This window comes from Aequorivita todarodis (genome assembly GCF_028561335.1).
Lineage (GTDB): Bacteria > Bacteroidota > Bacteroidia > Flavobacteriales > Flavobacteriaceae > Aequorivita > Aequorivita todarodis.
This window is the reverse complement of sequence record NZ_JAQQTG010000050.1, coordinates 1-115343: the sequence shown is the minus strand read 5'-3', so window position 1 is coordinate 115343 and position 115343 is coordinate 1. Positions and strand designations below refer to the sequence as shown.

The 115343-nt window shown below is 41.2% G+C and carries 112 protein-coding genes (1 of these 112 running past the window's edge); 55 read left to right on the top strand and 57 right to left on the bottom strand.

All coding sequences use genetic code 11. From position 1 onward, the window contains the following. Positions 1 to 654: the 3' end of a Fic family protein gene (locus POV26_RS14370; protein WP_272857155.1), read on the top strand. Its footprint begins 669 nt before the window's first position; 654 of the gene's 1323 nt are visible here — the last part of the coding sequence; the start codon falls outside the window, past its left edge; the stop codon is at positions 652 to 654. Between the two features lie 58 nt (positions 655 to 712). Here POV26_RS14370 and POV26_RS14365 read toward each other — a convergent pair whose 3' ends face one another. From POV26_RS14365 to trmB, 3 genes are read right to left on the bottom strand one after another with little or no spacing between them, the layout of a single operon-like run. Then, the gene (locus tag POV26_RS14365) at positions 713 to 1036 is read right to left on the bottom strand and encodes an MGMT family protein (RefSeq protein ID WP_272857154.1); all 324 of its coding nucleotides are present in this window, start codon (positions 1034 to 1036) and stop codon (positions 713 to 715) included. A gap of 2 nt (positions 1037 to 1038) precedes the next feature. Next, the gene (locus POV26_RS14360; RefSeq protein WP_272857153.1) at positions 1039 to 1665 is read right to left on the bottom strand and encodes a LysE family translocator; all 627 of its coding nucleotides are present in this window, start codon (positions 1663 to 1665) and stop codon (positions 1039 to 1041) included. A gap of 38 nt (positions 1666 to 1703) precedes the next feature. Continuing rightward, a complete protein-coding gene (trmB, locus tag POV26_RS14355) occupies positions 1704 to 2378 on the bottom strand; it encodes a tRNA (guanosine(46)-N7)-methyltransferase TrmB (protein ID WP_272857152.1) in 675 nt (224 codons plus the stop codon). A gap of 66 nt (positions 2379 to 2444) precedes the next feature. Between trmB and POV26_RS14350 the strand changes: the two genes are divergently transcribed. Beyond that, positions 2445 to 3512: a glycosyltransferase gene (locus tag POV26_RS14350; protein ID WP_272857151.1), complete on the top strand. Its 1068-nt coding sequence runs from the start codon at positions 2445 to 2447 to the stop codon at positions 3510 to 3512. Here POV26_RS14350 and POV26_RS14345 read toward each other — a convergent pair. Together POV26_RS14345 and POV26_RS14340 are read right to left on the bottom strand one after the other, a co-directional pair. Continuing rightward, on the bottom strand, positions 3486 to 4523 hold the full coding sequence (locus POV26_RS14345; protein WP_272857150.1) for a sensor histidine kinase: 1038 nt from the start codon (positions 4521 to 4523) through the stop codon (positions 3486 to 3488). The genes POV26_RS14350 and POV26_RS14345 overlap by 27 nt on opposite strands. A 6-nt stretch (positions 4524 to 4529) precedes the next feature. Then, on the bottom strand, positions 4530 to 5210 hold the full coding sequence (locus tag POV26_RS14340; RefSeq protein WP_272857149.1) for a response regulator transcription factor: 681 nt from the start codon (positions 5208 to 5210) through the stop codon (positions 4530 to 4532). A 227-nt stretch (positions 5211 to 5437) separates the two neighbouring features. On the opposite strand from POV26_RS14340, the gene POV26_RS14335 reads away from it, so the two are divergent. Further along, the gene (locus tag POV26_RS14335; RefSeq protein WP_272857148.1) at positions 5438 to 6259 is read left to right on the top strand and encodes a T9SS type A sorting domain-containing protein; all 822 of its coding nucleotides are present in this window, start codon (positions 5438 to 5440) and stop codon (positions 6257 to 6259) included. A gap of 86 nt (positions 6260 to 6345) precedes the next feature. Further along, positions 6346 to 7323, top strand: a complete 978-nt coding sequence (locus POV26_RS14330) for a long-chain-fatty-acid--protein ligase (RefSeq protein ID WP_272857171.1) — start codon at positions 6346 to 6348, stop codon at positions 7321 to 7323. 166 nt (positions 7324 to 7489) lie between these two features. Here the strand turns inward: POV26_RS14330 and tyrS are convergent, their stop codons facing one another. Next, positions 7490 to 8788 carry a tyrosine--tRNA ligase gene (gene tyrS, locus POV26_RS14325; protein WP_272857147.1) on the bottom strand — a complete coding sequence of 433 codons (1299 nt, stop codon included), beginning with the start codon at positions 8786 to 8788 and terminating at the stop codon, positions 7490 to 7492. 228 nt (positions 8789 to 9016) lie between these two features. On the opposite strand from tyrS, the gene POV26_RS14320 reads away from it, so the two are divergent. Next, positions 9017 to 10027, top strand: coding sequence for an NAD-dependent epimerase/dehydratase family protein (locus POV26_RS14320; RefSeq protein ID WP_272857146.1), 1011 nt, complete (start codon positions 9017 to 9019; stop codon positions 10025 to 10027). On the opposite strand, the gene POV26_RS14315 is transcribed toward POV26_RS14320, so the two are convergent. Genes POV26_RS14315 through POV26_RS14305 form a run of 3 tightly spaced genes read right to left on the bottom strand, consistent with a single transcriptional unit; the run spans position 10019 to position 12520 of the window. Continuing rightward, positions 10019 to 10450, bottom strand: a complete 432-nt coding sequence (locus POV26_RS14315) for a DUF4296 domain-containing protein (RefSeq protein ID WP_272857145.1) — start codon at positions 10448 to 10450, stop codon at positions 10019 to 10021. The genes POV26_RS14320 and POV26_RS14315 overlap by 9 nt on opposite strands. After that, complete coding sequence (locus POV26_RS14310; protein WP_272857144.1) at positions 10450 to 11790, bottom strand: dihydroorotase; 1341 nt, start codon at positions 11788 to 11790, stop codon at positions 10450 to 10452. The genes POV26_RS14315 and POV26_RS14310 overlap by 1 nt, the downstream gene beginning before the upstream one ends. Beyond that, positions 11771 to 12520: a polyprenol monophosphomannose synthase gene (locus POV26_RS14305; RefSeq protein ID WP_272857143.1), complete on the bottom strand. Its 750-nt coding sequence runs from the start codon at positions 12518 to 12520 to the stop codon at positions 11771 to 11773. The genes POV26_RS14310 and POV26_RS14305 overlap by 20 nt, the downstream gene beginning before the upstream one ends. Positions 12521 to 12635: 115 nt before the next feature. Here POV26_RS14305 and POV26_RS14300 point away from each other — a divergent pair, with 115 nt between their 5' ends. Continuing rightward, complete coding sequence (locus tag POV26_RS14300; RefSeq protein WP_272857170.1) at positions 12636 to 13289, top strand: DUF4271 domain-containing protein; 654 nt, start codon at positions 12636 to 12638, stop codon at positions 13287 to 13289. 33 nt (positions 13290 to 13322) lie between these two features. Next, a complete protein-coding gene (locus POV26_RS14295; RefSeq protein ID WP_272857142.1) occupies positions 13323 to 14072 on the top strand; it encodes a uroporphyrinogen-III synthase in 750 nt (249 codons plus the stop codon). Positions 14073 to 14141: 69 nt separating this feature from the next. Here the strand turns inward: POV26_RS14295 and pckA are convergent, their stop codons facing one another. Together pckA and POV26_RS14285 are read right to left on the bottom strand one after the other, a co-directional pair. Continuing rightward, positions 14142 to 15743, bottom strand: a complete 1602-nt coding sequence (gene pckA, locus POV26_RS14290; protein ID WP_272857141.1) for a phosphoenolpyruvate carboxykinase (ATP) — start codon at positions 15741 to 15743, stop codon at positions 14142 to 14144. A 70-nt stretch (positions 15744 to 15813) separates the two neighbouring features. After that, a complete protein-coding gene (locus tag POV26_RS14285; RefSeq protein WP_272857140.1) occupies positions 15814 to 16212 on the bottom strand; it encodes a DUF423 domain-containing protein in 399 nt (132 codons plus the stop codon). 71 nt (positions 16213 to 16283) lie between these two features. On the opposite strand from POV26_RS14285, the gene POV26_RS14280 reads away from it, so the two are divergent. Continuing rightward, complete coding sequence (locus tag POV26_RS14280) at positions 16284 to 17651, top strand: saccharopine dehydrogenase family protein (RefSeq protein ID WP_272857139.1); 1368 nt, start codon at positions 16284 to 16286, stop codon at positions 17649 to 17651. 70 nt (positions 17652 to 17721) lie between these two features. On the opposite strand, the gene POV26_RS14275 is transcribed toward POV26_RS14280, so the two are convergent. The 3 genes from POV26_RS14275 to POV26_RS14265 form a co-directional block, all read right to left on the bottom strand. Further along, the gene (locus POV26_RS14275; protein WP_045081334.1) at positions 17722 to 18414 is read right to left on the bottom strand and encodes a zinc metallopeptidase; all 693 of its coding nucleotides are present in this window, start codon (positions 18412 to 18414) and stop codon (positions 17722 to 17724) included. A gap of 135 nt (positions 18415 to 18549) precedes the next feature. Further along, the gene (locus POV26_RS14270; RefSeq protein WP_272857138.1) at positions 18550 to 22065 is read right to left on the bottom strand and encodes a leucine--tRNA ligase; all 3516 of its coding nucleotides are present in this window, start codon (positions 22063 to 22065) and stop codon (positions 18550 to 18552) included. 86 nt (positions 22066 to 22151) lie between these two features. Then, positions 22152 to 22952, bottom strand: coding sequence for a UbiA family prenyltransferase (locus POV26_RS14265; protein ID WP_272857137.1), 801 nt, complete (start codon positions 22950 to 22952; stop codon positions 22152 to 22154). A 192-nt stretch (positions 22953 to 23144) separates the two neighbouring features. On the opposite strand from POV26_RS14265, the gene POV26_RS14260 reads away from it, so the two are divergent. From POV26_RS14260 to POV26_RS14225, 8 genes are all read left to right on the top strand, one after another. After that, positions 23145 to 24023, top strand: coding sequence for a cell division protein FtsX (locus POV26_RS14260; protein ID WP_045081335.1), 879 nt, complete (start codon positions 23145 to 23147; stop codon positions 24021 to 24023). A gap of 144 nt (positions 24024 to 24167) precedes the next feature. Further along, positions 24168 to 24431, top strand: coding sequence for a DUF3098 domain-containing protein (locus POV26_RS14255; RefSeq protein WP_272857136.1), 264 nt, complete (start codon positions 24168 to 24170; stop codon positions 24429 to 24431). Then, positions 24431 to 25216 (top strand): undecaprenyl-diphosphate phosphatase, encoded by a 786-nt coding sequence (locus POV26_RS14250; protein WP_272857135.1) that lies wholly within the window; start codon positions 24431 to 24433, stop codon positions 25214 to 25216. The genes POV26_RS14255 and POV26_RS14250 overlap by 1 nt, the downstream gene beginning before the upstream one ends. 81 nt (positions 25217 to 25297) lie before the next feature. After that, entirely contained in the window at positions 25298 to 25585 is a 288-nt protein-coding gene (locus tag POV26_RS14245; protein ID WP_272857134.1) for a nucleotidyltransferase family protein, read from the top strand. Then, the gene (locus tag POV26_RS14240) at positions 25572 to 25916 is read left to right on the top strand and encodes a HepT-like ribonuclease domain-containing protein (RefSeq protein WP_272857133.1); all 345 of its coding nucleotides are present in this window, start codon (positions 25572 to 25574) and stop codon (positions 25914 to 25916) included. Before POV26_RS14245 ends, POV26_RS14240 begins: the two co-directional genes overlap by 14 nt. Beyond that, positions 25906 to 26610 (top strand): tRNA pseudouridine(55) synthase TruB, encoded by a 705-nt coding sequence (gene truB / locus POV26_RS14235; protein ID WP_272857132.1) that lies wholly within the window; start codon positions 25906 to 25908, stop codon positions 26608 to 26610. The genes POV26_RS14240 and truB overlap by 11 nt, the downstream gene beginning before the upstream one ends. A gap of 71 nt (positions 26611 to 26681) precedes the next feature. Beyond that, positions 26682 to 27404 carry a hypothetical protein gene (locus tag POV26_RS14230; protein ID WP_272857131.1) on the top strand — a complete coding sequence of 241 codons (723 nt, stop codon included), beginning with the start codon at positions 26682 to 26684 and terminating at the stop codon, positions 27402 to 27404. 116 nt (positions 27405 to 27520) lie between these two features. Continuing rightward, positions 27521 to 28090: a DNA-3-methyladenine glycosylase I gene (locus POV26_RS14225; RefSeq protein WP_272857130.1), complete on the top strand. Its 570-nt coding sequence runs from the start codon at positions 27521 to 27523 to the stop codon at positions 28088 to 28090. Between the two features lie 6 nt (positions 28091 to 28096). Here POV26_RS14225 and POV26_RS14220 read toward each other — a convergent pair whose 3' ends face one another. The 5 genes from POV26_RS14220 to POV26_RS14200 all read right to left on the bottom strand — a co-directional run bounded on the left by POV26_RS14220 (position 28097) and on the right by POV26_RS14200 (position 32446). Further along, complete coding sequence (locus POV26_RS14220; protein WP_272857129.1) at positions 28097 to 28438, bottom strand: hypothetical protein; 342 nt, start codon at positions 28436 to 28438, stop codon at positions 28097 to 28099. Between the two features lie 127 nt (positions 28439 to 28565). Further along, on the bottom strand, positions 28566 to 30314 hold the full coding sequence (locus POV26_RS14215; RefSeq protein WP_272857128.1) for an agmatine deiminase family protein: 1749 nt from the start codon (positions 30312 to 30314) through the stop codon (positions 28566 to 28568). Positions 30315 to 30384: 70 nt separating this feature from the next. After that, positions 30385 to 31026 (bottom strand): leucyl/phenylalanyl-tRNA--protein transferase, encoded by a 642-nt coding sequence (gene aat, locus POV26_RS14210; protein ID WP_272857127.1) that lies wholly within the window; start codon positions 31024 to 31026, stop codon positions 30385 to 30387. 97 nt (positions 31027 to 31123) lie between these two features. After that, positions 31124 to 31501: a DUF3127 domain-containing protein gene (locus POV26_RS14205; protein WP_272857126.1), complete on the bottom strand. Its 378-nt coding sequence runs from the start codon at positions 31499 to 31501 to the stop codon at positions 31124 to 31126. A 69-nt stretch (positions 31502 to 31570) separates the two neighbouring features. Next, the gene (locus tag POV26_RS14200; protein ID WP_272857125.1) at positions 31571 to 32446 is read right to left on the bottom strand and encodes a flavin reductase family protein; all 876 of its coding nucleotides are present in this window, start codon (positions 32444 to 32446) and stop codon (positions 31571 to 31573) included. 119 nt (positions 32447 to 32565) lie between these two features. On the opposite strand from POV26_RS14200, the gene POV26_RS14195 reads away from it, so the two are divergent. Next, positions 32566 to 33717, top strand: coding sequence for a sensor histidine kinase (locus POV26_RS14195; RefSeq protein WP_272857124.1), 1152 nt, complete (start codon positions 32566 to 32568; stop codon positions 33715 to 33717). 2 nt (positions 33718 to 33719) lie between these two features. Further along, positions 33720 to 34067: a hypothetical protein gene (locus POV26_RS14190; protein ID WP_272857123.1), complete on the top strand. Its 348-nt coding sequence runs from the start codon at positions 33720 to 33722 to the stop codon at positions 34065 to 34067. On the opposite strand, the gene POV26_RS14185 is transcribed toward POV26_RS14190, so the two are convergent. Next, complete coding sequence (locus tag POV26_RS14185) at positions 34057 to 34452, bottom strand: HIT family protein (protein WP_272857122.1); 396 nt, start codon at positions 34450 to 34452, stop codon at positions 34057 to 34059. The two genes, POV26_RS14190 and POV26_RS14185, sit on opposite strands and share 11 nt — an antisense overlap. 2 nt (positions 34453 to 34454) lie before the next feature. Next, entirely contained in the window at positions 34455 to 34931 is a 477-nt protein-coding gene (greA, locus tag POV26_RS14180) for a transcription elongation factor GreA (RefSeq protein WP_272857121.1), read from the bottom strand. Between the two features lie 236 nt (positions 34932 to 35167). On the opposite strand from greA, the gene POV26_RS14175 reads away from it, so the two are divergent. Beyond that, a complete protein-coding gene (locus POV26_RS14175) occupies positions 35168 to 35605 on the top strand; it encodes a hypothetical protein (RefSeq protein WP_272857120.1) in 438 nt (145 codons plus the stop codon). 12 nt (positions 35606 to 35617) lie between these two features. Here POV26_RS14175 and POV26_RS14170 read toward each other — a convergent pair whose 3' ends face one another. Beyond that, positions 35618 to 37819, bottom strand: coding sequence for a TonB-dependent receptor (locus tag POV26_RS14170; protein ID WP_272857119.1), 2202 nt, complete (start codon positions 37817 to 37819; stop codon positions 35618 to 35620). A gap of 527 nt (positions 37820 to 38346) precedes the next feature. Between POV26_RS14170 and POV26_RS14165 the strand changes: the two genes are divergently transcribed. After that, the gene (locus tag POV26_RS14165) at positions 38347 to 40806 is read left to right on the top strand and encodes an ATP-binding protein (RefSeq protein ID WP_272857118.1); all 2460 of its coding nucleotides are present in this window, start codon (positions 38347 to 38349) and stop codon (positions 40804 to 40806) included. A 2-nt stretch (positions 40807 to 40808) separates the two neighbouring features. On the opposite strand, the gene POV26_RS14160 is transcribed toward POV26_RS14165, so the two are convergent. The 9 genes from POV26_RS14160 to POV26_RS14120 form a co-directional block, all read right to left on the bottom strand. Then, on the bottom strand, positions 40809 to 42170 hold the full coding sequence (locus POV26_RS14160) for a sigma-54-dependent transcriptional regulator (RefSeq protein WP_272857169.1): 1362 nt from the start codon (positions 42168 to 42170) through the stop codon (positions 40809 to 40811). 124 nt (positions 42171 to 42294) lie between these two features. Next, the gene (locus tag POV26_RS14155) at positions 42295 to 42729 is read right to left on the bottom strand and encodes a hypothetical protein (RefSeq protein WP_272857117.1); all 435 of its coding nucleotides are present in this window, start codon (positions 42727 to 42729) and stop codon (positions 42295 to 42297) included. A gap of 315 nt (positions 42730 to 43044) precedes the next feature. After that, positions 43045 to 43449, bottom strand: a complete 405-nt coding sequence (arfB, locus tag POV26_RS14150) for an alternative ribosome rescue aminoacyl-tRNA hydrolase ArfB (protein WP_272857116.1) — start codon at positions 43447 to 43449, stop codon at positions 43045 to 43047. Beyond that, a complete protein-coding gene (locus POV26_RS14145) occupies positions 43446 to 44990 on the bottom strand; it encodes a DUF4301 family protein (RefSeq protein WP_272857115.1) in 1545 nt (514 codons plus the stop codon). Before POV26_RS14145 ends, arfB begins: the two co-directional genes overlap by 4 nt. A 1-nt stretch (position 44991) precedes the next feature. Then, positions 44992 to 45525 carry an ATP-binding protein gene (locus tag POV26_RS14140; protein ID WP_272857114.1) on the bottom strand — a complete coding sequence of 178 codons (534 nt, stop codon included), beginning with the start codon at positions 45523 to 45525 and terminating at the stop codon, positions 44992 to 44994. Beyond that, positions 45522 to 46160 carry a nicotinamide riboside transporter PnuC gene (gene pnuC / locus POV26_RS14135; RefSeq protein WP_272857113.1) on the bottom strand — a complete coding sequence of 213 codons (639 nt, stop codon included), beginning with the start codon at positions 46158 to 46160 and terminating at the stop codon, positions 45522 to 45524. The genes POV26_RS14140 and pnuC overlap by 4 nt, the downstream gene beginning before the upstream one ends. Beyond that, a complete protein-coding gene (locus tag POV26_RS14130) occupies positions 46144 to 46404 on the bottom strand; it encodes a thiamine-binding protein (protein WP_045081418.1) in 261 nt (86 codons plus the stop codon). The genes pnuC and POV26_RS14130 overlap by 17 nt, the downstream gene beginning before the upstream one ends. Before the next feature lie 34 nt (positions 46405 to 46438). After that, the gene (locus POV26_RS14125) at positions 46439 to 47188 is read right to left on the bottom strand and encodes a phosphoglycerol geranylgeranyltransferase (RefSeq protein WP_272857112.1); all 750 of its coding nucleotides are present in this window, start codon (positions 47186 to 47188) and stop codon (positions 46439 to 46441) included. Between the two features lie 3 nt (positions 47189 to 47191). Next, positions 47192 to 47827 carry a 4'-phosphopantetheinyl transferase family protein gene (locus POV26_RS14120; RefSeq protein WP_272857111.1) on the bottom strand — a complete coding sequence of 212 codons (636 nt, stop codon included), beginning with the start codon at positions 47825 to 47827 and terminating at the stop codon, positions 47192 to 47194. A gap of 93 nt (positions 47828 to 47920) precedes the next feature. On the opposite strand from POV26_RS14120, the gene ahcY reads away from it, so the two are divergent. Further along, on the top strand, positions 47921 to 49237 hold the full coding sequence (gene ahcY, locus POV26_RS14115; RefSeq protein WP_272857110.1) for an adenosylhomocysteinase: 1317 nt from the start codon (positions 47921 to 47923) through the stop codon (positions 49235 to 49237). Positions 49238 to 49400: 163 nt separating this feature from the next. Next, positions 49401 to 50666, top strand: coding sequence for a DNA (cytosine-5-)-methyltransferase (gene dcm, locus POV26_RS14110; RefSeq protein WP_272857109.1), 1266 nt, complete (start codon positions 49401 to 49403; stop codon positions 50664 to 50666). A gap of 3 nt (positions 50667 to 50669) precedes the next feature. On the opposite strand, the gene POV26_RS14105 is transcribed toward dcm, so the two are convergent. Beyond that, positions 50670 to 51449 carry an Eco47II family restriction endonuclease gene (locus POV26_RS14105; protein WP_272857108.1) on the bottom strand — a complete coding sequence of 260 codons (780 nt, stop codon included), beginning with the start codon at positions 51447 to 51449 and terminating at the stop codon, positions 50670 to 50672. Positions 51450 to 51466: 17 nt separating this feature from the next. Between POV26_RS14105 and POV26_RS14100 the strand changes: the two genes are divergently transcribed. From POV26_RS14100 to POV26_RS14090, 3 genes are read left to right on the top strand one after another with little or no spacing between them, the layout of a single operon-like run. After that, positions 51467 to 51937, top strand: a complete 471-nt coding sequence (locus POV26_RS14100; protein WP_272857107.1) for a very short patch repair endonuclease — start codon at positions 51467 to 51469, stop codon at positions 51935 to 51937. 49 nt (positions 51938 to 51986) lie between these two features. Continuing rightward, on the top strand, positions 51987 to 53069 hold the full coding sequence (locus POV26_RS14095) for a methionine aminotransferase (RefSeq protein WP_419180022.1): 1083 nt from the start codon (positions 51987 to 51989) through the stop codon (positions 53067 to 53069). Between the two features lie 52 nt (positions 53070 to 53121). Next, on the top strand, positions 53122 to 53898 hold the full coding sequence (locus tag POV26_RS14090; RefSeq protein WP_272857105.1) for an amidohydrolase: 777 nt from the start codon (positions 53122 to 53124) through the stop codon (positions 53896 to 53898). Here POV26_RS14090 and POV26_RS14085 read toward each other — a convergent pair. Together POV26_RS14085 and POV26_RS14080 are read right to left on the bottom strand one after the other, a co-directional pair. After that, complete coding sequence (locus tag POV26_RS14085; protein ID WP_272857104.1) at positions 53885 to 55489, bottom strand: Ig-like domain-containing domain; 1605 nt, start codon at positions 55487 to 55489, stop codon at positions 53885 to 53887. The genes POV26_RS14090 and POV26_RS14085 overlap by 14 nt on opposite strands. Before the next feature lie 94 nt (positions 55490 to 55583). After that, on the bottom strand, positions 55584 to 56246 hold the full coding sequence (locus tag POV26_RS14080; protein WP_272857103.1) for a ComF family protein: 663 nt from the start codon (positions 56244 to 56246) through the stop codon (positions 55584 to 55586). An 83-nt stretch (positions 56247 to 56329) separates the two neighbouring features. Between POV26_RS14080 and POV26_RS14075 the strand changes: the two genes are divergently transcribed. Together POV26_RS14075 and POV26_RS14070 are read left to right on the top strand one after the other, a co-directional pair. Next, positions 56330 to 57217 (top strand): hypothetical protein, encoded by an 888-nt coding sequence (locus POV26_RS14075; protein WP_272857102.1) that lies wholly within the window; start codon positions 56330 to 56332, stop codon positions 57215 to 57217. A 128-nt stretch (positions 57218 to 57345) separates the two neighbouring features. After that, positions 57346 to 58884, top strand: coding sequence for a glycine--tRNA ligase (locus tag POV26_RS14070; protein WP_272857101.1), 1539 nt, complete (start codon positions 57346 to 57348; stop codon positions 58882 to 58884). Positions 58885 to 58931: 47 nt separating this feature from the next. On the opposite strand, the gene POV26_RS14065 is transcribed toward POV26_RS14070, so the two are convergent. Next, positions 58932 to 59300, bottom strand: a complete 369-nt coding sequence (locus POV26_RS14065) for a hypothetical protein (RefSeq protein ID WP_272857100.1) — start codon at positions 59298 to 59300, stop codon at positions 58932 to 58934. A 36-nt stretch (positions 59301 to 59336) separates the two neighbouring features. Then, positions 59337 to 62801, bottom strand: a complete 3465-nt coding sequence (locus POV26_RS14060) for a hypothetical protein (protein WP_272857099.1) — start codon at positions 62799 to 62801, stop codon at positions 59337 to 59339. 216 nt (positions 62802 to 63017) lie between these two features. On the opposite strand from POV26_RS14060, the gene POV26_RS14055 reads away from it, so the two are divergent. Both POV26_RS14055 and POV26_RS14050 read left to right on the top strand, forming a co-directional pair. Continuing rightward, positions 63018 to 63788 carry an exodeoxyribonuclease III gene (locus POV26_RS14055; RefSeq protein WP_272857098.1) on the top strand — a complete coding sequence of 257 codons (771 nt, stop codon included), beginning with the start codon at positions 63018 to 63020 and terminating at the stop codon, positions 63786 to 63788. A gap of 67 nt (positions 63789 to 63855) precedes the next feature. Beyond that, positions 63856 to 64893, top strand: a complete 1038-nt coding sequence (locus POV26_RS14050) for an NADP(H)-dependent aldo-keto reductase (protein ID WP_272857097.1) — start codon at positions 63856 to 63858, stop codon at positions 64891 to 64893. A 99-nt stretch (positions 64894 to 64992) separates the two neighbouring features. On the opposite strand, the gene POV26_RS14045 is transcribed toward POV26_RS14050, so the two are convergent. From POV26_RS14045 to radA, 3 genes are all read right to left on the bottom strand, one after another. Beyond that, on the bottom strand, positions 64993 to 66357 hold the full coding sequence (locus POV26_RS14045; RefSeq protein ID WP_272857168.1) for an acyl-CoA dehydrogenase family protein: 1365 nt from the start codon (positions 66355 to 66357) through the stop codon (positions 64993 to 64995). A gap of 65 nt (positions 66358 to 66422) precedes the next feature. Next, the gene (locus POV26_RS14040) at positions 66423 to 67556 is read right to left on the bottom strand and encodes a M23 family metallopeptidase (RefSeq protein ID WP_272857096.1); all 1134 of its coding nucleotides are present in this window, start codon (positions 67554 to 67556) and stop codon (positions 66423 to 66425) included. 111 nt (positions 67557 to 67667) lie between these two features. Then, positions 67668 to 69029: a DNA repair protein RadA gene (radA, locus tag POV26_RS14035; RefSeq protein ID WP_272857095.1), complete on the bottom strand. Its 1362-nt coding sequence runs from the start codon at positions 69027 to 69029 to the stop codon at positions 67668 to 67670. Positions 69030 to 69076: 47 nt separating this feature from the next. Here radA and POV26_RS14030 point away from each other — a divergent pair, with 47 nt between their 5' ends. Then, positions 69077 to 71944, top strand: coding sequence for a sensor histidine kinase (locus tag POV26_RS14030; RefSeq protein ID WP_272857094.1), 2868 nt, complete (start codon positions 69077 to 69079; stop codon positions 71942 to 71944). After that, positions 71945 to 72598 carry a response regulator gene (locus POV26_RS14025; protein ID WP_272857093.1) on the top strand — a complete coding sequence of 218 codons (654 nt, stop codon included), beginning with the start codon at positions 71945 to 71947 and terminating at the stop codon, positions 72596 to 72598. A 2-nt stretch (positions 72599 to 72600) separates the two neighbouring features. On the opposite strand, the gene POV26_RS14020 is transcribed toward POV26_RS14025, so the two are convergent. The 4 genes from POV26_RS14020 to panC form a co-directional block, all read right to left on the bottom strand. Beyond that, positions 72601 to 73749 (bottom strand): alpha/beta hydrolase, encoded by a 1149-nt coding sequence (locus tag POV26_RS14020; protein WP_272857092.1) that lies wholly within the window; start codon positions 73747 to 73749, stop codon positions 72601 to 72603. Positions 73750 to 73947: 198 nt separating this feature from the next. After that, positions 73948 to 74895, bottom strand: a complete 948-nt coding sequence (locus tag POV26_RS14015) for a lysylphosphatidylglycerol synthase transmembrane domain-containing protein (RefSeq protein WP_272857091.1) — start codon at positions 74893 to 74895, stop codon at positions 73948 to 73950. 25 nt (positions 74896 to 74920) lie between these two features. Next, complete coding sequence (gene panD / locus POV26_RS14010; protein WP_272857090.1) at positions 74921 to 75271, bottom strand: aspartate 1-decarboxylase; 351 nt, start codon at positions 75269 to 75271, stop codon at positions 74921 to 74923. Between the two features lie 12 nt (positions 75272 to 75283). Further along, the gene (gene panC, locus POV26_RS14005) at positions 75284 to 76129 is read right to left on the bottom strand and encodes a pantoate--beta-alanine ligase (RefSeq protein WP_272857089.1); all 846 of its coding nucleotides are present in this window, start codon (positions 76127 to 76129) and stop codon (positions 75284 to 75286) included. 129 nt (positions 76130 to 76258) lie between these two features. Here panC and POV26_RS14000 point away from each other — a divergent pair, with 129 nt between their 5' ends. The 7 genes from POV26_RS14000 to POV26_RS13970 all read left to right on the top strand — a co-directional run bounded on the left by POV26_RS14000 (position 76259) and on the right by POV26_RS13970 (position 84633). Next, positions 76259 to 77068 (top strand): glycogen/starch synthase, encoded by an 810-nt coding sequence (locus POV26_RS14000; RefSeq protein WP_272857088.1) that lies wholly within the window; start codon positions 76259 to 76261, stop codon positions 77066 to 77068. Between the two features lie 152 nt (positions 77069 to 77220). Further along, the gene (locus tag POV26_RS13995; protein WP_272857087.1) at positions 77221 to 78768 is read left to right on the top strand and encodes a BamH family beta-barrel-assembly machinery protein; all 1548 of its coding nucleotides are present in this window, start codon (positions 77221 to 77223) and stop codon (positions 78766 to 78768) included. A gap of 9 nt (positions 78769 to 78777) precedes the next feature. Continuing rightward, positions 78778 to 80625, top strand: a complete 1848-nt coding sequence (gene glmS, locus POV26_RS13990) for a glutamine--fructose-6-phosphate transaminase (isomerizing) (protein WP_272857086.1) — start codon at positions 78778 to 78780, stop codon at positions 80623 to 80625. 157 nt (positions 80626 to 80782) lie between these two features. Next, positions 80783 to 81499, top strand: a complete 717-nt coding sequence (locus tag POV26_RS13985; protein WP_272857085.1) for a sulfotransferase-like domain-containing protein — start codon at positions 80783 to 80785, stop codon at positions 81497 to 81499. 119 nt (positions 81500 to 81618) lie between these two features. Then, positions 81619 to 82515: an aminotransferase class IV gene (locus POV26_RS13980; RefSeq protein ID WP_272857084.1), complete on the top strand. Its 897-nt coding sequence runs from the start codon at positions 81619 to 81621 to the stop codon at positions 82513 to 82515. Positions 82516 to 82757: 242 nt separating this feature from the next. Continuing rightward, positions 82758 to 84263, top strand: coding sequence for a F0F1 ATP synthase subunit beta (gene atpD / locus POV26_RS13975; RefSeq protein ID WP_272857083.1), 1506 nt, complete (start codon positions 82758 to 82760; stop codon positions 84261 to 84263). Between the two features lie 94 nt (positions 84264 to 84357). Further along, on the top strand, positions 84358 to 84633 hold the full coding sequence (locus POV26_RS13970) for a FoF1 ATP synthase subunit delta/epsilon (RefSeq protein ID WP_272857082.1): 276 nt from the start codon (positions 84358 to 84360) through the stop codon (positions 84631 to 84633). Between the two features lie 95 nt (positions 84634 to 84728). Here the strand turns inward: POV26_RS13970 and POV26_RS13965 are convergent, their stop codons facing one another. Next, positions 84729 to 85037 (bottom strand): type II toxin-antitoxin system RelE/ParE family toxin, encoded by a 309-nt coding sequence (locus POV26_RS13965; RefSeq protein ID WP_272857081.1) that lies wholly within the window; start codon positions 85035 to 85037, stop codon positions 84729 to 84731. Continuing rightward, positions 85030 to 85266 carry a type II toxin-antitoxin system ParD family antitoxin gene (locus tag POV26_RS13960; RefSeq protein ID WP_045081386.1) on the bottom strand — a complete coding sequence of 79 codons (237 nt, stop codon included), beginning with the start codon at positions 85264 to 85266 and terminating at the stop codon, positions 85030 to 85032. The genes POV26_RS13965 and POV26_RS13960 overlap by 8 nt, the downstream gene beginning before the upstream one ends. A gap of 162 nt (positions 85267 to 85428) precedes the next feature. On the opposite strand from POV26_RS13960, the gene POV26_RS13955 reads away from it, so the two are divergent. The 4 genes from POV26_RS13955 to POV26_RS13940 all read left to right on the top strand — a co-directional run bounded on the left by POV26_RS13955 (position 85429) and on the right by POV26_RS13940 (position 88945). Beyond that, the gene (locus POV26_RS13955; protein ID WP_419180021.1) at positions 85429 to 86283 is read left to right on the top strand and encodes a cupin-like domain-containing protein; all 855 of its coding nucleotides are present in this window, start codon (positions 85429 to 85431) and stop codon (positions 86281 to 86283) included. A 42-nt stretch (positions 86284 to 86325) separates the two neighbouring features. Further along, positions 86326 to 86841: a DUF6646 family protein gene (locus POV26_RS13950; RefSeq protein WP_272857166.1), complete on the top strand. Its 516-nt coding sequence runs from the start codon at positions 86326 to 86328 to the stop codon at positions 86839 to 86841. A gap of 110 nt (positions 86842 to 86951) precedes the next feature. Beyond that, the gene (locus POV26_RS13945) at positions 86952 to 87527 is read left to right on the top strand and encodes a hypothetical protein (RefSeq protein WP_272857080.1); all 576 of its coding nucleotides are present in this window, start codon (positions 86952 to 86954) and stop codon (positions 87525 to 87527) included. A 2-nt stretch (positions 87528 to 87529) separates the two neighbouring features. Next, a complete protein-coding gene (locus tag POV26_RS13940) occupies positions 87530 to 88945 on the top strand; it encodes a flotillin family protein (RefSeq protein WP_272857079.1) in 1416 nt (471 codons plus the stop codon). 62 nt (positions 88946 to 89007) lie between these two features. On the opposite strand, the gene POV26_RS13935 is transcribed toward POV26_RS13940, so the two are convergent. Genes POV26_RS13935 through POV26_RS13925 form a run of 3 tightly spaced genes read right to left on the bottom strand, consistent with a single transcriptional unit; the run spans position 89008 to position 90857 of the window. After that, entirely contained in the window at positions 89008 to 89562 is a 555-nt protein-coding gene (locus POV26_RS13935) for a hypothetical protein (protein WP_272857078.1), read from the bottom strand. Beyond that, on the bottom strand, positions 89563 to 90066 hold the full coding sequence (locus POV26_RS13930; protein ID WP_272857077.1) for a hypothetical protein: 504 nt from the start codon (positions 90064 to 90066) through the stop codon (positions 89563 to 89565). A gap of 2 nt (positions 90067 to 90068) precedes the next feature. After that, positions 90069 to 90857, bottom strand: a complete 789-nt coding sequence (locus POV26_RS13925) for a TIGR04255 family protein (RefSeq protein ID WP_272857076.1) — start codon at positions 90855 to 90857, stop codon at positions 90069 to 90071. A gap of 280 nt (positions 90858 to 91137) precedes the next feature. On the opposite strand from POV26_RS13925, the gene POV26_RS13920 reads away from it, so the two are divergent. Then, positions 91138 to 92262, top strand: coding sequence for a Fic family protein (locus POV26_RS13920; protein WP_272857075.1), 1125 nt, complete (start codon positions 91138 to 91140; stop codon positions 92260 to 92262). Positions 92263 to 92347: 85 nt separating this feature from the next. Here POV26_RS13920 and POV26_RS13915 read toward each other — a convergent pair whose 3' ends face one another. The 3 genes from POV26_RS13915 to POV26_RS13905 form a co-directional block, all read right to left on the bottom strand. Further along, on the bottom strand, positions 92348 to 92824 hold the full coding sequence (locus POV26_RS13915) for a regulatory protein RecX (RefSeq protein ID WP_272857074.1): 477 nt from the start codon (positions 92822 to 92824) through the stop codon (positions 92348 to 92350). 257 nt (positions 92825 to 93081) lie between these two features. Beyond that, positions 93082 to 94626, bottom strand: coding sequence for a ribonuclease E/G (locus POV26_RS13910; protein WP_272857073.1), 1545 nt, complete (start codon positions 94624 to 94626; stop codon positions 93082 to 93084). Between the two features lie 357 nt (positions 94627 to 94983). Continuing rightward, positions 94984 to 95274: an HU family DNA-binding protein gene (locus POV26_RS13905; protein WP_014782104.1), complete on the bottom strand. Its 291-nt coding sequence runs from the start codon at positions 95272 to 95274 to the stop codon at positions 94984 to 94986. A 127-nt stretch (positions 95275 to 95401) separates the two neighbouring features. Between POV26_RS13905 and mutY the strand changes: the two genes are divergently transcribed. From mutY to rpmA, 8 genes are all read left to right on the top strand, one after another. Continuing rightward, positions 95402 to 96466 (top strand): A/G-specific adenine glycosylase, encoded by a 1065-nt coding sequence (mutY, locus tag POV26_RS13900; protein ID WP_272857072.1) that lies wholly within the window; start codon positions 95402 to 95404, stop codon positions 96464 to 96466. A gap of 59 nt (positions 96467 to 96525) precedes the next feature. Then, entirely contained in the window at positions 96526 to 97485 is a 960-nt protein-coding gene (locus POV26_RS13895) for a hypothetical protein (RefSeq protein ID WP_272857071.1), read from the top strand. A 104-nt stretch (positions 97486 to 97589) separates the two neighbouring features. Continuing rightward, a complete protein-coding gene (locus POV26_RS13890) occupies positions 97590 to 98045 on the top strand; it encodes a single-stranded DNA-binding protein (protein WP_272857070.1) in 456 nt (151 codons plus the stop codon). 21 nt (positions 98046 to 98066) lie between these two features. Next, on the top strand, positions 98067 to 99401 hold the full coding sequence (locus tag POV26_RS13885) for a gliding motility-associated protein GldE (protein WP_272857069.1): 1335 nt from the start codon (positions 98067 to 98069) through the stop codon (positions 99399 to 99401). Then, the gene (gene gldD / locus POV26_RS13880; RefSeq protein ID WP_272857068.1) at positions 99388 to 99951 is read left to right on the top strand and encodes a gliding motility lipoprotein GldD; all 564 of its coding nucleotides are present in this window, start codon (positions 99388 to 99390) and stop codon (positions 99949 to 99951) included. Before POV26_RS13885 ends, gldD begins: the two co-directional genes overlap by 14 nt. A gap of 91 nt (positions 99952 to 100042) precedes the next feature. After that, positions 100043 to 100498, top strand: coding sequence for a DUF4199 domain-containing protein (locus POV26_RS13875; protein ID WP_272857067.1), 456 nt, complete (start codon positions 100043 to 100045; stop codon positions 100496 to 100498). Between the two features lie 211 nt (positions 100499 to 100709). Next, complete coding sequence (gene rplU / locus POV26_RS13870; RefSeq protein WP_272857066.1) at positions 100710 to 101408, top strand: 50S ribosomal protein L21; 699 nt, start codon at positions 100710 to 100712, stop codon at positions 101406 to 101408. Between the two features lie 35 nt (positions 101409 to 101443). Beyond that, positions 101444 to 101707, top strand: coding sequence for a 50S ribosomal protein L27 (gene rpmA, locus POV26_RS13865; RefSeq protein ID WP_272857065.1), 264 nt, complete (start codon positions 101444 to 101446; stop codon positions 101705 to 101707). Positions 101708 to 101801: 94 nt separating this feature from the next. On the opposite strand, the gene POV26_RS13860 is transcribed toward rpmA, so the two are convergent. Then, positions 101802 to 102782 (bottom strand): DUF1028 domain-containing protein, encoded by a 981-nt coding sequence (locus POV26_RS13860; RefSeq protein ID WP_272857064.1) that lies wholly within the window; start codon positions 102780 to 102782, stop codon positions 101802 to 101804. Positions 102783 to 102890: 108 nt separating this feature from the next. Here POV26_RS13860 and POV26_RS13855 point away from each other — a divergent pair, with 108 nt between their 5' ends. Next, complete coding sequence (locus tag POV26_RS13855; RefSeq protein WP_272857063.1) at positions 102891 to 105143, top strand: ATP-binding protein; 2253 nt, start codon at positions 102891 to 102893, stop codon at positions 105141 to 105143. A 55-nt stretch (positions 105144 to 105198) separates the two neighbouring features. Here the strand turns inward: POV26_RS13855 and POV26_RS13850 are convergent, their stop codons facing one another. The 5 genes from POV26_RS13850 to POV26_RS13830 form a co-directional block, all read right to left on the bottom strand. Next, on the bottom strand, positions 105199 to 105945 hold the full coding sequence (locus POV26_RS13850; protein WP_272857062.1) for a succinate dehydrogenase/fumarate reductase iron-sulfur subunit: 747 nt from the start codon (positions 105943 to 105945) through the stop codon (positions 105199 to 105201). Between the two features lie 138 nt (positions 105946 to 106083). Beyond that, the gene (locus POV26_RS13845) at positions 106084 to 106461 is read right to left on the bottom strand and encodes a four helix bundle protein (RefSeq protein ID WP_272857061.1); all 378 of its coding nucleotides are present in this window, start codon (positions 106459 to 106461) and stop codon (positions 106084 to 106086) included. A gap of 52 nt (positions 106462 to 106513) precedes the next feature. Further along, positions 106514 to 108517, bottom strand: coding sequence for a fumarate reductase/succinate dehydrogenase flavoprotein subunit (locus POV26_RS13840; protein WP_272857060.1), 2004 nt, complete (start codon positions 108515 to 108517; stop codon positions 106514 to 106516). A 17-nt stretch (positions 108518 to 108534) separates the two neighbouring features. Further along, entirely contained in the window at positions 108535 to 109191 is a 657-nt protein-coding gene (locus POV26_RS13835; RefSeq protein WP_272857059.1) for a succinate dehydrogenase cytochrome b subunit, read from the bottom strand. Positions 109192 to 109300: 109 nt separating this feature from the next. Further along, positions 109301 to 112162, bottom strand: coding sequence for a WD40/YVTN/BNR-like repeat-containing protein (locus tag POV26_RS13830; RefSeq protein ID WP_272857058.1), 2862 nt, complete (start codon positions 112160 to 112162; stop codon positions 109301 to 109303). A 331-nt stretch (positions 112163 to 112493) separates the two neighbouring features. On the opposite strand from POV26_RS13830, the gene POV26_RS13825 reads away from it, so the two are divergent. The 3 genes from POV26_RS13825 to POV26_RS13815 are packed head-to-tail and all read left to right on the top strand — an operon-like array spanning position 112494 to position 115236. Further along, positions 112494 to 113969, top strand: coding sequence for a DarT ssDNA thymidine ADP-ribosyltransferase family protein (locus POV26_RS13825; RefSeq protein ID WP_272857057.1), 1476 nt, complete (start codon positions 112494 to 112496; stop codon positions 113967 to 113969). Beyond that, entirely contained in the window at positions 113969 to 114649 is a 681-nt protein-coding gene (locus tag POV26_RS13820; RefSeq protein WP_272857056.1) for a DUF6939 family protein, read from the top strand. Before POV26_RS13825 ends, POV26_RS13820 begins: the two co-directional genes overlap by 1 nt. Positions 114650 to 114660: 11 nt before the next feature. After that, a complete protein-coding gene (locus POV26_RS13815; RefSeq protein WP_272857055.1) occupies positions 114661 to 115236 on the top strand; it encodes a hypothetical protein in 576 nt (191 codons plus the stop codon). The last annotated feature ends 107 nt before the right edge of the window (positions 115237 to 115343 follow it).

Below are 115343 nucleotides of genomic sequence, written 5' to 3'. Positions count from 1 at the left end.
ATTGTACATACGCCCCCGCCCTTCAACGAATTGGAAGGATTGATGAGGTCATTCTGTGAGTTTTTCAACAATAACCCAAAGGAAAATTTTATCCATCCCATCGTTAAAGCGAGTATTCTCCATTTCTTAATCGGCTACATTCACCCCTTTGCCGACGGAAACGGAAGGACCGCGAGAGCCTTGTTTTATTGGCATCTATTAAAGAACGGTTATTGGCTTACCGAATATCTTTCAATTTCGCGCGTAATAATGAAGAGCAAAACACAATATGAAAATGCCTATTTATATACCGAGATTGATGATATGGATGTAACCTATTTTATCCATTATCAAGTAAAAGTTTTGACACAAGCTTTTGAGGATTTAAAGGAATACGTCGCCAAAAAGAAAAAAGAAGCAAATAATCTGGCGCAGTTTTATAAGGAACCCAACATTAATGATAGACAGGCCCAGATACTTTATTGGATAAAGGAAAACCCAAATAGAAATTTTACCGTAAAAGAAATAGAAACTGTATTTTCAGTAACCAATCAGACTGCACGAACCGATTTGGAGAGTTTGGTTGAAAAAAATATTCTGAAGAAAGTAAAAATCAACCAAAAAACCGCCAATTATTGGAAAGGGGATTCCTTTGATAAAAAATTCGAGAAGTAATTATTTGGGAATTTGTCCATTCAGATTTTGAATTTTGAACCTTGAATTTTGAATATTTTCAAAGTTCCTTCATCGGGTCCCAAAAAAGAGTCTCAAAATTCTGGATTTTATTGTCAACAACCTCAATGCCCTCACTTTCCAAAAGTTGTTGCATCAAGTTTGTTCCCTGAAAATGGTGCTTGCCGGTTAATAAGCCGTTTCGGTTTACCACCCTGTGGGCGGGAACTTCCTTTTTATTGCTTCCGTTCAGGGCCCAACCTACCATTCTGGCACTCCCGGCTGCCCCCAGATAGTTTGCGATTGCGCCGTAGGAAGTTACCCTTCCATACGGGATAAGCGCCGCTACTTGATAGACTTTTTCAAAAAAACCTTCGTTGGACATTTTTAAAATTCCTTTAAAATCTTCAATAATGTTATAACGGAAATTGCAGCAGTAACGATTCCTATAACGTAATTCATATTTAGGCTCAATTTACGCGAATGTTCCTTTGGTCTAAAAAACTGGACATAAAGCGATAGGCTCGCATAAGTGCCCAAACCGGATGCTATTACAGCCATCCAAAGTTCAAGTTGGGAAAAGGCAAACATCCCAAAAGCCGAAAAAGTGATGCTGAGATAGATCCAATAAGGGATTGGTAAAATGTTTAACATTGCTATAAAAATCCCCAAAAAGAAGCGGTTTCTTTTGGAATGTTCGTTGTGGTCGCGAATTTCCCTGCGGGTATCCTTTGCTATAAAGATGAAGTAAATGGTAAGACTAATAAATATGCCCAAAGCCACTTTTTGAAGCATGCTAACCACATCGGGATGTTTTCCTATGTAACGGGCAAGAATGAGCGCGATATATGTTTGGAGCATCACTGTGATGCACACCCCCATCGAAAAAAGAAAGGCTCGTTTTCTGCCCTCTTTCATACTTATTTTGGCAGCATACATATTTATCAAACCTGGCGGAAGCACCCCAATAAATGAGCCTAAAAAACCTATAAATAAATTGTAAATTATTGCCATTTAGGGCGGTTGTTTCTGTGAATATACTGAATTTCCAACTAACGGAACTTAAACCGGATGTAGGTTATCTTCTTTCCTATTTCCAGATATTGCCGTTCATAAAAGGTTTGGATGTTCGTTACGGCATCCGGAGCTCCTTGGCTTCCATATACGTCGTGATGGGCATATTCTATTTCTTCATCCAACCCGTGCAATAGCCCCAGCGTGTAGCCATGCATAAACTCGCTGTCGGTTTTTAGATGAACAACGCCATCGGGCTTCAATATTTTTTTGTATTTCTGAAGAAAATCTTCGTTCGTCAATCTATGCTTGGTGCGTTTGTATTTTATCTGTGGGTCGGGAAAGGTTATCCAGATTTCATCTACTTCGTTTTCCTCAAAAATGTTGTCCACGAGTTCAATTTGGGTCCTTAAAAAACCTACGTTTTTCAGGTTTTCTTCCAAAGCGATTTTTGCCCCACGCCAAAAGCGCGCGCCCTTTATATCTATTCCCAAAAAGTTTACTTCGGGATGTGCCTTGGCAAGATTTACGGAGTATTCGCCCTTGCCACAGCCCAATTCCAAAACCAAGGGGTTTTCGTTTTTGAAGAAATCCTTTCGCCAGTTTCCCTTTAATTTCAGCGAATCGTCCAGCACTTCCTCGCGCGAGGGTTGCACCACGTTTGCAAAAGTCTCGTTTTCCTTAAAGCGTCTCAGTTTGTTTTTACTTCCCAAAGTTTAAAATTTTCGGTAAAATTAAGGAAATATAACACCGCTGCAATTATTGCTACCTTTGTTTTTATGCCAAAAAAGAAGACCATATTGGTTGCGCCGCTCAATTGGGGCTTGGGCCATGCCACGCGTTGTATCCCCATAATCCGCGCCTTGTTAGACCATAATTTTAAGGTGCTGATAGCTTCCGATGGGGCGGCGCTGCTATTGCTCCAAAAGGAATTTCCCGAATTGGAAACCGTAGAATTGCCTTCATACAATATTACGTATCCAAAAAAGGGAAGCCATTTTAAATGGAAGCTTCTTTTAAAACTGCCACAGCTAAGAAACACGATGAATTCTGAAAAGAAAATCATTCGCCAAATGGTCGCTACCGGAAAAATTCAAGGCATAATCAGCGATAACCGTTTGGGGGTAAGGAATAAGGCTATTCCTTCGGTTTACATTACGCACCAACTTAACGTTTTAACAGGCAGCACTAGCTTTTTCAGCAGCGCGATGCATCAAAAAATCATTAAAAAATTTGACGTGTGTTGGGTGCCCGATGTGGATGATGTGGTTATAAACCTCAGCGGTAAACTGGGCCACTTAAAAAGAGCGCCGTTTCCCATTAAATATATAGGTATTCTGGGCCGAATGGAAAAAAAGGAGTTTCCCAAAACCATAGATATCCTGCTCCTGCTTTCAGGCCCTGAACCACAACGCACGCTTTTTGAGGAAAAACTGAAAAATGCCTTTAAGAAAAGTGAAAAGAACATTTTATTGGTTCGCGGTATTGTTGAAGAGGAACAGCACTGGGACAATTCTGAAAACATAAAAACGGTGAATTTTCTACAGCGCGCCGAATTGGGAGAGGTTATCAATAAAAGTGAAATGGTGGTTTGCCGTTCGGGCTACACTTCAATAATGGATTTAACCCTATTAGAAAAAAATGTATTCTTCGTTCCCACCCCCGGCCAATACGAACAGGAATATCTGGCAAAACGACTCAAAAATTTAGGAATAGTCCCATCCTGCAAACAAGAAAAGTTTAAACCGAAAAAGTTGAACAAAGTCGCGGTTTACAAAGGGCTTAAGACCTTGGCACAGCAACCCGTAAATTTTTCGGAATTATTTTCCCTTTTCGAGCGTAAATGAAAACTCGGAGCCAATGCCAAACTGGCTTTCCACGTAGATTTTTTCGTTGTGCGCCTCCACGATATGCTTTACAATGGAAAGCCCCAAACCGCTGCCGCCCTCTTTCCGCGAGCCGCTTTTGTCCACACGGTAAAAACGCTCAAAAATACGCGGCAAATTTTCTTTTAAAATACCTTCGCCATTATCGGTAACGCGAACCAGCACTCTATTTTTTAAAATATTTTCAATACTTATCTCAGTGGTCCCGTCTTGTTTTCCATACTTCAAGGAATTTACGATGAGGTTTGTAAGCACCTGTTCAATTCGCTCCCGGTCTGCCTTTACGATTATTTCCTCTGAATATTCCTTGTCAAAAACAAGGGAAATGTTTTTTTTGGCAGCCTTCATTTCAAGCAAATCAAAAATGTTTTGAATCAATTCCAATATGTTGAAATTTTCTTTATTCAGCACTAAACCTCCCACTTCCAGCTTGGCAATCATATCCAATTCCTTCACAATATAAATTAGGCGTTCCACACCTTTATTGGCCCGGCGCAGATATTCTTTTCGCACCTTTTTATCTTTCATGGCGCCGTCCAGCAGCGTCAGGATATAACTCTGCACAGTGAACAAAGGCGTTTTGAGCTCGTGCGAAATGTTTCCCATAAATTCCTTTCGGTAGTTTTCGCGGATGTTGAGGGTTTCTATCTCCAGTTTCTTGTCCTGCGCAAAGCGTTCTACCTCTCGGGTCAATTCCTCCATATTTGTAGTTACGGACGGTTTTGGGATTATCTTTTCGTCCAGCACCCGCACGTCTTCGTATATTTTTTTTATGCGGGAATAGATGAATTTTTCAATTCGATATTGAATCAGTAAAAAACAAATCGCAAAAAGAAAGAGAAAGAATAGTACCAGCCAGAGAAAAACAATTTCAGAAACCGCATACATAAAAATGCCCATTGCCACGGTCGTGGATGCGGCAATGAGCAAGGCGGTGGAAGCTGCAAAACTGTATTTCTTTGAAAATTTCATCGTGATTTAAACTACAAATTTGTAACCCACTCCCTTTACGGTCTTAAATCGATCGTCGCCTATTTTTTCGCGCAGCTTTCTAATATGTACGTCGATGGTGCGGCCGCCCACAATCACGTCGTTGCCCCAAATGCTATCTAAAATAGTTTCGCGCTTAAAGACTTTTCCCGGTTTTGAAGCAAGCAATGCCAATAGTTCAAATTCCTTTCGGGGAAGGATAATTTCTTCTTTGCCGAGCAGAATTTTATATTCCTCCCGGTTGATTGTTAAATTTCCGAGTTTTATTTTTTCATCGTCCGCTTCTTCCTTAAATCTGCGCAACAAGGCTTTCACTTTGCTTACCAGCACTTTTGGTTTGATGGGTTTTGTTATATAATCGTCGGCACCGGCTTCAAAACCCGCCATTTGGGAGTAGTCTTCGCCACGGGCAGTTAAAAAGGTAATTACGGTCTCGGAAAGCTCCGGTATGTTCCTGATTTTCTCGCAAGCCTCAATGCCGTCCATTTTCGGCATCATCACATCCATGATAATTAGTTGCGGCCTGAGCTTTTTGGCCTGTGCTATGGCCTCAACACCGTTTTCCGCGGTTTCAACACGGTATCCTTCCGCAGCCAGATTATATCGAACTATTTCAAGAATATCCGGTTCGTCATCAACCAACAAAATTTTAATATCCTTTTTCTTCATATTAAATTTTAATCGTTTTAACAGGTCAAAGATACTATTATTTAACCTCAGGAAATCTTTAGCACGCTTATTGTTAATGGTATGGTAACGGTTTAATAATATGAAAACTCACGACCAATTGCATCAATTATAGACGTAAAACACAACCAAAAATATTTTCCCCAGCCAATTTTCAAAGTTGAAAATATTTCTTTAAATTTAATTAGATAACTTAAAAACAGATGGTTATGAAAACAATTACATTTGTCTCAATCGTATTGTTCTGCACCATTTCTTTTTCGCAAATACGCATTAATGAAGTGGATTCTGATCAAACCGGAACCGATGTTACGGAATTTGTTGAAATTCTTTCCGATTCCCCAAACTTTTCACTGGAAGGTTACCTTGTTGTTTTCTATAATGGCACAGACGACGAAAGTTATAAAACGGTAGATTTAACCGGATATGTTACAGATTCGGAAGGGTTTTTCATAATTGGCAGCAGCGCTACGCCCGGAGTCGATATTGCTATCGGAACGAGCAATACCATACAAAATGGGCCTGATGCTATTGCTATTTATCAAGATAGCGCCAGCAATTTTCCAAATGGAACGCCCGTTACAAACGTTAATTTGATTGATGCGATTGTATATGGAACCAATGATGACGATGACCCAGAGCTTTTAGCAGGGCTCGGCCAAACCGTTCAATATGATGAAGACCTGAATGGAAACAAGGATACAGAATCCATACAAAATGATGGTGCGGGAAGCTTCTGTGTTGATGTGCCAACCTTGCGCGCCACAAATGCCTGTTTTTTAAGTATTGACGGATCAAAGACCAACGTTTTTAATATTTATCCAAACCCTGCAACCAAAGGCTATGTGGACATCACATCAAAAGTGAACGGTGCCAAAACCATTACAATTTTTGACATACTGGGAAAGCAAGTTTTAAAAACTACTTTTTACGGCGACAGATTGGACATTTCAACTTTGAACAGCGGTGTTTACATCTTGAAGATTGAGCAAGGAAAATCTTCAGCTACCAAAAAATTGGTTGTTAAGTAATCCATTATAAATTTTACTTTTAAAGCTCCTGTTTCGGCAGGGGCTTTTTTATTTACCTACTTTTGAAAAGATTTTTTTGATTGGTAATTATGCTCGAAAAGGAAATTTTTAACATCAAATCCGAAGCGGAATTTCAGCGACTTGCTATTGAAGTGTTCCGTTTTCAGCACGAAAATGTTCGCGTTTATCGCAATTTCTGCAACCTGTTGAATACGCAAATTTCCGAAGTAAAAACAATTGCGGAAATACCCTTTTTACCCATTCAATTTTTTAAAAGCCATAAGATACTTGCCGAAAATAGTGTAGAAGAAACGGTCTTCACCAGTAGTGGCACAACTGGCAGTATAAACAGCAGGCATTACGTTTCCGACATAGGGCTATACGAAACCAGTTTTTTGAAAGCTTTCGAAAGCAACTACGGCAAAACCGAAAATTTTGTAATCCTCGCATTGCTCCCTTCCTATTTGGAGCGCGAAGGGTCGTCACTTATTTATATGGTTGAAAAGCTGATTGAAAAAAGCAACAACCCCCACAGTGGGTTTTATTTATACGAAATGGACGCTTTGATTGAAAAGTTGGCGTTTTTGGAAAGTAACAACCAACGGACAATCCTCATCGGTGTTTCTTATGCGTTGCTCGATTTAATTGAAAAAACCGGCTTTCAACTTAAAAACACAATAGTGATGGAAACCGGCGGAATGAAAGGCCGTCGAAAGGAAATGATACGAGAGGAACTCCACGAAATTTTAAAAACTGGTTTCGGGGTTCATAAAATCCACAGCGAATACGGAATGACGGAGCTACTCTCGCAAGCCTATTCCGTTGGCGATGGTCTTTTTTCCTGCCCTCCGTGGATGAAAGTTGTAACCCGCGACACAGAAGATGCACTTTCCTATACTTTCGAAAGGACAGGGGGAATAAATGTGATTGACTTAGCAAACCTGTATTCGTGTTCCTTTATTGCAACCCAAGACTTGGGAAAAACCTTTGCTGATGGCACTTTTGAGGTTTTGGGCCGGTTCGATTTTAGTGATATCCGCGGCTGCAATCTAATGGTTTTGTAGGGAAAAATTTAACACAGCCTTTGGCGAAAAAGCGTAAGGTTATCATAAATCCATCGACCAAGAAACCGTGAAAAAGTGATGATTTTTCATAATTTGGTTGGTTAGTTAATCGAAAAATCCCCGTGCAGTCTTTGCCGGGGGTTTTTTTTATTCAAAAGATTTTCAACTAAACGGCCTTTATAATAAAATAATTCTTCTTTCCCCGCTGCAGCAGCACAAATTGCCCATTGATCAAATCGTTTTCGCCAACCGTAAAATCGTCGGCAACTTTTTCTTTGTTCACGGAAATAGAGTTTTCCTTTAAAGCGCGACGGGCCTCACTGTTCGATTTCAAAAATCCGGTCTTTTCAGATAAAGCGCCAATAATATCAATTCCACTTTTAAGTTCTTCCTTTGAAATTTCCGCTTGCGGCACGCCTTCAAAAACATCGAGAAAGGTTTTTTCATCAAGTGTTTTCAAATCTTCGGAAGTGGAATTTCCGAATAAAATTTCAGAAGCTTTTACAGCTTTTTTATACTCATCGGCACTGTGAACGGTTGTGGTAACTTCCTGTGCCAAGCGCTTTTGAAGCAGGCGCAAATGTGGCGCTTCTTTGTGCTCCGCAATCAGATCTTCAATTGTTTCCTTGTCGAGAAAAGTGAAAATCTTGATGTATTTTTCGGCATCGTCATCACTCGTATTCAGCCAGTATTGGTAAAATTTGTAGGGGGAAGTTTTACTCGCATCCAGCCATACGTTTCCGCCCTCACTTTTCCCAAACTTGCTGCCGTCACTTTTTGTAATTAGCGGGCACGTTAAGGCATAGCCCTTTGTGCCGTCCATTCTTCGTAAAAGTTCTGTTCCGGTGGTAATATTTCCCCACTGGTCGCTACCGCCCATTTGGAGGGTGCAGTTTAAACTTCTGTTTAAGTGGACAAAGTCGTAGCCCTGGATCAATTGGTACGTAAATTCCGTGAATGAGAGTCCGTCGGCACTCTCGCCGCTCAATCGGGTTTTCACGGAATCCTTGGCCATCATATAGTTTACGGTAATGTGCTTGCCCACGTTTCGAATAAAATCCAAAAATGAAAATTCCTTGATCCAGTCGTAATTATTTACCAGCACGGCCTGGTTTTCGGCACCCGACGAAAAGTCCAAAAACTGTGAAAGTTGGTTTTTTACACATTCCTGGTTGTGGCGTAGTGCAGTCTCATCAAGCAAATTGCGCTCAGCACTTTTCCCCGAAGGATCGCCGATCATTCCCGTGGCCCCGCCAACCAATGCCACCGGCTTGTGGCCGCAGCGCTGATAGAAAGACAAGAGCATTATAGGCACCAAATTGCCGATGTGAAGCGAATCTGCCGTAGGGTCAAACCCCACGTAGGCCGACCGCATGGCTTCCATAAGGTGTGTTTCGGTTTCCGGCATTACATCGTGGACCATGCCACGCCATTGTAGTTCTTCAACGAAATTTTTCAGCTTCATCTTTAAATTTTTACTCCGCCGCCAGGGCTTTGGAAAATGAGGATGCAAAGATAGGGTTATCATTTCAGATTGAGGAATTCAAAATTCAAAATTCAAGGTTCAAGGTTGAGGCATTTTTAGGTGTTTATCAAGTATTCAAAATTATTTATCGGGTCCCAACCCCGTTTTCAGTTTCAATTTCGTCTTGATAGCTATCGAGATCGATTTCAAAAAGAGTATTTTCGCATTATGATTTTAGTAACCGGCGGCACGGGTATGGTGGGCTCCCACCTCTTGTATTTTCTTTTGAAGAAAAACGAGCGGGTGCGTGCAATTCACAGAAAAAATAGTGACATCCATGCGGTAAAAAAGGTTTTTGCGCTTTACACTTCCGAAGTGGATCCTCTTTTCAACAAAATTGAATGGATTGAGGCGAATATTACAGAAATTCCCGCACTTTCGGTTGCCTTTGAGAATATCACAAAAGTGTACCATTGTGCAGCCTTTATAAATTTTGACCCTTCAAAATACAAAGTACTCAAAAAGGCCAATGTGGAAGGCACGGCAAATGTGGTAAACCTCTGTCTGGCAAATAAAATTGAAAAACTCTGTTATGTAAGTTCGGTTGCCACTTTGGGAAATGGTTTATACAATCAGTCAATTACCGAAGAAACGCCCTGGAACCCCGATGAAAAAAATAGCGTGTACGCCATTACTAAATACGGTGCCGAAATGGAGGTTTGGCGCGGAACACAGGAAGGTTTGGACGCCGTAATCGTGAATCCCGGAATCATTTTGGGCACCTCCCCAGACGGTGGCGGAAGCGGCGTTATTGTTTCTATAGTGGCAAGTGGCATTCCTTTTTATCCATCCGGGGCAATGGGCATTGTTGATGTCCAGGATGTGGCATTATTGATGATCAGGCTTATGGATTCTGAAACAAAAAATGAGCAATTTATTTTGGTGGGCGAAAATATTACGTATAAGGAATTGTTCTCCAAACTAGCACCTTTGCTTGGAAAAAAACCACCAACAAAAAAACTATCAAAAAGTATTATGTTTTTTCTGAGTGGAATGGATTGGCTGTCGAATAAACTTTTCGGGACCAAAAGAAGGCTCATAAAAGCTACCGTGCAGTCCATGTTTACGGCTTCTTTTTACGATGCTTCCAAAATAAAAAAAGAATTTGGTTTTCAATTTACACCAACCGGGGAAACGTTGAAAAAAATAGCAAAAGAAACTAGGAATACGTCAAATTAAACTGTCTTTTGCAGGTGCTGAATTGGCTTTATCCTCTTCAAATTTGCGTTTGATACTATCTTTTCGGACCCACTCTTTTTCCCAGATACTGTCCATTTTTTGCTGCATTGCGGTAAGCCTTGTTTCAACCTCCCGAATAATCTCCATATAGGTATTCACATCTGCGGCATAAAACGCATTGCTTTTTGCGAATTGCAAACTATCTATTCCAAATTTTTTATAGACCATCGAATCCATTTTGATGCCCTTTGAGGTAATGGCCCTATTGTCCACACTTCGGGCGGCATTATCCAAGTAGGTCTCCATAAGTATATCGATCATTTTATCTTTGGCAATAAGATTTTTGGGCTTTTCGGGTTGGTTTACATCCTGACAGCCCAAAAAACCTAAAACGAATATTATAAAAACTATCGATTGCTTCATTATCTGTTAAAAGTAAGTCGTTCCGGATTGCTTTTGTTCGGGAACTTTGAATTTTCATAAACCACTACTCCATTAACCAAGGTATGCGTAACCCGCGATTTGAAGATGGTTCCCTCAAATGGCGACCAACCGCATTTGTAAAACAGGTTTTCCTTTTTAACGGTCCAGGGAGAATTGAGATCGACCAAAACCAAGTCTGCCTTATATCCCTTTCGAATATATCCACGGTCCTTTATCTGAAAGAGGATTGCAGGATTGTGTGCAAATTTTTCAACTATTTTTTCCAAGGAAATTTTTCCCTTGTGGTGCATTTCCAAAAGCGCCACGAGCGCATGCTGCACCAGCGGTCCGCCCGAGGGGGCATTTAGATATTTATTGTTCTTCTCTTCCAGGGTATGCGGCGCGTGGTCGGTAGCTATCACGTCTATTCGGTCGTCCAGCAACGCTTTTAGCAACCCGTCCCTGTCTTTTTCGGTTTTTACCGCGGGGTTCCATTTTATTTTGGTGCCCTTGGTTTTGTAATCTTCTTCTGAAAACCATAAATGGTGGATGCAAACTTCGGCAGTAATCTTTTTTTCCGAAAGCGGTTTTTTATTGCTGAAAAGATGCGTTTCCTTTTCCGTGGAGAGATGAAAAACGTGAAGTCGCGCCCCTGTTTTTTGGGCCAGTTTTATAGCATTTGATGATGAAATATAACACGCCTCCTCGCTGCGTATTTTTGGGTGAAGTTCTATTGGAATGTCCTCGCCATATTCCGCTTTATAATTTTCAAGATTATTTTTTATAGTTGTTTCATCCTCGCAGTGTGCGGAAATGAGCAACTTGGTTTTGCTGAAAATTTCTTCCAAAATCTTTGGGTCGTCCACCAACATATTTCCTGTGGAAGAGCCCAAAAACAGTTTCAATCCCGCTACTTTTTGCGGATCAACTTTTAAAATTTCATCCAAATTATCATTGGTCCCGCCAAACATAAAGGAATAATTGGCCCACGAAGTTTTGGCGGCAATATCAAATTTTTCCTCCAGCAGTTCAATGGTCGTGGCCTGCGGCACGGTGTTCGGCATCTCGATAAAAGAAGTAATCCCACCCGCCACGGCAGCTTTCGATTCGGTTTCGATGGTGGCTTTGTGGGTCAGTCCCGGCTCGCGAAAATGCACTTGGTCGTCAATCATTCCCGGCAGCAAATAGCTTCCGTCGGCATCGATAACTTTCGTATCGGCAGATTTCATGCTGATGGTTTCAGAAATTTCCGCTATGCGGCCGTCCTGCACAAGCACGTCGCCCTTAAAGATTTCTCCCTCATTTACAATATTCGCGTTCTTAATTAAAACTGACTTCATTGAATCTTTTTCTGTTAAATACACTTTTAAATTTCATAGCAACAACCCCAAAAATAGCTTCGGAAATAATACCCGAACTCATTTTTGACTCGCCTTTGGTACGGTCGGTAAAAATTACCGGCACCTCCTTTATTTTGAATTTGCTCAAGTAGGCCTTAAATTTCATTTCAATCTGAAATGCGTAGCCCACAAAACGAATGTTGTCCAAGTTTATTTTCTCCAGCACGCGTCTTCGGTAACAAATAAATCCGGCGGTGGTATCGTAAATATCGATTCCCATCACAAACTGCACATATTTTGAGGCCAACCACGACATCAGCACGCGGCTCATAGGCCAGTTTACCACATTTACGCCCTTTACGTAACGCGAGCCTATGGCTACATCGTTCCCTTCTTTGTGGCAGGCGTTGAAAAGCCTTATCAGGTCGTTGGGGTTGTGTGAAAAATCGGCGTCCATTTCAAAAATGTAGTCGTAGCCGTGCTGCAATGCCCACTTAAATCCTGCTATATAGGCCGTTCCCAAACCGGTTTTTTCGGCTCTTTTCAGCAAAAAAAGTTTTTCGGGATAGGTTTTGAAATTTTCCTCAACCACAGTTGCCGTGCCGTCTGGCGAATTATCGTCCACCACCAAAACGTGAAATTCACGCTGCAATGAAAAAACCGTACGCAGCAGCCGCTCTATATTTTCAATTTCATTGTAGGTTGGCACCACCACCACTGCCTTGGACATACTGCAATTTTAGCGCAAATGTACCCTTTTTTGAAGAAATAAATGTGAAGTAAATTCTAATTGGGGCCTAAAAAAGGAAAATTATTTTACAGTACCTTTACCGAAAAAATTGAAGGTGGATTTCAGCGAAAGACTTATTGCGCCAACTGACTTTGCAACCTATTTGTTGGTGGCCTGCTTCATTCTCTTTGCCCTGGCCAAATATTTTTACCCCAAACGCTTCCACGAATTTTCCATGTTGCCTATTACCAATCAGTACTTTTTTGTTCACGGCAAAAATGACGAATTGAACCACCCTTTTAACATCATGCTGTTCGCGGCACAGATACTATGCGTTTCCATTTTCGTCTTTTTGCTTTTTAAGGTTTTTAACCCTTCGGAAATAGAAAACAATAAATGGTTGTTTCTTCAAATTTGTACGGCCTACAGTGTTTTTGTACTGATAAAATTTTCTTTGGAAAAAATTGTCGCAAATATTTTTTCGATGGATGCCCTTATCAACAATTATCTGTACCAAAAACTGAGCTATCGCAACTTTTTGGGCATTCTGTTCTTTGCGGGCAATCTTTTTTTCCTTTATGTATATCCGCCCACCGCAACAGGCCTGCTCATTTTTGGCGGATGTTTGTTGGCCCTAAACGCTATTGCGCTGCTTTACAGCTACAAGAAAAACGGAAAATTGATATTAGGCAATTTCTTCTATTTTATTTTGTATCTTTGCGCACTTGAAATTTCCCCTTATATTATTCTTTATAAAAGCTTTGTATAAGGTATATTATTTTAAAAAAAATCAGGACTATCTATGAAAGTGAAAACTATTTTGGTTTCCCAGCCCGAGCCTAAAATTGAAAACTCTCCTTATTTCGATTTGATCGAAAAGCAAAAGGTAAAAATAGATTTTCGGCCTTTCATACACGTAGAAGGCGTGTCAGGCAAAGACGTCCGGGCCCAAAAAGTTGATCTCAATAAATATACTGCTATTATTCTTACAAGCCGAAACTCTGTGGACCATTATTTCAGAATCGCAGAAGAGCTGCGCTTTAAGGTGCCGGACACGATGAAATATTTCTGCTTGAGCGAGGCCGTAGCCTACTACCTCCAAAAATATGTGGTTTACAGAAAACGCAAGATTTATGTGGGAAAAAGAACTTTTTCAGAACTGGCTCCCTTGATCAAAAAATATAAAAACGAAAAATTCCTGCTTCCAACCTCCGATAAATTGAAGCCTGAAGTTCCACAGGTTTTGAATGAATTAAAGGTTGACTGGAAAGAAGCTACTTTTTACAAAACGGTAATCAGCGATCTTTCAGATCTGCGCGATGTGTATTATGATATTTTGGTGTTTTTCAGCCCCAGTGGAATACAGTCGCTGTTGGAGAACTTTCCAGATTTCAAACAGAACGAAACGCGCATTGCGGTTTTTGGAAATACTACCGTAAAAGCCGCCACCGAGGTAGGCCTGCGTGTAGATATACAAGCCCCAACCCCCGAAACGCCGTCTATGACGATGGCTTTGGAAAAGTACATTAAAGAGGTTAACAACAAAAAATAAGCTCGATTTAATTGCAATAAAAAAGGCTTGCCGCACTGGCAAGCCTTTTTGTTTTAAGCTATTTTGATTCTAAGCCGAAGCGGGAGCCCCCGAAAGGATTTCTTCATTGGCATAGGACTCAAACTTGGTGAAATTCTCCTTAAATGAATTCGCCAATTCCTTGGCCTGAATGTCGTAGGCCTTTTTGTTTTTCCACGTTTCCTTTGGGTTTAATATTTCCGAAGGAACGTTGGGGCAAGATTTAGGCATCATCAAATTGAAAATAGGGTGCTTTTCAAATTCCACATTCTTCAACTTTCCTTCCAAAGCAGCAGCAATCATTGCTCTTGTGTATTTCAGTTTCATTCTGCTACCTATACCGTAAGGTCCTCCGGTCCAACCGGTATTGATCAACCAAACATTCACGCCGGAATCTTTCATCTTTTTACTCAACATTTCAGCATATTCCGTAGGGTGAAGCGGCATAAACGGCGCTCCAAAACAGGCCGAAAAGTTTGGGGTCGGCTCGTTGATTCCTTCTTCCGTACCAGCAACCTTAGCCGTATAACCACTTATGAAATGGTAAGCAGCCTGCCCCGGAGTAAGTTTTGAAATGGGAGGCAAAACGCCAAAGGCATCTGCCGTCAAAAAGAAAATATTCTTCGGATTGTGGCCAATGGAAGGCACTTGGATATTTTTTATGTGATAGATAGGATAACTCACCCTTGTATTTTGCGTGATGGAAGTATCGGCAAAGTCAACTTCGCCATTTTCGTCCATTACTACATTTTCCAACAATGCTCCAGGTTTTATTGCATTGTAAATATCCGGTTCCTGTTCTTCGGTCAGGTTTATAACCTTTGCGTAGCAACCGCCTTCAAAGTTGAAGATTTTATTATCCTCAGTCCAGCCGTGTTCGTCATCGCCAATCAATTTACGGTCCGGATCTGCAGAAAGCGTTGTCTTGCCCGTTCCGGAAAGACCGAAGAAAATAGCGGTCTCGCCATCGTCGCCAACGTTTGCCGAGCAGTGCATTGGCATCGTATTTTTATCAACCGGAAGTATAAAATTAAGCGCAGAGAATATACCTTTTTTAATTTCGCCAGTATAACCGGTGCCGCCAATTAAAGCGATTTTTCTGGTGAAGTTCAGGATAGCGAAATTATGCTGACGCGTTCCGTCAACTTCAGGATTAGCCGTAAATCCCGGGGCATTTACTATAAGCCATTCTGGGTCAAAAGACGCCAATTCCTCTGCCGTAGGGCGAAGGAACATGTTGTGGGCAAACATATTGGACCACGGGTTTTCAGTAATAACCCGGATGTTGAGTTTGTATTCTTCATCAGCGCAGGCATAGCTGTCGCGAACGTACACTTCTTTTCCCGACAGATAATCTGCAACCTTGTTATAAAGCCTATCAAACATATCTGGCGGAAACGGAATGTTTACATTTCCCCACCACACTTTTTCGCGTGTAACATCGTCCTTTACAATAAACCGGTCCTTTGGGGATCTTCCAGTAAATTCTCCGGTGTTTACCGCCAAGGCACCGCTCGCAGCTTCTTTTCCTTGACCTTTTTGCAATGTTTCGTCGTGAAGTTCTTCAGAAGAAAGTTGATATTTAACTTTTGCGTTTTTGATTCCGTATTTGTCAACCGAAATCGTTTTCGTAGCTTGGTTTTTATCGACCATACCTTTTTTAAATTTTGTAGAGTACAAAAGTAGCAAATCTAAAAGAGATTGAAGAAAATATGAAACAGATTTATTGCTTCTTTAACGTAAGCATTCTATAAGCAAACAAAAACCACCCGAGAATAAACATAAGCCCGCCGATTGGGGTTACAAATCCGATTTTCGCCGCATTGAAAGGCAAAATAGCATTCAGCGCAAGCAGATAGATAGAACCCGAGAAGAGCAGTATTCCAAGGATAAAAAGCCAAAATACGGTTTTTTTGATTTTTTCCGGAACGGAAGGCGCCAAGCCCACGGCCAAAATAGCGAGGCAATGGTGCATTTGGTACCGTATTCCGGTTTCAAAGGTAGTGAGTGCGGCAGCGTCAACCATATTCTTTAATCCGTGGGCGCCGAAAGCTCCCATTGCTATTGTAGCGGCGGCAAGAAATGAAGCCGTGACCACCATATTTTTATCGAAAACCGTCATTTTTAAAATTTGGAATTAGTAATTTCGTCCTTTACAAAATCTATCTCCAAAGTTAACAAAAAACTCCCCCAATGAGAAACATATTAATTATCGGCGCAGGAAGATCTGCCACAAGTTTAATCCGTTATTTGCTGGACAAAAGCGAAAAAGAAGACCTTTTTATAACCATTGGGGACATATCCATTCAATCTGCGCAGAAGTTCACCTCAAACCACCCAAACGCCCGCGGGATTATGCTCGACGTTTTTAACGATGTGCAAAGAAAGGAAGCGGTAGAAAACAGCGATTTGGTAATCTCCATGCTTCCCGCACGCTACCATATTGAAGTAGCCCGCGACTGTATTGAATTCGGAAAGCATATGGTTACGGCCTCTTACGTGAGCAAAGAAATGCAAGCGCTGAACCACAAAGCCGAATCAAAAGGACTGGTTTTTATGAATGAAATCGGTCTCGACCCCGGAGTGGACCATATGAGTGCCATGCAAGTGATTGATAGAATACGCGCCAAAGGCGGAAAAATGCTGCTGTTTGAATCGTTTTGTGGCGGGTTGATTGCGCCTGAAAGCGACGACAACCTTTGGAATTACAAATTCACTTGGAATCCGCGAAACGTAGTTTTGGCAGGACAGGGCGGCGCTGCGGAATTTATACAGGAAGGAAAATACAAGTATATTCCATATCACAGACTTTTCCGAAGAACAGAATTTATCAATATTGAAGGGTATGGCAAATTTGAAGTGTATGCCAACCGAAATTCCTTACAATACCAATCAATTTATGGGCTGGATAATATTTTAACGCTATACCGTGGCACCATTCGCCGCGTGGGTTTCAGCCGTGCCTGGAACATGTTTGTGCAATTGGGAATGACCGACGACAGCTACACCATTCCCGATTCCGAAACCATGAGCTATCGCGACTTTGTAAACCTATTTCTTCCCTATTCGCCTTCAGATACGGTGGAATTGAAACTTCGCCACGCCCTGAAAATAGACCAGGACGATTTAATGTGGGAAAAACTGGAAGAGCTCGATCTTTTCACCAAGGAAAAAAAGTTGGGAATTAAAGATGCAACGCCCGCCATGGGACTTCAAAAAATATTGGAGGACAAATGGACACTGGCACCGCACGATAAGGATATGATCGTGATGTACCACAAATTTGGATACCAACTGGATGGAAAAAAATATCAAATAGACAGCCACATGACTCTTATTGGCGAAGACCAGACCCATACGGCAATGGCAAAAACCGTAGGGCTTCCCGTAGCCATTGCTGCACTGAAAATATTAAATGAAGAAATAACCACGCCCGGCGTACAGCTTCCAATTGCCAAAGAGGTTTACGAACCTATCTTAAAGGAGCTGGAAGAAAACGGAATTATCTTTCACGAGAAAGAAGTGGATTATTTGGGATACAATCCAGACAACCTTCATTAAAAGCATCTTCTTTAAACACCAAACCCGCCCATAAAAATAGGCGGGTTTGATTTTGCATTTAATTTTTCTTTTAATCGCGACTTCCCAAGAAGATAGAAATAAAATATAGCAGTGTTGCCAAGGAACCAATTGCCGCCACCACATAGGTTCTGGCTGCCCATTTCAACGCATCCTTTGCACCTTCGTGTTCCTGTGGGGTTACCATATTATTGGTTTCCAACCAGACAAGCGCACGCTTACTGGCGTCAAATTCCACCGGCAGGGTGATGAAGGCAAAAGCCGTGGTTACCGCAAAGAGTAAAATACCGATCCCGAAAACCCAGCTGCCAATTGCCGAACCTGTGGCAAACAAAATAAGGCCAGCCATGATTACAAAATTGGAAAGTTTGCTTGAAACGCTTACCGCGGGAACGATAGTGGAACGCAACTTTAACCAACTGTAAGCAGTGGCGTGTTGCACGGCGTGGCCACATTCGTGGGCCGCAACCGCTGCCGCCGCAGCATTTCGCTGCATATACACTGGCTCGCTCAAATTCACCGTTTTCTTTGATGGATCGTAATGGTCCGTCAATTGACCGGGGACTGAAATAACCTGCACATCGGTAATTCCGTTGTCGGCGAGCATTTTTTCGGCAATTTCCTTTCCGCTCATTCCATTTTGAAGGTGGATTTTGCTGTATTCCTTAAACTTGCTCTTCAATTTGTGGCTTACGTACCAACTCACCAAAAAGATTAATCCTGCAATTATATAGTATCCAAACATAGGTTTTATTGTTTAAAGTTTGTTGTTTATAGTTTTTCACTGTGTTCTTTTTCTTTGTGGTAAAAATTTTAATAACCACAGAGACACAGAGGTCACAGAGATTTTTTTACAATATAGCAAATAGTGTGCAAATTTTTAACCCACGATATTTACGATTTTTCCGGGCACGATTATTACCTTCTTCGGCGTGCGGCCCTCTAAATATTGGGCTGTCTTTTCGTGTGCCATTACGGCAGATTCTATTTCCTCCTTGCTTAAATCGAGTGGCAGTTCCAACGTAAAACGCATTTTTCCGTTAAAGGAGATTGGATATTCCTTGCTGCTTTCTACCAAATATTTCTCCTCAAATTTTGGAAAAGGCGCTGTGGAAATACTTTCCGAATGGCCCAATTTCTCCCAAAGCTCTTCCGCAATATGCGGCGCGTAAGGCGTAATTAATATTGCCAACGGCTCCAAAACCTCACGTGAATTACATTTTTGTGCCGAAAGTTCGTTCACTGCAATCATAAAAGAGGAAACCGAAGTATTGAAACTAAAGTTCTCAATATCTTCCTGTACTTTTTTGATTGTTTTGTGCAATGTTTTCAAGGCCTCCCCCTGCCCCTCCGAAGGAGGGGTGTCCGTTACGTAAAAGCTTTCATCCGGGCCCGAATGGTACAATTTCCAAAGTTTTTTAAGGAAACCGTGTACGCCCGTAATGCCGGCGGTATTCCACGGTTTTGCCTGTTCCAGCGGGCCGAGGAACATTTCGTACATTCTTAAAGTGTCGGCGCCGTATTGATTGCAGATATCATCGGGATTTACCACGTTGTATTTGCTTTTGGACATTTTTTCTACTTCGCGTTTGCACAAAAAAGCACCAGTTTTTCCTTTAATAGAATTTTTTTCTAAGTTTTTATATCTTAAATCATTTTCTTTTATGAGAAAATCAAATATTATCGCATCTGCTATGGATACCGAATTTACATTGATGTTAATTGCAAATTCAGGTGAAGCTTTTACAATAACATCAGAAATAGAAATCTCTTGGAAGTTAAAATCTCTTTTTAAGATACCAAAAATTGATTCTGAAAGAAAGCCGTCTAGTTTACTCAATCGAGTATAATCCTGTAAAACATCAGCAAATTCAGCACTTATATAGTATTGCTTTGCTTCCTTTACAAAAGATTCTAAATCTTCAATGTATTTACTGTTTTGTTTGAAACCATCTCTTTGAAAATTAATTGATAAAAAAATTGCTTTCGCACTCTCCCCCAAAATCATCCCTTGGTTTATCAGCTTTTTAAAAGGTTCGTCCACGGGCACCAAGCCGCGGTCGTGCATAAATTTTACCCAAAAACGGCTGTACAACAAATGGCCGGTGGCGTGTTCGCTGCCGCCAATATATAAATCCACGTTTTTCCAATAGTTTAACGCTTCTTTTGAGGCAAAAACCTCGTCGCGTTTTTCGTCTTCCATATATCGGAAAAAGTACCAACTGCTTCCCGCCCAACCTGGCATCGTATTCAATTCCAAAGGAAAAACGGTTTTATGGTCAATCAAATCGTTGCCGACCACTTCCTTGGTTTCGGTATTCCATGCCCAAACATCGGCGCGGCCCAAAGGTGGTTCGCCTTCTTCGGTTGGCAGGTATTTTTCAACTTCGGGAAGACGCAACGGCAAACATTCCGTAGGGATAATTTGCGGCATTCCGTCTTTGTAATAAATCGGGAAGGGCTCGCCCCAATAGCGCTGGCGACTAAAAACGGCATCGCGCAAACGGTAGTTTATCTTGCCTTTGCCAATCCCTTTTTCCTCCAAGGCAGCTATTATTTTATCGGTAGCTTCGGAATAATTTAAGCCATTCAAAAAATCTGAATTTTTTAAAACAAAGCCCGATTTTTCCGAAAATGCTTCTTTTTCGATTAAATTTTCGGTTTCATTAATTCCCCCTTCGGGGGTTAGGGGGCTAAATATATTCGGAATGGGCAGATTGAAATGTTTCGCAAAATCATAGTCGCGCTGGTCGCCACAGGGAACGCTCATTACAGCGCCTGTGCCGTAGCCCGCCAAAACGTAATCGCCAATCCAAATTGGGATGGGTTCCTTTGTAAATGGATGCTCGGCATACGCGCCCGTAAAAACGCCTGTAATGTGCTTTACATCTGCCATTCGTTCGCGTTCGCTGCGTTTTGCGGTGGCTTCCACATACGTTCCAACTGCTTCTTTCTGTTCGGCAGTGGTGATTTTTGAAACCAAATCGTGCTCCGGCGCCAAAACCATAAAACTTACTCCGAAGATGGTATCGGGGCGGGTTGTGAAAACAGGGATTGTCCCCCTTGCCCCCAAAGGGGGGATTGTGACCTGTTCTGAATCCTCTATGGATGGGAGGATTTTTAAAGTTTCTTTAATTTTTGAAAGTACTGTTTCACGATTATTTATAACTTCATCATTTGTGAAACGTAAAATTCTGAATCCTTTTTTCTCTTTTAGCAACAATTCCCTTTCACCATCCTTTTCAAGTTGATATTGATGGATTTCCCCGTCCACTTCAATAATCAATCTTTTTGAGAGACAAACAAAATCTACTATATAATTATCAATTGGGTGCTGTTGACGGAATTTATGACCTACTTTTTTTGTTCGCAATTCTTGCCATAAAATTGCCTCAGCTTTGGTAGGATTCTTTCGCATTTCCTTGGCACGAGATAATAAAGTGCCAATAATAGCAGAATTTCCAGTTAAATACCCTGCGCTCTCCGCTCCCCCTCCATCGGAGGGGGCTGGGGGGAGGACCCTGAATTCAACAGTTGCTCCTTTTGACCGCCCAATCCAATTGGTTTGCGAATCCTTCAAAGGTTGCGGCCAGTCTATTTTATCAAGTCCGTCGAGCAAACGCTGGGCGTAGGCCGTGATGCGCATGCTCCATTGTTTCATCTTTTTTCGCACAACCGGATAGCCGCCACGTTCGGAAACGCCGTTTACTATTTCGTCATTTGCCAAAACGGTTCCCAGTTGCGGGCACCAGTTTACTTCGGTTTCGGCTAAATAGGTCAATCTATATTTTAAAAGAATTTCCTGCTTTTTGGTTTCTGAAAAATCCACCCATTCTGAAGCCGTGAAATGCGCAATCCCCTCATCGCAGACCGCATTTATGTGTACATTTCCTTCCGAAGAAAAAATAGCGCGCAGTTCTTCAATGGAACGGGCTTTATCTGCATCTTTATCATACCAACTTTCAAAAAGCTGTATGAAAATCCACTGCGTCCATTTGTAATATTCTGGGTTTGATGTACGCACCTCGCGGCTCCAATCGAAGGAAAAACCTATTTTATCAAGCTGTTCGCGGTAACGGGCAATATTTTCTTCAGTAGTTTTTGCCGGATGTTGCCCCGTTTGGATGGCATATTGCTCTGCCGGAAGTCCGAATGAATCATAGCCTTGCGGATGCAGCACATTATATCCTTGGTGGCGTTTGTAGCGCGCATAAATATCACTGGCAATGTACCCGAGCGGATGCCCAACGTGCAAGCCAGCGCCGGAGGGATAGGGAAACATATCCAAAACATAGTATTTCGGTTTGTCGCTATCGTTCTCGGCCTTAAAAGTCTGATTTTCGGCCCAATGTTTTTGCCACTTTGCTTCTATCTCGTTGAAGTGATATTTGCCCATCTTCTTGTATTTTTTTTGAAAGTTATTTCCACTGGTGGAAAGAGCCGCAAATTTAAGGTTTATTGGAAGAAGTAAAACCCTATATTTTAAAAATTTGGATGCAGCAGATTTCCCGAATAAAGCACCCAAATCATCGAAAGAATTGCGGAAACGTTGATGGCAATTCCAAAGATTTTCATTTGCGTTACCGAATAGGGTCTGTCTTTGAAGAAAACGAAAATATCCAAAATCAGCCAAAACGAAAAAGCCACCAAAAAGCCCGACAGCACCCAATCATCAAACCAGAATTTCAAGATATACGCTTCAAATAATAGCAGAAAAAGCATTAAAAGTTTCGCTTTTTTCCTTCCTATGAAAACCGCTGTGGTTTTCTTTCCCACTAATCTATCTGGCTCGATATCCATAATTTCCCCCGCAATATGGGCTTGGAATGCGAAGAGTGAAAGATAGAGCAACGTCTGCCAGGGAAGCATTTCCAAATTATTCAAAAGGATGCTGAAAAGTGCCGTGAACACGTAACCTACCTGTATTATAATTTCAAAGGGCGGGCGTTCCTTGAGGCGGAAAGGCTTGAAATTGTAGATGATATTTACCACTATCATAAAAAGGAGCAGAAGGAACATTTCCCTGCCTTCCAAATATGAAAACAGGGCTACAAAGGGCAAAATCACGGCACAAATTTGCCAAAAAACCGGCTCTAATTCCTTTTTGCTCAACTTGGCGCCAAACAGATAATTCCCTTTCCGCGGGTTTAGGGAATCTGCCTTTCCATCTGTAAAATCGTTTAGGCCATACACCAAAAAATTCAACGGAAACGTAACAAAGATGAGTCCAAGCCAAAACTGTGGCTCCTCCCAAAAATTTGAAGCAAGGTCAAAAGGGACCAAATACATCCAAAGGGTTGCAAACCAAAGTCCCGGACGGGAAATTTTTAGGGATTTTTGTAGGCTTTTTATGATGATTACTAAATTTAAGGCAATCCAAATTTAATGGAATTATAACAAATTGGAAACTTTCGGCGTTGTTTAACACAAGATGCAAAATTACTTGTATTTTTACGCCAAAATTCAGCAAACCCTATGAGTTCTTCTTTTGAAAAATATCAAAAACGCAGATTGATTTCTTCCTATTTTTCAGTGGTCATCAGTATTTCGCTGGTGCTTTTTCTGTTGGGATTGTTGGGATTGTTGGTATTGAATTCAAAAAAAGTTGCCGATTATTTTAAGGAACAGATTGCGATTACCGTTTTTTTGAAAGACACGGCGAAGGAAGTTGAAATCACCCAATTGAAGCAAAGTTTGGCGCTGGCTGAATATACCAAATCAGCCACTTTCGTTTCAAAGGAAGATGCCGCAAAGGAGCACCAAGAAACTTTGGGCGAAAATTTCATTGAATATCTGGGCGAAAATCCACTTCAAAATAGCATTGACGTTTACATTTTGGCAGACTACGTTACGCCCGCAAAAATGGAGGAAATTACCAACGAGCTGAAAAGTAAGGATTTTGTGGACGATGTTATTTACGACAAACCTTTGATTGCGCAGCTTACCGAAAACGTGAAACGCATCAGTTTTTGGGTTTTGGTCATCAGCGGAATTTTTACGTTTATCGCGGTGTTACTTATAAACAGTAGCATTCGATTGAGTATTTACGCAAAACGGTTTACCATAAAAACCATGCAGATGGTGGGCGCGACCAAGAAATTTATCCGCAAACCCTTTGTCTGGAAAAGTGTTCGGTTAGGAATTGTGGGGGCCATTGTGGCAATGATCGGGATGGGCGTAGTGCTTTACTACCTCAATGAAAGTTTTCCACAGTTGCAATTATTGGGCGATCCGCTGCTCTTGGCGGTTTTGTTTATATTTATATTTTTAATGGGCGTTTTGATAACCTGGATAAGTACATTTATAGCTACGCAACGCTTTTTGAACCTGCGAACCGATGATTTGTATTATTAGTGGGTAGTGGGTAGTGGGTAGTGGGTAGTGGGTAGTGGGTAGTGGGTAGTGGGTAGTAAAACTAAATAACCTATTAGCCAAATAACTCAGTAACCCAATAACTTAGTAATTTTAAAAAACCGGAAACCTGAAACTTTTTAAACAATGGGAGAGAAAAAACGAAAAGAAGACTATAAGCCCGAATTTGTTTTTGAGCGAAAAAACTACAAATTCATGCTCATTGGCGTGGCGTTTATCGCCTTGGGTTTTATACTGATGACTGGTGGCGGCAGCGACGACCCGAATGTTTTCAATCCCGAAATCTATAATTGGAGAAGAATTCGTTTAGCCCCGGCCTTGGTGCTTTTGGGCTTTGCGATTGAAGTGTATGCCATTTTGTTGAAACCCGATAGCAAAGAAGAAAATTAGTGGATACGTTACAAGCCATTGTACTCGCCATTATTGAGGGTTTAACTGAATTTTTGCCCGTTTCTTCCACGGGACATATGATTATCGCTTCTTCCTTTTTTGGGATTGCGGGTGATGATTTTACCAAACTTTTTACCATCGTAATCCAGCTCGGAACCATTATGAGCGTTGTGGTTTTGTACTTTAAGCGCTTTTTTCAGAGCATGGATTTTTACTACAAGCTTTTTGTAGCCTTTCTGCCTGCGGTATTTTTAGGATTGCTTCTAAGTGATTTTATTGATAGTCTTTTGGAAAACCCGATTACAGTTGCCGTTTCGTTAATCATCGGCGGCTTTATTCTTTTGAAAGTGGACGATTGGTTTGGCGATGGCGAACAAACGGAGATTTCTTATTTAACTGCTTTGAAAATTGGCTTCTTCCAATGTTTGGCGATGATTCCGGGCGTTTCCCGCAGCGGCGCAAGTATTGTGGGCGGGATGACCCAAAAACTCTCGCGGACTGTGGCTGCTGAATTTTCCTTCTTTTTGGCAATTCCAACGATGCTGGGCGCAACGGTAAAGAAAAGCTATGATTATTACGAAGCAGGCTTCCAGCTTTCTTCGGAACAAGTGAATCTATTGATTATTGGAAACGTTGTTGGTTTTATTGTCGCTTTGATTGCCATAAAATCCTTCATCACTTACCTGAGCAAGCATGGGTTTAAAATATTCGGTTATTATAGAATTATTGCCGGAATCGCGGTTTTGCTGATTCACTTTTTTGTTCAGGAACTTACCGTTATTTAAAGGACGTAGGACGGTAAGACTTAAGACCTAAGACTTGGTGCCAAAGAAACACTCGGCTCTTTTCACTATCTTTGCAAGGTTATGGATGCCGAAATAAACAAAATAATCATCGAAACGCTTTTACCGTTCAAGCCCAAACAGATTTGTGTTTTTGGCAGCTATGCGCGTGGGGAAATGAACGAGGATAGCGATATTGATGTACTTTACGATTTCAAAAAAAGTATTTCTTTGTTTGATTTGGTGGAAATGAAGCAAGAGTTGGAAGAAAAACTAATGAGAAAGATAGATTTAGTTTCGAAAAGAGGACTAAAAGACTGGATGAAACCTTACGTGATGCAGGATTTAAATACCATCTATGAAAAAAATTAATACGGGCCATATTTCCGATATTCTTGAATACATAGGGTATATAGAGGAGTTTATAGTTGATGATGCTTCAAATAAAGATACTTTTAAAGACAAGCGAACTGAACTTGCAATAATCCGCTGTTTTGAAGTGATAGGTGAAGCTACCAAAAGAATCGACCAAGATTTCAAAACAAAATATCCACAAGTTCCTTGGAAACAAATGGCGGGATTTAGGGATGTTTTGATTCATGATTATGAAAGGTTGCTCCCCGAAATGATATGGAAAACGGTTAAAGATGACCTTCCCCCTTTAAAACAACAACTGCTTGAAATCCTCAAAAATGAACAATAAAACCCTTCAAGCCGAGGATTTCAAAGAAGGCCAAGTACTATTAATTGACAAACCCTTGGAATGGACTTCCTTCCAAGCGGTGAACAAAGTGCGTTGGCTCCTCCGGAAATCCTTCGGAATAAAAAAAATAAAAGTGGGCCACGCCGGCACGCTCGATCCTTTGGCTACGGGGCTTTTGATTATCTGCACCGGAAAATTCACCAAAAAAATAGACACGTTCCAAGCGCAGGAAAAGGAATACACGGGAACTTTTACACTTGGCGCCACTACCCCGAGTTACGATTTGGAAACGGAGATTGACCAAACCTTTGACATTTCAGAAATTACTTCGGAAGAAATATACGAAGCCACAAAACAATTTATCGGTGAAATTCAACAGCAACCGCCCGTTTTTTCGGCATTGAAAAAAGAAGGAAAACGGCTTTATGAATTTGCCCGAAGTGGCGAGGAAGTGGAAATCCCGTTCAGAACAGTTACAATTTCAGAATTTGAAATCACAAAGATTGCGTTTCCAAAAGTAGATTTCAGAGTGGTCTGCAGCAAGGGCACTTATATCCGTTCTTTGGCAAATGACTTCGGAAAGGCTTTAAATAACGGAGCACATCTTTCCGCCTTGCGAAGAACCCGAATAGGCGAATTTTCAGTTGAAGATGCGGTGGGAATTGAAGCTTTCGAGGCCTCGCTTCCAAGTTAAAATATCTTTAATACCGTCTTAATTTTCAGCAGTTTTGTGGAATTTTGCACAAAATTTCGGTACTTGCAATAATGAATTTCAATTATTCATACAGAGCGTTCCTCATAACTTCCCTGCTCACGGGCAGTTTGGTGCTATTCCTATTCAGCGTGAAACTTTCCAAAGAACGCGAGGAAAGCACCGAGGAAACCTATGATGTAGTGATGGCGCCGGAAGAATTATTGCCCGAGGACCTCGCTATTGCCGAACTTACCCCCGAAAAAGTAAAGATTGAAACCAATCGCGCCTATAACGAAGCCGAAAAATTTATTTCCTCTGTTGAAAACGAAGATGAAGAAATAACGGAAACCACCGAGGGCAAACTTCAAGAAATGAACGAGGCTTTGGAAAATTCAAAAAGCGACAACGGGAACGGAGCTACAGTACTAACAAAGCCTGAAAAAGAAAAAAAGAAGAAATTCTCCAATAGCGAAACCGGAAAAGAGGGCGAGGCAGTTGTAAAAAGCGGCAATCGCAACACGACCATTAGCTATCAGTTGGTAAACCGCAAGGATATTGACCTGCCAAATCCCGTCTATACTTGTTATGGCTCGGGAAAAGTTGTAATAAACGTGGAAGTGGACAATCTGGGAAAGGTTGTAAGAAACTCCTATAACAAGACCGCTTCCACCACTTCCAACGAATGCTTGATTGATGCGGCATTGGAATATTCCGAGCAGGCGCGTTTCAGTACGGATGCCTCCAAGGCGAAACAGTTGGGTACGATTACCTTTAATTTTCCCGGGCAACAATGAAAAAAGTTTTCAGTTGGCAGTTGCAGTTGACAGTTTAACCCCCAACCCTTAAAAGGGTGCAGAGATTGGCTTCCACCGGGGCGGACTGGGGTAGGAATATTTGTAAAATATAAAATATGAATTCAGAAAAAGTACGCTGTGGTTGGTGCGGTACCGATCCGCTTTATGTAACATACCACGATGAGGAATGGGGCGTGCCCGTGAAGGATGACAAAACAATGTTTGAGTTTCTGCTTTTGGAAACCTTTCAGGCAGGGTTGAGTTGGATTACCATTCTTCGGAAGCGTGAAAATTTCAGAAAAGCCTTTGACAATTTCGACTATAAAAAAATTGCGAAATACGACCAATCCAAAATTGACGCACTGCTGCAGGACGAAGGGATTATTCGCAATAAACTGAAAGTGCATTCCGCAGTTACGAACGCCCGGGCTTTTATGGAAATCCAAAAGGAATTTGGAAGTTTTACCGAATATATCTGGGGTTTTGTAAACCACAAACCCATTAAGAATATCTGGAAGACCCACAAAGATGCGCCAGCAACGAGCCCCGAAAGTGATGCCTTGAGCAAGGACCTAAAAAAACGCGGATTTAAGTTTGTGGGCAGCACCGTGATTTACGCCCATATGCAGGCCACCGGAATGGTGAACGACCATATCGAGAGTTGCTTCCGCTTTCACGAAGTGTGATTTTTTTCAGAAAATATCTTTCCCGGAATTTATGGCTTTGGTGGCAGCAACAGCCTTCAAGGCTTGATTGTATTGGTGGGTAAGTTCTGGATCGGTATTCTTCGCTTCAGAAAATAATTTTTGGAACCAGGAAACCGCCTTCCCATATTCACTTTTAAAATAATAGGCAGTAGCCAGTTTTTCGTAAATAAACGGGGTTCCGTAGCCTTCCTCCACCACTTGTTCATAAACACGAACCACGTCAATATCTTTGTTGACATCGGTTTTGCGCGGCACTGATTGTGAAAAAACAACGGTGGAAATACTGACAAATACAAAGAAGGCAAGCAGGTTACGCTTTGTAATCATGGGGGATATTGAGTTTAATGCAAACAATTTGTACGGGGATACAACTGTTCGCGAGGTTTGTTATCCAAAGAAACTAAAAAAGCCACATATTATTGTGGCTTTCCGATAAAAAATTTCAAACTTTAACTTACAACTTAATTACCTTTTTATGAATTTTTCCGAAATCGCCTTCAAAGGTTACCAAGAGCGTTCCTTGCCAGGTTGGGTTCAGGTCCAATGTAATTTTTCCGTTGCCGTTTTCAATCTTTGCCTCGTATAATTTCTGCCCCAAAAGATTATGGATTTTCACGGAAACTCGGCCCTGAATCGCATTCATATTAAAAGAAACCTTCCCCGTGGTGGGGTTTGGATAGGCCGCCGAAATATGGTTCTGCGCCCACTCCTCTGCCGACAATGTTTCAACCTGAATAGTCCAATAGCCTTCCGGTGCCACGATAGGGCGATTTAATTCCTTCCCGGAAATGGCTTTGGCCCAAATATAATATTCTATGTTTTCCGTAATATTTGGAATGGTAAAATCTACAGCCCAATTATCACCGTTTGATGGCGCCATTTCAATTTCATTATAAGTAGTTGCACCTTCCTCGCGCCAAAAAACCTTTGCCTGCGCCACCCCTGAGATATGCTTTATCATTGCCTCAATGGTGACGGTGCTTCCCACGTTGGCCTCATCAATGGGCTGATGCACGATCCAAAGCGGTTCCGCAACGCCAATGGTGTGGGTAATGCAGTGAATGGCCCCTTTGGAGGCAATCAAATTTTCGTCCGGCTCGTCCACGTCAATGCCCACTACGTTATAGCCCGGCAGCATTTCCTGATATTGCGCCAACGCCGGGGCATCTACCTCGGGACGGTAGGTGGGCACCATAATGGTTTTGTTCACGAAAACCGCATTGCTATAGGTATTGTATGGACCGCCCGTATTTGGGTAGTTTCCGTTCGGACTTGGCGGCGCGTCAATCCATTCAATATCGTAGGGCGTTCCGAATGGCGACTGAAAATTATCCAGAACATACTGGATATTCGCCTCAATCTGTGGGCCATCGGCTACTCCTGGAGGATATTTGCTCACGAGGATGGTTTCCTCATCTAACAGTTTCATGTGCATATCAATATGGTGGATTACGTCATAAGGCAATGTATTCATTTTAACGAAACGGTTAATTCCCATATATTCCTGCATAATCCCGTCAATTTGGGCTTCGGTTTTAACGCTTACTCCGTAGGGATTTCCAGTGGCATTTTCATTCAAAATCAATTTTGAGGCAAAGGCATTGCCCAAGCCATCGCTCATATAATTTCCGCCGGTGTTCACCAAATCGTTGGTCCCGGAATTGGTTGTGTAAAGCGGAATTCCCACCTGTGCGGCATGCGCTGCTGGCATCACATCATCGTTTGGACGGGGGCGGTTGTAAATCCAATCAGTCAGGGCAAGCTCGCCCACATCGTCTGAATAGATGGTGTTTCCGGCATAATCGCGGATCCAGATACTGTCCCACGGCACGTTTAAAAAAGTAACATTGGTTATATCCACACCATTTGTTGTTAAATAATTGGAAACCGAAGCTTGGTTCTGTGTGGTAATAATCACTTTACATTCCTGCACTCCGGCCTGAACTATTTGCCGAAGGATATTTGGGTAGTATGGATTCCAGGTTACCAAAAGATATTCAACCTCTTCCCATTCCGCGGCGGCGCGGACCGGGCCCGAAGGTGGAGGGGAAAATCGCGGGCTTGTAAATTGAAATTCCGAAACCAATCCTTTCTCCGTTTCGGTAAGGTTGTGAGGAAGGTTTGGTTTTTCCTGCGAAGTGGCCAAAGCAGTTTGTAGTGCCATCAACAATACCAAAAGGTATTTTGTGTATTTATGTTTCATTTGAAAAGTGAATTGTGGATTACGAAGGTATAATTTTAAATTATTTTATAGTTATCTGTTTTCTATAAATTTACAATACAAGCCTTCTCAAAAACTCCCCTCTCCCAATCTCCTCCGCTCCAAGACTTTCTAAATGTTCATTATAAATTTGGCAATCAATAAACTTGTAATCCTTGCTTTTTACGTATTCCGAAAGATAATAAAATGCCACTTTGGAAGCATCGCTCACCAAACTGAACATACTCTCGCCACAAAATACTTTTTTATGAGGGAGGTCAACCCCGTAAAGTCCGCCAACCAGATTATCGTTTTCCCAAACCTCAATGGAAATGGCGTGTCCGGCTTTGTGCAAGGCAATATAGGCTTGTTGCATTTTTGCGGTAATCCACGTTCCGGCCTGTCCCTTTCGTGGAACCGTTGCGCAGTTTTTTATGACTTCCTCAAAATTTTTATTGAAGGTGATTTTGAATTTTTTACGGTTTAATGTTCTCTGAAGACTTTTTGAAACCTTAAAATTTTCGGATAACAAAACCATCCGCGGGTCCGGGCTCCACCACAAAATGGGCTGATCCTCTTCAAACCAAGGAAATATACCGGAATGGTAAGCAAGCAGAAGGCGCTCCACAGAAAGATCGCCGCCAATGGCGAGCAAGCCATCTTCAGTCGCTTCTTTGGGATTTGGGAACCAAAGTTTGTCGGTTAAAAAGTGCATATTTCAAAATTGCTGAAAATTTTCGCGTAAAAAAACCCCGAAGGAAATTTAATTCCTTCGAGGCCAATTTTAGTAATGGGAAAATTCCTGCCCTTGTTTAAAAGGGAAGATCGTCATGTTCCTCCTCATTAAAATCGTTTGCGGGCTCGAAAGCCTCGGCGGGCGGCATCGGCGGCATATCTGCACTGCCGGCAGCTTGCGATACATTTTCAATTCGCCACCCTTGGATGCTGTTGAAATATTTGGTCTCGCCCTGCGGATTAACCCATTCGCGGCCCTTTACGTTGATACTTATTTTTACGTCCTGGCCCACTTTATAATTGTTCAGCAGATCTGTCTTGTCCTGCACAAATTCAATCAAAATATGTTGTGGATATTGTTCTTCCGTGGTAATTACCATCTCCCGCTTTCTGAAACCATTTTTGCCGTATTCCTTGGTTTCGTCTATCATCTTAATTTTTCCTTGTAGTTCCATCGTTTTATTGTTTATTCTTTATTCTTTATTGTTATTTTTTATTAATACTGCGCGCGATAAATCGCGCGCCTACTGGGTTGCCAGCAGAATTTTCCACGCTTCTCCAACTTTTCCATCGCATAAAAATTGTTGTGCCCTTTTATGAATAGCTTCCGAATTGTTCGAAGCAACTAATTTTTTCAACTCTTCCGAAGCATTTATAAAGGTATTAATTTCTTCGGAATTTGGGAAATTTTCCACATTGCCCAGCATTCCCAAATCATTCCCCGTCAACACTTTGCTACGGCGGATTTCTTCGGGAAGACTATCCACGCCCATTCCCAAAGTGGTCAATGGTTTGGGCACTTCAAAAAGACCCGCTTTTGCACGGCTGTACCAATTGCCGCCGAGCCGTGATACCGTGTCAATCTTAAAAGGGTCGATGCTGCCGTCTTCGCCCAAAATTTCCTCTTTTATATGGAGTTTTACCACTTCACAAATCACCAAATTTCCTGCGCCGCCTTCAGTGCCGAGCTTAATTACGTCGTTCACTTTGCATTCCAGCTGTACGGGCGCTTCGGCAACGCGGGGCGGTTTTATTAGTTCGGAAGGAATCTCGGTAAAGCCTGCTTTTGTAAATTCGTTTACGCCTTTGGCATATTCCGTGGAAGAGAGCGATACTTGCTGCACCATATTGAAGCTCACAATGTTTATGGCCACTTCGGGCACTTCCAAAACATTTTCATAGGTATGTTTCGTGGTATTGTCGCGGCCGCGGCGGGCTGGCGAAAACACCAGGATTGGCGGCCGTGCGCTAAAAACATTAAAAAAGCTAAAAGGCGAAAGGTTCACGTTTCCCTCGCTGTCCACGGTGCTCGCAAAGCAGATTGGCCGTGGCGAAACGGCGCCCAAAAGGTAACCGTGCAGTTTTGCGGTGGATAATTCGTGTGGTTCAATAGAAATCATTGCTGCAAATGTACCCAAAGATTATAGCTTGTAAAAACTTGATTATACAATAATATCAACATATTTGCTTTATATTTAAACCTGCTTTTGGAAAGCATCGCTGCAATTAATAATTATTTATGTTTCGCAATAAATCACTCTCCCGCTGGGGTTTTATTTTGGCTTCGCTTTTAATCATCAGCCTGATTTTGTGGAATACTTATATTTTCTTCAATCAACTGAAGGAAAACGAACGCGCCAAGATGGAGATTTGGGCGGCCGCGTATCATGATTTTATTCAAAATAATCCACTGGATGCGCCAGTAGGCGAGGTTATTCCTATCATTATTCAAGGAAACACGACTACCCCAATGATTCTTTATACCTATAAAGAAAAAGTTTATACCGAAAAAAATATTGACTCATCTGAGGTAAATACGCTTGAAAAAAAGAAAAGGCTTGTTGAAAAATTTAAATCTGAATACCAACCAATCGATATAAGAAGTGACGATGAATTATTATCTACGATATATTACGGCAATTCACCCTTGATAAACAAATTGAAATATTATCCCGCAGCGCTGATTTTAATAATTTTCCTTTTCATTTTAGCCGTTTATCTTTTTTACAAAACCTCAAAATCTGCCGAACAGAACCGGCTGTGGGCGGGAATGGCCAAGGAAACGGCACACCAGATTGGCACGCCCCTTTCCTCTTTGGTTGGCTGGACCGAAATTTTAAAAACCGAAAAAGTAAACCCGGAATATATTACCGAAATGGAGAAGGATATTTCCCGATTGGAAACCATCACGGACCGTTTTTCAAAAATAGGTTCGGTGCCGAAACTGGAACGCTGTGATGTGGTTGCCGAAACGAGAGCCTCGTTTCAATATCTTCAAAAACGCTCATCAAAACTTATAGATTTTCAACTGGTTGTTCCCGATAAGCCTATTTATGTTAAAATGAATCCGCAACTTTTTAGCTGGACCATTGAGAATTTGGTAAAAAACGGCATTGACGCCATGAAGGGGAAGGGAAGGATTACCATTTCCATAGAAAAAAATTCGAAATTTGTTTTTATCCGAATAAGCGATACCGGGAAAGGGCTCACAAAGAGTGAGTACCGAAAAATTTTTACACCGGGGCACACCACCAAAAAACGGGGCTGGGGCTTGGGACTTTCGCTGGCAAAACGCATTATTGAGGAATACCACAATGGAAAAATTCGCGTTTCAAAAAGCATCCCAAACCAAGGCACCACTATGGAAATTGCCCTAAAGACAGAAAATTAATAATGAAACAAAGAACCCACACCCTGCATACAGCGCGATTAAAAAATAACTGTCCAACTTGCTTTGGAACTGATGGTCTGGAATTTACTTTCACGCAGAAAGAAAAAGAAACGCCTTTTTTTAAAAAACCGGCTTCGGAAATAGAAAGCAAATTATACTGCCATACCTGCAAAAACGATATTTACCCCGTAAACTGGACGGAAGACATTGAGCGCGTTTTTGATTACAACAAAAAAATAGCGGAAACCAATAAACAATATTTAAAGGTAAAACCGCTATTTTATATTTTAGTAATCGCAGCAATTGTTTTGATTGCAGCGGTAGTGTATCTACTAATTCCTACGATTTAAGTTTTTCGGCAATGGCTTCGGCCAACATTTCAAATTCTTCCGAAGTCATTTTTACCTTTTTGGTAAATCGCATATCGTCCATTTCATTCAAAGGAATAAGATGGACGTGTACGTGCGGCACTTCCAAGCCCACAACGGCCATTCCCACACGTTTGCAGGGAACCGTCTTTTCCAGTGCGCGTGCAACTTTTCGCGAAAACTGCATCAATTGAAGGTACATATGCTCGCCCATGTCAAAAATCTTGTCGATTTCCTCTTTCGGCACACAAAGCGTATGGCCTTTTGCGTTTGGATTTATGTCCAAGAACGCAATGAAATTGTCGTCTTCGGCTATTTTGTAACAAGGAATTTCCCCCTCGATTATCTGTGTGAAAATTGATGCCATAGTTAGTCCCTTGAAATTTCCAGTATTTCGAATTTAAGCACCCCATTTGGCACCTCTATTTCGGCTATCTCGCCTTTCTGCTTCCCCAGCAATCCTTTTCCGATGGGGGAATCTACAGAAATTTTTCCCGCTTTCAGGTCAGCTTCACTTTGGGCAACCAGCTTATAGGTCATTTCCATTCCATTTTTCTGATTTTTAATCTTTACAGTGGAATGCACCAAAACCTTGCTCAAATCCAGTTGCGATTCATCTATCAAACGGGCATTGGCTAAAATCTCCTCCAGTTTGGCAATGCGCATTTCCAGCATTCCCTGTGCTTCCTTTGCGGCGTCATATTCGGCATTTTCGCTGAGATCGCCTTTATCGCGGGCCTCTGCGATGGCATTGGACGCTTTTGGACGCTCCACATCGCGCAAATGGTCCACTTCGTCCCTCAATTTTTTTAACCCTTCGGCAGTGTAATAAGATACTTTACTCATAACTTCATCGTTTGTGTATTACAAACCCTTTTTTTAATTCTTAAATTCCATATAATAAGATTCCCGCCATAGTTTATTCTGAGCCTGCCTGCCCAACGGCACGGTAGGCAGGCGTAAGTCGAACGGGCGGGAATAGAAAAATCCCATACTTTGACGGGATTGTGTCCAACAAATATACTAAAAATTTACTTGTTGCGTAATTTGTTGTAATTTCGGCCTTAAATATTATTGTTTTAATGAAAACCAAAATCTTTTTTCTTTTAATTGTTTTTATAACGCTATCGTGCTCAAAAAAAGATGAAAAGCAAGAGCGCAATCCCTATTTATCAGATCCCGTTGTAAGTTTGAATTTAAATTTAAATTTACCGGAATACAATCCGTTGAAATTTCCGGGAAATTCCGTAGTAACTTCCCAAGGCATTAAGGGCATCGTGGTAATTTGCATAAGCGAAACACAATATTTTGCCTATGATTTAACGGATCCGAACCACGTGCCCAGCAATTGTTCGCGAATGGAGATCAACGGTCCAATTGCGAGCTGCCCCTGCCAAAATGATGACAATGAGTATAATCTCATAAACTATGGAAGACATACTTCTGAGCCCGATTCCAAATACCCTATGCAATCTTACCGTGCCGAGCGCAATGGCAATACTGTTGTGGTTAGCAATTAACCTTTAGGATTTTTAAAACTTCACCGTAGCTCCCACCAAAAAGTTAATCGTCGCCTGCGGATAATATCCCGCGCCTTCCACGGTAGTAACGGTTCCGGGATTGCTGAAATCATCATCATAAGTATAAAAGTATCCGTTGGAAATATATTCCACGTTAAAAATATTGTTCACCAAGGCTGAAAAAACTACTTCCTTTACCCACGGAAGCGAGTCCAAAGTGTAAACAATGTTTAAGTTATTCACGAAATAACTGTCCAATTTTGAAGCCTCGCTGTCAATATTGCCCATATATTGTTCGCCCACAAATTTTGAAAGAAAGCCCAATTGCAATTTCCTTATTGGCGAATATTCCAGCATATTTCCAGCAACTATTGAAGGCGAAAAGGAAATATTTGTATTTCCCAAATTGACCAGTTCCCCATCGCGGGAAGTGACGAAATCCACATTTTTATTGGTGCTCAAAGCGATATTTGGCAGCGTTCGCAAATTTTTCAAAAGCTGTATTTCGGCATCCACTTCCAGCCCCAATCGGTAGCTTTTTCCGCTGCTGGTTCGTAAGGGCGCGCCCACATCGTTCAGTTCGCCGGAAAGTACCAATTGGTCTTTGTAATTCATAAAGAATATATTGGTATTCACTTTTGTTTTTCCTGCCCGTCCGGCAGGCGGGTCGGAAGCAAAACGCCAGCCCAATTCAAAATCGTCCAACTTTTCGGGCGTAACAATTCCCTGTTCGTAATCGTTGCGCGAAGGTTCGCGGTGCGCCTTTCCGTAGGAGAAATAGAACTGGTTTGAAGGATTTAATTTATAGGTCAATCCCGCTTTTGGGTTGAAAAAGGCATAGTTTTCGTCAACATTCAAAGCCTCCAAATCTGAAGTAATTCCCGAAATATTATAGTTCAAAAACCGTCCCTGCAAATCGCCGAACACGGTCCACTTTTCATTGATTCGATACGTTGCTTTTGAAAAAACGGTGAATTCACTTTTTTCGCCGTTCCCTTCGTAATAACGGTCCCGTATTTCAGAATTGCTGGCGTAGCGCGCCCAGATTACTTCGCCGTAATGGTCGCCCGTGTAATAACTATAAAACGCCCCGCCAGTAAAATCAATTTTGTTGTTTTTGTAATTCACATTTGCATTGGCCGCGTAAAAATCGTTATCGAGCCAACGACGACGAATCAAATCGGTTGTATTTATGGTATCTCCGCCAATTTCTATAGTTTCAAAACCGTACGTTTCAAAATCTTCATCCTCTTTGTACTGTTCAAAATAACCCTTCCCTTTTGTGTAATTCAACGAAACGTTGGTGCTCCAATTATTGTTGAAACGCTGGTTCCAAAGCAGTTGGTAGTGGTCCTGCGCATAATTATCTACTTCGTTGTCATAAAACTGAATGTTTCCGTCTTCATCGGTGTACATTCCGGCAGAATTAAAGGTACGGTCGTTTTCAAGCTTTTCGGGGTCTTCCAAACCGTTCCACGATTGGTAAGTTTCTTCCCTGCCGCCGAAAACCAAGGCTTTTATTAACGTATTCCTATTTACAAAAGCAGCCTGCAAAAAATAGGATTTCAAGTCGGAACTGGCCCGGTCAATATAGCCATCGGATTGAATGGTTGACAACCTTCCCGCCACTTCAAAATGGTCAGAAAGCAAGCCAGTGCTGAACTTGACGTTGTGTTTATGTGTATTATAACTTCCGAAGGAATTTGCAATTTCCCCAAACGCTTCGTTTGAAACGGCATCGCTCAACAAATTCAAGCTCGCACCAAAAGCGCCCGAACCGTTGGTTGAAGTCCCCACGCCGCGCTGCAATTGCAGACTTTGCACCGAGGAAGTAAAATCGGGCAGATTCACCCAAAATGTGCCTTGGCTTTCGGAATCGTTATACGGAATTCCATTCAGCGTAACATTTACGCGCGAAGCATCGCTCCCACGAACACGAATGTAGGTATAGCCAACGCCAGCGCCAGCATCGCTCGTGGTAACCACCGACGGAAGATAGTTGAGCATATACGGAATATCCTGCCCGAGGTTTCGTTTTTCGAGCTCCTCTTTGTCGAGGTTTGAGTGAGTAATTGGTGAATCGGCATCTACTCGGACGGCTTGTACCAAAACTTCGTCCAAGGCTTCAATTTTTGTGGAATCCTGCGTTTTTTCCTGCGCGGAAACGGTAATAAAAAGAGAAGTAAAAACTGCGGAAATCAATAACTTTTTCATTCGTAATTTTTTAAATTTTTACGAATAAAAGGGGCGTTATTCTTGGTTTGTTAAATGGTTTATATAAAAAAACCCTGAAAACATTGCGTCGTGCAATATTACAGGGGGTTCCTATTTGTATCCCTTGGCGGCATTACCCGCCCAGGTTCTTTGGGTATAATCTCAGCTTCTTCGAGTTCAGAGTTTTGAGTTCAGAGTTCAGAGTTTTTTCAACCCATAACCCATAACTCATAACCCATAACTAAAATCTGCACCCCTTTGAGATGTTCGGCAAATATACAATTCCTTTTATTTATAATGTGGGCTTTTTAAATAGTAATATAGATTTACAAAATAATCCAAACTATAAGCTCTAAACATCCCTCTAAATCTCCCTTCAAAGGGAGACTTTTTCTGTTGTACTCAAATCATAAATTAAATTCAAATCAAACTCCTCCCCTTGAAGGGAGGCTGGGAGGGATGTTTTTACCTCAACTTTTATCAAAACCTTAATACTTCCCCATTTCATTCCTCTTTACATTTGAACGATGGCCACTTCAAGAAACAAATTCACCTTTAAAATCATCCTCAGCTACCTTGTTTTGGGGGCTTTGGCTGTGTTAGTGGGCTTTTTTTTATATTCCGAATTCAAAAATTTTACTGCGGAATCCAATGAAACCACAGGCGAAAAAAAGTTTATTGAAACCGGAACCCTCATCAATTTGGTTTACGAAACCGATGGCTTTTCGAGGCTCGCGCTTTTAACCGAAAGCGATGAAGATTTTGAAAAATATATGGCGAAGACCGATTCGCTTTTCAGAAAAATAGACGAGATAAAATCGCTTACCACCAACGATTTTCAAATAAAACAATTGGATAGCGTAAAATCGCTGCTCAAGGAAAAGAACCGAAACATTGAACAATTGCGAATTCTTCGTTTGACGAACCAAAAAGATACCTCGCTGGACGATATTATGCGCGAGGTGCGTAAACTGGAAGCTTCCGTAGGCTTGAATTCGGTGGAGTCGTTAATCAGAAATCCGTCAAAATTGAAACCGCGCGAACGCAGGATTTGGCAGAAATATGCCGATTATCTCAACAGTGATGCTGCACGCGACACATCCACCGTCAAGTCGAAAACCGTGGATTCCATGCTCGTTGCCGCACGGTATATTGTTGCCGAGGCGAAAAAGGAAAATTCGCGAATTCGTGAATCGTTGATACAAAAAGAGAACGAATTGATTCGCAACGATCTCAATATTTCTGAGCGTTTGCGCGAGATCATCGCCAGTTTTGACCGTGAAATTACAAAGAACAATAATCTGGAAAAGCAGCAGCGGGCAAAATCCATGGAACGCACCAAGGAAATCCTGAAGTTTGCCGGAATTTTGGGCGGTATCGTGGTTTTGCTGTTTTCGTATTTTATCCTTTCAGATTTTTTTAGGGCGGAACGGTTTAAAAAGAATTTGGAAGAATCCAAAAATTATGCGGAATCGCTTTTGAAAAGCCGCGAACAGCTTATTTCCACCGTAAGCCACGATTTAAAAACGCCTTTGAATACCATCAGCGGCTATTCCGAATTATTTGAAAATTCAACCCTTTCGGAAAAACAGAAATACTATTTGGCACAAATTATTTCCAGCTCGCATTTCATTTCACATTTGGTGGATGATTTGTTGGATTTCTCCAAATTGGAAGCGGGAAAATTGCCCATTGAAAGTGTTCCCTTTTCTTTGGAAAATATTATCATTGAAGCCGGAAATGCTGTAAAACAGCAGTTTCCACAGAAAGCTGTCGATTTGAAGTTTTCCATTTCGCAGGAAATCAAAAGCAAAATTTATGAAAGCGACCCGCTGCGGATTCGGCAGATTATAAATAATCTCGTCGGCAATGCTTTCAAATTTACCGAAAATGGAAGCGTTGAAATTAAGGTTGAAGAACTTGACACTTCGACTGCGCTCAGTGTTCCAAAAATTTCCAAAATAAAAATCTCCGTAATCGATACTGGAATTGGCATTTCCGAAGAAAAACAGCAACTTATTTTCGACGAATTTACACAGGCCGAAACAGAGATAGCACACAAATTTGGCGGTAGTGGTTTAGGATTGGCAATTTCAAAAAAACTCACCGAACTTTTGGGCGGAAGCCTAAAGGTGGAAAGTGTTTTGGGGGAAGGAAGCAACTTTATTTTAACCCTTCCGCTGAAAAATTCAGATAGGATTTTGACGAAAACCATTCCGAAGGAACACATTTCGTTTGAAGGTCTGAAAGCCGTAATTATAGACGATGACCAGTCGATGCGCGCACTTTTACAGGAAATTTTTGAACAGATGGATATTGCTTCGGAAGCATTTGAAAGTTATGAGAGTTTTCGAACCGGTTCGGATTTCGATTTCGTTTTAACAGATATCCAAATGCCCAAAACCGACGGTTTTACTGTTTTGGAAAACCTGAAAAATGGAGAAGTAAATTCCTATAAAAATCAGCCCGTAATAGCAATGACGGGAAGTAGGGCTCACAGCCGCGATTTCTACCTCAAAAAAGGGTTTTCTGAAATGCTGCCGAAACCCTTTTCAAAACAGAAACTGGTTGCGGTTTTGGAGCGCATTTTTCCAAACCGCAGGAATTTTTTGGAAGAAAAAATTGTGGATGAAATTTTCAAATCGAATTCCACAGACAATGGAAAATTCGACCTTTCCCTTTTAAAATCCTTTTTGAATACGCCCGAAGCCTTGGAAGAAGTGCTTGAGGTTTTCAACGCCCAAACCGAAAAAGATCTGCAGCAAATCAAAAATTCAATTGCCGAAAATGACATAAAAACTATTTCTGAAATTGCCCATCGAATGCTCACGATGTTCCGCCAATTAAAGGCAAAAGAGGTGATTCCCATTCTCGAAAAAATGGAGGATTACACTGCCGAAACAATTGTACCTGTGGGAATGAAGATGGATTTTGAGAAGCTTATTTTGAACATTCGGGATTTACAAAATGCGCTTTCTAATAGCTGATTTTACAAATCTATTTGATAATGTTCCAGTTTGTTATAAAGCGTTTTGCGGGTAATGTTCAGCAGTTTTGCGGCTTTGGTTTTATTGAAATCGGCTTCCTTTAAAGCGTTCAAAATAAGTTGCTTTTCGTTGCTTTCCTTTGAAAAATCTACGGTTTGCTTTTTCGTGTTTTCAGCAAACAAAACTTCCCGTGGAATTACTTCCAACGGAATCAATCGGGAATTGGTCAACAAAACAGAGCGCTTGATTACGTTTTTCAACTCGCGCAAATTGCCCGGCCAAGCGTAGTTTTTAAAGGCTTCTTCCACTTCTTTCGAAAGCCCGATTACTTCCTTTCCCAAAGATTTGTTCGCTTCATTTAAAAAGTATTCAATAAACAGAAAAAGATCCTCTTTCCGTTCGTGCAGCGATGGAATGTGGATGGAGAATTCATTCAAACGATGGTACAAATCTTCGCGAAATTTCCCTTCGGAAACGGCTTTCAGCAAATCTTCGTTGGTGGCGGAAAGTATTCGGACATCCACTTCAATTTCGGTATTGCTGCCCACGGGTTTTATGCGGCGTTCCTGCAAAGCACGAAGTAATTGAATTTGGTTTTCATAAGAAAGATTTCCTACTTCATCCAAAAAAAGAGTTCCGCCATCGGCAGCTTCAAAATGGCCTTTTTTGTCATTTACCGCGCCGGTAAAACTTCCCTTTACGTGACCGAAAAATTCGCTCGCCGCAATCTCTTTCGGAATGGCGCCGCAGTCCACGGCCACAAAATTTTTGTCCTTTCGGGAACTATAATTGTGGATTGCTTTTGCTGCAACTTCCTTTCCAGTTCCGCTTTCACCTTGAATAAGAACGCACATATCCGTTGGCCCGACCAGCTTTAAATATTCGTTGAATTTTTTGGAGGATTCGCTGATGCCGATGACAAATTTGGGCTTTTCAGAAGTTGGTTGGGAAGCAGGTTGTTTCGGCTCAATAGTTTCTGAAACGGGCTCTTCCGAAGATCCTATATTTTGAGAATCCGCTTCAATAATCATCAACAATTCCTCTGGCCGAAACGGCTTCGAGATATAATCCAACGCCCCTTTTTTTATGGCTTTTACCGCGGTATCCACTTCGGCATAACCCGTCATTAAAATCACTTTGGTGTTTGGGGAAGTTTTTTGGGAAAATTCAAGCAAGTCAAGACCCGAGTCATCCGGCAGTTTTAAATCGGTTATCAGCAAATCGAACTTGTTTTCAGAAATGGTTTTTCGGGCATTTTCGCCTGAAAGCGAAACAGAGACATTAAAACCTTTTCGTTCCAAAAAAGAAGTGAGCATTTTTCCAAAAGCTACATCGTCTTCAACTATATGTATTTGCTGCGCCATTACGTTTTCTGAGAACGTAAAAATAGTGAGTATATGGCTGGGCAAACTTTAAATTTATCATAAAAAAAGGCGCCCAATTTATGGACGCCTTTCCCAGAAGTATTGAATCTAAAATACCCGCAGCTTACTGCTTCTTTAATTCATTTTTAATCCACTCGCCTTTTGCGTTTGCATACACCGTTGCTTTTTTGGCATCGGCAGTGGCAAGCTCGATTTTATAGTCTCCCTGTGCATTCACATAAGCCTTAGAAATAGTGGCACCGCTAAAATCCTTAGCTACGGCATCTTGAACGGCTTGTGGCACTTCAGAAGCTTTAACTTCTTTATAGTCTTGGGCAACATCAGTTGCGGCAATTTCAGCAGTTGCGGCATCTGTTGCAACTGTAGCTTCTGTTTCAACAACGGCATCGGCGTCTTGGGCGGCTTCAATTCTGTTTTCCACTTGCGCTTCAACGGCAGTTTGTTTTTGCTCGTTCATTGCAGTTGGCTCTTTATCTTGCGCGGTTGCTGCGGTTAAACCTCCCAATACGATTGCTGTGCTTAAAATTAACTTTTTCATTGTTTTTTGTTTTTAAAAAATTATTTATTCGTTTCTAAGTTTGTTTGTTGCCTTGTATATAGAAAAAGTAGTGCCACAGAAAAAAGGCGATAGAAATATTCCTCAAAACACTGAACAACAGTGATTTATTCGATTTTGAATATTATTGAATTTTCTAAAAAGTGTGTAATGGAAAGCACAGTTGTGTAAAAATTACACAGTTGTTGTGTAAAATTCTTTAATTTTTTACGCCGGCCCTAAAGGGAGTAGAAAATCCCGACCCTAAAGAGAGTAGAAACTGATACCCCAGCCCTAAAGGGAGCAAATGCGGAATCATTAGTCAATTTTTGGAGGTTTGCGATTGGACTTTTTGAGCGCATGTTCTTTTTTGGATTTTAAACGTCTTTCAATCGCCCCTTTTGAAGGTTTTGTTTTCTTTCGCGGTTTTGCGACTTTCAGGTTTTTTTGAAGCAATTCAATAAGCCTTTCAATAACGATGGCCTTGTTGCGGTGCTGGCTTCGGGTTTCGCCGCATTGCAGGGTAATGACTCCTTCGGAAGAAATTTTTGTGGAAAGTTTGCTACGAAGTCGTTCCTTTTCAATTTCCGAAAGCGCTTCGGAAGTTTCCAAATTAAAGGACACCTCCACCTTTGAAGCCGTTTTGTTCACGTGCTGCCCCCCCGGCCCGCTGCTGCGGATGGCTTTAAAGGAAAGTTCAGAAATTAATTGCTCCGTGTTCATTGCGGCTGGTGTACGGGATTTAAAAGGTCGTTTACCGTTTTTACGGGATTGAAGGTGATGAGCGGCACTTCCACAAAAACCGTGTTCCAGTTTGCCATCGCACCGTTCCAAAGTCCGGGCAACTCCAGTGCTTTTATGGGTTTTCCGTGATACGATTTATGTGAAATAAAACCCGCATCGGGGTCAGAAAACTGAAGCAGATCATACTTTTGGCCTTTATAATTGCGCAGGCCGCAGGCCAAATCAACCGGATTGAAATGTGTGGCTTTTTCAACCAATTCCCTTTGTTGCGGATTATTGGTGTCAATCTGGCTCATTTCCACGATTTGATAGGAAAGATTGCCGTTTTTGTCTTTTATAAGAAATGGGCCGCCGCCGGGAGCACCCGTATTTTCAACAACCCCGCAAACGCGGATGGGCCGTTCCAAAATTTTCAAAATTTCCTCTTTATATATAGGAGTGTTTTTTATGAAAAGTTCCTCGGAAATAAACTCGGAAGCGTTTTTCAAAACTTCTTCCGCCCCGGCGGACAGGTCAGAAGGATTTGCAGCGTGAAGTTTTTCCACAAAACCGAAGATTTTTTGCAGCAATGAAAGCAATTTTCCGGCGAGCACTTTTTTCTGAAAAGCGATGGTTTCCACATAATTTTGGGAAACCACGTTGTCAATATTTTTTATAAAAACGATGTCGGCATCTACTTCATTCAAATTTTCCAAAAGTGCGCCATGCCCGGACGGACGGAAAACCAAATCGTCGTTTTCATCTAAAAAAGCTTTGTTTTCAGTAGTTGCGGCAACTGTATCAGTTTCCTTTTTCTGAAAGGAATAGGAAATATTGAACTTTACGCCAGTTTTATTTTCAACGGTTTCCTGAATTTCTTCGTAACGTTTCTTGAACTTTTCCTCGTGCTCCGCGGAAACCGTAAAATGTAAATTGGCTATGCCGTTCGAGCTAGCATAAAAAGCTGCTTCGTATAATTGCTCGCCAAAAGCGCTAACATAATTTTCGCCGTATTTGTGAAAAGGAACGAGACCTTTGGGCGTGTTGCTGAAATTGAGACCGTTTTCTTCCAGCATTTCCTTTACGAAGAAATAGTAGCGTTTTCCTTTTTCGAAATTTTCGAAATCGGGAAATTTCGCTTCCAATTTCTCTTTCACCAAAGAAGAAAAAGCAAATTGTTCGATTGAATCAAAAAAGATTTTCAAATTTCTATTCTCTTGCTTTTGAAGAAACACATCGATGTCTTCATTATTAAAATCATAACTCTCCAAAAACTGATGCAAAAACTTAAACATTCGCGTCGCCGCACCCGAAGCTGGCACGAATTTCAGCAAATCAAGTCTGTCCTTTTCAGCTTCAAAAAGCGCTGCAAAATGGCGTTGTTCCTTTTCTGAAAATACCGCAATGCCATTATCCGCCGAAGCTGGTTCAACAACATTTGCGAACGGGATTCCTTCTTCAAAAATTTCGAGTTGTCGTGTTACTTTAGCTTCCGAAAGCCCGTGATTCTTTATTTGTTGTAAGTTTTTATCAGTAAACATTTTATTTCTTCTTCAGCAATTTGTCAATAATTTTGACAGCGTTTTCAAATCTTTCTTCTTTGTCTCCCTTTAAAATTTTATATGGGAAATTTTGTTTTTTCAATTCGGCCTCGAAAATACGAAACATTTCCTCGCGGTTGTTTGGACGGTCGCGCAAAATATCCGGCTCCCAAGGCGTGTCAACATAGGTCAAAAGGTAGATGCTGTAATTGTCTTTGGTTGCTTCGGTTTTTATTTCCGAAGGACAAAATCCATCGTAATAATATTCCGAATAGACTTTTAGTTCGAGCAGATTTGTATCGCAAATCAGCAGATTTTCAACTTGTTGGAAAGCCTTCTTTTCAAGTTGCAATTGCCCTTTTGCGATGGGAATTAAATCTTCTTTTTCAACAAATTTCTTTTCAATATCCCACTTTTTTTGAAGGTATTCCCGCATATATTCCGGTACCCAATGCGTTTTGTAGTGTTTCGCCAATTGTTTTGCCAAAGTAGTTTTGCCAGTAGATTCGGGACCGTATAAAACTACTTTAATCAATTCAGCAGACTGGTTTCGGGTATATTTAGGTTTCTTTTCCAAGCGCGGTATCCGTAAATGGCAATAATAGTAAATAATAGGTATTGGAACGAAGTAAACACGAGTCCTTTATAAAGGTATAGTGGCACGGAAATTAGGTCGCCAATAATCCAATAGATCCAGTTTTCGAGTTTCTTTTTCGCCATAAGCCACATTCCTACGAAGAAAATTGCAGTCGTAATCGTGTCAACATAGGCTGTCCAATTGTTCCATTTGTCGAAAAATTCATAGACCGCAAAAACGAAAATAAGCGTTGCAACAAAAATGTAAATAGATTGTTTGTTTTCGGTTTTTGTAGCCTTTGTAATGGGCGTATAATGGGTCGCATCCACTTTTCGGGTCCAAATATACCAGCCGTAAATGCTCATTGCGAAGTAATAGGCGTTTATCATCATATCGCCCAAAAGCCCATAAACAGCGAGAATGTAAACAAAAATAGCCGTGCTGATAATCCCCGTGGGATATACGAGAATATTATCCTGCTTGCTGAACCACACGCTCAAAAAACCAAAAAACACGCCGATGAGTTCCAGCACTATTAAATGTGTGGGAACTTCGGCGTATTGCGCAAAAAACCAATCAAAAATGGGGCTCATAGTCGCTGCGGTCTGATTTTACTATTTTGATGTAAAGCAAACCTCTTTCCACAGCTTCCAATGCTACTTTCATTTCTTTTTGAAGAAGGTTCATCACCGCATCATAATCGCCGTAAACCTGTGTGCTTAGCGGATTTTCCAAAACCGTCAGCCCAGAATTTCGAAGGCTTTTTATAAAATTGATTATTGCGGGTTCGTAATCGTCCTGTAACGGAGTTAGGGTGAGTTCTACTGAAATTTTCATAGTATATTAATTTTAATTTAAGATTAACATCCCCCTAACCCCCTTCAAAGGGGGAATTGCCCCCTCCCTTCGAAGGGAGGGCCGGGGTGGGATGTTCAAACGCCGTTCCCATCACAACCATATCCGCTCCAGCTTCGTAAGCGGTATTGTTTTGTGCTTCGGTTTTTATTCCGCCGCCAACTATTAAAGGGATGTTGATAGCTTTTTTTACTTCGGAAATGATTTCGGGTTTTACGGGAAATTTTGCGCCGCTACCCGCTTCCAAATAAATAATTTTCGCCCCCATAAATTGGCCTGCCAATGCCGTATGCACAATGTTTTCAATATTTTCCTGCGGAAGCGGTTCCGTATTCGTCACTTTTGAAACTGCCGAATCATTGCCGCCATCAATCAAAATGTAACCTGTGGAAATAATTTCCAAAGAACTATTTTTCAATTTTGAAATGGACTTTATCTGCTGACCCACCAAATATTCCGCATTCCGCCCAGAAAGCAATGTTAAAAACAAAAGCGCATCGGCAAAGGGCGTAATATGCGACCAGTCGCCCGGAAATAGAAAGATTGGCAGATTTGTTTCAGCTTTCAACGCTTTTACGGTTGCTTCGGTTTCGCCATTGGCAACGGTGCTTCCGCCCACAAAAAGATGGGTGGTTTGCTTCGGAATTTTTTTCAGAAAAGAATCGGTTTCAGAACTGTTGAATTTATCGGGGTCAATCAAAATGGCAAGTTGCCTTTCCTTTTCGGATATCGATTTCAGAAGATTTTTATAAAAAATGTCTTCCATCTGCTATTTTTCAGAAATAAGCGCATAGGCACAAGTGAATTCCTCAAACTCCAGAAAATCCACATCGTACGTTTGCTCCTTGTCCTCGTAAGTCACGGTAGCAGTGGTTTTGGTGTCGTCGAGCCTAAAGTCTTCCACATAAATATGTTCCAAAAAGCTCACGCCTTTTTCGGCAAAACTTTTATAAAGTGATTCCTTCGCACACCAAACAATTGTCAGTTTTCGCATCAGGGCGTCTTCATTGGCGATGGTGCGGTATTCTTCGATTGGAGTGAATTTGTGCGCTATTTTCAGGATTTTATTGCGCTGCTTTTCAATGTCTATTCCCACTTCAATATCGCTAATGATTATCGCCGCAAAGATGAAGGAATGGGTAATGGAAATATGCTTATCGCCCGTTAAATGCGGTTTTCCGTTTTCATCGTAATACAAATCCTGGTCCGTATATCCTTCCAGGGCCATCAAATGCCGAATGCTCATAAACCCGCGACGGTGCAGGTCGCTTTTCATATTGTTTACACGATTGGCGCAATTTGGGGTAAGTTGGATTCCTTCGGAAAGTGCTTCAAAAGACTCTTCAATCTTCCAAATGAAGACTTTAGTGTGGGGATTTACTGTTATAGTTTTGTAAAGTGGCATAAACTTTTAAAGGATATTGTGTACTTTTGCGGACTGAAAAACAGAAATTATTTTTAACAAATGCCCGCTTTTAAGGGTATAAATATAACAAATATGTCAACGAAAACTGTGCCTTACACGGCGTTTAAAGTAAAAGATATTTCCCTGGCAGACTGGGGAAGAAAAGAAATTGAGCTTGCCGAAGCGGAAATGCCGGGGCTTATGAGTTTGCGTGAAGAATACGGAGACGAGCAGCCTTTGAAAGGTGCGCGCATTGCGGGATGTCTTCATATGACCATTCAAACCGCGGTGCTTATTGAAACTTTAGTTGCATTGGGGGCCGAAGTTACTTGGAGCTCTTGCAACATTTTCTCCACCCAAGACCACGCTGCCGCCGCAATTGCTGCTGCTGGAATTCCGGTCTATGCTTGGAAGGGGATGACCGAGGAGGAATTTGACTGGTGCATTGAGCAAACGCTTTTCTTTGGCGAGGACCGCAAACCGTTAAATATGATCCTTGATGATGGAGGCGATTTAACCAATATGGTCTTGGACAAATACCCAGAGCTTGCCGCTGGCGTAAAAGGTATTTCTGAAGAAACTACCACTGGTGTTCACCGTCTTTACGAGCGCGTGAAAAAAGGAACCTTGCCAATGCCGGCTATCAACATTAACGATAGCGTTACCAAAAGTAAATTCGATAACAAATACGGGTGCCGCGAAAGTGCCGTGGATGCAATCCGCCGTGCTACTGACATTATGATGGCAGGAAAACGTGTGGTTGTTTGCGGTTATGGTGATGTGGGTAAAGGAACTGCCGCTTCGTTTAAAGGTGCGGGAAGTATTGTTGCCGTTACCGAAATTGACCCAATTTGTGCGCTACAAGCTGCAATGGACGGGTTTGAAGTGAAAAAATTGGAAACCGTTGTTGGCAATGCTGATATTGTAATTACAACAACAGGAAACAAAGACATTGTTCGCGGAGAGCATTTTGAAGCGATGAAAGACAAAACCATCGTTTGTAACATTGGGCATTTTGACAATGAGATTGCCGTTGCTTGGTTGAAGAAAAACCACGGCAACACCCACGTTGAAATTAAGCCACAGGTTGATAAATACACCATCAACGGAAAGGACATTATCCTTTTGGCCGAAGGCCGATTGGTAAACCTTGGCTGTGCAACGGGTCACCCAAGTTTTGTGATGAGCAACAGTTTTACCAACCAGACTTTGGCACAGATAGAGCTTTGGAAAAATGGCGAAAACTACGAAAATGAAGTTTATATGCTTCCAAAGCATTTGGATGAAAAGGTAGCGAAACTTCACCTTGAGAAAATCGGGGTTGAACTTACCGAGCTTACTGAAGAACAAGCCGAATACATTGGCGTTACTGTTGAGGGGCCGTTTAAGCCTGAGTATTATAGATATTAATGAATTCCCGCGAAGGCGGGAATCTCATACTTTTTTAACTAAAACCCTTGCTCTAATGTGAGGGTTTTTTTGTTGTGAATAAGTTTCAAAATTTTCTAATCGGAAATAAATTCCGATTAAACTTAAAAAACTATATTTGTAACCATATATAAGGTTGCGTAACATGGTTATAAAAGAATATTATTCTGTTTCAGAAGCTGCTGAAATTTTAGGAAAAAACCCAGAAACTCTTCGTCGATGGGATAACGACGGAAAACTTGAAGCCGTCCGTGAGCCTATGAGTAATTATAGGGTTTATAAAAAGGAGCAGTTGGAAATTTTTCCAGAATTCAAATCGTATTTTGACAAAGTTGATGAAGGTAATTTTGTTGAACCGCTTCAGGACTTTTCTGTTTTAGAACTATTTGCGGGTGCCGGGGGTCTTGCTATTGGAATGGAACAGGCAGGTTTAAAATGCAGAGCATTAAATGAAATTGACAAATGGGCATGCCAAACTCTGCTAAAAAACCGTCCAAACTGGAATGTGTTGGAAGGAGATATTCGGGAAATGGATTTTTCTGAATTTAATAATATCGATGTAGTTACCGGCGGATTTCCTTGCCAGGCCTTTAGTTATGCGGGGAAAAAATTAGGCTTGGAAGATGCACGCGGCACACTTTTTTATGAATTTGCACGTGTGGTCAAAGAAACAAAGCCGAAGATTTGCATTGGGGAAAATGTTCGTGGACTTTTAAGCCATGACAAAGGAAAAACTTTGGAAGGGATGATTTCCATTTTAGACGAAATCGGTTATAACGTTGTTACTCCTGTTAGGGTGTTAAAAGCGATTAATTATAAAGTTCCCCAAAAACGCGAGAGATTGATTTTAGTGGGTATTCGAAAAGATATTGATGTTGAGTACCAATATCCAAAACCCTATTCCGAAATCTACAATTTGAAGGATGCGTTGAAAAAAGGAAAATTGTTCAATACAAATGTGCCGAAATCTAAAGGAGCAAAATATCCACAGCATAAAAAGGAGGTCCTCGATTTGGTTCCGCCGAAAGGGTATTGGAGAGATTTGCCCTTGGACATCCAAAAGGAATATATGCAGAAAAGTTTCTTCTTAGGCGGAGGAAAAACGGGGATGGCACGCAGGATTGGCTGGGACGAACCCTGTTTGACTTTAACTTGCAGCCCTGCGCAAAAACAAACGGAACGTTGCCACCCCGACGAAACAAGGCCTTTCACAGTACGCGAGTATGCACGGATTCAAACTTTTCCCGATGATTGGAAATTTGAAGGTTCTGTTTCCCAACAATATAAACAGATAGGGAATGCAGTTCCGGTCAATTTGGCTAAGGAAATTGGGTATTCTATTGTGCGGTTTTTAAATAGTGTCCATTTGGCCGAAAAAACAAAAATTAGCGAAAAAGTTGAAGCGATTTAATTGTTATAAATCATCGAAACCATCATAATAAAGGAAATTTTCAAAAGTAATTTCATCTAAAATCGTTCTAGTGTTATCTTTCGCGCTTTTGGAAATTTCAGAAAGAATATTGTTTTCATTTAATTTTTCTTCGGAAATACTCCTTAAAAAATCACTTACTGCTTTCGGAAGTGATTTATACAAATTGTATAAAGCATTTTTCTTTCCTGTAACCAAATCATAAAATTGGTCGCCAGAAATTATATAGACCCTGCTATGGCTGTATTCCTTTCCGTTAATAATCGCTTCCCATTTTTTGCAAAAACTTTTTTTCGCCAATATCTGCACCAAATAACACCTTGAATTTTTATTGTCATCCGCAAACCTGGCGAGCTTTTGAAACGCACTTTCGGCAGAACTGCTGTTCATCGTGTTATGCTTATTTTTGATTTCCGCGAAGAGTGAATCATCATTCGCTTTTAAATCATAACCAAGAAATCTGCCACTGCTGAAACCTTCAACTCCGCCCAAAACCTCTTCGTGAAATGTGCCGATTGCGTTATTTACAGATTTATCAATCTGTCTGGACATTTCAAGTTTTATAAGCTCTTCTTCAGAAAGCTCATTAAATCTCGAATCGAATGTTAATTTGAAAATATCAACTTTATTGTTGTAAAATTTCTCTTTGGTAAATTCTCTTTTAGCCGATAAATATGAATTGTGTAAATTAGAAATACATTTTAACAAGTGTTCATCACTTACAAAATCTACGTATTTATTTTTCGATTCGCCAAGATTATTCATAATTTGTATCAATTGCTATGAATTACGAAGATAACAAAATAAAAGTCCCAAGATTCAATGAAGAATCCGGCTTCTACACCACGAAAAAGCGTTCAAAAATGATGGGCAAAATTCGTGGGAAGAATACCAAGCCGGAATTGCTTTTTAGAAAAGCGCTTTGGAAGAAAGGCATCCGTTATCGCGTGGATAGCAAAAAACTCCCGGGAAAACCCGATGTTTCCATCCGAAAATACAAACTTGCCATTTTTATCGACGGTGAGTTTTGGCACGGCTACAATTGGCCCGAAAGAAAGAAAACTTTAAAAAGTAACCGCGGTTTTTGGATTCCAAAAATAGAACGAAATATGCAGCGCGACCGCGAAGTGAACAAACAACTCGAAGAAATGGGCTATACCGTGTTTCGGTTTTGGACCAACGAAATAAAGAACAACCTCAACAAATGCATCAACGATATTTTGGTGTATATAAATACCGGACAGAATGATTAACTCAAAATTACCCAATATTGAAACCTCCATTTTCGCCAAAATGAGCAAAATGGCAGCAGAACATAACGCCTTAAACCTCTCACAGGGATTTCCAAACTTTCCAAGCGACCCCGCTTTAAACGCCTTGGTGGACCAAGCAATGAGCGATGGTTTTAACCAATATGCCCCAATGCCCGGCGATTTTGAGCTTCGGATGGAAATTTCAAAGAAAATCGAAACCCTCCACGATCGTTTTTACAATCCCGAAATCGAAATCACGATTACCGCTGGTGCAACGCAAGCTATTTTCACAATAATCGCGGCTACAATTAGCAAAGGGGATGAAGTGATTATTTTCACCCCAGCTTATGATTGTTACGCGCCAACAGTGGAATTGTTCGGCGGAAAGATTGTCCCAATTCAACTTAAACCTCCTTTTTATAGTGTGGATTGGCAGCAAGTTGCGGATAACATTTCTTCCAAAACGAAAATGATTATCATCAACTCGCCACACAATCCGAGTGGGATGCTATTTTCAAAAGATGATATGCTCGAATTACAAGATTTGGCAGAAAAAAACAATTTGTTGATTTTAAGCGATGAAGTTTACGAACACATCATTTTTGACGGCAAGGTGCATCAAAGTGCATCGAGATTTGAAGCCTTGGCGGAGCGAAGTTTTGTAACGGCTTCCTTCGGCAAAACATTTCACAATACGGGCTGGAAAATGGGCTATTGCGCCGCTCCTGAGAAGTTGATGCAAGAATTTCAAAAAGTGCATCAATTTGTTGTGTTTTGTGTGAATCACCCCATCCAAAAAGCATTGGCCACTTATTTGAAAGACGAAAGCCATTATTTAAAACTCTCGGATTTTTATCAGCAAAAGCGCGATTTTTTTCTGCATTTAATGGAAGGTTCCAATTTCAAAATTGTTCCATCAAAAGGCACGTATTTTCAGATGCTTGATTTTTCAGAAATTTCAAATGAAAACGATATCGCTTTCGCGGAAAGGCTTACGAAGGAACACAAGATTGCGACCATTCCCACTTCTGTTTTCAACGAAGGCAGAAAAGATTTTAAACAGATTCGGGTTTGCTTTGCCAAAACCGATGAAACGCTTGCGGAAGCTGCAAAAATCCTTCGCGAATTATAGGATTATTTTGTATGTTGGTATTAAAAGGAAACCGTACTTTTAAAAGAAAAAAATGAAAACCGATTTAAAAATAACGCTTGTTCAAAGTGAACTAATTTGGGAAAACGCATCGGCCAATAGGGAATTGTTTTCAAAGAAATTCCAAACCTTTGAAGGGGAAACAGATTTGATAGTCCTGCCAGAAATGTTCACTACCGGATTTTCGATGAATGCCAAAAAACTTGCCGAACCCAATGATGGCGACAGTTTAAACTGGATGATTTCCGAAGCCCGGAAACACAACTGCGCCATTACCGGCAGCGTGATTATTTCAGAAAATGACAAATTCTACAATCGCCTCTTTTTCGTTTTGCCCGATGGCACTTATGAAAAATACGACAAAAAGCACACCTTCACCTTGGCAAAGGAAAATGAAACATACACCGCAGGTAAGGAGCGTTTAATCGTAAATTACAAAGGCTGGAAAATCTGCCCGCTCATTTGTTACGATCTGCGTTTCCCTGTATGGTCCAGAAATACCGAAGATTATGACGTTTTAATTTATGTAGCCAACTGGCCAAAAGTGCGTACCGTTGCTTGGGATACGCTGCTTCGTGCACGGGCCATTGAAAATATGAGCTACTGCGTGGGCGTAAACCGCGTGGGTTTTGACGGCAATGACCACGAATATGTAGGCCATTCGGCGGTTTATGACGTTTTGGGAAAACAGGTTTCCCCTTCCGCTTTTGATGAGTTTATTGAAACGGTAACTTTATCCAAGGAGCACATTGAGAGCAACCGGAAGCATTTGCAGTTTTTGAATGATCGCGATAAGTTTACTTTAACGTAAAAGTTTCATTCAAGCTCCAATTGGCGCGCACTTCAATTTGTTTTGGGTAATAGATTATTTTTTCGGGTTCCTTTCGGTTTAGGAAGCTGCCGGTGTCCCATTTGCCGTTTTGATTGTCGTCATAAATAATTCTAAGGAAATATTTGTCGGGAGAAAGTTCGTCAAAAAACACAGTTTTGTTTTCGGATAGAAATTCTTCCGCCACAACATTGTACTTTTTATCAACCATTTGCACTATAATAGGGAAACGATCTACGTTTATTAAGGTAAGATTCAGTGTTCCGTAGTCTGAAGCAAGTCTTGTGTTTATACTAAATTGAAGGGTGTCATTCGTCTTCTCAAAAAAATCGGTCAGTGCCCCCGGAAAGACCTTTATCTGATAGCTTTGGTCTTCGGTTTTTGGAAAGAAAACTTCGGCCCAGTTGTACTCGCTGTTTAGTTTTACCGTAGGTTCAATTAGGGAAGAATCCTTTGCCATTACCTGAAATTTTTCGGCATCGAAAGAAACGAATGGTGTGTTGGCGCGGAGTTTAAAGGTGTCCTTCAATTTTAAAACACCCGTTTTTATTGCCGAAATATTCAGCGAATCTTTATAAAGTTCGCGCATTCTTACTGTGGCGGTATCAATTATATTTCCATTCGCAATCTTAAAAACCAACGAATCGGCTTCAATGGCAGGCTTAAACCAATAGTGGAGCGTGTCCTTCTTTTCGTCCTTAAAAATTGTGGAAACAAAATCCTGCGGAACTTCGGAAAGCACTTCGATGTTTAAACTATCTGCGCGTCCCTCATAACCAAAAACAATGTGGTTTCTGCCAACCTGACTGGGCCGCGCTACTTTGTAGTCGGGGGTTTCCTTAAAAAGGGTCAATGAATATGTGGAATCTGAAGGCACGGTGATCATTTCGTTTACAAACCCAATCTTATCGTTTTTCGGTTGAAAAGTGTAGTCATTATTTTTTTCTTTTAAAGCGAGCAACAAATAGTTCCCTTCCTTTAAATTGGTCAATTCAAACGTGCCCGTGCTGTCTTTTGTAACGGTTATATACGTTGGCTTTTCGGAATAAACCAATGAATCATTAAATGTTTCGTTCACCTCATAAAGCATTACGGTTGTGGGAATTTCGGGGGCTATGAGCTCGGCATCCTTAACAGTTCCGGAAAGTTTTAAGCTATCGATATAACTTCCCGTGGAAAAAACATATTTAAAATACTCAAACTGGTTTCCTTCATTATTGTCCACAATGCTCTTCCCAAAATTGAAGGAATAGGTTGTGCTCGGCTTTAAAGTGTCTATCAATTTAATCTTCAGGGTTTTTGAAGTGCTGAGCGGCGTGATGACGGGCGTATATTTCATCGGTGGGGAAATGATGAGCTCCTTGTTTAAATCTTTCAGCTTTATATATTCATCAAAACGGATTTCAATTTCATCTCCCGTAAAATTTGTACTGTAATTTTCGGGGCTGCTCCTAACGATTATGGGCGGAATGGTATCCCTCGGCCCGCCCGAGGGCGTTCCTTTTTTTGCACAGTCCACAAAAGATAGCATAAACAGAAATGCGATGGGTATATAAAGGAGGCGGTGTTTCAAAAGCGTTAATTGTTATTTGTTAAAAGTTGTTGCCAATGGGAAAGTTTCAAAATTAATCAATAACAAATAACTATTAACCATTAACCATTAACTTTTACGCAACTGCAATCGTAGCAATGCTGACGCATACGTTTTTACCTTTCAAGAGTTGCAGCGCACATTTTTCCAGCGTGGCTCCCGTGGTTATTATATCGTCAACCAGCAGCACGTGCTTGTTCTTTATGGCTTCCAGGTTTTGAATAGAAAAAACCTCTTCCGCCTCAAAACGCAGGATTCGTGTTTTGAAAACCTGGGAACCCGTTTTGGAGATTTTTATCAAAATATCATCCCGATATGGAACATTTAAAGCCAAAGCAATTTCCTTTCCGAATCCTTCCACTTGGTTAAAGCCCCGTTTCTTCAACTTTTGCTGGTGCAAAGGAACAGGGATTACCATTTCTATCGCTTTGTAATGATGGTTTTCTGCCAATTCCGCGCCCAGCCATTTCCCGAAGAATGAACTTATTTCCTTTTTTCCGCGATATTTTAAATTGTGCAACAATTCCTGTGTTAGCCCTCTTTTCTGAAAATAAATTAACGCCGTTGCATTTTTTACCAGAAATCTTCCATAGAATTTATCCTTCAGCATGTCACTTTCCGTTTTGTGAAAGGAAGCCATGGGAAGTGAATGAATACATTCCAAACAGAGCACCGATTCTCCCATGAGAAGTTGGCCCTTACAGCCAGCACATACTTTGGGAAAAAGAAGATTTAACATATTTTAAGAATTTTTACCATTTTGTAAACGTTTGTTAAAGAAATACCTACCTACTTTTACCACCTAAACTTAACTTATTAATTATGAGTACTGAAAACGAAAACAATAGTGGTAAATTCAAGATCCTCATCGGGGTTCTTTCGGTTTTGCTTATTGCCTTGGCGGTTTATACCGTAACATTGTTCAACGACAATAAATCTACGATTTCAAATCTTGAAACACAAAAAGCAGACATCGAGCAGGAATTAGAGGGCTTAATTGCTAATTATGACGAAGTAATCAAGGATAATGAACTCAAGGATAAAGATTTGCTCGCCGCCAGGGAAAGAATTACGGTTCTTTTGGATTCTGTAAAGGACGCAAAGGCAAATATTGGCTTGATTGAAAGGTACAAAGCTGAAGTGGGCAGGCTAAAACAAGAACGCACTATGCTTTTTAAACGTGCGGATAGTTTGATAGCCGCGAACAAGCAACTTGCCATGGAACGCGACAGTACTTCTACTGAACTAACTAATACCAGAATGGTGGTGGATTCCGTAAGCCAAGAAAATATGGCGATGACCGAAACCATTAAAAAAGGTTCCATTGTTAAGGCTACGGATTTACGTGGAGAAGCTGTTATTATTAGAAATAACGGAAAGGTTGTAGATACAAAACGCGCAAGCCGTGCCGACAAAATTAGAGCTTGTTTTACGTTAGCTCCAAATGCTATTGCCCAAAAAGGGGATAGAATTCTTTACGTACAGGTTATAAACCCAAAAAACAAAATGATGGGCGACAATACCGTGAAACAATTTGAAGACAAAAACCTAAACTACAGTGCTTCAACAAACGTTTTTTATGAAAATGAAGAACTTGATGTTTGTATTCTCGTAAATGCTTCCGAGGCCGATCTTGTGGAAGGAAGATATACCCTCAATCTTTTTGATGGCCCGAACCAAATCGCAACTACTACTATGGAGCTTAAATAAGCCCATGCCCCCAAAGGGGGAATTACAAGCTTATCGCTAAAAAGAACCCCGATAAATTAAAATATTTCGGGGTTCTTTTTTTAGTTACCCCTTTGGGGGTTAGGGGGCTTTTCATACTTTTGCGCTCTATGGCAAACAACGACGATCAATTTAAGAAAGTAGTCTCCCACGCAAAGGAGTACGGCTATATTTTCGCATCCAGCGAAATCTACGACGGCCTCAGCGCGGTTTATGATTACGCCCAAAATGGTGTAGAACTCAAGAAAAACATTCGCGAATACTGGTGGCGCAGCATGGTCTATATGCACCAAAATATTGTGGGTATCGATGCCGCAATCCTGATGCACCCCACAACCTGGAAGGCTTCCGGCCACGTTGATGCTTTCAACGACCCGTTGATTGACAACAAGGATTCCAAAAAACGCTACCGCGCCGATGTGCTTATTGAAGATTACGCCGAAAAGCTGAACCAAAAAGCCCAAAAGGAAATTGAAAAAGCCAAAGGCCGTTTTGGCGATAGCTTTGACGAAGCGCAGTTTATTACTACAAATCCCCGTGTAGTTCGCTATCTTGAGGAACAGCGCACCGTTTTGGAACGCCTGGCCCGTTCGCTTGAAAAGGAAGACTTGGCAGATGTAAAGGCTTTGATCGAAGAACTTGGAATTGCCGATCCCGAAACCGGTTCAAAAAACTGGACCGAGGTGCGACAGTTCAATTTAATGTTTGGCACCAAACTGGGCGCTTCCGCCGAAAGTGCCATGGACCTTTACCTCCGCCCGGAAACCGCCCAAGGTATTTTCGTGAACTTTCTGAACGTGCAAAAAAGCGGCAGGATGAAAATTCCTTTCGGAATCGCACAAACAGGGAAAGCCTTCCGTAACGAAATTGTTGCGCGACAGTTTATCTTCCGTATGCGTGAGTTTGAACAGATGGAGATGCAATTTTTTGTACGTCCGGGCGAAGAGCTGAAATGGTACGAATACTGGAAGGAAACCCGATTAAAGTGGCACCTTTCGTTAGGTATGGGCGAAGAAAACTACCGTTTCCACGACCACGAAAAACTGGCACATTACGCCAATGCCGCGGCAGATATTGAATTCAACTTTCCTTTCGGCTTTAAGGAATTGGAGGGCATCCATTCCCGCACCGATTTCGACTTAAAGGCACACGAAAAATTCTCTGGAAAAAAACTGCAATTCTTTGATCCAGAATTAAATGAAAGTTATGTTCCGTATGTGGTTGAAACCTCCATCGGTCTGGACAGGATGTTCCTCGCCGTTTTGAGCAATTCGCTACAGGATGAAACTTTGGAAGACGGAAGCGTGCGTACCGTTTTGAAACTTCCGGCAATATTGGCACCCGTAAAAGCTGCCGTTTTACCTTTGGTGAAAAAGGACGGTCTGCCCGAAATTGCCCAAAAAATAATTGACGATCTGCAATGGGATTACAACGTAATCTATGACGAAAAAGATGCCGTGGGAAGACGCTACCGTCGCCAAGACGCAGCTGGAACGCCATTCTGCATTACCGTGGACCATCAAACTATTGAAGACAATACCGTAACGATTCGCTATCGCGACACGATGGAACAGGAACGAATCTCTATTGCAGCGATTTCAGAAAAAATGAAGGAAACCATTTCGTATAAAAACTGGCTTTCCGAATAATTTTTTTAAGTGGTTAATTCTATATTTTGAAGGAGGAGGATATTTGGTTATCCTCCTTTTTTTATGTCAACTATTTCTGCGGGGGTTGCTTTATCACATCGGTTCATTCTTCGTAAGCCGTTAAATTTTATCCATACTTTCTGTCCGTCCACTTTAAATTTTTCCTCCAAATTGATGGGATCCAAATAGTAAAATTCCATTTTATCGCCCGGCATCTGTATCGTGTACGGGCAGTCGCCTTCCTTGTCGGAATATACAATTGTCCCCAACATATAACCCTCCGCCATTAATTTTTGTGGGTCAACTGTTTCTTCCGTGGAAGTTGTTCCTTCTGCCGAAGTATTCTGGGTTTGCTTTTTCGTGGAACCACAGGAAAGAATTATAGCCGAAAAGAATACAAGAATCGGTTTTAACATAAAATCGGTTTTAAATGATTTATGAAGATACAAAAATTAAAAATACGCCCGCAACTGAATACTGCCCGTATGGACCGTTTTGGTAGTTTCGCTTTTTCTGCCGAAATAGGAAAGATTGGCATCCAAATATTTCGTGATCCGTTTCTGAAAAAGCAAGCGCCACGTATAGTTGGTGCCCGGCTGCAAGCCTTCCAACATTTGGTAGGCCACAGGCGAAAAAGGACTGCCCTCAAACTTATTGTCGATATAATTGAATTCCCCATTTATTGAAACTTTTTCGGCATTGGTATAGGCGAAAGAAAAACCTACTGTTTGCTGGTTCAACTTTTCCATCTCGCCCAATTGGTTGTCTTGGTTTGCAAATTCATAAAAAACATCAAATCGCGTTTGCTGGCTCAATAAATAGGAAATTTTTGGATTGAATTCATAGGAATCGAGACGGTAATTTCTATTCGCAAAATTTTCCGAAAGGCTTTCATTGCTGCCGGTTGCGCCCTTTAAATTCAACAGCCAGCTTTTCCAAAATTTATGGTTGAAGTTGAGTTGGTGACTTTTCAGATTATTTCGTTGCAAACCAACGGCGAGTAAATTATCCGCCGAAGTAGAAATAAAAGTATAACTCGTAGTGAAATGCTGTTTTCCTCGATTGAAAAATAAAGCATTGCGAAAATTCAACGTCAATCCCAATTGGTCATCGCCGCCATCTTCAAACGGATTGATGTTGAAACCGTCGTTTTTCCGCTTTACTTTTCGGTCCAAAACATAGGAAGTCTGATTGTAAAAATGTGAAAGTACCTTTTTGAACCCTTCTTTATTCGACCAGTTTTGCGGATTCAGCGTAAGGATTTGACTGAACTTATTCTGCCGAATCTTTATAAAAACCTGATTGGGAAGCAACACCCGAATATATTCGGCTTGGTCCTGAAACTGCGCCACTTCAAATTCCTCCAATTCCTGAATGCCGTTGTTGTTATAATCAATCCAAGTGTAAACGCCCTGCCCCGGCTCGGTTTTTACATAGGTAAATTCCTGCTGCGGAATTACCCCATTGTTGGACTCCAAAGCCGTATTTAAACGAATTCCGCCGTCAAAAAGTGCTTGGTTATAAATAATGCGCGAGTTGAGCGAACGTTCGGTCTCCCGCTTGTCGATGGTTACGGGCAGCGTATCGTTTGGGTCAATACCCGTTCCCGAATTGGGTTCGTATTTCAGCGTTCTGTAATTTGCAAAGGCCGAAAGCTGCGTGTTCTCAGTATTTATAAGTCGTGATTTTAAATAATAGGTGTTCGATGAATTTACCTTTTGCAGCATATTGTTCCGAACGCTGTCATTCACCCGAAACTGATAGCCCGCTTCCACAAAAACCTTCGTACTGTCGCCAATGCCCGAAAAAGCCTCGAATGCCGCAAATTTTTGACTTATGGGCGAAATGCTATCGCGGGAAACATCCTTAATCTGGTTGTCTTCCATAGCCACTTTGCCGCCCACCCAAGCTTTTTCAAAAGAATAGGTAGTCGTGTTGTTCAGTCTGATAAATTTGGAGGAAATGGAATCGGCTTTGCTGTTCAGAAAGCTCCCGTAGGTCTGCAATCGCAAGTTTTTAAGTTTTATTGCTGAAGAAATCACGTGCCGCGTACCGTTGAAATTTTCAGAATAATTCAAATTTTGGAATTCATAGCGCCCACCACCAATTTTCGGGTGTGAGACTTCTACGCCCGATATTACAAAACTTTGGTTGCCCATCGGGTTGATAAGGTTCCAATCGCGGTTGAATTCAATATTGTAAAGTCTTTCGATGGTTCTAAAGTCTTTTTGAACGAAATCCAACGAGCCGAAACCGTCAATTTTTAAGGTATCGGCCGTGGTCAGCAACCGTTGTTTAAAAGCCAATCTTCCCGCGAAACCATCGTTATTATTATCGTCAATATCGCTAAAAAGGTTGAGGTCGTTTTGGCTGCCCGCAACCTCAAAATCGATACGCGTCTTTTCCGAAGGGTGAAAGCTTCCGTTCACACCGCCCACCTGCAATTTTACGGGAGCGTTCAGCCGAATAACCGGCGCATAATTGCCCTGCGGAATACCATCTACAGGCGCTACATATTCAAAAATTCGGCTGATGGCGTTGGTCTCACTAATTACATAATCGCCGTTATTGGGACCCACCAATGAAAACCGCACGCTGAAAAGTTCATCCTCTGGATTGCTTGAAAACACGAAAACTTCCTCTCCATTGATGATTTCCTTTTTATAGAGAATTTTGTTTTCGGAATACGTATCGGGCACGGCCGACGGAGCTGTCATCAAATCCTTATCATCGCCGGCGGCCTGTAAAATAGCCACCTGTTCTTCGGTGAGATTTTGTTGCAAAGGTTGGTTTTTTGCGTCGTTTTCAGAATAAACATATACGCCTAAATCAAGGTTTTCACTGATATAATTCCCGCCGCCGTAGCCGATGAAACGCGTGTAACTTCTATCGGTATATTGATATTCTACCGAAATGCGCATATTGCTGGTTATCGGATACGTCGGGTTGAATTTTATTTCCCCAGCGTTATAATCAATTACATAATCTTCGTTTTCTCCTCGCTGCAAAAGCAGTCCGTTAACGTAAACCCGCTCGCTTCCCGAAACCACCAAAATATAAAGTTCGCCATTGGGACCGACCAATTTATAGGGCCCTTGATTACCTTCCTGCCCAATAAATTCACTTTTCGAAAAAACACCGCGAACCAGAGCTCCCGAAGCAAAAGCTGAAATTTTGGAACCGTCTTCGTTGTTAAAAGTTCCGCCAAGCGAGATTCCCTGTACTTTTTTTGTAAATCGGCCGAAATAACTATTGCTGTTCTGCAAGTCAATATCGCCAGCGCGGATGTTCCAGTTTTCGCCAAAAAGTTCGATAAAAATCTGGTCAAATTCATTCAAACTTTGGGAGTAGCCGCCTTCCTGCGTGGGGATATTGGCATCCTGAATCGATGCCCGAATGGAAACTTTCTCGCTCAACTTTCCTGTAATCTGAAGGTCAAGTTCGCTGTTCACCACTGCATTTTGATTGTTCCCAATGGTAATGCCGCGCGAAATACTCCCCGAAGTATTCAACCCATCAAAAGGGGTAAATGTGCTTTTATTGGTACTTTCGTCCAAAGAGTACAGCTTATCGATTTGCCCCGTATTTTCAACAATAATTTTTGGGTCGAGGGCGAAATATTCCCGCGTTAAAAATTCCGGATACTGCAAATATTGAATGGTAAGCGAATCCTGCTGTTGCTGCAATTCTTCGGTAAAAATTATGATTCCTTTTTTGAAATCTATTCTATAACTGAAAGGGTTTGGCGAATTTCCATCTTTGTCCAGTATTGCGAACCGTTTCGGATTAATGCCCAAGCTGTCCAAAATCACGGTATCTTTCACCGCAACCTTCCTCTCTTTATAGTTTGAAGAAATATCCTGCGTATGGCCAATGGCCGCAATAAAAAGGAAAAAAACTAACAGGTATAACTTCATCAACTATAAAACTAAACACTTGGGTTTTTATTTTGTCGGATATTTTTTGATAACCTTTTTGGAAATGGTTAGCGTAAAAATACAATCTTATTTACTTTAGCAAATGCAAATCCTCTGTGTAACTCCGTGGTTTTCTGCGAAACTCTGTGAAATAGCTATAACGCAGAGTTGCACTGAGAAATGCGCAGAGAACCGCAGAGAAAAAAGACTTTAATTTTGAAAATAATCTCATACAACGTAAACGGAATCCGCGCCGCGATGCGTAAAGGTTTTATCGATTGGCTGAAAGCCGCAAACCCAGATGTTATCTGCCTTCAGGAAACAAAAGCCAATTTTGACCAAGTGGAAATCGAGGAAATTGAAAAAGCAGGTTACCCCTATCATTATTGGTACAGTGCCGTAAAAAAGGGTTACAGTGGAGTGGCGATCCTTTCAAAAATAAAACCGAACCATATAGAATACGGCACCGGCATTGAATATATGGACGCCGAAGGAAGAAACATCCGCGTAGATTTTGACGATGTTTCGGTGATGAGCTTGTATTTGCCCAGCGGCACAAACCTTGACCGTTTGGAACACAAACTTACCTATATGGCCGATTTTCAGAAATATATTGACAATCTGAAAAAGGAAATTCCAAACTTGGTAATCTGTGGCGATTACAACATCTGTCACGAAGCAATAGATATACACGATCCCGTAAGAAATAAAAATGTTTCCGGTTTTTTACCTGTTGAACGGAAATGGCTGGACGGATTTATGAAAAGTGGGTTTATTGATAGTTTTCGTCATTTCAACAAGGAACCGCACAATTATACTTGGTGGAGCTATCGCGCCAATGCCCGAAACAATAACAAAGGTTGGCGGATAGATTACAATTTGGTCTCGGAACCGTTATTGGATAACCTAAAACGCGCCGTAATCCTGCCCGATGCCATGCACAGTGACCATTGCCCGCATTTGGTGGAACTCGAATTCCGAGCATAGCGAGGAATCTCATGAACTAAGACCTAACAGGTTTTTAAAACCTGTTAGGTCTTTTCAAAAACGTAAAATGAAATACACAACCCTCCCAAATACAGATTTAAAAATCAGCAAACTCTGCCTTGGCACCATGACTTGGGGCCAGCAAAACACCGAAGCCGAAGCCCAGGAACAACTTGATTTCGCCATTGAAAAAGGCATCAATTTCATAGACTGTGCCGAAATGTATCCCGTTCCCGCAAACCCAAAAACGCAGGGAAGAACGGAAACTTACATCGGCAAATGGTTTGCGAAACGGAAAAATAGGGAAGAGCTGGTTTTGGCCACCAAAATTGCCGGGCCCAGCCGTTCAATGGACCACATTCGCCAACCGTTGGATTTCAGCAAAAAATCTTTGGAAGATGCGATTCACAAAAGTCTGAAACGTTTGCAAACAAATTATATCGATTTGTACCAGTTGCATTGGCCGGAGCGCAACACCAATTATTTCGGGCAGCGCGATTATAGCCATAAGGATGATGAAAGTTGGAGCGATAATTTTGCTGAAGTTTTAAATGATTTGGAAGAATTCGTAAAAGCGGGAAAAATCCGCCACATCGGACTTTCAAACGAAACGCCATTTGGGGTAATGCGCTGTATGGAAGAAGCCCGGAAAGGAAAGTTGAAAATTGTTTCAGTCCAAAACCCCTACAATTTGGTAAATCGGAAAGATGAAATTGGTTTGAGTGAAATACTTCACCGGGAAAATATTGGCTATTTACCGTATTCGCCATTGGGCTTTGGAACGCTCAGCGGAAAATATTTAAACGGAACCGCTGATGAAAATTCGCGCATAAATCAGTTTAAACAATACACCCGTTACAGCAGCAAACCCGCATTGGAAGCCACTGAGAAATATTTTGAAATCGCCAAAAAGCATAATTTGAGTTTTGCACAGATGGCACTGGCTTTTATTCTTCAGAAGAAATTTGTAACCGCGCCAATTATTGGCGCCACTTCCATCGCGCAACTTTCAGAAAATATTGGGAGCATCAACATTTCCCTTTCCAAAGAAATATTGAAGGAAATTGATGCTATCCACAATCAAATTCCTAATCCAGCCCCTTAGTCCCCCTAACCCCTGCCTACGTGCCTCGGGCAGGCAGGCCCGAAGGGGGAACTCTTGCACTACTCCTCCCCTTCGGGGAGGTCGGGAGGGGCTTTTTTTTTACACAAACGCACTATAACCAGTAATTGCACGACCCACTATCAACGAATTGATTTCTTTGGTGCCCTCGTAACTGTAAATAGCTTCGGCATCGGCTACAAAACGGGCAACGTCGTATTCCAAGAGAATTCCGTTGCCGCCCATAACTTCACGGGCCTGGCTTACTATATCGCGGGTTCGCATACTGCAAAAGACTTTGGCGAGCGACGCATGTTCATCAGTGAGTAAGCCTTCATCCTGCAATTCGGAAAGACGGTAACATAAAGTCTGCATCGCCGTGAGATTGGAAACCATTTCGACCAAATGGTTTTGAACCAATTGGTAGGAGGCAATCGGTTTTCCGAACTGTTCGCGTTTTTTTGTGTATTTCAGCGCGGCTTCATAAGCACCTCTTGCGCATCCCACGGCCTGCCAAGCTACTCCGGCCCGCGTCATTCGCAGTACTTTGGCGGTATCTTTAAAAGAATCACATTTTTGAAGTCGGTCGCTTTCGGGAATTCGGCAATCCGTCATGGTAATCAAAGCGTTTTGCACCGTGCGAAGCGCCATTTTGTTTTCAATCTTTTCGGCCTTAAAACCCGGATTTCCTTTTCTAACCAAAAATCCCTTTACTTGGTCGGAAGCTTCGTCACGCGCCCAAATTATTGTAACGTCTGCGAATGTTGCATTCCCAATCCATTTTTTCTGTCCGTTTAAAACCCATTCGTCTCCTTCCTGTCTGCACGTAGTTCCCAAACCTCCCGCTACGGCAGAGCCCACGTCGGGTTCAGTAAGCCCGAAGGCACCGATTAGCTCCATTTTCGCCATTTTTGGTAGCCATTCCTGTTTTTGCTCCTCGCTTCCGCAGATGTAGATGGAACCCATCGCCAAACCACTGTGCACTCCAAAAAAGGTAGAAATGGAAACATCGACCCGCGCCAATTCCATCGCGATAATGCCTTCCATAACGTAGGTTTCGTAAGGTGTGCCGTAGCCTTCATAGGTAAGGCCGCAAATGTTCAATTCCGCCATTTTTGGAATAATCTGAAAGGGAAATTCGGCTTTGTTCCAGTATTCATTTGCTATCGGTTTTATTTCGTCCTCCATAAAATTGCGCACTTTTATCTGAAGTTCGCGTTGTTGGGGAGTGAGTTTTAGCGCCATATCATAAAAATCGCCATCAATTGGCGGCAATTTGTGCTGGCCTTTTTTTCCACCTTTGTGTTTCAGCATCCGCATCAAACCCGCAAGTTGCCGATCGTCGAGCTCGCCCACGGTTTTCATAATTTCAGAAAGATCTACTTTTTGCGAAAGTTTCCCCAGCGCATCCAGATCGATATCCTGCATTAAGCTTATAGTCTGTTTGATTTTTGAAAAGAAGGACATAACGGTTTTTTTAGAATTGACTTCTAAAGATACCATTATGCGATTTTCTTAAGGCTAAAAAAAAGTTAATTTGGAGGAAGCGGTTTTATCACGGTTTCATTTACATAACCTTTTAGGCTGTCCGCAGTTTGAATGTGGAACCACTTTTGGTTTTTGCCCAAAACTGTGATGGTATCGTTCTTTTTCAGACTTCCAAATTGTTCAAAGACCGAAGCAGGACCTTTATAGACATCTGCACGGTTTCTTAAACTTACCGCCTTTACAATGGCCGACGCTTTTTCACTGGGCTGTATTTCAGTTTTTTTGATAAACGATAACGGGTTTATGGCGCCTTTCGATTTATAAATTCCAAAGTGAAGATGGGGCGCCGTAGTTTTTGCATTGCCCGTATTGCCAACAAAGCCAAGGGTGTCGCCAATCTTTACCCTTTTCCCTTCTGAAACCGAGATACTGTCCAAATGTGCATAATAAATAGTTTTTCCGAAAAGTCCATCGCGGAGCCAAACCTGTTTTCCTCCGAGACCGCGCTCGCCAGCCGAAGTAATGATGCCATCAGTAACCGCAACCACGGGCGTGCCACGATCGGCAAAAATATCGACACCTTCGTGGGAACGGCTTCCCGCATCGCGCGGATCTGCCCAAAAACTTTGAATGTTTTTATTATTTGCTCCGCTCACCGGAAACGCATAGATAGGTTCCGTATAAATTTTCAGCACAAAAGGAAATTGCAGTTTCATTTGTGGCTGGACGATAACTTTATAAAAACCGGAGGCTTCAATTTCTTGTGAAAGAAATGCTTTTTTGTCTTCGGAAGATTTTAAAAGTTTGAAAGATTTCAAGGAATCGGATTTCGCTTGAAAAAGGTCAACAAATACCAAAGCGGAATCGGGCTGTTTCTCAACCTCAACCACAATCCGTTCACCTTCTTTCAGTTGAATGTTATAGCTATAAACGTTGAGATTTTCTTCGGAAAAAACACCGCTTTCGGAATATGGCAACGTGATTTGGATACTGTCGCGTTTTGCGGTTTCAAAAGCATTTTTCCAAAGTAATAATAGCGAATCATTTTTTGAAAAGTTGCGTTCGTAAACTTCGCGGGCCGTAGGTTGCACGATTACATCGGCCGCTTTGCGCACTTGCTTGCAGCCAATGAATACCGTCCCGAAAAGGAATATGATAAAATAAATTCTCAGATTCATAGCGAAGCTAAAATACTTAAAGTCCCCCAAAACCCCAAAGGGGGAACTCTTGCGTTGACCCATCCCCATAGGGGAGGCTGGGAGGGGACTTTCTCTCTTCGGATTAAAAAGTTACCCAAAAAGATGGTGCACCACATCGTGCACTTTTGCCACTTTTATGATATTAATGTGGAAGTTTTGCTTCGGAATTTTGCAATATTTTGAAATAACGATAGAAGTAAACCCAAGTTTTTCGGCTTCCAAAATGCGTTGCTCCACACGGGTAACGGGGCGCACTTCGCCTGCGAGACCTACCTCAGCGGCAAAGCAAAGTCGCTTGTCGATTGCAATGTCGATATTTGAGGAAAGCACCGCGGCAACTACCGCCAAATCAATTGCGGGATCGTCAACGGTTATTCCTCCGGTTACGTTTAAAAAGACGTCTTTTGCGCCAAGTTTGAAGCCTGCCCGTTTTTCCAAAACGGCAAGAATCATATTTAGGCGTTTAGCGTTATAGCCCGTGGCACTGCGCTGCGGCGTACCGTAAACGGCGCTGCTCACCAAGGCTTGAATTTCTATCATCAACGGACGCATGCCTTCCAAAGTCGCGGAGATCGCCGTACCGCTTAAATCTTCGTCATTCTTCGAAATCAAAATTTCCGAAGGGTTTGAAACTTCTCTTAAACCGCTGCCCTGCATTTCGTAAATTCCCAATTCGTTGGTACTTCCAAAACGGTTTTTATTGGCACGGAGGATTCTGTAAATATGGTTTCGGTCGCCTTCAAATTGGAGAACGGTATCGACCATATGTTCCAAAATTTTTGGGCCGGCGATGTTTCCATCCTTGGTGATGTGGCCGATTAAAATAACCGGTGTTGCCGTTTCCTTTGCAAATTTTATAAGCTCGGCTGTAGTTTCACGAATTTGCGAAATGCTTCCGGCCGTACTTTCAATATAATCTGTGTGGAGGGTTTGGATGGAATCAATCACCACGATATCTGGTTCAATCTCTTCGATATTTCTGAAAATATTTTGTGTTTTTGTTTCGGTTAAAATGAAACAGTTTTCAGAAATAGGTTGGATCCGTTCCGCCCGCATTTTTATTTGTTGCGCACTTTCCTCGCCGGAAACATAGAGTGTTTTATAGGGAAGTTGCAGCGCAATTTGAAGCATCAACGTACTCTTCCCAATTCCGGGTTCGCCGCCCAAAAGCGTTAATGAGCCGGGCACCAATCCGCCGCCGAGCACACGGTTCAATTCGTTGTTTTTTGTATTTAACCGAGCTTCCGCTTGGGTTGAAATTTCAGAAATACGCTGTGGCTTCGCAACTCTTTTGGAAGTACCCTCGGAAGCTTTCCAACTCACCTTTTCAGCTTTTTGGATTACTTCCTCGGCAATGGTGTTCCATTCTTTACAGGAATTGCACTGTCCCTGCCATTTTGCATATTGCGCGCCGCAGTTTTGGCAGAAAAATGTTGTCTTTGTTTTGGCCATAATAGTTCCGCTAAAATAAATATATTTACGCTACAAACCTTCGCAAAATGAAACGCTTATTCCTCACATTTTTTTTACTGTTTTTTTGCGCATTGGTTTCTACCGCACAGCGATACCAATTTAAAAAATATAAAACGGAGGAAGGGCTGGTCAACAATGAAACTTTCGCAATTATACAAGATAGCCAGAATAGAATTTGGGTTAGCACCACGGGGGGAATAAGCTGCTTTAACGGAAGGACTTTCAAGAATTATACTACGGAAGATGGGCTTGCCTCGAATATCGTTTTCAGTCTTTTTGAGGATTCCAAAGGAAGAATTTGGGTTGGCACGCTGGACAATGGCGTAAGCATTATTGAAAACGGAAAAATTACGAACCCAAAAGGCGTAGATTTTGACTTTTTGGGAAGTGCCACCTATCTTTTGGAAAGTAGCGACGGCACTATTTATATCGTTTTCGTAAAAGGCATAGTAACCTATAAAAACGGAAAACTTGAGTATTTGCTAAAAGCAAATGCGGAAAACCAAATTTCGGGACTGCAACAAGCTGCTTGGCATGACGACAATACGTTATATATCGCTTCGACCGATAAGGGTATTTTCAAAATGACCCTTAATCCCTTAAAAATTGAAAACATTTACAACGAAAAAGATGGGATAAACAACATTTGCTATTCGGTATTTGTGGATGCCAACAGAGATGTTTGGGTGGGCGCTTACGGCGAATTATATAAAATAGCGAACGGGAAGCTGACAAAATATAAATTCAAGCAAGAGGATTTTGACAAAAACCGCATTTACGGCATTCTTGAGGAAAACGAAAAGGAACTCTTTTTAAGTTTTGAAGGCAACGGATTTGGCATCTTCAACAAACAAACGGGCATTTTAAAAATAATAAATGAGGCTCACGGTCTTCCTACCAAATACATTTACCGAGCCATCAAGGATACCGAAGGCAACCATTGGATGACCAGTTATGGCGAAGGAATTATCCGTTTTCGGGATACTTCCTTCAAAATTTATGACGACACGCAGGGCCTGCCTTCAAAATCGGTAAATGACATAGTGGAATGGGACGGAGAATTGCTCATGGCCACCAATGACGGGGTATTTGTATTGGATGAATCTAAAAACATCCAGCCCATAACAAAAGGGGGCACCATAAAAAATCTATTTGTTACCCCTGAGGACAACCTTCTATATACTACCGAAACAGCGGTTTTTGAACATCCCAAGAAAAATGAAAGATCACTGTTGATAGATGAGGGAGACTACAATCTATTGTTCAGGAAAAAAGACAAAACGTTTCTATTTGGCACCGATAAAATTAAGGTTCTGGCAAAAGATTCCACATATTTCATAAGATCGAGAAGAGCAATTGCCATTGAACCGATTGGCGACCGTTATATACTCTGCAAAATAAGCGGCCTCTTTCAAATGAACGATACAAAAACAGACACCATTCCAGGGCTTCACCCCAATGTACACAATGATTTCAGAAGTCTGGATGCCATCAATACAAATGAGGTACTTGCTGGAAGTGAAAAAAAATTATACCACATAACACTCCAAAACGACAATTTTAGAACCCAGACTTTTGAGATGAGCCGTTTCCCTTCTTTAAAACATTTTCGGGCATTGAAGGTGGATGGCAACAATTTATGGTTGGCCGGAAGAGATATGTTGCTGAAAGTTGATCTGGAACTTTTGTTGAAAAAGGATAGTATCGTGGCAAAAAAATATGCCACTGTGGCCCATTTTTTGGAAAATGACATCGATTTCAATTCGCTTCTGGTTACGGAAGACGAAACCCTTTTGGCCACCTCGCTGAGTGGAATGCTCGCCTTTAACGAGAAATCCTTTCTTCCGAACACGCAACCGCCGAAGCTCGATCTTTCGCAAATTCTTCTGTTTTCTGAACCTTTGGAAGACAGCCTTTATAGAACCAAGAAAGGCATTGTTCTTCCCTATCAAAAAAATTATTTAAGCTTTTCAATGGAAGCCATAACGTTCACTAATCCTGAGAACGTTCACTACCAATACCGGATGAAAGGCCTTCGGGACGGAGACGAATGGTCCCAACCCACAAAAGACCCGAATGTGGTGTTTTCCTATCTGCCCCCGGGCGAATATTCTTTTGAATTTATTGCGGACAATGGCGATGGGGTTTGGCAAACCCAACCCTATCAATATTCCTTTGTGATAACGGTCCCGTTTTGGAAAACCTGGCTTTTTTGGGTTTCTCTACTAACTATTACGGCAATCAGCGTTTTCCTGTTTTATTATTTCAAAAACAGGGCTGAACAAAAAAGAAATGAAGCATATACCCACAACCTTATAAAGGCCCAAGAAGAAGAACGCACTCGGGTAGCCCGCGAACTTCACGACAGCGTGGGGCAAAAGTTGATGCTTCTTACCAAAAAAACCAAAAGCACCGGAAACTTTGAAATGGAATCCTTGGCAAGCAATACACTGCAAGAATTAAGGGCCATCTCCAGAGGCTTGCATCCCGCGACCTTGGAACGTTTGGGGGCCACAGCTGCAATTAGAAATATGGTTGATGAAGTGGATACAAACACGAATATCTTTTTTACCCACGAAATTGAAGACATCGATACTTTTTTAAGCAAGGAAGCATCCTTACATTTGTATAGAATTATCCAAGAAGTGCTAAACAATATGGTAAAACACGCTGAAGCCAAAGCGGCTTCGGTGACTATAGAAAAAAAGAAAAACACCATTCAAGCCATTATTGCAGACAACGGAAAAGGCTTTGAATTTTCTGAAAAGGTAAAAACCAGTGAAAGCCTGGGTATGAAAACCCTATTGGAGCGCGCAAAAATGTTACACTCAAAAATTGATATACGGAGCCAACTTAATAAAGGGACCACCGTAACCCTCACTATTCCAATTTAAATGATTGATAAAAAGAATATTTCCACTGTTATAGCCGATGACCACCCCATGATCCTCAAAGGCCTCCATGATGAACTCGCCGCAAATAATTACAATGTTGTTGGGCAAGCTACCACCGGAATGCAAGCCCTGGAACTCATTTTAACCCACAATCCCATCATCGCACTTTTAGATATCGATATGCCGCTTTTAACAGGCTTTGAAGTGATAAAAATGGCCAAGGAAAAAAAAGTGGACACTAAGTTTATTGTGCTGTCCTTTCACAAGGAAAATGAATACATCTCCCAAGCCAAGGCGCTACAAATAAACGGCTATCTTTTAAAAGAAGACTCCTTTTCAGAAATCGAGGAATGTATTAAATGTGTACTGGACAATGAGGTATATTTTAGTCGTTCCTTTGTTCCATCATCGCTTGCGATCGTCTCCGAAGATTTAAAAAAAATAAAACATTTAACTGCTTCAGAAAAAACCATTTTAAAGCTCGTGGCCGAACAAATGAGCAGCAGTGAAATTGCCGAAAAGCTTTTCATTTCAATCCGCACGGTTGAAAAACACCGAAGCAACATAATTATGAAGCTGGAAATAGAAAACACGACTTCAAATGCACTGACAAATTGGGCATATTTGAACAGAAATGTTATAAAAGAGCTCTAGGCCTAATACCCAAAATCATCCTTTATTTTATCTGCCCGGTCCAGTAATTTATCGATGGTTATAAAATCTACCTCTTCCTTGTCGTAGGCGCCCTGATAGATTTTCATTGCCTTTTTGGGCTCTCCGGTCTCTTCGTAGTAACGCCCCAAATAATAATCGCCAAGCACCGTGTCTGGATACTGCCGTTTTGCCAAGGTCGCAATCTCCCGCAAGGATTCCCATTGGTTTCTTTTTTCCGAAGCAGTTGCGGTGGCTATAAAATCGTTCACGCGAATGTTATTGGTTATGCCGAAAAGATCCTCGATCACTTTATATTTATCGAGCAAATATTGGCTAATGGGCGTATCCATTTTCAACAATACTTCAGAAAATTCCTTTTTGCTGATGGGCCTATAGACCGAAAATATTTTTTCCAAAGCATTCGGAATGCCCCGCCCGCCAAGGGAGTAGTGGGTTGCGCCCTCAAAATTGTCATAGTAATAGTTGAACGATTTGCTTTTTAGACCACTCAACTGACTGTTTAAACCTTCGGCAGCTTCCATCAAGCCTTTAATATCATCGGTTCCGGTGGCCAAATAATAAAACAGTTTTCCGGGTATCTGCGGAATCCGTTGCGCAAGCCGCTCTTCCATCATCGGGGCCATATCCGGGCTCAAGTTTATGTAGCCATTCAGCAAAGGCGGGTCTTTGAAAAGATAGTAATTGAGGAAGTTTGCCGTAAAGTCGTGCCCCACGCCAATGATAAACTTTGCGGTGCGGTATTTTTTGTCAATATATGGAATGAGTTCCATCCCGATAAATTCAAAAAATTGGGCGCCCTTCTCACCGGGCATAAACGTTTCGTCGTCGTATGCACAATCATCATAACGTTTGTCGCCCTGCATAATTCCCACAACAATAGACTCTGGCATATCTTCCCAATAACTGAAATAATCTACGTTTCCAGCTACCGGCTCAAAAAGATAATCGGCATCCAGCACCAAGACAATGGGGTATTTTTTGTCAATATTGGCATCGTAATTCCTTGGAAGCTGAATTTTCAATCGTCGCGACTCTCCGAGCTTGCTGGAATTGAATTCTTCATAAATTATTTGGGAAAAGGAGGCGTAATTAAGCAAAACGCAAACTGCGAATAGTAGGATTTTTTTCATTGGTAAGAATTTTTAGGCTGCCGAAAGATAACAATTTTTCGATTTGTTATTTTTTTCAGAAGTAAAAAATGAAGTTTCCCCACTTTAATTTTGAAAAGCATCGTACAGCTCCCTGCCTCCTGCCCCCTGACCCCCAAAGAGGAATAAGGCCCGTACTAATATTGGCTCACGCCTTGGCCAGAAAGTCATTTCGCGATTTTACAGTTTCAAGCGTTTTCTGTTGTATATGGGCAGCAACAATAACGAAAGCACGCCGAAGAAAACGATGGAAGAAATATTTGAAATCCAGACAATCCACCCAAAGGCAACGCCCACCGTTTTGGCAACTCCGAAAACGGTCAAAATGCCCGCCACCGCAGCAGGATAGGTACCGAAACCACTATTTGTAAACGCAAAAGTGAAACTGCCCACCACAAAAGTGATAATAATTGTGCCAAAAGGGATGTTGGTAGTGTCGGGCAGCGCGTGCAGCGCCGTATAAAAGGAAAGTAGGTACAGCCCCCAAATAATAAAGGTATGAAAAAGAAAGGCGCCCTTTTTCTTCATTTTTAGAATACTGAAAATACCTTCTTTCAGACCAATAATAAAGTTTTTTAGTTTTTTGTTGATATTCGATTTCGAAAATTTAATGTACAGTGGAATGCTCACGCCCACCAAGACAATTCCGAAGCTAATCAGGTATAAAAGAGAAGGCGGCATACTTTCAACCACATAACCATATAATATGTCGAACTTTATGACCAGTGCCAAAACCGTGAAAAACAGGAGGAAAACGAGATCGACAACCCTTTCGGAAATAATGGTTCCAAAGCCTTTTTGGAAAGGCACTCCTTCATATTTATCCAGAATGATGCCCCGGGAAACCTCGCCGCTTTTTGGAATAAAAATATTCATCAAATACGCCACCGAAATGGCCATGAAATTATTGGCCAATTTGGTTTTATAGCCCAAGGGTTCCAGCATAAAATTCCAACGATACGATCGTGAAAGGTGGCTCAAGACACTAAACGCAACCGAAAGCACGACAAAACCATAGTTTGCATCGGCAAAATATTTTTTGGTTTCATCCAATTGCCGTGGCGTGAAGGATTGGTAGATGTACCAAATTAAAAAAACTCCCAATCCCAGCGGAATCAAGATCTGCAAAAATTTTGAAAGGGAGCGGCTCAATTTAACGGAGTAGGTTTGTTTCCTCGTCTGGGAAAACCATCGCGGGCTTGAAGGCTTTGGCTTCTTCCAATTCCATCAGCGCATAGGTAATAAGTATAAGCACATCGCCCGGAGCTACGCGTCTTGCGGCGGCACCGTTCAATGTAATTTCGCCACTGTTTCGCGGCCCGGGAATGGCGTAGGTTTCAAGGCGTTCGCCGTTGTTGTTGTTTACAATTTGGACTTTTTCGCCTTCAATGATGTTGGCGGCATCCATTAAATCTTCGTCAATAGTGATGCTGCCGATGTAATTTAGATCGGCACCGGTAACTTTTACCCTATGGATTTTAGATTTTACTACGTGTATTTGCATGGTGCAAAGGTATTAATTTAAAGGCATATTATCTATTAGCCGCACTTCACCCGCAAATGCTGCGATAAAAGCCCGGTATTTTGAGCCTTTGTTTTTTCGTTTAGCGGTTTTGAGGGTTTTTTCTTCGGCAATTTCAAAATATTCCAAATTCAAGTGGGGGTTTTGCAAAAACCGTTCCGCAACCAAAGCATTCAATTCTGCAATGGATTTGGAGCTGAATTTTTCCCTGACCTCTTTTAATGTTTTATAGATAAGTGCGGCTTCTTCAAATAGTTTTGCGCTTAGTCGTTTGTTGCGCGAACTCATTGCAAGTCCGTTTTGCTCCCGTAAGATGGGACACCCTACAATTTTTACGGGAAGTTTTTCTATTGAAACCAATTTCTTCACAATCTGCAATTGCTGAAAATCCTTTTCGCCAAAATAGGCAGTGTTTGGTTTCACGATTCTTAAAAGTTTGCTTACAATGGTGCCCACCCCGTCAAAATGTCCATTTCGGTGCTTGCCTTCCATCTCGTTTTCAAGACCCCCAAAATTGTATTTTTTTGCAGAAACTGAAGTGTCATACAAATCTGAAACCTCTGGCAGATACACGATTATTTCTTCTTCCAAATTTTTCAAGAGAGAAATATCATCGTTCGGAGTGCGAGGATACTTTTGAAGATCTGCCTTGTTGTTGAACTGGGTCGGGTTTACAAATATACTGACTACGACCAAATCGTTTTCACTTAACGCTTTCTTTACCAATGAAATATGCCCCTGATGCAATGCCCCCATCGTTGGCACAAAACCTATTTTGTCATTTTTTGAAGTGGAAGACAAGGCCTGCACCAATGTTTCTTTCTGGGTATATATCACCATAAAATCGGGTTAAGAGCGGGCAAAATTAATATATTAAAGACAATCTACATAAATTTTCGTAATTTTGCGTGTTTTTAATCCCCCCGATGGTTTGGGGCGATGTTAGAATTAACACCTAAAACCCTATAGATGAAAGATAAAAGAGTCTTGTATGTGTCTTCCGAAGTAATACCCTACCTTCCCGAGACCGAGATTTCTTCAATGTCGTTTGAAGCTCCACGCATGATCAACAACAATGGCGGCCAAATACGGATTTTTATGCCGCGCTATGGCAACATTAACGAAAGAAGGCACCAATTGCACGAAGTGATCCGCCTTTCCGGAATGAATTTGGTGATCAACGATTTAGATATGCCTTTAATAATCAAGGTTGCCTCTATCCCAAAAGAGCGTATCCAGGTTTATTTTATTGATAACGAAGATTACTTTAAGCGAAAGGCGACCTATGCAGATGAAGACGGCAATTTTTATAAAGACAATGATGAACGCGCCATTTTCTTTGCCAAAGGCGTTATTGAAACCGTAAAAAAATTGAACTGGGCCCCAGATATTATCCACGTTCACGGGTGGATGGCTTCATTTTTACCTTTATATCTGCGGAATTATTATGGAAACGAACCGCTTTTTGAAAACAGCAAAATAGTTACTTCAATCTACAATCAAGGTTTCGAAGGAACGTTAGCTAAAAACACCATCGATAAAGTGAGGTTTGACGCCATAGAGGACGAGGCCATAGCAGAACTTGAAGAACCAAGCTATGTAAACCTTATGAAGATTGCCGTAAAAAACTCTGATGCTATTATCCTTGGGTCTGAAGAAATACCGAAAGAGCTGGAGGAATATCTTAACACTTTGGACAAACCAGTGTTAAAATATCATAATATGGAAAATTTTTCGCAGGCGTATTTAGATTTTTACAGCGGTAAAGTTTTAAAATAAATTCTTCAATAGTACGGGATGAAATTTGTCGGTAAAATTTCATCAAAAAAAACATTTAAAAACGGAATGAAATGCCCCCTAACAAATCGCAAAATAACGGAAATCAATAATTCGGGCGTTGCATCTTCCCACCTATCAAATATTACTTGCAGATGAAAATTAAAAATTTGTTGCCAATAGCAGGCACTATTGTATTCCTGATTATCGCATTGTCCTCTTGCCAAGAAGACGTTAGCGCCATTGGTTCCGAGATTTTGGGAGATGAAACCCCAAACGGAATTTTAGACGATTCACAAACAGTCGTTTCGTACAGCAGAAAGCTTGGACCCGTGCAGAGCAACAGATTGCCGGCCTACCAGCTTGGGGTATATAACGATCCTGTTTATGGAAAATCGACCATAAATTTACTCTCGCAACTCACTTTGGAACTGAGCAATCCAACCTTTGGCGACACTACAACCGCAAAAGTGGACAGTGTTTTTGTGTACTTGCCTTTCTTCAGTACCGCAACCACAGTGGATAGTACAACCACGTACGAGCTGGATTCAATCTATGGCAGTTCGCCTATAAACGTTAAGATCTTTAAGTCCAATTATTTTTTAAGAGAATATGACCCAAATACTGGATTTCAGGAACTTCAAAATTATTACACCGATCAGGGCCAGACTTTTGAGCAAAATTTAGACATCCAATTGGGCGCTGTTGAAAATTTTGTGCCAAACGACAAAGGTTTCATTTTAAGAAAGGGCGAAGATGATGAAGAAAAACTGGGCCCTGGGTTGCGAGTGAAGCTGGATACCGCTTTTTTCAGGAAGAATATTATCAACATGCAGGGAACAGAGGAGTTGCGCAACAACAATAACTTCAAAAATTATTTAAGAGGGCTTTATTTTGAGGTAAATTCCCCATCAAACAACGGAAGCCTGTTCATCTTTGATAAAGCCAAAGCGTATGTTTCAATATTTTACTCCGTTGATGATGAAAACAATCCAGAGGAAAGAAAGAACAAAGTCTTCAAATTGAATTTTGGAGGTATTGCCGTGAATACTTTCCAGAACGAGCTGTCGCCACAAATACAAACTGCCCTGGAGAATCCCAATATAGAAACTGGGGAGGAAAACCTTTATTTGCGGGGCGGCGACGGTATCATTTCGGTGGTAGAACTCTTCGGAAAAGATCTTGACAACAACGGCGTGGCCGATGAACTTCAAGAGCTTCGCGATAAAAAATGGATCATTAATGAAGCCAATCTCATCTTTTATGTAAACCAGGACTTGATGGTTGGTGGCGCCACCGAGCCGGAAAGAATTATGATATACGACCTTAAGAACAGTAACGTTTTGGCAGATTATCTGCTTGACCCTACAAATGGTCTGGATCCTGTTGATGCATTTTCCAATCACTTTGGCAAATTGCAAAGAGGCAGCGACGGCAATGGCAAATATTATAAAATGAAAATTACCAGCCACATCAGTAACCTTATAAATAAAGACAGTACCAATGTGCCGCTGGGAATTGTGGTTTCACAAAACGTTGCAATCCGCACGACCCAAAAGCTTCAAAATCCAATGGAGCCTAATATTGAACAGATTCCATCCGGTGCCGTTGTTTCGCCCGAAGGAACTATTCTTTACGGAAATGCAGCCGCAAACCCAGAGAAAAGATTAAAACTCCAGATTTATTATACTGAACCCAAATAAACCCCGCTTATGTGTGGAATTGTAGGCTATATAGGCAAAAGAGAAGCATACCCAATCATTCTGAACGGCTTGAAACGTTTGGAGTACAGAGGCTATGACAGTGCCGGAATTGCACTTTTTGACGGAACCGATATTCAACTTTGCAAAACAAAAGGCAAGGTTGCAAATCTTGAGGATAAAGCCGAAAAGGAAATTTCACGCAAAGGAAACCTCGGCATTGGCCACACCCGCTGGGCAACCCATGGGGTTCCCAACGACGTGAACAGCCACCCACACTACTCCAACAGTGGCGATCTGGTAATTATCCACAACGGAATTATTGAAAATTACGATTCCCTCAAAAAAGAATTGATAAAAAGAGGCTACACCTTTAAATCTGAAACAGACTCAGAAGTACTGGTAAACCTTATTGAAGACATTCAAATAAACGAAAAAGTAAAACTTGGCAAAGCAGTTCAAATTGCCCTGAACCAAGTGGTGGGCGCTTATGCCATCGCGCTTTTCGACAGAAAAAAACCCGATGAAATTGTTGTGGCCAAATTAGGAAGTCCTTTGGCAATCGGTATTGGCGAAGACGAATTCTTTGTTGCCAGCGATGCTTCGCCTTTTATTGAATTTACGAACAACGCCATTTATCTTGAAGATGAGGAAATGGCCATTATTCGTTTGGGCCGCGATGTAAAGGTTCGAAAAATTAAGGATGACAAGTTGGTGGCTCCCTACATTCAAGAGCTTCAGCTAAATCTGGAACAAATTGAAAAAGGGGGCTATGACCACTTTATGTTGAAGGAAATCCACGAACAGCCCGCCGTAATAAAAGACACCTATCGCGGAAGACTGCTCGCCGATAAAGGCATAGTTAGGCTTGGCGGACTTGAGGACTATATTGAAAAATTCATAAACGCAGACCGTATTATTATCGTTGCCTGTGGAACTTCGTGGCACGCTGGGCTGGTGGCCGAATATATTTTTGAGGATTTGGTGCGCATTCCCGTGGAAGTGGAATACGCTTCCGAATTCCGTTACCGAAACCCAATTATTTCAGAGAATGATGTGGTTATTGCTATTTCACAAAGTGGTGAAACCGCAGATACACTGGCCGCAATAAAACTTGCAAAATCGAAAGGCGCATTCGTCTATGGCGTTTGCAACGTTGTTGGTTCCACTATTTCAAGGGAAACCCATAGCGGCACCTATACCCATGCCGGGCCGGAAATTGGCGTGGCCTCCACCAAAGCTTTTACTACACAGATTACCGTTTTGGCAATGGTGGCCCTTCGGTTGGCAAAAGCGAAAGGAACAATTAGCCAAAGTGATTTCATGCTGTATTTGCGTGAATTGGAGCTTATACCAAAACACGTGGAAGAAGCTTTGAAGACCGAGGACAAGATTAAAGAAATAGCTGCCGTTTTTAAGAATGTGCGCAATTTCCTATATTTGGGAAGAGGCTACAATTTCCCGGTAGCTTTGGAAGGTGCCTTGAAGCTAAAGGAAATTTCATACATACATGCCGAAGGCTATCCCGCCGCCGAAATGAAACACGGCCCCATCGCATTGATCGATGAATATATGCCCGTGGTGGTCATCGCCATAAAAAGCGACCATTACGATAAAGTGGTAAGCAACATTCAGGAAATTAAAGCTCGGAAAGGAAAAATTATAGCTGTTGTTTCCAAAGGCGATACCGCCGTTAGGGAAATGGCAGATTATGTAATGGAAGTGCCGCATACCCCGGAAGCTCTGTCGCCATTGGTAACCACCATTCCACTGCAATTGCTTTCGTACCACATTGCCGTGATGCTTGGCCGTAACGTAGATCAGCCTCGTAATTTGGCAAAGTCGGTTACCGTCGAGTAGTTTCAAGTTCCACGTTTCAGGTTCCAAAACTTCGGTGGTCAAACCGTCCTGTTTCAAAAAGTCCTGTTTCTTGGTTCCCTTAAGTCCTGTTTCATTTTAATCCTGTTTCTTGCTTCCCTTAAGTCCTGATTCAAATTAAAATGATACTTTTATTGATGTGAAAGTCATCAACCTCATTTCCGGCCCCCGAAATCTATCAACGGCGCTAATGTATTCCTTCGCCCAACGCGAGGATATGACGGTTTTGGACGAACCTTTCTACGGCTATTACCTTCAAAATGCTTCCTTGGAAATCGAGCATCCCTCCCAAAAGGAAATCCTTCAAACGATGGAACTGAACGAAAAAAAGGTAATTGAAAACATCAATTCACTTTCAAACAAGAAAAACGTTTTCGTAAAAGGAATGGCGCACCATTATTTAACCGATTCGCCAAATTTTATTTTGAATTGGGAAAATGTGATATTGATTCGGCATCCAAAAAAGTTGATTGCTTCCTTCTCAAAAGTAATCCACACCCCTACTTTAAACGATATCGGCATCAAAAAAGCTTCGGAACTTTTTCTATTTCTGAAAAAAAACGGAAAAACGCCGATTGTAATTGATAGCGATGAACTTTTAAAAAACCCAGGAAACTATCTGAAAAAACTCTGCAATTTATTGGGAATACCCTTTTCGGAAAAAATGCTCCGGTGGAAAAAAGGCGGCATTCCGGAAGATGGCATTTGGGCGAAACATTGGTATAAAAATGTGCACAATTCCGAAGGTTTCGCCGTGCAAAAAAGCAGCTCGCAACCTTTGCCAAATCATTTGGAACCGTTGCTGGTAGAAGCTTTGCCTTATTACGAAATTTTAAAAAGTAATATTTTAATTTAAAACATAAACCACCTTTAACCCATAACTCATAAATCTTAACTCTTAACACTTAACTCTTAACTCTTAACTCTTAACACTTAACACTTAACACTTAACACTTAACTCTCAACTTCAAAAAAATGCTTCAAAAATCCAATCCCAAAAACGACAACATCCAAGTATTTATAAAAGACAAACTCTATCCGCGCAGCGAAGCAAAAGTTTCGGTTTTCGACAGTTCGGTACAGGGCGGCGATGCCGTTTGGGAAGGTTTGCGCGTATATCCCGAAGGCGTCGTCTGCTTGGACAAACACTTGACCCGTTTGCAAGAATCCGCAAAAACACTGGCGTTTGTGGATATTCCTTCCAAGGAATTTATCAAAAAAGCAATAAAACAAACCCTCGATGCCAACGGGATGAATGATGACACGCACATTCGTTTAACGCTGACAAGGGGCGAAAAAATAACCAGCGGCATGGACCCGCGGCTCAACCAAAACGGCTCCTGTTTAATCGTATTGGCAGAATGGAAACCACTTGTTTACGATAACGATCACGGCATAAAAGTGATAAGCACCAGCCAACGCCGAAACTCGCCTCAGTTTTTGGACAGTAAAATCCATCATAACAATCTACTAAATAATATTATCGCAAAAATACAGGCAAACGTTGCCGGAAAAGACGCCGGATTGATGCTGGACGACCGCGGGTTTATTGCCGAACTGAACGGCAGCAATCTTTTTTTGGTGAAAAATGGAAAAGTTTTTACACCCTTTGCACACGCTTGCTTGCCCGGAATAACTCGCAATTCAGTTATTGAAATGTGCAAAAAGCATGATATTGAAATTTCCGAAGCAGACATCACCCTTTCCCAATTCTATAATGCCGACGGCGTTTTCGCAACGGGAACGATGGGTGAGCTTACGCCCGTTGTTGAAATTGACGGACGCAGCGTTTCCAAAGAGGATTCACTTCAGAAAAAAATAATCTCCCTTTTCAAAAAAGAGGTTCGTGGATTGTGTGAGAAGCTCGATTAACTTTGACAAAGTTTTAAACTTTGTCAAAGATGATTTCACGCAGGAAGTTATAGAATTGTGCGAAAAGCTTTGATTTTACAAGACCTGACAGGTTTTTGAAACCTGTCGGGTCTTTCCAACATAGTTCCCAAATTTTTTAAACATTTCCATTGCAAATTTCATTCAGAAAAAACTATCTTTGCACCGTTCAAAACAGGGGTGGTTTTTTCGCCCTTAGATAACTATAAAATAAACAGTTACTCATGTCACAAAGCATAGGAAAAGTTGCACAGATTATTGGCCCGGTAGTTGACGTTGCGTTTGATAGCGGATCGGAACTTCCAAAAATATACGACTCGTTGGAGGTAAACAACAACGGAAACCTTTTGGTTCTTGAAGTTCAATCGCACATTGGTGAAAATATGGTTCGTACCATATCCATGGATTCTACTGACGGTTTGAGCCGCGGTGTAGATGCAGTTGCAACCGGAGCGCCAATTCAAATGCCAATAGGCGATGATGTTTACGGCCGACTTTTCAACGTAATCGGTGATGCTATCGACGGTATCGGAAACCTGCCAAAAGCTGGCGACAATGGGCTTCCAATTCACCGTGAGGCTCCAAAGTTTGAAGATCTTTCAACTTCTACCGAAGTGCTTTTCACAGGTATTAAAGTAATCGACCTTATTGAGCCTTATGCAAAAGGTGGTAAAATTGGTCTTTTTGGTGGTGCCGGTGTTGGTAAAACAGTACTTATTCAAGAGTTGATTAACAATATCGCTAAAGGCCACGGTGGTCTTTCGGTTTTCGCTGGTGTAGGGGAACGTACCCGTGAAGGGAACGACTTGCTTCGCGAAATGCTTGAATCCGGAATTATTAAATACGGCGATGACTTTATGCACAGCATGGAAGCTGGCGGATGGGATCTTTCAAAAGTTGACAAAACTGCTATGAAAGAATCAAAAGCTACTTTCGTGTTCGGACAGATGAACGAACCGCCTGGAGCCCGTGCACGTGTGGCACTTTCAGGTCTTACAATTGCTGAGTACTTCCGTGATGGAGCTGGCGAAGGACAAGGGAAAGACGTACTTTTCTTCGTAGATAATATTTTCCGTTTTACGCAAGCAGGTTCTGAGGTTTCCGCACTTCTTGGGCGTATGCCTTCTGCGGTGGGCTACCAACCAACTTTGGCAACAGAGATGGGTGCTATGCAAGAGCGTATTACTTCAACTAAAAGAGGTTCCATTACTTCGGTACAGGCGGTTTACGTACCTGCGGATGACCTTACGGATCCGGCACCGGCAACAACCTTTGCCCACTTGGATGCTACAACCGTACTTTCACGTAAAATTGCCGAGCTTGGTATCTATCCGGCGGTGGATCCATTGGATTCTACTTCCAGAATTCTTACCGAATCAATCCTTGGAAAAGAGCACTACGCTTGTGCACAAAGGGTAAAAGAGCTTTTACAGCGTTATAAGGAATTGCAGGATATTATCGCAATTCTTGGTATGGAGGAACTTTCCGAAGACGATAAATTGGCAGTAGGTCGCGCGCGTCGTGTACAGCGTTTCCTTTCACAGCCGTTCCACGTAGCGGAGCAGTTTACAGGTATTCCCGGAGTTTTGGTTGATATTAAGGAAACCATCAAAGGTTTCAATATGATTATGGATGGCGAACTGGACCACCTTCCAGAAGCAGCCTTCAACCTAAAAGGAACCATCGAGGAAGCAATCACCGCTGGTGAGAAAATGCTTGCGGAAGCGTAACGAGCGGAGCTCGAAAATCACAAAAAAATAAATCCCAAATTCCAAAACCTGGTTTTTGGAATTTGGTTCTTGAAATTTGTAATTTTAGAAAACTATGTATCTTGAAATAGTAACCCCCGAAGCATCCTTAGTAGCTGGAGAAGTAGAAAGCATAACCGTTCCGGGTGTGGAAGGCGAATTCCAAATGCTGAACAACCACGCTCCTATTGTATCTGTTTTGCAGGAAGGAAAAGTGAAGTTTAAGGGAAATCCGACCATTGCGGAAGGTTTTCAGAAGAAATTCACCCAGGAAGACGGAAAATGGGTACTGCAAATTTCTGGTGGGACCCTTGAGTGCAACAACAATCGTGTGATGGTTTTGGCAGATTAGGCTGAAGCAAGTTCCAAAAAAATTTAAATCCCAAATTCCATTGCGAGCTTTGCGCGGCAATCTGGAGTTTGGGATTTTTGTTTTCGTAAAGGTTTTTATTCAAAATAATCCTGTACGTTTTGGCTTTGGTGCAAAACCCTGATAATTAGAATAGCATTTTTAGTAACTGAATAAAACACGAGATGTGAGCCGAAAGGGATACTTCGTATATTATGGCCAATATCAACTCTCAAAATTCCTTCAAATGGGAAAGTAGTCAATTGCTCAAAAAGTGATTCTAACCCAAAAAAATATTCAAGTGCTTGATCTAATCCAAATCGGGCTTCTCCATAATCGAATATTTCATCAATATCAATTTTTGCATCGTAGGTAAGGGAATAAAAATCTTTCTGCGAATCAGCCATTTATATTATACTTCCGTTTCTTTTCCTCTAAAATATCTTTCATAGAATACGGGCTAATCCCACTATCAATACCTTTTTGTATTTCTTTACGCAGGTTTTCAAGCTTTTGATGGTTTATTTCGTGAAGGCGCAACGCTTCCCGTACCACTTCACTGGCGTTCATATAGTCGCCGGACGCCACCTTGTCATCAATATATTTCCGTTGTTTTTCTGTTAGGCTTACGTTCATGATTTGCTGTTTTTAAATTTATCCAAATGTACGATTTATGTCCAAAATGGACAAATATGGACATGCAAAATGAAGGCAGGTAAATTAATTTTACCTAAAGTTATATTAACATCAGTCTTAAAATCTATGCAGGATTTGTAAATTTGAGGGTTGAAAATAACTATGCAGCTACAACAAATAGACAGGGTAAAGACCATTACCAAGGAAGATTTTCTGAAAAACTATTTTAAGCCCCAAAAACCGGTTATTATTGAACGGTTTATTGAGGACTGGCCCGCATTTACCAAATGGAACCTGGACTATATGGCCGATGTGGCGGGCGATAAAATGGTGCCGCTCTATGACAACCGCCCCGTGAGCCACAAAGACGGTTTCAACGAGCCGCACGCGAAGATGAAGATGCGGGACTACATTGAACTCCTAAAAACCGAGCCCACTAAATACCGAATCTTTCTTTGGAATATTTTAAAGGAAGTGCCCCAACTGCAAAAAGATTTTGAATATCCCGATTTTGGACTGAAACTTATGAAAGGTTTGCCCATGCTGTTCTTCGGCGGAAAGGATTCCTATACCTTTATGCACTACGACATCGACTTGGCAAATATCTTCCATTTCCATTTCCACGGAAAAAAGAAAGTGATCCTTTTTGACCAGAAACAGAACGATTATTTATATAAAATCCCGCATTCGCTTATAACAAGGGAAGACATAGATTTCAACCACCCGGATTACGAAAAATGGCCTGCCCTGAAAAAAGCCAAAGGGTATATCGCAAATTTGGAGCACGGCAACATTCTCTATATGCCCGAAGGTTACTGGCACTATATGCGCTACATTACCCCTGGTTTTTCCATGAGCCTGCGCGCCATTCCCCGGAATCCCAAAAACTTGGCGAAGGCGGTTTACAACATTGCCTTTATGCGCTATTTTGACCAATTGATGCGAAAGCTGAAAGGCCAAAAATGGATTGACTGGAAAAACGAACAGGCCGTTGTCCGTACCCACAAAGCGTTATAATTACTGAAGAATTCAGTATCTTTCCTTTTAAAATTTTTAATGATGAAATTATTTGCAACCATTTTCGCGCTTCTTTTCGTTCAACTCACCTTTGCGCAGGCCTATTCGGGTGCGGGCGATGTGAAATTTCAGGTGGGTGCCAATTTTCAAAACAACGGCACCGGGATTATGGGCAGTTTGGATTTTGGCGTTGGCGAAAATATTTCGCTCGGCGTTGCTTCCACTTACCTTTTGGGAATTGATAAAGTTCGCGATTTGGACGGCAATGAAAAACCCTTTGCGGAATTTAAAGACCGTTTCGATTTCCGTGGACGCTTCAATGCAAACCTGGGTAATGTTATAAATGTGGACCCGAATTTTGATGTGTATCCCGGACTTTACGTGAGTTTGAAAAACTTTGGCGGGCATTTGGGCGTGCGTTATTTCTTCACCAGCGGTTTTGGGGTCTTTACGGAATTTAGCGTCCCCTTTGCAAAATACAACACAGATACCTTAACCCCTGCTGAAAAACTTCATAACCAATTCGCCGTAAATTTGGGGGCTTCGTTCAATATTTAGGAAGTTATCTTTTACTAATCGAACAAAAATATCTTAATAATAATTTTTCAACTTATTGCTTCCTTTTCATAAAGTTCATATCTTACCAAGATTAATTTAACACCCAACCAATGAACGAATGGTTTGCAGCATTTGAGCCTTTTGAAAAGGTTTACTGGTCCATTGCCTTAATCGCTTCCGCAATTTTTATCGTCCTTATAATTTTAACCTTTGTAGGCGGTGAGTTTGATGACACGGGCGACGTAGATTCAGACATAGAGGGCGATACGGGAATCCACTTTCAGTTTCTTTCCTTTAAAAATTTAATCGGTTTTTTCACCCTTTTTGGATGGTCGGGCATTGCCTGTATTGGCGAAGGACTTTCCAAAGGGATGACAATTTTAATCTCGACAATCTGTGGTCTGTTGATGATGGCCATTATGGCCTCGCTGTTTTATTATTTGGGAAAACTGAACAGCAGCGGCTCCCTAAAAATTGAAAACGCCATGAACCAAATTGGGGAAGTTTACCTTACCATTGGCGCCAACCGCTCCCGAATTGGAAAAGTACATATAAATATTCAGGGAGGCATGCGCGAACTTGATGCATTGACCGACGAACCCACGGACCTTCACCAAGGAGATATAGTATCCGTAGCCCAAGTAACGGGGACGGGAATTTTAATAGTAAACAAACACACCGCCTAATCATGACATTTTTACCACTTCAAGCAGAATCCTTTGCACCTTTATTGGCTATCGGGTTCGCCATTTTATTTGTATTTATCATCCTTATTACTTTTATACGAAGATATAAGCGCTGTCCCTCAGACCGAATTCTGGTTATTTATGGAAAAGTTGGCACGGGCAATTCCGCAAGATGTATTCACGGGGGAGCAGCCTTCATTTGGCCTGTAATCCAGGATTACGAATATCTTGACCTCACGCCCATTTCAATTGAGGTGAATCTAATAAACGCTTTGAGTAAGCAAAACATCCGTGTAAACGTACCTTCCCGTTTTACCATCGGTATTTCTACCGAACCGGGCATTATGCAAAATGCCGCCGAGCGCTTGTTGGGTCAAGGTTTGGAGCAAATTCAGGAACTTGCAAAGGAAATCATTTTCGGGCAGTTGCGTTTGGTCGTGGCTTCGATGGATATTGAAGAAATAAACAATGACAGGGACAAATTTTTGACCAATATTTCAAACAGCGTTGAATCTGAATTAAAGAAAGTAGGTTTAAAACTCATCAACGTAAACATAACAGATATTGTTGACGAATCCGGCTATATTGAAGCTTTAGGAAAAGAAGCCGCCGCCCACGCCATAAACGCCGCACGTAAATCTGTAGCCGAAAAAAATAGGGATGGTTCCATCGGCGAGGCAAATGCCAAACAGGATGAGCGCACACAAGTAGCTGCTGCAAACGCCCAGGCCGTGGAAGGCGAAAACATTGCGAAGATCAATGTTGCAAACTCAGATTCGTTGCGTCGCCAACGGGAAGCCGAAGCCGAACGAGTGGCCATTGCCGCAGAAAAAGTGCAGTCTGCGAAAGCTTTGGAAGAATCGTACATAGCTGAAAAGGAAGCCGAGATTACCCGAGCCGAAAGAGAGCGAAGCACCCAATTGGCCGATATTATTGTTCCTGCAGAAATTGACAAACGAAAAGTAGAGATAGATGCCGAAGCAGTGGCCGAAAAAATAAGGCGCCAGGCCAAAGGGGAAGCAGATGCCATCTTGTTCAAGGCACAGGCTGAGGCACAAGGTATATTTGAAATCTTGACCAAGCAGGCAGAAGGTTTTGACAGGATTGTAAAAGCTGCGGGGAACAACTCCAAGGATGCGGTGCTTTTATTGATAGCCGACAAGCTTCCGGAGTTGGTTAAACTTCAGTCTGAAGCCATTAAAAATATTAAGATCGACAAAGTTACCGTTTGGGAAAACGGCTCTTCAAAAGACGGCAAAACCGCGACTTCCAACTTTATTTCGGGAATGTACGGTTCTGTGCCGCCACTTCAGGAAATGTTCAATATGGCAGGTATGGAATTGCCGGAGTATTTGAAGGGGAAGAAGGTTGAGGCTGGAGGTAAAGATGCTAAAGATGAAGGTTTGAAGAAGAAATGATGAAATTTAAAATGTGAGATTAGGATATCGCCATGACGTATATACACATGTTGGGAAACATTTCAGACAACCTTCTTGAATTCAATATCATCATAGGAATCAGACATTGGGTTGGTATCAATTATAAGTTTACAATCTTTTGATAGCTTTCTCGAGAACGACCTAATTGCAGTATTAGGGGTTTCATTACCTTTTAAGGCAGGATTTTCATAAACTAAATCAGCGTGCGCAGGATTTCCAGGAGTATTTATAAAAACTTCTGTCTCTTTAGGTAAATATTCGAAGTTTTCATCTAAAGGTGTCGAAAAAATATCAGCTTTAAATTCATTTCTCTCATTTAGTATATAATCTTGTTTTACTTTTTCAAAGTGTGATTTTCGAAAAACAATAAAGCCTATATATACTTTGCCAATTGCAAAACCTTTTGCAAAATTTTTACATTTACTTTCTTCACAATAAAAATTTCGTTGAAAAGAAACACCACCTTTGTTTGGTAAAAAAATATCTTTGGAAACTAGCTTTTCCTCTGTTATGATTTTGTTCTTAAAATTTCGGTCGAAAATAAAATGAACCAAAATTTCATCATCGCCAATTTCTTTTGGTATTGGTAGGGGCATTTAAACTGATAAAAAGCTAGATAAATCTTGTAATAATTCATTTTCAGATTCATCTAATATTAATGAATCTACTTGTTTATCATCAGTTCCGTTTACTTCAATAAAATATCCAATTTCTTTGGCACCAATTTCTAATGAAAAAACATTATCCACATCCTTTTCCCAATCAAACACAACAGTTCCATAAGAGGTACTATATACATCATCAATTTCTAATTGTTCCAAAACACTAGGATAAAGATTATCAATAAAAGAATAACATTGTGATAGAACATCCGCAGATATTTTAACGTCTGCATCAGCTGATTTGAAAAAATCTAAAATCTGACTTTTCAAAAAATCTGCCTTTTCATTACTTATAATCCCAGTAAAGTGATAAGTATTTTTCAAATCAACAACTTCTTCTTCAAGATATATATTTTCCATTTCGATATTGCTTCGATTTAAAAAACTGAACTTTTCAACTTCTGGATTTAAAGTAAACAAACTAGTTAATAATGCCATAATTACTTTAATTTTATTAAATTCTGACTATCTACTGTCAATATATCTTTAAGAATTTTTTTGTTCTCCAAATGTGCTGAATCATAAAGGGAGCTAAAATTCTTATGTTCGTTTAAGGTACTAAATAATTTTATATCACCAAACCTTTGAGCGTATTGATGGTCAATTATTATTCTTTTAATATCATTATTGAAAGATATTTCAGTTTTTTCTTCATACGTAAAACCACCTTCCTCATTTCCTTGAGAAATTAAAACTAAAGTTCCATTTTTAGAAGATAAAAACTTTTTGTTTAAAAGCTCTGAATCAATATTAAATATGTCAGTCACAGGTATAGGTGAGTTCCTATCAGTCCATATAAATTCATCTCTATAATTTAAACTAATCGCTTCAACATAGAAATCATTCATACTAGAAAACGAATTCAAATCAGAATCTAACTGATTTTTAAACGTTTCCCAATCCTTATATTTCCTATTCTCTAATGACAGAATCGACTGATTTTCTTTACTGTTTTCTAATTTAAAAACATTATTTATCGAACCTTTATCGTCATAACTTTCAAATATAAAACCTCTAATCTGTTCATTAGAAATTCCCAAATTGTTATTATTAATATTAATGGTTGTTGCCTTCAACAATCCTTTTTTAGGATAACCTTTAAAACCCTCAACTTCCTTTATTTTTTCAAAGATATCTTGCGGTTTTAAAAAAGCTTGTGGTATAAATACTGACGCTACAGCTCTACTAATCGAATGATTTTCAGAAATAGGCTTTAAAAATTCTAACATTTAATTTTAAAAATGGTTTTATTTACAAATGTAGGTTTTTATTTGAATTTAGTTAAAATATTAATCAAGTTTTAAGAAAGCAATAACGCTAAAAAAAACGATTTGCCAACCCCACTGGCGCGAGTTTGCAACTCGTGCCCAAGCAAAATCTCATTTAAAAATCCCACTCACTTTTCCACTCTTCTAATTTAATTTTAGCGAATTTATTTAAATAACATTCTACGTTAATTAATTTTTTTGATATTTTCTTAAATAAGAACTATCTTTGACTAAAAACAAGATGAAAAACTTTAATTCCGGTACATATATAAGTCAAGGTAGCTTTAAAAGTTTTCTTCCTGAAAAAATTAATAGACAATGGTCACTTGATGATATAGAGGTTATTAGTTTATTAAGTAAAGCAGATAGACAATTAGGGAGGTTGGATATGTATTCTGACTACATTCCGAATATTGACTTATTTATCAGTATGCACGTTTTAAAGGAAGCTACACAATCGAGCAAAATAGAAGGAACCAAAACGAACATCGCTGAAGCGTTACAAAAGAAAATAGATATTGCTGAAGAGAAGCGCGATGATTGGGAAGAAGTACAAAATTATATTGAAGCTTTAAACACGGCTATTAAAAGGTTAGAGGAAATTCCATTTTCCTCAAGATTAATAAAACAAACGCATAAAATCCTACTTCAAGGAGTTCGTGGTAAACATAAAATACCTGGTGAATTTAGAAGTAGCCAAAATTGGATTGGTGGCGCATCAATTTCAGATGCTGTGTTCATTCCTCCAAATAAATCTGAAATAAATGAATTAATGGGCGATTTGGAAAATTTCGCACACAATCAAGAAGTTATTTTTCCAGACTTATTAAAGATTGCCCTTATTCATTATCAGTTTGAAACCATACATCCGTTTTTAGATGGTAACGGAAGGGTTGGCAGGTTGATGATAACCTTATATTTGGTAGAAAAAAAAATATTGAAAAAACCAATTTTATATTTATCCGATTTCTTCGAACGAAACAGGACTCTATATTATGATAACTTGACAAAAGTTAGGGAGAAAAACGATATACAGCAATGGTTTAAATTCTTCCTTGTAGGGGTAATTGAAACAGCTAAAAGTGGCATCGAAACATTTGATCAAATTTTAAAACTGCAAAAAGACGTAGATGAAAAGCTTCAAAAATTAGGAAGCAGGATGAATAATGGAAGAAACGTGATAAACCATATGTACAAACATCCTTTGGTTGATGCCCAAAAAGTCCAAACAATAACAAATTTATCGATGCCATCAGTATATAAATTGATATTAGAACTTGAGCAACTGGAAATTATTAAAGAGTTAACTGGCGCTAAACGCGGTAAACAATACTGGTTTCCTGAGTATGTGAAAATATTCAATTAATATGCAATCTCTCCATTATTGCTTTTGGACTCTATTTTACTTCCCACGCTGGCGCGAGTTTGCAACTCGTGCCCAAGCAAAAATCTCATTTAAAAATCTCACTTACCTTCCCATAAACCAAATCAGCTTCCCAACCGCGATAAAAAAGATAATCCGCCAGTTTTTTCCGCTTTTTCTGAAGGTTTTTTTCCGAGGCCAATTGCCGCAAACGCTTTTCCGCAAGGGCTTCAAAGGTTTTATAGTATTCGGAATCGGGTATTTCCTTTAGGGCGATCTGAATGTTGAATTTTGAGATTTCGCGCCGCTTCAATTCGTTTACAATTCTGCTTCTTCCCCATTGCTTCGTTCTGAACTTTCCCCGGGCAAAGGCCTGTGCAAAGCGGGTTTCATTTAAAAAATTGTTTCGCAACAAATGATCGACTATTTGGTCCACCGCTTCGGGAATCATCCGCATTTCATACAGTTTTTGGTGCACTTCCTTATGGCAACGCTCTTGGTACGCGCAGTAGCGCTCCATTCGCTTGGTAGCTTCATCAACGGTGTATGTTTTGTGGGTGTTCAAAGTCCGTTTACAAATTTTTATGTGAAGATAAAACTTTTTACTTCCGCAGAAAAGAAACAAGAACCAAGACCGCTTCGCTGCACGAACCACGACGGTTTCGGCTAAAATTTGAAAATTCTTCCTTCGATATTATTATTAAATATAGATAGTCCTCCTCCCTTTGGGAGGGGTTGGGCCTGCCTGCCATGCCGATAGGCAGGCAGGGGTGGGACACAAAAAAAACCCCTTCCGAAGCAAGTCTTCAAAAGGGGTTTTGGTTATTTTATCAATTCACCATCTTTGTCGTGAAAGTGATATTCGAGATACGTATAGGCATCGCGAGGTTGTATTTTTACCCATTTCTTGTGCTCCAAAAACCATTTGGTGCGAATACTTGGGAAGCCCTTGGTTAAAAAGGCCGCTATAAAAGGATGCGTATTGAGCGTTATCTTTTTATAGTCTTTTGCGAAAAGACGCTTTACCTCTTCGTTTATTCTATTAACAACAATTATAGGCGCTTCAATCTCCCCGTCTATCACATTGCTGGGATCTTCTTCCCGGGTCTTGATGTTCATCTCTGGCCTAACCCGTTGGCGGGTTATCTGTATCAGCCCGAATTTGCTCGGCGGGAGAATTTTGTGCTTTGCCCTATCGTCCTTCATTTCTTCGCGAAGGTGGTTATAGAGCTGCTTGCGGTGATTGGCGTTTGCCAAATCAATAAAGTCCACCACAATAATTCCACCCATATCGCGCAACCTTAGCTGTCTTGCCACCTCGCTGGCTGCAATCATATTCACTTCCAGCGCTGTGCCTTCCTGTGTTTTCTGCTTGTTGCTTCGGTTACCGCTGTTCACGTCTATCACGTGCATGGCTTCGGTGTGTTCAATTACCAGGTAAGCGCCTTTGCTGCCTGATACCGTTTTCCCGAAGGAAGTTTTAATCTGCCGTTCAATTCCGAATTTCTCAAAAATCGGAACATTGGAGTCATAGAACTTAACGATATTTTCTTTTTTCGGTGCAATTTCCTGCACATAATCTTTTATTTGCAAGTAAAGGTTTTCATCGTCAATATGTATTGCGGAGAATGAATCGTTAAACATATCGCGGATGATGGATGCTCCCCTGTTTAGCTCGCTCAGCACTTTTGAAGGGTGGTGCGCCCCTTGTAGCTTCTTACACATCGCCGTCCAGCGTTCGGTAAGGTTCTGTAAATCTTTGTCCAGTTCTGCTACTTTTTTGCCCTCGGCAACGGTTCTTATTATTACGCCAAATCCTTTGGGCTTAATGCTCGTTATCAAGCGTTTTAACCTGTCCTTTTCTTCATTGCTCTCTATTTTTTGCGAAACGGAGACGCGGTCTGAAAACGGGACCAAAACAATATATCTTCCGGCTATGGAAAGCTCGGAGCTTATACGTGGCCCTTTGGTGGAAATGGGTTCTTTTACAATTTGAACCAAAATGGATTGATTGCTCTTTAAGGCATCGTTTAGGTTGCCGTGCTTATCAATCTCTTTTTCGAATGGAAAATTAGTTAAGGAATAATCCTTTAACTTACCGGAGCTCACGCTTTTCACAAATTTCAATTGCGAAAGCACTTTTGGCCCGAGATCGTGATAGTGCAAAAAACCATCTTTCTCGTAGCCCACGTTCACAAAGGCGGCGTTTAAGCCCGGGACCGTTTTACGTATTTTGGCAAGAAATATGTCGCCAACCGTAAAATTGTTGTCCTCTTCCTCTTTGTGGAGCTCTATTAGCTTTCCATCCTTTAAAAGGGCAAAATCAACTTCTTGTGAACCGGACCTAATAAATAATTCGTAGTTCACGTTACATTAATTTTGTTGTTCCGAAGAAAAATCCGGAACTCATTAAACAATATTTTTCACAGATTTTATATAAAAATCCGGCGAAACTGCACCCAAACCAAAAGCCGGCTGCTGCAATTTCATTTTCAAAGAACGATTTTTCGTTTGTTTTATTCGGAAATGGCGCCAAAAAGGCATCATTCCCAAAATACTTTTAAAACAGAAAAAGTAGTTTAGAAACTACTTTTTCTTTTTGTGGCGGTTAGCGCGACGACGCTTTTTACGCTTGTGGGTCGCTACCTTATGTCTTTTTCTTTTTTTACCACTTGGCATACTAAAGTTTTTTTTAATGCTCCAACAAAGTGGAACGGGTTAGAATTATTTTACGTCCACGTTGGTCTTTACCCCTTCAACAAAAACTTTTGCAGGTTTAAAGGCCGGGATGTTGTGGGCTGGTATTTTGATTGTTGTGTTTTTTGAAATGTTTCTTCCTGTTTTTTCAGCTCTCGTTTTGATGATAAAGCTTCCAAAACCTCTTAAATACACGTTGTCACCACCTTCCAGAGAATTTTTTACTTCTTCCATAAAGGTCTCAACTGTAGCTTGTACCTCATTCTTTTCCATTCCTAATTTTTCTGAAATCTTCGCTACGATATCTGCTTTCGTCATTACTTTTAAATTTTAATTAATTTTCTTTTACTAGATTTTTTTAAGACCGCAAATATACATATTTTAAAATCAATAATTCAAACCTTAATCCTTTAAAATTTAAAGGGATATAGATTAATTTTACCCAATGCCCAAAACAGCCCCTCGTTTTTCCAACAAACTCATTACGTGGTATTTACGAAACAAGCGCGACTTGCCGTGGCGAAATACCACAAATCCGTACCATATTTGGCTTTCCGAAATCATGCTGCAGCAAACCCGCGTTCTGCAAGGTTTGCCCTACTATTTGAAATTTGTGGAAACTTTTCCGAAAGTGGAAGATCTGGCCAGCGCTCCCGAAGATGAAGTTTTAAAACTATGGCAAGGCTTGGGCTATTACTCCCGTGCAAGAAACCTGCACGCTACCGCAAAAAGGGTTGCCGATGAAATGAACGGTGTTTTCCCAAACAATTATAAGGATTTGCTGAAGCTGAAAGGCGTGGGAGATTATACCGCCAGCGCCATTGCAAGCATCTCCTTCAACCAGCCCGAGGCCGTGGTTGATGGCAATGTGTATCGCGTGCTTTCCCGGTTTTTTGGAATTTCCACTCCCATAAATTCCACCGCCGGACAAAGGGAATTTAAGGCTCTTGCGCAACAATTGATTGACAAAAAACGGCCCGGCACCTTCAACCAAGCCATTATGGAGTTCGGCGCGCGTTACTGTGTACCGCAAAACCCCGATTGCGAAAACTGCATTTTCAATGGCAGCTGCATAGCCTTTCAGCAGAAAAAGGTGGCGGAACTTCCCGTAAAAATTAAATCGAAGCCCGTAAAGCAAAGGTTTTTCAACTACTTGGTAATACTTTCGGAAAACGAGCGAACTGTTTTGCAACAGCGCAACGGAAAAGGAATTTGGCACAAACTATATGAGTTTCCGCTGATTGAAACTTCAAAAGAAATAGAGGTTTCAGAATTGAAAAAACTTCCACAGTTCCAAGATTTTTCCGAAAAAATAAACATTCGGAACATTTCACTTTATAATCAAGAGGCTGTGGTGCACAAACTTTCGCACCAGCATCTCAACACACGTTTTTGGATCATTGAAACTTTTGACGAAACCGAAAGCTCCGTCGCCATTTCAGAAATAGAAAGCTATGCCGTGCCCGTGTTGATTGCAAATTTTGTTTCGGAGTTTTTTGAGAACTACTGACACGATTTAAACGGCAAAAATCTACATTATAATGTATCTTTAACATTTCTGAAAAAGCTATGGAACTATTAAATAGAATTCAATGCCCCGCCTGCGGCGCAACCTCATCGTACTCTGAGACCGAGCCAGGGCATTACAAATGCGGCTACTGCCTTTCCAATTGGGAACAGCTAAGCATTCTTCCGGAGAAAAGCAACGAGCGGCAATTTTTAGAAAAATGCGAGGCGATTTTTGATGAACAGCAAAAGCTGACCCCGGACCGGCCAAAATATTTTGAACGTTCCTTTGCCAACATCACTATTTTTTATTCGTTCTTTTCTGAAATAAAAACCCCCGCATATCGGGAACAACTTTTGCCGAAATTCAACACATTGGTGGACAAACAGATTGAAGAATTTGCCAAACAAAAAATTGACGCAGCTGTGGACCGGGACAAAATATTCTCCAGCTACCCCGATAAATTTGTTTTGATAATTTATCTCGCGGAGCTAAACTACATGTCCGCCAAGGCAATGGCCCTGACTTTTAATGAAAAGGACAAGCTGGAAGAAGCCGTACTAAAATTAACCAAAGCCCAAAATCTCTTCGGCCCCTCGATAAATGAGTGGCAGCCAAAAATATCCAAGGCCATAGTGGGCATATTGCAGCGTTTGGGGGAGCTGGAAAGAACTTTTGACTATATCCATTCGTTATTTAAAAACCAAAGCATTCCTGCCTTCAAAGCCTATCACCGCAAAAGCAGCGGGTTTTTGCCAGATGAAGAGGATATTGCCCATTTCAGGGAAGACCGCAAAGCATATTCCGATGATGTAAAATATCTCTTTGAGGACATTATTTTCTCAGAGGAATACATAAATTGGGAAAGCAAAATTACGAAGGAAGCGGAAGCTAAGTCCAATATGGGGAAACCTCCCGTGATTTCAGAGGAAGAAATTGAAACAGCACCTGAAGTTTCCATAAAAACGGATGAAACGGCAACTCCCAAAAAACCTTCTCTCTGGCAAAAACTGTTTGGTTAGCCCTGAAAATGAAGCGAATCTATAATTTCCGCGATTTAAAATCTTAAATTTCCTTATATTTAAAACGCAAAATCTACCTTTGCACAAATAGAAAAATTACAATTATGAGTGGAACATTGAACAAAGTAATGTTGATTGGGCATACCGGCGATGATGTAAAAATGCATTATTTTGAAGGCGGAAACAGCTTGGGCCGTTTCCCGCTCGCGACCAATGAAACCTATACAAACAAAGCAACCAACGAACGGGTAACCAATACCGAGTGGCACAACATTGTGGTGCGGAACAAGGCTGCGGAAATTTGCGAAAAATACCTAAAAAAGGGAGATTTGGTCTATATTGAGGGACGCCTGAAAACCCGCAAATGGCAGGACGACAAAGGAATGGACAGATACAGTACCGAAGTTCACTGTACGGATTTTACCTTTTTGAGTCCGAAGGGCGAAAGCAGCAATGCGGCCAATAGCAATGCTGACCAAAATACGCAAAAGCCGCAAGCGTCCACAGCCCCACAAAACAACACTTCAGTTTCTGAAGAAGCGGATGACCTTCCTTTTTAATGTTTAATTAAAACCAAAAACTTGGACACAGAGCCCCCTGGTTTATTATTCTTTTTTTCCGTTTTGGATTTTTACCAAATAACAAGCTGTATTTTATTGTTTGTTTTGCTTGCCTGTTCGGCCCTTATTTCGGGCGCCGAAGTGGCTTTCTTTTCCTTGACGCCCTCTGATTTTGAGACGAATGAGGAAAAGTCAATTGCCAAAAAACTGGGAATCGTCCAGCATTTGCTGACAAAGCCCAAGAAATTATTGGCCACGATTTTGGTCGCCAACAATTTTATAAACATAGCCATTGTGCTTCTTTTTGAGTCCCTGAGCTCCATTTGGTTTGATAGATGGGATTACTCTTTGAATCTGCATTATTTCGAAATAAGCGTTGTGTTCCTTATAAAAGTAGTTTTGGTTACCTTTCTTATTTTGCTTTTCGGCGAAATTCTTCCGAAGATATATGCAAACCGCAACCGTATTTCGTTCGCGGTTTTTATGGCCCAGCCGTTAAATATTTTAGACACTTTGCTTTCCCCCATAAGTTTGCCCATGCGCAACGCCACTATTTATTTGCACGACCGCTACGGAAAGCAAAAATCAAACATCAGCGTGGACCATCTTTCACAGGCTTTGGAACTCTCCAATAAAGATACCACGCACGAGGAGCAAAAAATTCTACAGGGCATTGTGACCTTCGGAAATACCGACACCAAACAGGTGATGAAAAACCGAATGGACATTTTTGCGCTGAACGAAGAACAGTCCTTCAAGGAAATCCTTCCCGAGATTATTGAGCACGGCTACTCGCGTATTCCCGTCTATAAGGACAGTATGGACAACATTACCGGAATTCTTTATGTGAAGGATTTGATTCCATATACAGACCGGAAAATTTTGGATTGGAAAACCCTGAAACGCGAAGCCTATTTCGTACCCGAAAACAAAAAACTGGACGATCTGCTCAACGAATTCAAGGAAATGAAAATGCACCTCGCCATTGTAGTTGACGAATACGGCGGCACCAGTGGCTTGATTTCCCTGGAAGATATTATCGAGGAAATCGTGGGCGAGATTAGCGATGAGTTTGACGATGAGGATCTCATTTTCTCAAAGCTCGATGACAATACTTTTGTTTTTGAAGGAAAAACCCCGTTGAAGGATTTTTATAAAGTGATAAAACCAGAGGATCCCGAGATTTTTGAGGATGAAAAAGGCGAGGCGGAAACGCTTGCAGGCTTCCTTTTGGAGATTTCAAAAGGCTTTCCGAAGAAAAACGAGATAATATCCTTCCACCATTATGCGTTTACCATTGAAGCGTTTGAGGGCAAGCGCATAAAACAAATAAAACTTACCATTGAAAATCAATAAGCTCGTTTTCTATTTGCTTTCTAGCCTCTTCATCCTTGCTTCCTGCGAGGACGATGTTTTGGTAAAACCCTCGGCCATGCTACGTCTGGACTATCCAAAACCTGAATACGGAACGATTAAAACGGATTGTCCGTATTCTTTTTCTGTGAACAAGAACACGTATATTGTCCAAAAAAAGAACTGCGGAATAAATATTGCTTACCCAAATATGAAGGCTACTTTATATTTGACCTACCAAGATGTGCAGAATAACAATCTGGATTCTTTGCTCCGGGATGCGCAGAAATTGGCTTATGACCACACAATTAAAGCAAACAGCATCCCCGCATTTCCTTTTGTGAATCCAGATTCAAAAGTGTACGGAATGTTTTATCCCATAAACGGAAACGCCGCCACCCAAGCAGAATTTTACGTTACTGACAGCATCAACCATTTCTTGAATGGCGCCCTCTATTTTGATGCCAAACCAAACTTCGATTCCATCTATCCGGCCGTGGTCTATCTTCGCGAGGACATCCGCAAATTGATGGAGACCATCACTTGGAAATAGCCCTATTTCGGCCACATTGAAAAAAAGTTAACAAACCCTTTGCAATAGGTTCGGCAAGTTTTTGTAACTTTTGACTGTAAAACTAACAACTATGTTCAAAATATATTCCCGTTATGGTATCTGGATAACAGTAATCCTTATTGCTTATTTTCTTATCCTAAAATTAATAGGACTTCATCAATATCCTATATTGAGCGCGTTGAATGGATTGATTTTTGGATTTGGCATATACCTCGCTCTCAAAAAATACAAATCCCAGAAAAGCAATTTCAAATTTGAAAAAGGATTCGAGGTCGGACTTTTTACCGGGGGAATAGCTTCCCTGCTTTTTACCATTTTTATGGCCGTCTATATGTACCAGATAGATAGTGAATTTGCTACTGGAATCTTGAAAACATGGAATCTTGAATACGATCTGGGAACCCTTATGCTGCTCTTGACTATTTTGATCATGGGCTTTGTTACAACTTTGGTCCTGACCTTTGCCTTTATGCAACTTCTCAAAAAATCGTGGAACACCAAAGATGGGGACAGGAACACTCTTTAATTCAGTGTTCAGTGTTCAGTGTTCAAAAAAACGAAACCAATTAAAGAGCTGGGCAATTGGTTCTGAAAAGATTAAATAAAAAACACTTTGCCGTTTCCTTTTTAAAAATTATATTTGCAGCCCCCTACGCAAACCATATTTGCTTCGGAGGCCAAGGCCCCCGCAAACGTTAGGGAAATTTAAGTTTAACTAATTTTATAAACGATTCGCTATGTACGCAATTGTAGAGATAGCAGGGCAGCAAGTAAAAGTTGCGAAAGACCAAAAGGTTTTTGTAAATCGTTTGCCAGTTGAGGAAGGAAAAAAAGTGTCTTTTGACAATGTACTTCTTATTGGTGACGGAGACAAGATTACCATTGGCGCCCCCGCTATAGACGGTGCTCAAATAGGAGCAAAAGTCGTAAAACACCTTAAAGGTGACAAGGTTATTGTATTCAAAAAGAAAAGAAGAAAAGGTTTCCGCAAGAAAAACGGCCACCGTCAGTATCTTTCTGAAATCGTAATCGAGAGCATTGTAGCTTCAGGAGCTACCCCTGCCAAAAAAGAGGAGCCTAAAGCAAAACCTGCAAAGGCGAAAGCAAAAACTGCTGCTCCAAAGGCAAAGGCAGAAACCAAGGCACCCGCCAAAAAAGCCGCTCCTAAAAAAGTAGCTAAAGCAGACGATCTTAAAAAGATTGAAGGTGTTGGGCCAAAAGCCGCAGAGGCAATGGTTGCCGCCGGAATGGACACTTTTGCCAAAGTTGCAAAAGCAAAACCAGAAGCTATCGCAACTATTCTTTCAGAAGCAAGTTCCAATTTAGCACACTTAGTTACGGACACTTGGCCAAAACAGGCAAAATTGGCTGCAGACGGCAAGTGGGACGAACTTAAAGAATTGCAAGACAAATTAGACGGTGGGATCGAAAAATAATCCTGCTAAAGTATAATATTTAAAACCGAAACAAAATGGCTCACAAAAAAGGAGTTGGTAGTTCCAAAAACGGTCGCGAATCAGAATCGAAACGTCTTGGCGTTAAGATTTTTGGAGGGCAGGCCGCTATTGCCGGAAATATCATTGTAAGACAAAGAGGTTATACGCACCACCCTGGTGAAAACGTATATGGCGGTAAAGATCACACCCTTCACGCACAAGTGGACGGAACTGTGAAGTTTACCAAAAAGAAAAATAACAAGAGCTACGTTTCCATCGTTCCAAACGCTGAAGCATAGTAAAAACTTTGTTCGATAAACCAAAAAACCTTCACAGCAATGTGGAGGTTTTTTTTTGTGGGTTGATTTCAACAGCATTTTCTACGGAAGGGAATCAACGAATAAGCTTCTTAAAATCTTCTTCCGAAACATTCAGCAACCCAACCTTCGGAAGCCGTTTGGTAAGTGCTCGCCAGTTTGGATCTTTCCCATAAATACTTTGGAGCATTTCCGAAGCCTTTTCAACCTGCTTATCGTTCGCTAAGGTAATTGCCGTCCAATACTGCATTTCCAGATTCTCGGGAAACATTTTCATGGCAGCGTTATACTCGTCCATGGCGCTTTTCATTTCGTTCTTTTCAACAAAAAGATCGCCTTGGTTCATATGCTCGTAGGCTCGAAAAACATTTAAAAGCCTAGCTATTTCTTTTATTGGGTTTTCAGAATCGTCAACCCGCAAATCAATTAATTTGTCATTCCACGGTTCAGCAGAAGCTGCTGCAGCAACGACCAAAAGCGCTGCAGATTGTTTTCCGCGAATGTCGCCTCCCGCATTTTGCGCGGCTTGTAGCACAGCGACCATTCTTTCTGCCAAAGGCATTTCGCTGTTTTCCTTCCAAGCCTTTTCCATTGCCGGCACTACTTTATCGTTCAGCATCATATTTGCCTGTACCGAAAAGTTTTCGCCATTGGCGTGCCCCGCAAAATCGATACAGCTTTTGCCCGTGTGCGTTGCGGCTCTTCCCCGGTTGTCCAAAATTGCAACTTGGCGGAAATCCCTGCCCTCGTCGTCGCTCAACAAGATGTTTAAAGCTTCCTGTGGCGATTTGCCCTCTTTCAGCAAATTCAAGCCGCGAAGCCCAAAGGATTTATTCGTAAACGATTGCGTTGCCACAACCCCAACGCCAGCTTCGCCCCAAGAAACCGCGGTGCCCACACTGAACCAATGGCTCTGGACTGCAACTGCCATTTCGCCCGTTTTGGCATCGCGGGCCACGATTGAAAAAGTGTGCGCCAACGGATCGTTCGGTTTTATTGATTGCGCTAGGGTTGAAAAAACCGAAAAAACACCTAAGAATAAAAGTATGTGCTTCATTTTGAGATGATTTAGTAGCTAAAGATAAAATTTTATTATAAGAATTTGACTTTCATCAGAATATAGTATTTTAGTACTCGCCCAAAAAACAATTTTGAACTTCCCCAAATGTTGAAATATTTAAGCTTCGCACTATTTTTGATTTCCTTCATAGGGTTTGCCCAAAACAGCCAAGACACTATTTCAACAAAACTTGAACCCAGGTTTTCCGTGCTCAAGGATTCTCTCAAAACAATGCAGGACCGCACGGATTTTATGTTGTTTGAAGGAAAATACGATTCCGTAATCCTCTCCTCCATTGAAAATATAAAATTGGCCGAACGCATTGGCGATACCGATGCCGCATTTTACTCCCGGTATGTAATGGGCGCATCTTTTACATATCTAAAAGATTTTAAAAATGCCCACGATTATGCAGACACGTATTTCCAGTTTGCGGAAAAGTCAAAAGATGAATTTAAAATCGCCCGTGCCTATAATTTCATGGGGGCACTTTACCTCACCGAAAAAAAATATGACTCTGCCCTTCCCTTTCTTGAAAAAGCCCTTCCGCTTTCACTAAAAAGAAAAGATACCTTGGAAGTATCCTTGGTGTATTACAATCTGTCCGAATCTTACCTAAACCAAGGCGACAAAAAAAAGGCCCAGCACTATTTCAATAAAGCGCAAAAAGGAATAGCGGCTATGAAATTTAATGGTTTAACAACCGAAATGAACTTGCTGGAAGGGAAGCTGAACCTATCGTCAAAAAAACCCGAAGAGGCTATTGTGAACTTTAAGAATGCCATCGCTTTTGCTGAAAAAGGAAATTATATAGATGACAATTTAGTTGAGGCCTACAAGGAATACAGCGCCGCACTTTTTGATATTGGCGATTTTAGGGAAGCCTTCTTGGTCCGGAAAAAATTTGATAGCCTAACCGCAATCCAATTTGAAAAAGAAAAGCTAATGGCCATTCAAAACGCCGCCGCACGGTTTAGCGTTAATGAATACAAAAAACAAGCACGCCAAGCAGAACTGGAAAAAAAATTGCTTTCAGAAAAGGCCTTGCTAAGCAATGTTTTACTTTCCTTCTTTGTAGGAGCGGCCATACTGATGGGGCTATTTTTGATAATTCTTTACATATCGCACCGCGGAAGAAAAAAACTGACCCTTACCTTAAAAGAAAAAAACCAGCAATATTTAAAGGCGAAAGAAAAATCGGAAAAATTAGCCTTGGCCAAAAGCAAGTTCTTTTCAACGGTTAGCCATGAGTTGCGAACCCCGCTTTATGGTGTTATTGGTTTGAGCTCTGTTCTTTTGGAAGACGAATCGCTCAAAAGCCACCAAGCGGATTTAAAGAACCTAAAATTTTCGGCAGATTATCTTTTGGCGCTTATAAACGACGTGCTTCAAATAAGCAAACTGGAATCCAACACGCTTGAAGAAATGAACGTCCCTTTTGACTTAAAGGACTTGGTCCAGTCCATTATTTCTTCTTTTCAATACGCCTTGGTCCAGAATAAAAACAAACTGCACGTAGCTATTTCAGAAAATATTCCGCATACCATTATTGGCGATAGGGTGCGGCTTTCGCAAATTCTTATGAATTTAGTGGGCAACGCCATCAAATTTACCACGAACGGCGATATTTATATTTCGGCAAAGGAAGAATCAATTTCAGAAAATGAAATAAGCATACATTTCAGTATTAAAGATAACGGTATTGGTATTCCGAAGGAAAAGCAGAAAGCCATTTTTGAAGAATTCCAACAGGTAGATTCCGAAGATTTTAAAATACAGGGAACGGGGCTCGGGCTTACCATTGTGAAAAAATTATTGGAGGCTTCCAATTCTTCCATCAAGCTGAAAAGTGAGCCCGGGAAAGGATCTACGTTTAGTTTTACCCTAAAATTTCAGATTTTGAAGCATTTGCTGCAAGACGAAATAATAGTCGATACTATTATTTTGAATGGAAAGAAGATCCTTGTGGTGGACGATAACCGTATTAATCAAATTGTAACCAAAAAAATCCTTGAAAACCAAGGAATGGCTTGCGACATAGCAGCAAGCGGGGATATTGCAATACAAAAATTGCAGAATGATGATTTCGACCTTGTTTTGATGGACATCAATATGCCCGGTAAAGATGGCATTGAAACCACAAAAGAAATACGGAAATTCAACAAACTAATTCCAATTTTGGCTTTGACGGCTATTGAAGTTGAAGAGATGCGCAATAAAATTGAAGCTTCGGGAATGAACGATATTATAGTAAAACCCTATGATACCGATAAATTTCTTAAAATAATTCTGCGCAATCTAAATGATCCTGAGGAAGATATGTTTTGCCAATACAAAACTTCTTCCGTAGAAAAGTAAAAACCCCAAGTAATTATACTTAGGATTTTATTGTTGTTTTATGGAATTAAACCATTTATCCCTTCAAGCTCGCACTTAAATACTCGCGATTCATTCGGGCTATGTTTTCCAAGGAAATTCCTTTTGGGCACTCAATTTCGCAGGCTCCGGTGTTGCTGCAGTTTCCAAAACCTTCCTTGTCCATTTGGGCAACCATATTCAGTACGCGCTCAGTGGCTTCAATTCTTCCCTGAGGAAGCAGAGCAAACTGACTTACTTTAGCGGAAGTGAAAAGCATCGCGCTGGCATTTTTACAAGCTGCCACACAAGCGCCACAACCAATGCAGGTAGCTGCGTTGAAAGACTCATCGGCATCGTGCTTGTTAACGGGAATGGTGTTGGCATCTATGGTATTTCCAGAGGTATTCACGGAAATATAACCTCCCGCTTGTTGAATTCTATCAAACGCGCTTCTATCTACCACCAAATCCTTTATAACCGGAAATGCCTTGGCCCGGAAAGGTTCAATCACTATAGTATCGCCATCGTTGAACATACGCATATGCAATTGGCAGGTGGTTACCAATCGGTCAGGGCCGTGGGGTTCGCCGTTTATTTGCAGAGAACAACTTCCGCAGATACCTTCGCGACAGTCGTGGTCAAAAACTACGGGCTCCTCGCCTTTGTTTATTAAACCTTCGTTGAGAACGTCGAGCATCTCTAAAAAAGACATGTCCCCTTCCACTCCGTCAATTGGATATGTTTTTAGTTCTCCCTTTGATTTATTATCTTTCTGTCTCCAGATTTTTAGTGTTAACTTCATGTTGTTAAAAGTTAAGGGTTAAGCGTTAAGTGTTAAGCGTTAGGCGTTAAGCGTTAAGCGTTAAGTGTTAAGCGTTAGGCGTTAAGTGTTAGGCGTTAGGCGTTAGGTGCTAACCATTTTATATTTTTATTTGTATAATTATTGCTTCTTTGCATTATTTAAATAATTAATATATCCGTTTAGAATAGCTTTGGTTTTTTCATATATCTGTCGGAATTCCAACATAATCCGGTCATCAATATAATCTTCATCCCTTGCGATGATAACTTGATTTAATGATTCACAAAGTGAACCACGTGCCATTCTGCACGATTGAATATTTTCCTGAAAATGAAACCTTCCATATCCTTCCGAAATATTGTCGGAAACTGATCGGGAGGACCGTCTTAATTGGTTTGTCAAGGCAAATTTTTCGTCCGGCGGAAATTTCGGCAAAATTCTTTTGGAAACATAGCGCCTTAATTCCGTTGCCGCTTTCCAACACTCCAAGTCTTCAAAAGAATTTATTTGAGCCACATCAATTTTATTTCAAGTTTTCACTCTTAACGCCTAACCCTTAACACTTAACTTATTTATAGCTCCGCGACTTTACCTCAATATTCTCGTACTCCAATTCTTCCTTGTGAAGCACTTCATTTCCGGGGTCTCCGGTGTATTCCCAAGCGGCGACGTACATAAAGTTTTCGTCATCGCGCAGGGCTTCTCCCTCCTCGGTTTGGTATTCCTCACGGAAGTGGCCGCCGGCAGATTCATTTCTATTTAAGGCATCCTTTGCAAACAATTCTCCCAATTCAAGGAAATCTGCTACACGGGTTGCTTTTTCAAGTTCATTGTTCAATTCGTTCAATCCGCCAGGAACTTTTACATCTCGCCAAAATTCCTCACGAAGGGCTCTAATTTCAGCCATTGCTTCTTTCAGTCCTTCCGCATTCCGCGCCATACCGCATTTGTTCCACATTATGTGACCCAATTTTTTATGGAAGTGATCTACCGAATGGGTCCCTTTATTGTTTATCAATTTTTCCAACAAATCACGGACGTTCTTTTCGGCTTCGTCAAATTCCTTCGTGTCCGTTGGTATTTTTCCGGTTTTAATGTCCTGTGCCAAATAATCGCCAATGGTGTATGGCAATACAAAGTATCCATCTGCCAAACCTTGCATCAATGCCGAAGCACCCAAACGGTTTGCGCCGTGGTCGCTAAAGTTGGCCTCGCCGGTAACGTAACAACCCGGGATAGTGGATTGCAAGTTGTAATCTACCCAAATACCGCCCATAGTGTAATGTACCGCAGGGTAGATCATCATTGGGGTTTCGTAGGGGTTTTCATCTACAATTTTCTCGTACATCTGGAAAAGGTTTCCGTATTTTTCCTCGATTACCTGTTTTCCAAGTTTTGTTACTTCCTCTTTGGAAGGATTATGGTTTCCGTGCATTGCGGCGTGTTCCTTTCCGTAGCGTTCAATGGCCGAAGCAAAGTCCAAAAATACCGCCTGCCCGGTTTTGTTTACGCCAAAACCTGCATCGCAACGCTCTTTGGCGGCGCGTGAAGCAACATCACGCGGCACAAGATTTCCGAAGGAAGGGTATCTTCTTTCCAGATAGTAATCCCGTTCTTCATGGGATAGGTCGTTCGGCTTTTTCTTGCCTTGGCGAATGGCTTCGGCATCTTCCTTTTTCTTCGGCACCCATATTCTTCCGTCGTTCCGAAGGGATTCCGACATCAACGTCAGCTTGCTTTGGTGCTCTCCGGAAACGGGAATACAAGTGGGGTGAATCTGTGTATAGCAAGGATTTGCGAAATACGCGCCTCTTTTATGAATTTTCCACGAAGCGGTAACATTGCTTCCCATAGCATTTGTAGAGAGGAAGAAAACATTTCCGTAGCCGCCCGAAGCAATAACCACGGCGTGTGCGGAATGCCTCTCTATTTCGCCCGAAACCAGATCGCGGGCAATAATCCCTCGTGCTTTGCCGTCAATTATTACCAAATCGAGCATTTCGTGACGGTTGTACGGCGTGATTTTTCCACGGTTTATTTGGCGGTTCATTGCCGAATACGCGCCCAAAAGCAGTTGTTGCCCGGTTTGCCCTTTCGCATAAAAAGTACGCGATACCAATACGCCCCCAAAGGAACGGTTGTCCAAATAGCCTCCGTATTCACGCGCAAAAGGAACACCCTGAGCCACGCATTGGTCAATAATATTTGCCGAAACCTCAGCAAGACGATATACGTTTGCCTCGCGCGAACGGTAATCGCCCCCTTTTATGGTATCGTAGAACAATCTATAGTCTGAATCGCCATCGCCTTGGTAGTTTTTCGATGCGTTGATACCTCCCTGCGCAGCAATGGAATGCGCACGGCGGGGAGAATCCTGATAGCAGAAGGTTTTTACGTTATAGCCCAATTCGGCAAGGGTTGCGGCGGCACTTCCTCCAGCCAGACCGGTACCTACCACGATAATGTCTATATTCCGTTTGTTGGCAGGGTTAACGAGGTTTATATCGTTTTTATGTTTTGTCCACTTATCGGCTAAGGGTCCTTTGGGGATTTTTGAATCTAATACTGACATAGCGTTGCGTTTCGTGGTTATTGTATAAAGTGAAGGTAAAGAGCAATGAAAATAAATCCTAAGGGAATAGCTACTGCGTAAACTTGGGTAAACCCTCTTAGGCCCTTTGAATATTTGTTGTTCCAGCCCATACTTTGGAAAGACGACGAAAAGCCGTGCCAAAGGTGGAGCGCCAGCAGTACAAAAGCCAAGCAGTACAAGCCTGTGCGCACCGGGCTTTCAAATTTATGAAGCAAGTCTGGATAATAACGGGTTGGGTCCATCGGGTTGCTTTCAATGTATTTATGAACTATTTCCGGAAACCAGAAATCGTAAAAGTGAAGTCCCAAAAACGCCAAAATCACGGCGCCGCTGATAATCATATTTCGCGAGGCCCAGGTTGAGTTTTTGTTTCCCTTAAAGGATTTGTAGCTGATCTGTCTTGCGTTGTTGTTTCTTATTTCGAGTACGATTCCCATAATAAAGTGGAAAACCACCCCAAAGATCAAAATAGGCTGCAGGACAAACTGCACCAAAATATTGTGCCCCATAAAGTGCGACCAGCTATTGAAAGTATCCGGATCTATAACCGAAGTAACATTGATGGTAAAGTGTTGTGCCAAAAACAGCACGAGAAAAAGGCCGGAAAGCGCCATAGCAACTTTTCGCGCAATTGAAGAGGATAGTATTGCCATTATGGTTTTATTTCAAGAATAGTTACACAAAAATACGCTTCAAAAGGCTTGTTGCCAAACATTCTGAATTGTTTAAAATCTATTTAGAATCGGTTTAAATACAACGGGGTTACTTTACCTCCAATTCAGAAGTTGCGGTTTTTCCGTTCACCGACACATTCACTTTGTATTTTCCTTTCGGAAGATAGAACTTTCCGTTCTCCGCTTGTTTCAATTTGGTGTCGCCGTTTTCCAAAACCCTTTTTTCTTTTCCTGCCCGTTCGGCAGGCGGGTCAGAAATGGAAAGATCATACTCCAAAACGTTCACGCCTTTATTTGCCTCCATTGAAATATTCCGCAGTTCTTTCCCTTCTTCATTTTTAATGGAAATGGTTGCCCTTCCAGCTTGCGGACTGTAAAATTGGATTTTCGTTTTTGGTTCATACACCTCGCCCCAAGTGCTGAATTTGCTTCCCCAGCGGGGCGAAAAGTTTACAGGTTCCATTTCCGCGAGTACCACTTCATCCATCGTTTTTGGATTCAACTTTTGAAGCAATGAAATATCGGCAATATAAAGCGACCGCCCGTGCGTGCCCAAAACCAAATGTTTCGCCTCGGGCTGGATTACCAAATCGTGTACGGCAACATTGGGCAATTCCTTTGAAAAAACCTCCCAGCTCTCACCGCGGTCAAAGGAAACATACGCGCCGTTATCGGTTCCCAGATACAGCAAGTCTTCATTTACCGGATCTTCCTTTATTACGTTTACCGGAGAAGTTGGCAAATTGCTGCCAATTTCCTTCCAAGTAGCGCCATAGTTATCGCTCACATATACATAGGATTTAAAATCGTCCCAACGGTAGCCGTTCAATGTAACATAAACCCTTTCCTTTTTATGTGAAGAAGCAATCACGCGGCTCACCCATAAATCTTTTGGGAAGCTATCCGAAACCTTCGTCCAATTGCCGCCAGCATCCTTGGAAACATGCAGCAGCCCGTCGTCGCTACCAGCGTAAAGCAATCCAAACTGAAAAGGAGATTCGCTGATGCTTGTCAAGGTTCCGTAGGCCACATTGCCGGGTTTTCCGCCCTGCGTTAAATCTTCTGAAATTGCCGTCCAATCATCGCCCTGGTTCATACTTCGCATCAACTTATTTCCGCCCAAATAGAGAATGTCCTGGTTGTGCGGACTCAATAAAATTGGTGTTTGCCAGTTGAAGCGGTACGGGCTCTCGCCCAATTCGTGTTTCGGCTGAATGTACACCGTGGTGTCCTTGGCGCGGTCAAGTCTGTAATAATTGCCAAACTGAAACCCGGTATATACAATATCGCTATCTCGGCTGTCGATCTGCACTTGCATGCCGTCGCCACCCAAAAGAAATTCATAGGGATATTTGCCGTTTTGCCGCCATCCGGGATTTGCCTCATAATCATGCGGCCCCACCCAAACGCCGTTGTCCTGCAGGCCACCATAAACATTGTAATTTTTTTGGTTGTCCACATTTACCGAATAGAATTGGCCCACCGCTGGAGCGTTGTTCTTTATCCATGTTTTGCCGTCGTCATAACTTATGTTTACGCCGCCGTCGTTGCCATCAATCAAATGGCCCGGCATTTTTGGATTTATCCACAGCGCGTGATGGTCCACATGCACATTATCTGCATCTATGCTTTTAAAGGTCTTTCCGCCGTCGGAAGATTTCAGGATGGGTACGCCATACACATAGATTTTATCGGAATCGTTTGGGTCAACGTGAATTTTTCCGAAGTAATATCCGTAGGAATAATACAGATCATCCAAAAAGCCGTCGTGGGTTTTCTTCCACGTTTTTCCGCCATCGGTGCTTTTGTAAACCTCGGCGCCAATTACGGGCGTATCGAACAACGCGCTGTTGGCATCTTCCAAATATTTCGCCAAATCCTTTGGTTTTACCGTGCCTACGCGAACCATCTGCTTTACATTTTCGGCGCGGTACTTTTCCTGAAAACCGTTCATTTTCAGGAATTGGTTTAACTTTTTATCGTCCAAATTTAAAAAGGCAGCCACATCCATGGTTTTGAAATCGTCCTTGGTAAGTATATCGGTTTCTTCTTTTTTTGGCTCCTCCTTTCGGTGAAATTGGTTGTCCACAATCAAATAAACCGTATTGTCATCAACCACGGCGGTGCCCATCCGGCCCATGCCTTTCCCAATGGGCAAGCCGCTGTTTTCGGTAGAAACTTTCGCCCAAGTACTTCCGGCATCGGTGCTTTTATAAACCCCGCTGCCCGGGCCGCTGCCGTCAAAATTCCACGCCTTTCGGTCTTTGTCCCACGCCGTGGCGTACATAGTATTGAAATTTTTTGGGTTAGCCGAAATTTCAATAATACCCGTTTCGTCATTTATAAAAAGCGTTTTGCTCCAGGTTTTGCCGCCGTCGTTGGTCTTGAAAACGCCGCGCTCCTCATTGGGAGAATACAAATGTCCCACCACGCCCACAATCACTTCGTTGGAATTGGTAGGATTTATAAGAATACTGCTAATGTGGTGGCTGTCGGTAAGGCCCATATTTTGCCACGTTTTTCCCTTATCGTCACTTTTCAGCAAACCGATGCCGGCGTATGATGAGCGAGAGGCGTTCACCTCGCCCGTACCAACCCAAATGGTGCCATTTTGCCAATCTACCGCCACGCAGCCCACGTTCTGTGTAGGGCTGCTGTCCATTACGGGTGTAAAGGAAGTACCGTTATTGTTTGTATGCCAAAGTCCGCCGCTGGCGTAGCCCACATAAAACTCGATGGGATTGTTTGGGTTTACTGCAAAATCTACCACCCGGCCGCTCATTATAGTAGGGCCAATGCTTTTAAAGGACAGGTTTTTAACAGCCGAAACCTGTGCCAATTCTGTTTTTTGTGTAATGCCGCTTGCAACACTATTTGCGGGAGTAGCTGGCTGTTGCGAAAAAGCTATTGTTGTAGCCAGGCAAAGCACCGAAAGGAAAAGTTTGTTCATGGGAATGGTTTTGAAAAGATGAAGGTACTTAAATGGGGCGGGTTTTGCAATGATTTAATTTAGCGACGCAAGATTTGCCAAGATTCAAAAAGAGAATTGTTTTTTGGTATATTTGGAGGTAAACAATAATATATAAAAGGGAATAAGCGGTATGTAGTTTTTATTTGCATATTGTGCCTCACCCAAAAAGACGACAGTGGAACAATAAAACAACAGAGGAAATGAAAATGAATGCCCGCGCTTCAGCAAAATCAAAAGAGGTGCAACCCTACCCACAAGCCGACACACAGCTGCACCATATTTGCTTTTGCCCCGACACACGACCTGAATAATGAAGTTTCTCAAAAAAATATGGACAACTATTAAAATCTACTTTGTAGGTAAGAAGAAGAAGTCTAATATAAAAGTGTATCATAACGCTAAGGCAACTATTGAGAAAGGTATAGACAAAGAGGAAATACTAACAAAAGCGTCAAATGCTACTAATGACGAAGAAAGAAAAGAAATTCTTAAACCCCTTATAGAATTTGAAAGTGCGAAACAAATTGTGGTGGTTATTGAACAAGAGCCTGAAATCCTTTCTGAACCAAAACCAACAAAGAGGAGAAAGAAATTATACGACCTACATGAACTAGAAGATGAAATCAAGCTCCTTCAATCAAGCTTGACATTACTTGACTTAAAGAAATCAAGCATAAAAGAAGTTACTAATCCTGACACTTCTTTATTTGACAATAGAATAGATACATTGTTCTCTCTTCTAAGCAAAAACAAAATAGACGACAAGATTGAACTATCAGATTGTACTGTTTCAGCTTTTGACAAAGATTTCAAGCAACTTGAGAGATTACTCCAGGAAAAATCTACTTTAAAAAAACACGGCAACAGAGAAAAAGAAAAGAAAAAACAGCGTGAGATATACAAAAGCAACATTAAGAAAGAACTCAATAATCTTGATTCACTCATAGGACAAAATAAACTTAATGATGCCAAATTGCTCATAAATAGACTTTCAAAATCTTTAAAACCAGATTATAAAAGAGGAATCGAACGACTCGCAAAAGCAACAGAAAAGCTTAAAGAAAAAGAGTTAGATATTTTCAGAAAAAGACAAGCTGAACTACTAAAGCAACAAAAAGAAAAAGCAGAAAGAATACGGATTGAACAGGAAAGAATATTAGAGCAACAAAGAATAGCAAGAGAACTAGCAGAGGAAAAGAGAAAAATAGAAGAAGCCAAAAAGTTCGAAAAGAAAGATAAACTTAAAGCATTACTCAGAAAAAAATTCAATTGGAGAGAATTTCAAAGGGTTTTACAAGAAAATGGGATAACAGCTTTTTATCATTTTACTGATTATCATAACCTAAAATCAATAAAAGAAAATAACGGGCTTTACTCATGGCATTTTGCAGACTCAAATGGAATAATAATTAATTTTCCAGGAGGTGACACCTTGTCAAGAGATTTAGATAAGCGCTATGGCTTACAAGACTATGTGCGAGTTAGTTTTTGCACAAACCATCCAATGCAATATAGGTTGGAAAAAAGAGGAAGAAACCTAGCACTTTTAGAAGTAGATATTGAGGTTGCGTACTACGAAAACACAATTTTCTGTAACATCAATGCAACAGATTCAAGTCACTCGAAAGGCACTGAATTAATCGACTTAGAAAGAATTAGATTTTCAGCAACGAAGAAAAGATTTGTAAGCAGAGAAGACCCCGACTTCAAGCCCCACCAAGCCGAAGTGCTTGTTAAAACTTGGATTCCTCTCGAAAACATCACAAACATTAACAATTTTGCCTGATGATATTCATTGAAAATAAAAAGAAGAAGGAAAAAACATTATTGGCAAAATATCCGAATGCCAAAATTGTTGATGTTACTTCAAAAGCAACGACAAACTTACTCAAATTAAGTCCGTTTTATCCTCATGGAGATATTCCTATACCATTTTCAGAAAAACGAACAGCAAAGTCGGTTGAAGGAATTTGGCAAGCGCTAAAGGTTTTTGACAGTGCCGACATTGATGAAGGAAAATTTCAAAATGACAAAATGAAGGACATTAAAAGAACGGTCAGAAAGTATGGTAAACCATTGGGGCATAGAAAAGGAGTAAACGGAAAAGAATTACTTAATTATATTGATGCTCGAATTCAGATTTATCTTCCAAGTTATTTATGGGTTTTAGAAAACAAAGTTTCAGAAATAGTTGAACGACTTAAAGAAGCATCACAAAAGGAAGATATTGTTTTGCTTGACTACGAAACGAATTGTGATGTTCTTAACCCGAAAAAGCCTCTTTCTCATGCCTTTCTTGTAAAGGCTTATGTTGAAGGTGTTTATCCCAAGGCTATCGACTTGTATCGAGAACTTAAACAAAGGAAACTTAATCCACAGGAAGAAAAGCCTAAAAAGAAAACAACTAAACCTATAACTAAAAAAACTCAAAACAAAAAAGACGACAATCAAACAACTCTATTTTAAAAGCAGAGAACATGACATTTGAGATTATATTCATTTTAGCACTTGTTGTATTACAAGTATTTGTATTTTTCAACGTATTCTTTAAAATAAAGTCGTATCAGCGGTTTTTTCCAAGTTCGTTTAAAGAAATACAAATCAAAAAATTCTTTATAAACAAAGCAGTTCTTAGCGAACCTGACCAGTTTGAAAAATACTTGAATTCACTCTCAAATGAAGTTCAAATAATTGACGAATCAAAGGACACCGAACAGGTGGAACTTTTAGTTATTCCCAATTCAACAAAAGCAAATCATTCCCACTTTTCAGAGGTAATAAAATCTACTAATGCCTACTTGTGTAAAAACAAAGGAGCATCAGCAGACTTTGGAATTTTAAAAGATACCTGCGAAAGACATCTTGAGAAGGTGGACAATGAAATTGGAAACCTTATTAATGTTCCATTGTACATAGGACTAGGTGGTACTTTTATTGGGATAATAATTGGTTTGTGGGGAATCGATTTTTCTGCAACAACCGCAGGAACGACTACAACAATTTCCTCTGCAAGTATCGGACAGTTACTAAATGGTGTTGTAAGCTTCCCCTAATTAGAACTGTTCATTCTTCTAATATTTCTACAAACTTATTATTTTTAATTCTCTTGGGGCTAGCCCCAAGAGAATTAAATTCCGCATATTTTACTGGCGGTATTTTA

Coding starts and splice junctions, on each gene's coding strand:
- POV26_RS14090 (WP_272857105.1), top strand. CDS start 53,122: ATGAAAACCGATTTAAAAATAACGCTTGTTCAAAGTGAACTAATTTGG.
- rpmA (WP_272857065.1), top strand. CDS start 101,444: ATGGCTCACAAAAAAGGAGTTGGTAGTTCCAAAAACGGTCGCGAATCA.
- POV26_RS13815 (WP_272857055.1), top strand. CDS start 114,661: ATGACATTTGAGATTATATTCATTTTAGCACTTGTTGTATTACAAGTA.
- mutY (WP_272857072.1), top strand. CDS start 95,402: ATGCCCAAAACAGCCCCTCGTTTTTCCAACAAACTCATTACGTGGTAT.
- POV26_RS14100 (WP_272857107.1), top strand. CDS start 51,467: ATGAATTACGAAGATAACAAAATAAAAGTCCCAAGATTCAATGAAGAA.
- POV26_RS14275 (WP_045081334.1), bottom strand. CDS start 18,414: ATGTTTGGATACTATATAATTGCAGGATTAATCTTTTTGGTGAGTTGG.
- truB (WP_272857132.1), top strand. CDS start 25,906: ATGAACAATAAAACCCTTCAAGCCGAGGATTTCAAAGAAGGCCAAGTA.
- POV26_RS14095 (WP_419180022.1), top strand. CDS start 51,987: ATGGCAGCAGAACATAACGCCTTAAACCTCTCACAGGGATTTCCAAAC.
- POV26_RS14125 (WP_272857112.1), bottom strand. CDS start 47,188: ATGGAAGACATTTTTTATAAAAATCTTCTGAAATCGATATCCGAAAAG.
- POV26_RS14215 (WP_272857128.1), bottom strand. CDS start 30,314: ATGAAACATAAATACACAAAATACCTTTTGGTATTGTTGATGGCACTA.
- rplU (WP_272857066.1), top strand. CDS start 100,710: ATGTACGCAATTGTAGAGATAGCAGGGCAGCAAGTAAAAGTTGCGAAA.
- POV26_RS14260 (WP_045081335.1), top strand. CDS start 23,145: ATGAGTTCTTCTTTTGAAAAATATCAAAAACGCAGATTGATTTCTTCC.
- panC (WP_272857089.1), bottom strand. CDS start 76,129: ATGGTGATATATACCCAGAAAGAAACATTGGTGCAGGCCTTGTCTTCC.
- POV26_RS13840 (WP_272857060.1), bottom strand. CDS start 108,517: ATGTCAGTATTAGATTCAAAAATCCCCAAAGGACCCTTAGCCGATAAG.
- POV26_RS14120 (WP_272857111.1), bottom strand. CDS start 47,827: ATGCCACTTTACAAAACTATAACAGTAAATCCCCACACTAAAGTCTTC.
- POV26_RS14070 (WP_272857101.1), top strand. CDS start 57,346: ATGGCAAACAACGACGATCAATTTAAGAAAGTAGTCTCCCACGCAAAG.
- POV26_RS14360 (WP_272857153.1), bottom strand. CDS start 1,665: ATGGCAATAATTTACAATTTATTTATAGGTTTTTTAGGCTCATTTATT.
- POV26_RS13995 (WP_272857087.1), top strand. CDS start 77,221: ATGAAAATTAAAAATTTGTTGCCAATAGCAGGCACTATTGTATTCCTG.
- panD (WP_272857090.1), bottom strand. CDS start 75,271: ATGCAAATACACGTAGTAAAATCTAAAATCCATAGGGTAAAAGTTACC.
- POV26_RS14105 (WP_272857108.1), bottom strand. CDS start 51,449: ATGAATAATCTTGGCGAATCGAAAAATAAATACGTAGATTTTGTAAGT.
- POV26_RS14340 (WP_272857149.1), bottom strand. CDS start 5,210: ATGAAGAAAAAGGATATTAAAATTTTGTTGGTTGATGACGAACCGGAT.
- POV26_RS14270 (WP_272857138.1), bottom strand. CDS start 22,065: ATGGGCAAATATCACTTCAACGAGATAGAAGCAAAGTGGCAAAAACAT.
- POV26_RS13860 (WP_272857064.1), bottom strand. CDS start 102,782: ATGAAGCACATACTTTTATTCTTAGGTGTTTTTTCGGTTTTTTCAACC.
- POV26_RS14165 (WP_272857118.1), top strand. CDS start 38,347: ATGGCCACTTCAAGAAACAAATTCACCTTTAAAATCATCCTCAGCTAC.
- POV26_RS14295 (WP_272857142.1), top strand. CDS start 13,323: ATGAAAGTGAAAACTATTTTGGTTTCCCAGCCCGAGCCTAAAATTGAA.
- POV26_RS13905 (WP_014782104.1), bottom strand. CDS start 95,274: ATGACGAAAGCAGATATCGTAGCGAAGATTTCAGAAAAATTAGGAATG.
- POV26_RS13945 (WP_272857080.1), top strand. CDS start 86,952: ATGAACGAATGGTTTGCAGCATTTGAGCCTTTTGAAAAGGTTTACTGG.
- POV26_RS14320 (WP_272857146.1), top strand. CDS start 9,017: ATGATTTTAGTAACCGGCGGCACGGGTATGGTGGGCTCCCACCTCTTG.
- POV26_RS14240 (WP_272857133.1), top strand. CDS start 25,572: ATGAAAAAAATTAATACGGGCCATATTTCCGATATTCTTGAATACATA.
- POV26_RS13920 (WP_272857075.1), top strand. CDS start 91,138: ATGAAAAACTTTAATTCCGGTACATATATAAGTCAAGGTAGCTTTAAA.
- POV26_RS13970 (WP_272857082.1), top strand. CDS start 84,358: ATGTATCTTGAAATAGTAACCCCCGAAGCATCCTTAGTAGCTGGAGAA.
- POV26_RS14255 (WP_272857136.1), top strand. CDS start 24,168: ATGGGAGAGAAAAAACGAAAAGAAGACTATAAGCCCGAATTTGTTTTT.
- POV26_RS13820 (WP_272857056.1), top strand. CDS start 113,969: ATGATATTCATTGAAAATAAAAAGAAGAAGGAAAAAACATTATTGGCA.
- POV26_RS13980 (WP_272857084.1), top strand. CDS start 81,619: ATGCTTCAAAAATCCAATCCCAAAAACGACAACATCCAAGTATTTATA.
- POV26_RS14205 (WP_272857126.1), bottom strand. CDS start 31,501: ATGGAACTACAAGGAAAAATTAAGATGATAGACGAAACCAAGGAATAC.
- POV26_RS14065 (WP_272857100.1), bottom strand. CDS start 59,300: ATGTTAAAACCGATTCTTGTATTCTTTTCGGCTATAATTCTTTCCTGT.
- POV26_RS14365 (WP_272857154.1), bottom strand. CDS start 1,036: ATGTCCAACGAAGGTTTTTTTGAAAAAGTCTATCAAGTAGCGGCGCTT.
- POV26_RS14155 (WP_272857117.1), bottom strand. CDS start 42,729: ATGAAAAAGTTAATTTTAAGCACAGCAATCGTATTGGGAGGTTTAACC.
- POV26_RS14030 (WP_272857094.1), top strand. CDS start 69,077: ATGAAACGCTTATTCCTCACATTTTTTTTACTGTTTTTTTGCGCATTG.
- POV26_RS14220 (WP_272857129.1), bottom strand. CDS start 28,438: ATGATTACAAAGCGTAACCTGCTTGCCTTCTTTGTATTTGTCAGTATT.
- aat (WP_272857127.1), bottom strand. CDS start 31,026: ATGCACTTTTTAACCGACAAACTTTGGTTCCCAAATCCCAAAGAAGCG.
- POV26_RS13930 (WP_272857077.1), bottom strand. CDS start 90,066: ATGGCATTATTAACTAGTTTGTTTACTTTAAATCCAGAAGTTGAAAAG.
- POV26_RS14060 (WP_272857099.1), bottom strand. CDS start 62,801: ATGAAGTTATACCTGTTAGTTTTTTTCCTTTTTATTGCGGCCATTGGC.
- POV26_RS14230 (WP_272857131.1), top strand. CDS start 26,682: ATGAATTTCAATTATTCATACAGAGCGTTCCTCATAACTTCCCTGCTC.
- POV26_RS13830 (WP_272857058.1), bottom strand. CDS start 112,162: ATGAACAAACTTTTCCTTTCGGTGCTTTGCCTGGCTACAACAATAGCT.
- POV26_RS14185 (WP_272857122.1), bottom strand. CDS start 34,452: ATGGCATCAATTTTCACACAGATAATCGAGGGGGAAATTCCTTGTTAC.
- POV26_RS14245 (WP_272857134.1), top strand. CDS start 25,298: ATGGATGCCGAAATAAACAAAATAATCATCGAAACGCTTTTACCGTTC.
- POV26_RS14190 (WP_272857123.1), top strand. CDS start 33,720: ATGAAACAAAGAACCCACACCCTGCATACAGCGCGATTAAAAAATAAC.
- POV26_RS14045 (WP_272857168.1), bottom strand. CDS start 66,357: ATGTCCTTCTTTTCAAAAATCAAACAGACTATAAGCTTAATGCAGGAT.
- POV26_RS14130 (WP_045081418.1), bottom strand. CDS start 46,404: ATGAAAATTTCAGTAGAACTCACCCTAACTCCGTTACAGGACGATTAC.
- POV26_RS14020 (WP_272857092.1), bottom strand. CDS start 73,749: ATGAAAAAAATCCTACTATTCGCAGTTTGCGTTTTGCTTAATTACGCC.
- POV26_RS14080 (WP_272857103.1), bottom strand. CDS start 56,246: ATGTTAAATCTTCTTTTTCCCAAAGTATGTGCTGGCTGTAAGGGCCAA.
- POV26_RS13940 (WP_272857079.1), top strand. CDS start 87,530: ATGACATTTTTACCACTTCAAGCAGAATCCTTTGCACCTTTATTGGCT.
- POV26_RS14145 (WP_272857115.1), bottom strand. CDS start 44,990: ATGTTTACTGATAAAAACTTACAACAAATAAAGAATCACGGGCTTTCG.
- POV26_RS13850 (WP_272857062.1), bottom strand. CDS start 105,945: ATGAAGTTAACACTAAAAATCTGGAGACAGAAAGATAATAAATCAAAG.
- POV26_RS13835 (WP_272857059.1), bottom strand. CDS start 109,191: ATGGCAATACTATCCTCTTCAATTGCGCGAAAAGTTGCTATGGCGCTT.
- glmS (WP_272857086.1), top strand. CDS start 78,778: ATGTGTGGAATTGTAGGCTATATAGGCAAAAGAGAAGCATACCCAATC.
- POV26_RS14170 (WP_272857119.1), bottom strand. CDS start 37,819: ATGAAAAAGTTATTGATTTCCGCAGTTTTTACTTCTCTTTTTATTACC.
- POV26_RS14000 (WP_272857088.1), top strand. CDS start 76,259: ATGAAAGATAAAAGAGTCTTGTATGTGTCTTCCGAAGTAATACCCTAC.
- POV26_RS14075 (WP_272857102.1), top strand. CDS start 56,330: ATGAGTACTGAAAACGAAAACAATAGTGGTAAATTCAAGATCCTCATC.
- POV26_RS13890 (WP_272857070.1), top strand. CDS start 97,590: ATGAGTGGAACATTGAACAAAGTAATGTTGATTGGGCATACCGGCGAT.
- POV26_RS13895 (WP_272857071.1), top strand. CDS start 96,526: ATGGAACTATTAAATAGAATTCAATGCCCCGCCTGCGGCGCAACCTCA.
- dcm (WP_272857109.1), top strand. CDS start 49,401: ATGGTTATAAAAGAATATTATTCTGTTTCAGAAGCTGCTGAAATTTTA.
- greA (WP_272857121.1), bottom strand. CDS start 34,931: ATGAGTAAAGTATCTTATTACACTGCCGAAGGGTTAAAAAAATTGAGG.
- POV26_RS14025 (WP_272857093.1), top strand. CDS start 71,945: ATGATTGATAAAAAGAATATTTCCACTGTTATAGCCGATGACCACCCC.
- POV26_RS13925 (WP_272857076.1), bottom strand. CDS start 90,857: ATGTTAGAATTTTTAAAGCCTATTTCTGAAAATCATTCGATTAGTAGA.
- POV26_RS13935 (WP_272857078.1), bottom strand. CDS start 89,562: ATGCCCCTACCAATACCAAAAGAAATTGGCGATGATGAAATTTTGGTT.
- ahcY (WP_272857110.1), top strand. CDS start 47,921: ATGTCAACGAAAACTGTGCCTTACACGGCGTTTAAAGTAAAAGATATT.
- POV26_RS14345 (WP_272857150.1), bottom strand. CDS start 4,523: ATGAAATTTTCAAAGAAATACAGTTTTGCAGCTTCCACCGCCTTGCTC.
- POV26_RS13955 (WP_419180021.1), top strand. CDS start 85,429: ATGCAGCTACAACAAATAGACAGGGTAAAGACCATTACCAAGGAAGAT.
- atpD (WP_272857083.1), top strand. CDS start 82,758: ATGTCACAAAGCATAGGAAAAGTTGCACAGATTATTGGCCCGGTAGTT.
- POV26_RS14305 (WP_272857143.1), bottom strand. CDS start 12,520: ATGTCCAAGGCAGTGGTGGTGGTGCCAACCTACAATGAAATTGAAAAT.
- POV26_RS13950 (WP_272857166.1), top strand. CDS start 86,326: ATGAAATTATTTGCAACCATTTTCGCGCTTCTTTTCGTTCAACTCACC.
- POV26_RS13855 (WP_272857063.1), top strand. CDS start 102,891: ATGTTGAAATATTTAAGCTTCGCACTATTTTTGATTTCCTTCATAGGG.
- POV26_RS13960 (WP_045081386.1), bottom strand. CDS start 85,266: ATGAACGTAAGCCTAACAGAAAAACAACGGAAATATATTGATGACAAG.
- pckA (WP_272857141.1), bottom strand. CDS start 15,743: ATGGTCGATAAAAACCAAGCTACGAAAACGATTTCGGTTGACAAATAC.
- POV26_RS14310 (WP_272857144.1), bottom strand. CDS start 11,790: ATGAAGTCAGTTTTAATTAAGAACGCGAATATTGTAAATGAGGGAGAA.
- tyrS (WP_272857147.1), bottom strand. CDS start 8,788: ATGAAGCTGAAAAATTTCGTTGAAGAACTACAATGGCGTGGCATGGTC.
- POV26_RS14225 (WP_272857130.1), top strand. CDS start 27,521: ATGAATTCAGAAAAAGTACGCTGTGGTTGGTGCGGTACCGATCCGCTT.
- POV26_RS13965 (WP_272857081.1), bottom strand. CDS start 85,037: ATGGCTGATTCGCAGAAAGATTTTTATTCCCTTACCTACGATGCAAAA.
- POV26_RS14315 (WP_272857145.1), bottom strand. CDS start 10,450: ATGAAGCAATCGATAGTTTTTATAATATTCGTTTTAGGTTTTTTGGGC.
- POV26_RS14040 (WP_272857096.1), bottom strand. CDS start 67,556: ATGAATCTGAGAATTTATTTTATCATATTCCTTTTCGGGACGGTATTC.
- radA (WP_272857095.1), bottom strand. CDS start 69,029: ATGGCCAAAACAAAGACAACATTTTTCTGCCAAAACTGCGGCGCGCAA.
- POV26_RS14195 (WP_272857124.1), top strand. CDS start 32,566: ATGTTTCGCAATAAATCACTCTCCCGCTGGGGTTTTATTTTGGCTTCG.
- pnuC (WP_272857113.1), bottom strand. CDS start 46,160: ATGAGCCCCATTTTTGATTGGTTTTTTGCGCAATACGCCGAAGTTCCC.
- POV26_RS14350 (WP_272857151.1), top strand. CDS start 2,445: ATGCCAAAAAAGAAGACCATATTGGTTGCGCCGCTCAATTGGGGCTTG.
- POV26_RS14175 (WP_272857120.1), top strand. CDS start 35,168: ATGAAAACCAAAATCTTTTTTCTTTTAATTGTTTTTATAACGCTATCG.
- POV26_RS14160 (WP_272857169.1), bottom strand. CDS start 42,170: ATGGCGCAGCAAATACATATAGTTGAAGACGATGTAGCTTTTGGAAAA.
- POV26_RS14200 (WP_272857125.1), bottom strand. CDS start 32,446: ATGATTTCTATTGAACCACACGAATTATCCACCGCAAAACTGCACGGT.
- arfB (WP_272857116.1), bottom strand. CDS start 43,449: ATGAACACGGAGCAATTAATTTCTGAACTTTCCTTTAAAGCCATCCGC.
- POV26_RS14285 (WP_272857140.1), bottom strand. CDS start 16,212: ATGACGGTTTTCGATAAAAATATGGTGGTCACGGCTTCATTTCTTGCC.
- POV26_RS13875 (WP_272857067.1), top strand. CDS start 100,043: ATGTTCAAAATATATTCCCGTTATGGTATCTGGATAACAGTAATCCTT.
- POV26_RS14050 (WP_272857097.1), top strand. CDS start 63,856: ATGAAATACACAACCCTCCCAAATACAGATTTAAAAATCAGCAAACTC.
- POV26_RS13825 (WP_272857057.1), top strand. CDS start 112,494: ATGAAGTTTCTCAAAAAAATATGGACAACTATTAAAATCTACTTTGTA.
- POV26_RS14280 (WP_272857139.1), top strand. CDS start 16,284: ATGAGAAACATATTAATTATCGGCGCAGGAAGATCTGCCACAAGTTTA.
- POV26_RS14335 (WP_272857148.1), top strand. CDS start 5,438: ATGAAAACAATTACATTTGTCTCAATCGTATTGTTCTGCACCATTTCT.